Origin of the sequence: Kitasatospora aureofaciens, assembly GCF_019192735.1 — a bacterium.
In the GTDB taxonomy this organism is placed as follows: domain Bacteria; phylum Actinomycetota; class Actinomycetes; order Streptomycetales; family Streptomycetaceae; genus Kitasatospora; species Kitasatospora aureofaciens_A.
This window is the reverse complement of record NZ_JAHTKP010000027.1, coordinates 1-99196: the sequence shown is the minus strand read 5'-3', so window position 1 is coordinate 99196 and position 99196 is coordinate 1. Positions and strand designations below refer to the sequence as shown.

Here is a 99196-nt window from a genome sequence, read left to right as displayed (position 1 = left end):
TCGGCCGCCGCCCCAGACCACCCGAGATCCCGAAGACAGCGTGGATCAACGACCCCGCCAAGCGCAGGGAACCCGCACCACAAACCTCATAACGTCACGACCGTCTCACTGGACTTGAAATCTTCCGAGCGGACCGTCAGCCCCGGAGAACACCGCAATGATCTCCTGGTAGGCCGCCTTGTCCGGCAGTTCCGATCCGGCCGCCGACAGCGTGGGCGGGGCCGGCTCCGGCAGCGTCTTGCGGGTGATCCGCACCTCCTCGGCAGCCCTGCCGAGCTCGTCCAGCATCGCGGTGAGCTGCGTGATCTGCTCGCGGGTCTGCTCTGCCTGTGCGGCGATCTCCCGCTCGCGCTCTTCCAGTCGCACCAGCACCGCGCCGAGGGTGAGTTCCCCGCTGGTCATGCGCCGCGCCAGGATGGGGTCGCGCTGCCCGTCAGCCGACGGGTCATCACGTCGCTTATCGCCCAGTACACCCGGGACTCGGCCGAAGAGGGCCGGTGCTCGTAGTCGCGTACCAGCCGCCGGTGCAGCATCAAGATCCCGTTCGTCTGCTCCACCCGCCACCGGATCGGCTGCGGGACGAAACCGGTCTCGGCCGGGTTGCGTTCGACGATCTCGACCTCGATGCCGACCTGCTTGCCGTGGTCAACGACGGTCTTCTTGAACCCCTGGTCCACCATCGCCTTCGTCACCGTGCCGGCAGTACTGGCGGCGACCTTGTCGAGCAGGGCGGTGCCGAAGGCGTTGTCGTGGACGGAGGCGGCCAGCACCACCACGGCGATCACCAGGCCCAGCACGTCCACGGCGAGTCCCCGCTTGCGTCCCGGCACCTTCTTCGCCGCGTCGCGTCCCGTCGTCCCGGCGGGCACCCCGGCCGCGGCGTGCAGGCTCTGGGTGTCGATCACCACCAGGCTGGGGTCGGCTAATCGGCCCCTCCTCTCGCGGACCTGCCAGCGCAGCAGGTCGTGAATGACCTGATCGGTGCCGTCATCACGCCACGTGTAGAAGTAGTACTTCACCGCGCCAGCAGGCGGCAGGTCGTGCGGGAGGTAGTCCCACTGGCAGCCGGTCCGGGACTGGTAGAGCAGCGCGTTGACGATCTCCCGCATCTCGTAACGGCCCTCGTGTCCGCTGACGGAGGGGTGCTGGGCCTTCCACGAGGTGATCACCGGCTCGACCAGCGCCCAACGCTCGTCGGACAAGTCGCTCTTGTAGGGCTTGCGGTCACTCACGCACCCACCTCAGCACGGCGCCGACCTGGCGACCTGCCGTAGACGACAAGGCCACACGTTCAGGCGACGACAGAACGGACATCACCTCTCATTCCGCCCTCTCAGGCCCGCAGGCCGCAGGGGTGCCAACCACCGTTCTGCGCGGCCCTGCTTGTCGGAGTCTCCAGAGCGGCGAGCATGCGCCAGCAGCCGGGCACGCAGCGGCTCGGGCAGGCCGGCGACATCCCGCTTCTGGCGCGGGCGGGTCTTCCAGCCCACCAAATGCCGCACGGCCCCGGCGTCGTGTCGCTCCTCGGCCCGCGGGTCAGCCAGCCCGGCGAGCAGGTCGGCGATCGGCACCCTGCCGAGCAGTTCGCCAGGCACACCCTCGTGGACGGGGTAACCGGAGCAGCGCCCGCTGCCGGAGCCGTACCAGTCGAGCAGGGCCAGCACCCGCTCCACCGGGTCGGGGAACGTCGCCTGCAGTCGGTTCGTGAGTTCCGCAAGCAGTTCGGGGGAGGGCCTGCCACCGGTGCGGGAGAGGTCGAGGATCCGGTCGGCGGTCCCCTCCAATCCGGCGGGCATAGCGGCCAGCCAGCTGCGCTCCTCTTCGGATCGTTCCTCCGCTCGCTGTCGGTCGGCTTCGAACTGCTGCATGGGGCCGGGCATGCCGTGCCCGTCCAGCCACGCCAGGAGCAGGCCGCCGTCGGCGAGGACGGCGTCGCTCTCCCACTGCCCCCACCTCAGCGTCGCCCCGTGGTGCAGGACGACGACTGCGAGCCGCTCACCGTCCCAGTCGAACAACTCGAAGCGGACGTCCCCGCCGCACATGCAGTGGAACCCGGGCAGCGATTCCACCGCCATAGCTCTCCTGAGCTGGGCCGACTCCGCCGGATCAGAGAGGTCCACCCGGATCTCTCCGTCCGCCTCGAACCCGCTCACCGAGCTCACCTGGGCCATGTGCGCCTGCTGAAGCACGCTGTCCAGCGCTGTCGTCTCGTCCATCAACCGGTCCCTCCCCGCCCGGGCCACAGGTGCGCAGCCCGCCAGATTCCACCGCAGCTCCGGATGCCTCGCAACCCGGTTCCCCCGGACCCGCACTTCAGCTCGCACGCCGACGGGCGGATCCTTCCGGGGTGAAGATGAAGCCGTCCGTGAACAGGGTGCCGCCGTCCCGGAAGGCCCAGAGGACAGGTTCGGCATGGACGGAAGCCGACGATTGGCTTGGACCCGGGGCGAAGCTGTTCCAGAGGTGGAAGCAGAGCAGGATGTCGTCACGTTGGTCGGTCGCGTAGGCCAGCGTCTTGGGGTAGTTGGGGTTGTTCCCCCCGAAGAGGACCGAGGGTGGGCCGAACGCCGTGACGACGTCGCTGAGGAGACGGTCCTTGCGGCACCAGGTCTCGCTGACGCGACGGATCTCGTCGTGCTCAGCCGAGGTGAGGGTCCGGTCGAGTCGCAGCCATCCCTGACGGTGTGCAATCTCGGCGTAGACCGAGGCCACGGCGCCCTCGTGTGCATCACCCCAGAGATCTTGGAAGGCCCCGCGCACGCCGGTGGAGGAGGATCCTCGGCGGGTTTGCAGGTCCTTCAGTTCCTGCTGCCATGCCTGCTCGGCGGCGTCCGCGAACGCTACCGCGTCGAGGTAGAGCCTGATCGCCACCTCGCCGCCATGCATTCCCAGGCGACGCAGGGCGCCGTTCAAGTGCGTTACCAGGTAATCGAGCACTTCTTCGGCTGTGCGCTCATCGTTGCGGCCGGTCGGGGCGGTCATCGTCTGCCTTCCTGTTGGTCCTCGGCGCGTGCCGCAAGGTACTCGGCCCAGTCGCGTCGGGCGTAGGCGACCCAGCGGATCGCGGTGTGGCGGTGCATGCCGGTCAGGTCGGCGAGGATGGGGCTGGGGAGGTCGGCGGCGAGCGCGGCGAGGGCGAAATTGCGGGCCGCGCGGACCGAGATCCCGTGGCGGTTGAGCTTCTGCGTCATGGCGTGGGTCGAGATGGGCTTCCCTGGGACCAGGCCCGGGAACAGCAGCCGGGGGCCCGGGGTGGCCTGGGCGAACAGAGCTCGTGAGCCGGGCAGGGGCTCTTCCGCCAGCTGGTGCAGCAGCCCTGACGTCGGCGCACCGGGACCGAGAACCGGAAGAACTACTCCGGCAAGCATAAATGCCACGGCCTGCTCGTGATCGCGCTCACCGACGACAAGGGCCGCTTGGTGTGGGTCTCCGCGGTCCGGCCCGGACGCACCTCGGAGATCACCGCCTGCCGCCACGACCGACTCGCCGCCCATCTGCGCACGGCCGGCCTCGGCGCGATCGCCGACCTGGGCTTCGTCGGCCTCGACGACAGCGGCCCGGACGCCGACCCGGCGGTGATCACCGGCTACAAGGCCGCCCGCAACCGGCCCCTGACCCGAGGGCAGAGGCTGTCTAACAAGGCGCTGGCCGCGGTCCGGGCGCCGGTCGAGCACGGCTTCGCTCACCTGAAGAACTGGCGCGTGCTCGGCAAGGTCCGCACCGACCCGAAGTGGGCGACCGCGCTGGTGCGGGCCCTGCTGGTCCTGACGAACCGCGAAGTCGCCCGCTGAACCGACGATCTCCGCCGAAGTCATACCCCCACGACCAGCCCGAGCATGCCGACATCGACGCACACCAGACCCGCGACCTGCAACTTCACGATGCACACCGCTCAGTGGTTCACCGCTCGGGCAGGTCGTCCGTCAGCCGTGACCGTCGATCAGGCGGCCGCGTCGAGCTGGCGCCCCAGCCCGAGCTGCGCACCACGCCGGTCCCCGGGGCTCGGTATTGAGCGGTGCGGGCACGGGAGTTCCCGGATTCCCGCGCGCGAGCTGGTCGCCGTTCGTACGATCGGCTCGGCCTGCTCCTGCTGGAGCCGATGCGGGCCGATGGGACCAGGGAGGGGATCGTTGGGGCCTGTGGGCTGGATTCTGGTGGTCGTGCTGGTGGTTGCCGGTGCGGTGGTCTGGTTGATGCTGCGCTACCCCGGGGGATGGCGGTATGCCTTCAGCGCGGAGTACGCCGAGCAGCGGCGCGACCTGGATGCCGCCCGCGGCAAGCTTCGCGTACTGCAGCGCGAGGCGGGCCGTGAGCGCGACATGGCCCGCTCCGACGTCGAAGCGGCCGAGCGTGCGCACCATGACCGGGTCAACCAGGCTCAGGCGCACCTGGCCTGGCTCCGGGCCCCCGGCCGGGGCGTACTGCGGTCCTCGCTCGGGGACAGCCTGCGGCTGTACGACCACGCACTGGAAGTGACGGTGGACGGCCGCACCGTTGAGTACCCGCTGCACGAGGTCTCGGTCCGCGACGAGTACTCGCGCAAGGCCGGCCACGTCTACGTGGCGCTCCCGACGGGCCGCCAGCAGATGGTGACCGTGTCCCTGGAGGAGACGCCCGAGGCCGAGGCCGAGGTGCGGAAGTTCGTCGTAGAGGTGTTCAACGCCGCCGCCGACGCCAAGGTGTCCAAGGCCGAGCGCCAGGCGCTCGTGCCGCAGGCCGAGGCTGAGCTGCGCAACGCGATCGCCGACACGGACGACCAGGAGCAGGCCCGGCGTCGACTCGCCGAAGTGGTGGCCCGTCAGAAGTCGGATGCGCGCATTCCAGGGGCACGCCGTGAGCTGGACGCGGCACGTGACCGGTGGCAGCAGCTCACCGGCCGCCGACCGGAGTAGCACGGGCCGCCAAGGCCGGACACATTGTTCGACGGAGTCGTGTTCGACGCGGATGTGCATCTCGATGGCGCGCGGGTGCGGAATGCAGGGGGTGCGCATGCGTGGCCTCCAGGGTGGCAGGTCAGACCCGATCCCGAGGGCAGTGCCGGGACTCTCGGCTGAACCACGTCATGACTGGCGTCGAAGAGACTCAACCGCTGAACGATCCGGAGGCCGGCGAGTGGACGTCATCGCAGTTTCGCCTCGCCGGCGGGTGGTGCTAATTCTCACCGGCATTCCAGGCACCCACGGCAGGCGAATGCTCTCCGAACTCGCCCACCGCCCGGCCGGCAAAGAGGAGAACACCGAGGTCCAGGCCGCGGCCACCCGCGGCGGCTACGTCTATGCTCATCGACCGTGCTCGTTCGATCACGGCGGGCATGGGGCATTACAGGGGGAGACCGGCAGATGGCCGACAAACCGGGCGGGTACACGGTCCAACTGGACGCGCTGGACGGCGTGGTGGGGGCACTCCACAACGTGGCCACCGACCTCGCGTCGGCCAACCTCGCCTACACCGCGCAGGTGTGCTACGTGTCCACCGCCTTCGGCGAGTTCGGGATGGACCAGGCGTGGGCTACGTTCGACGGCAACTGGTCGCAGGAACTGCACGTCACTCAGCGCGCCGTGGACGAGCTGGTGCAGAAGGTGTCGACCACCAGCGGTAACTACCGTGCCGCCGAGGCCAAGCTCGCCGCGTCGATGACCCCGGGGCGGGCCGGATGAGCAAGGTCAGGGATCTCCAGAAGGCCCAGCAGGCCATGACGTCCATCGACTCGATCTACGTCGGCTTCGCGCTGTTCGACGCGATCGGGAAGGCTCTGGCCGTGGGCGGGCCGGTGGGCAGTCCGGGCACGATACGGGAGCGGGCCAAGGCGTACGCGGACACCGCCAAGGCTTACGGGAAGGCGTCCGCCGATCTCGGGACGGTCGCCGCCAACCAGCTGCCGAGCGTCTGGACCGGTTCGGTCGCCGAGCACGCCGCCCAGGCCGTGCAAGCGCTGGCGAACGAACTGACCGTTTCCCAGAAGGCCCTGCAGCAGGCCGCCGGCCTGCTGGGCGCGTGGGCGGATGACCTGGAGTGGGCCCAGAACACGGACGCGCAGGGCGTGGTTTCCCTGCAGAACGCGCAGAAGTCGATCGCCGGCGACCTCTTCGACACCGGGCGGGCTGTCGCCGCCTTCGAGCCCGCCCAGACCGGCGTGGCGGCGCGTCTCGCGGCCGCGCAGAGGGCGGAGAGCAGTGGTACCCATACCGCGAGCATGGTTGACCAGCTCGCCGCCCAGGCCCGTGCCGAGCGCGCGGGGCAAGGTCCGCTGGATCCGCTCGCCGCGCTGGTCCTGGCGAACGAGAAGGGCCCGGGGGCCGACGCCGACGGCGGCTACATCCTCACCGACAACCAACTCGCGCGCGCCACGCAGTTCCTGGACGTGATGAACGGCGCCGATCAGGGTGCCTTCCGGAACCTCCTGTCCGGCGCCAAGTCGCCCGAGGAGGCCGCCTACCTCTGGAAGGCGCTGGCCGCCGGCCACTCAGTGGCCGAGGTCGAGCAGTTCGGCGCGCTGATCCACCCCCACGGCGACGACCCGACCTGGCTGTCCCAGCACCTGGTCCCGGCCCTCAGCACGGACAGCGCCCGTCAGGAGTCCACCACGGAGAACGTGAGCCTCGTCTACCAGGGCAAGGAAATCCCCAGTACGGCAAGAAACATCGGCGTCAGCAGCGCGGGCTACGGTCAGGGCAACGTCGGCGACTGCGTCGCCGCCTCCACGGTGGTCGCCCACCTCAAGCTGGACCCGGTGACGATGCTTCGGCTCACCACCGGCAACATGCCCGACACCCCGGGAGCCGACTCGCCGACCAACTTCAGCCAGCGGCTTCAGGATCTCTACATCCAGCAGTACCAGCAGGGCCAGCAGGCCAACGGCGACAAGAAGACCTACCCGCAGGTGGACCAAGGGGTCGGCCCGAAGGGCAACACCTTTCTCGCCGACCAGGACCTCGGAAAGGCCACCGGCGACACGTACGAGTACGTCACCCTCAACACCGAGGACGACCGGCGTGCGGCCGTCGCCCGGATCGAGAAGGCCCTGGACGAGGGCAAGCCGGTGCCGTTCTGCGCCCATGGCGAGGGGGGTAAGGACAACCACCAGATGGTGATCATGGCCCGTGACGGCGATCGGCTGCAGGTCTACAACCCCTGGGGCCGCTCGGAGTGGGTGACAGAGGACCAGTTCATCCACAGTCACGTGAACGATGGACACCTCACCGACAACGTGGATGTCAACATGCCCTATGGCGCGGAGCTGCCGAAATGACGACCATCCGTCCGGATGCCGAGCTGATGACCGGCTACGACGTCGAGGCCGCGATCACCCGCGGGCTGCTGATCGACGGCAGCCCGCGCCGCGTGCTCTTCACCGAGGCCGCGATCGCCGCCTCCTACCAGGCCGAGGCCCTGCTCATCGGCCCCTACCCGCTGGGCTTCCTGGCCCGGTACGTACGCGCCGGAGGCTTCACCGCCGCGCTCGACCTGCCGGAGCCGGTGACCGGTCGGGAGGCGGGCGAGCTGGTCCACGGCTGGCTGCGCGCGGCCGCGGCCGCCGGGGCGGACGTCCAGCGCGAGGTCCTGTTCGCCCGCTGGCTGGCCTCGGTCGCGTTGCTCATCACACTGCGTCGCCGAGTCCGGGAGGGCGGGATCTGATGCGCCGTATCATCGCCGGCGTGGCGGCGCTCCTGACCGCCACGCCTCTGCTCACCGCCTGCACCAGCGGTTCGTCCACCGACCCGGCCACCACCCGGCCGAAGACGGAGATCACCCTCCCCACCGACGCGGAGGCCTGGAACGCCACCTCCTCGTACCCGCCGAGCACGGTGACCCTGGCCGTCGGGCAGCGGCTCGGCGCCAGAGGGACTGTGAGCGCCCGGCAATGGGCCTGGGACCTCACTTCGGCGGGCGACGGCGCCGTGCTGCGGCGCGGTCCGGATGTCGATATCGACCCCTGCCCGGAGGACATGGCCGGCTGTGCCTCGGGGGTCGACCAGACCTTCATCGCCATCGCCCCCGGCACCACCACGCTGACCTGGGAGTTCCGCAACCGAGGCACCTGCGATCCCGGAGCAGGAGCGCATCCGGCCTTCGGGTGCGGCAACGTCTCCAAGAGCATCCAGGTCACCGTCCGCTGATCCGCGCTGGTCAAGGGCTGCGCCATGGTCCGCAAGGCACGGTGGCACCACATCTTTGGTCGACCTCGGGTGGGGGCTGATGGCACGCCAGACTCTGGCTGCGGGTCGCCACCACCGGGGCGGTCACCTTCGGCCAGCCCCGCGGTTCGGCATTCGCCCGGCCAGGCCGCTCGTGGGTCGTCGCGACCCAAGTCGTCGAACAATCACTCGACTGGGACTTCGGCCTCGTCATCCTCCGACCGCCCCGATGAGCCTTCTTCTCCAGCGCGCCGGGCGCTGCCACCGCCACGATCACGTGAGGCCGGCCTGAGCACGGGTCCCACGTATGGTCGCCTGTCCCCCGCCGGGCGGCATGCCGCCTCCCCACTGGGGCGATGTCTACGACACCTCTCTGCTCTGCCGCACCTGCACCGCGCTCGGCAGCCTCCGCGGTCCGATTGCCATCCCGGGGAGCGGTGCCCGGGTTGATCGCGGACGTGTACGACGCGGCGTGGGACCCGGGCCAGATGCGTGCCGACGACGCAGCGCGCCTGGCCACGAACAGGACATCCTTCTCGCCCGCATCGACCACGAAGGACACATCCACCACGGCCCCTTCGACACGCCCTGACCGCACTCCCCCGGCTACTCGACTTCGTCGTCCTCTGCCGCCGGCTCACCTGCGGTGCGCCGAACGTGGATGGGCAGCGGGAAACCGAGAGCACCGCCGCTCGCGAATTACGCATCGCCCGACAGCTAGCACTCCCCACCAGGTGGCCCGCCCCGCAAGCTGCCGACGTCCTGTGCGAGATGTGACAGGGGTGTCGGATGGGGCTGTAGCGCCCCGTGGCAAGATGACGACTTCACGTAAGCGAAACACCGTACTCGACCGATGAACCCCCGGGGGGTCCTCTTGTCCATCGTCCGAACCGTCGTCAGAACTCCGCTCGCGGCCGGCGCAGCCGTGGTGGCCGCCGTCCTCCTGACCGGGTGTTCCTCGGGTTCGGGGCCTGTCTATGGTGCGCCGGGAGGTGTCGCCGCATCAGCCGCCGCCACGGCGGGCAGTTCCGCCTCGCCGAGTGCCGGCCTGGCGGTCACGCCGACGCTCGGGGCGTCCGGCGCACCCGCGTTCGACACCCCGGTGTTCGGCTCTCCCAGCCGCACGCCGAGCGGCCCTCCGATCCCCACCGGCGCGTTCCTGCGCGGCCTCCTGCCGGCCGCCGCCACCGTGCCCGCCGGCTGGACGATCGACGGCGACGGCGGCGAGTCCGACACCGGCACCTCCGTCCTGGAGGAGCCGAGCGATCCGCTGCTGCCGAAAGCAACGTGCACCGAGATGCGTCTTGCCGGAACCATCCTCTCGCAGGACCTCCAGGCCTCGGGCGCGGGGAACGAGGTCTACGACGGCAAGAACAAGGTGGACATCCGCCTGGCGGCCTACCATGCGGGCGACGCGGCCAAGGTACTCAACGAGATCCGGGCGTACGGCGAGCGCTGCAAGTCCTTCACGGGACGGTCGTGGGGCGGCGATCCGGTGCCGGAGACGGTGACCGTGCAGCCGGTGCCGGGACTCGGCGACGAGGCCATCGACATGAAGATGGTGCCGCAGGGTCCCTACGACACCGACGAGATCATCGTGATCCGGCTCGGCGACCGGCTGCTGAGCCTCTGGGGCAACAACATCGTGGAGCGGCTGCCGAACTTCATGCAGCTTGCGGTGCCGCTCTCCAAGTCCGCCAGGTAGCACACCCCGCACAGGAGCCGGACGGGCGGAGTGGCTGGACGCGCCGCCCGCCGGGCGCGCGTGCGAGCCGTGGTCAGCCGGTCGCTGTGGTGGTGGCGAGTCGGTGGATCTGGGCGGTGACCAGGTCGGTGCGCAGGGCGGGTGCGTGTGCGGTGTCGTCAGCGGTGAGGAACAGGATGCGGTTGTCGCCGGCGGCGGCGTAGAGGTAGACCCTGGTGAAGCCTCCCTGCGAGGTCACCGCGCCGGTGGGCGCGACGATGCGGAAGCCGACGGCTGGCGTCTCCAGTGCGTCGGAGGGCACCGGTTCGACCCGCAGGTCCGCCCCGCTGCCGCTGCCGTTGTCCAGGCGGAAGCTGGTACAGCCGCCCCCGTACACGGCGTCCTTCAGCGCGTCGAAGCGCTCCCGTGACCGGCCGTCGGGCAGGCCGGCCACGTCCACCAGCGTGCGGTTGCCGAGGACGTTGTTCCCGGTGACGTACCAGCGCCGCACGGAGGCGGCGGGTTGCTCGGACAGGGCCATGAGGACCGGCGCGCACGCCGGATACCGCCGCGCTGCGTCGGCCATCGCGTCCGTCCCTGTGGAGGGCGCACCGTCGGCGGGCTCGGTGGTGCCGCCTGGCGGCAGGTCGGCGTCGGGCAGATGGGGAGAGCGCTCTGACGCACCTCGAAGTGGAATGTAAGACTACGGTAATCCCTCTACAGCCAGATCGATAGGGCGTGGAAACAGAGGCCAACGGTCCTCGTTATCGCTGGGCTCCGGCTGTGCGGTGAGGCCGACCGCGTCGACGCAGCCGACGTTCCGGCCCGTGTTGACACCTGCACCGCAGGCACCTCGATCAAGGCCCACCTTGCGAGGATCGTCCGACGGCATGGCTTCGCTCCGCTCTTCGACGCCCAGTGGATCGCTCACCGCAGCAGCACCTGGCGTGCCGGTCGGCCTGGACGGCATATCAGAACTGCGGGCCGAGCTAAGCGGATTGGGACCCACCTGCGACGACGCGTGCAGGGCCTCCTTCCTGGATGTCGACCCGTCCGCGTTGGTTCTCGCGACGCTCGATTCCCCAGCAGGCGTTCTGCTGAGCCTCAGTGCGGGAGTGGTCGGCGTGTTCAACGTCTTCTCGGGCCTCGCCCCCGAGCCTGGCCGCCGCCTGGCGTGACTGCCTGGCGCTGGCCGCCGCGTACTGCCCGGGCTGACGGTCGTCGGCTACGGCCAGGCTTCGGACCTCGCCGCCGTCGAACGCGGGCTTCACGCGGCTGGGCCCGCTGTGGGTCTGGCGCGCCGCCAGATTAGGACCCAGGCGGCGGTGAGCAGCGAGCTGGCGCCTGCCAGGGCCATCGCGCCGCCCGTGCCGCTCGCCGCTGCGATCGCGCCGAAGCAGACGGGGCCGACGCCCTGCAATGTCATGTGGCCTGAGCCGAGCAGGCCGAAGGCCTGGCCTTGGCCGTGCTCGGGGAGGGCCGCCAGGAACTCCCGTTGCAGGCCCAGGCCATAGGCGAAGCCGCAGCCGGTGCAGAGCAGCAGTGCTGCCGCGAGCAGGCGGCCCGGCTCCGTGGCGAAGCCGATCAGTGGCGCGCCCATCAGCGCGATCAGCGGCACCACCAAGCGCTCCCGCGTCGACGGCCGGAGCAGGCGGCCGACCAGCAGGTCGCCCAGGAGCATGCCGATCGGCAGGCAGGCCAGCAGTATGGCGTAGGAGCCGGCGGGGAAGCCGCGTGCGCCCGCGTAAGCGACGATCAGTCCCTCTGCGCCCGCGACGAAGGCGCTCGGCAGCCACTGGGCAAGCAGCAGCCGGCGTACCGCGCGGTCGCGCAGCAGGGTGCCGCCGCCGCGCAGACTGTTCCGCACGGCGCCGCCACCCGTGTTGACGCTCGCGTCGCCCCGTTCCTCCCGCTCCGCAGGGACATGTGGCATCCGCATCCGGACGGCTGCCGCGCACAGTAGGTTCAGCGCCGCGCCGATCGCTAGGGCCTGCCGCGGGCCCAGGGGCTCGACGACCGCGCCGCCGAGCGCCAGGCCGAACAGCTGCGCGCCGCTGGAGGCCATGTTGTTGAGGGAGCGTCCGAGCACGTACGCGTCACCACTCAGCCAGCGGGCCACCAGCCGGGCCGAGGCGCCGCTGAACACCGGTGTGGCGAGTGCGACGAGGGCGACCAACGCCAGGCCAGCCGCCGTCGGCAGCCGGACCAGGGCGAGCAGCGCCGCCGCCGCACCCTCCACCAGGTAGCCGCCGACGATCATCGCCCGGGGCGGCAGGCGGTCGGCCAGCAGGCCACCCAGGTCTACGAGGAGGGCCGCGAGGAGGCCGCCAAGCTGCTCGGCACGCAGGACACCGGCGAGATCGTCTTCGTCCGGGGCACCACCGAGGCCGTCAACCTGGTGGCGCAGTCCTGGGGCCGCGCCAACCTGGGCCTGGGTGACGAGATCCTGGTGTCGGCCGCCGAGCACCACTCCAACCTGGTGCCCTGGCAGCTGATCGCCAAGGAGCACCGCGCGCGGATCAGGCCGATCCCGCTGCTCCCCGACGGGCAGCTGGACCAGGACGCCTACCGGGACCTGCTCGGCTCACGGACAAAGCTCGTCGCGCTCACCCACACCTCGAACGTGCTCGGGACGGTCCCGCCGGTGGCCGAGATGACCGCGCTGGCGCACCGGAACGCGCGAACCGGCGCGTCCTCCCCCACGCGGATCGAGGACGCACGCGCTCTCGACGACGCACGCCCGATCGAGGAGGCACGCCCACAGACTGTCCGGCCCCACCCGGTCCGCAGCAATTCCAGGCGCAGGGCGATCTGGCCCGGCTGGTTCGCCGCCGCCGTACTGGTCACCGCCGTCGGGTGGACGGTGAACTACCGCTACGGCAGCGCCTACCTGTCGGCGGACTTCCAGGGCAACGTGAAGAGGACCCAGGCCCGCTCCCAGTAGGCCGGTCCGGCCACGTCCGGAGAAGGTCGGGTCGTTCCCTACCCCCAGCCCTCCTCCACCAGGGCGCAGCCGTCCGGGGTGATGCGGTGGGTCTGGCCGGAGCCGCCGACCACCCGGCAGTGGCTCTTGATGGTGAGCCAGGGGGTGGTGGCCGCGTCCTCCAGGCGGACGGAGAAGCCGCCGTACATGCCGGGCACGGCGAACCAGAGGGCGGCGTCCGGTACTTCGGTCAGCACCGAGACCTGCATCGGCAGGAGCGCGGTCGTGACGGCGGCCTCCTCGGTGCGCACCCGGACCAGGGCGTGCAGGAAGTGCTCCATGGCCCGCAGCGCGCGCTCGGGCGCCGGGTGGACGGGCGCCGGCTCCAGCAGCGGTACGAGCGCCTCGCGGCCGTGCCGGACGGCCACGTCCACGGGCCGCTCCCCGTCCGCCGACCGCAGGGTGCGCCAGGCCCCGGCGGCGACCAGCTGCTCGACGACCTCGGCCGGAGCACCGTGCCAGGCCGCCTGGTGCAACGGCGCCCACCCGCTGCGCCCGCCGATCCGACGGCCGTTGGCCAGCCCCGGCGCCTCGGCCACGGCGGCGAGCACCCCCGCCCAGTCACCCCGGTGCGCGGCGTCGGCCAGCCGGTCCCGCTCCGCGAGGAACGTCTCCTTGTACGCCTCCCGGTCCGTTACACCGTCCCACTGCGCCACGCGTCCTCCCTCGATCTGCGGTCGGGTCATGGTAGCGATGGGGCTCGGCGTGGGAGGTCGCCGCCGCAGACCTACAGGTCGTACGGGTACAGCCGGACCGACGGGACGTGCAGCGCAACCACCTCCCCGGGCGACACCTCCCACCGGCGGGCCGGTGCCTCGACAAGGAGGATGTCGGAGCCGAGCCTGAGCTCGACGACCGTGTCGTCCCCCTCGCCGACGCCCCCGACGGTTGCCGTGATCGAGACCCCGGCCTGTCCGCTGATGTCTCCCACGATCGAACCGGCGGCCGGAGCACCCAGCACCGTCCAGTCCGCGATCTCCTCCGGAATCTCCAGCTCGACGTCGAACTCACCGGGAGCAGCGGGTGCCCGTCCGGCCCAGTGGCCCGAGGCCTGGCCGACGGCGCAGCGGAAGGCGACCCTCGCCGTCGTGGCGTCCAGGACCCGGGTGATCTCGACCCTCACTGGGGAGCACGAAGCCGGGGAGCGGGAAGGCGGAAGGCCTCCAGCTCCGTCCCGTACCAGCGGTCCGGGCGCCCCAGCGGGGTCATGCCCAGGCGGCGGAAGACGGCCACGGACGGCTCTGTGTCGGCGACTTGACGAACCACTCGTGCGCCGAGCGGTAGCCGCCCGGGGCCTTCCTGGCGCCCTTCTCGCCGACCGGCAGGGACAGCCGATGCCGGACAGTCCGGACACCGGATTCCAGGCCCTGAATGTGGGCGAACTGCGCCCGGCGGGAAAGGCCCCACTGCGCATGCGTCGCCCCGGTCACCGACCCGGCCCAGCGGGACGACGATTCGGCCGTCAGCTCCCGCTTGCGCGCCGCCCACGTATCGGTGGAATGCTCCAGGCCATCGCGGCACCGGGACGCGAGGTCGCGGGAGGCCAGCGAACCCATATGCTCGCCGACCAGCCGCAGGACCTTCTCATCCTCCGCCGTGAGGCCCTTCAGCCGGTCCCGTATGCACACACCGCTGACAGGATCGGCCACGAACGGCCGGGCGATCTGCCGCAGCGTCTTCTTCTCGGACACGGCAAACCACCTCCCCGACGACCGATCCGAATCAAGACACGAGCACCCTATACACACCATCAGAACGCCACAAAATCAGGCAAATAGCTGCATTTTCGGCACATCCGACAACGCCACTAAACAGACCTTATGAACACTCAGCGACACTCAACCGCCGGCAGTTCGCCACCCTCCGGAGGGCGTCGGCCGGCCGATCAGCTCGGCACGCGCTCCGCTGCGGCCCCGTCCGGCGAGGCCGCAGCGGCGACGCCCGCGGGACCGTCCGGCTTCCGGCGGCTCGTCAGCAGGAGGGCCAGCGCGACGAGGGCCAGGGCGGCGACGGCGACGCCGTAGACGACGGCGGTCCGCAGCAGGCCGGCGTGCGGGGCCGCGAAGCCGGCGGCCACCGCGGGCAGGCTGAAGGCGAGGTAGCTGACCACGTAGAAGGTCGAGAACAGTTCCGCGCGCTCGCCGGGAGCGGTCAACGGCACGACGGAGCTGAGCGACCCGAGGAAGGTTCCGCCGAACCCGAGCCCGGCCACCGCCGTCGCGGTGAAGAACAGCGCAACGCTGTGCGCGCCGAGGGCGGCCAGCGTGCCGAGCGCCCCGACGGCGAGCGCCGCGCAGCCGAGGGCGAGGATGAACCGGGGGGTGCGAGCGCGCAGCGCGATCGAGCTCACCGCCCCGACGGCGGTCATGGTGGAGATGACCAACCCGCCGACCAGGTGGTTGCTCACGTGCAGCAGCGCGGCCACCAGCGAGGGGGCGAGCGAGAGGTACAGGCCGCCCAGGGCCCAGACCGCGATCAGCGCCGGCAGCACCGCGACGAACGCCTTCCGCACCTCTCGCGGCACGCGGGCCCGGGGCAGCAGCGAGGCGAGCGCGCCGGGACGCCGCGCGACGGTCTCGGGTATCCGCACCAGGGCCGCCGCGGCCGCCACCATCGCGGCCAGCAGCAGCACGAAGACCAGCGTGCGCGGCGACGGCCCGTACTGCACCAGCAGGCCGGAGCCGAACGCGCCCACCGCCAGCCCCAGCGTGGACGCGGCACCGTTGATCAGTGCGCCGAATCCGGGGCTGCTCGCGGGCTGGAGGTCCACCAGGGCGGCGGCGAGCGCGCCGGTGGCCGCGCCGGTCGCCAGGCCCTGGACGGCTCGTGCGGTCAGCAGCCAGCCGACGCCCCGGGCCTCGGCGAACAGCGCCATCGACGCGGCTTCCAGCAGCAGCGCGCCGATCAGCACCGGTTTCCGGCCGAGGAAGTCGGAAAGGCTGCCCACCGTCATCAGGGCGAGCAGGAGGAACAACGCGTACACCGCGAAGACGGTGGTCAGCATGCCGGACGAGAAGTTCCAGCGGGCCTGGTAGACGACGTAGAGCGGGGACGGCGCGGCGGCCGCGAACATCAGCAGTAAGAGCGTGCCTGCGACCAGCCAGAAGGCTGGCGCACGGGACAGTCGGGCGGCGGTGGGCATCGGGACCTCGGATGTCTGAGGGAGAGTAAGTCGGCGTAGATGATGGGGCGTTAAGACGATGACCTTCGTATTTACAACCCCAGAGAGGCTAAGCCCGATCGCACCGGAACGCCAAGATCATTGCGTTAGGCTTGGTGCGTAGCCGCACCAACCACCGCCCGCGGGTCAACGGACCTCGGCCCCACCCAAGTGAAGCCGCCCGCCGCACACTTGACGCGGCGGGCCGAGGAGAGGAAAGGGCACCACATGACAGCGAACATCCGGATCGAGTCCCTGGGCGATCACGAGTACCTCGTCCGGTTCCCCGCGGGCGAGGACGAGGTCGAGTCGCGCTTCCTGGCGACCGAGGTCCTCCTCGACGAGCTGAACGTCCCGGGCGCCGACGAGGCACGGATCGTCCGGGAGACCGCGCTCTTCCTCGCCGAGCGGCAACCGGTGATCGACATCCCGCCGATGATCGACCTCGACGACGTCACGGCGCACTACGGCGACGAGTACCTGACGGAACTGCGCCTCCGCCTCGGGTAGTAGTTCGGCCCCGAGCACCCCGAGCAGGCCGCAGCCGCGTCAGGGCACCGGCGGTCCCGGGTCCGCCCGCAGGATGCGGGCGGACCCGTCCACCGTCGGCGACGTCCCGTTTGGAGACCGGCATTCGGCGGCCGTGAAGAATCGCAAACTCACTGTGTTCACGTAACAGTTGATTCCCATGTCTTCCTAAAGGATCGCCGGAGCCGCTAGACCCTAGAGGTACAAATCGCCGAGAGACGAGCGGGACGATGACCAACCCACCACCCGGCTACGGGAACCCGTCAGAGCAGAACCCCTACGGCCAGCAGCCCCCGCCGGCGCAGCAGCCGGGCTACGGCGTCCCCCAGGGCCCGTACGACCCGCAGTCCGGCCCCGGCACCCCACCGCCCGGCCCGGGCACGCCGCCTCCCGGCTACGGCTACCCGCCCCCGCCGCCCGGCGGTTACCCGCAGGGCGACGCCCAGCTCCCGCCGTGGCTCGGCGCGGCCAACCCGTACGGCCCGCCCACGCCCGGCACCCGCACGCTGGCCAACCCCGGCGACCGCTTCCTGGCGCGCCTGATCGACGCCGCCATCCTGCTGATCCCGCTGATCGTGGTCCAGTTCGTCATCGCGTCCGCGATCGGCGCGATCCTGGGCAGCGTCGTGTCCGCCGTGGTCGTCTTCGGCTACGAGGCGGTCATGATGCTCACCCAGGACCAGCAGTCGGTCGGCAAGAAGGTCATGAAGCTGCGGGTGGTCTCGGCCGAGCACGGCGGCCGTCCCACCGACAACGAGCTCTGGACCCGCTGCGCGGTCTACGGCCTGCCCCAGGCGGCCTACTGCATAGGCTCGTTGTTCTCGCTGGTGAACGTGCTGTCGCTGCTCTGGGACAAGCCGCTGCAGCAGTGCTTCCACGACAAGGCCGCCAAGACCGTGGTGGTCAAGGAGGCCTGAACGGCGGCGGGTTGACGCCCGCGACCCCTCCCCCGAAGCCCGGTTGCCCCGCCCGCCGGCGGCGGCAACCGGGCTTCGGCGCGTCAGCGGGAGCCGTCCGTGTCTGAGCGGGAGCCGAAGAAGGCCTCCTCACGCCCGGGACGAAGGTCCGTGCGCCCCCTCCGGAGAGCGGCGGGAGGCTTGTCGGTTCCGGTTGCCCACTGTTCACGCGCCGGCCAGGAAACTTGTCAAGACAAGTCTGCCGACCGACCGGGATCGTATGGACGCCCCGGCGGCACCGGATGTGCTGCCGGCACTTCGGACCTTCACAGCCTCGGACCCTTCACGGAGAGATCACGCACATGATTCCTGTGTTCGGCTCACGCCCGCGCCGCCGATCAGCCGCCAGGCCCGCCGCCGCCCGACCGGCCGCCCGGCTGACAGCGGCGGGCCTGGCCCTGGCGCTCGCCGTCCCGGTTCTCGCCGGGACGCCCGCGAGCGCCGCGACCAGCGCCACCAGCGCCAACCTGCTGCTCAACGGCAATGCCGAGACCGGCCAGTGCAGCCCGGGCGGCTGGGAGGAGACCACCCTGCCGGGCTGGCAGATCACCGCCGGCGACCCGGTCATCGACTGCTACGGCATGCCCTCCGGCCCCACCTCCCCCGGCTCGCCGACCCGCGGCGGCTCGTACTTCCAGGGCGGCTCGCGCGGCAGCTCGCAGATGACGCAGACGGTGGACGTGTCCTCGGCCGCCGCCACCCTGTCGGGCTGGCTCGGCGGCGTCGGGTCCTACAACGACAACGCCAAGGTCACCGCGACCTACCTGAACGCCTCGGGCGCGTCGCTCGGCACCTCGGCGATCGGCCCGGTGCCGGCCGCGGACCGCAGCAACACCACCGGCATGGTCCAGCGCAGCAGCACCGCCGCCGTCCCGGCCGGCACCCGCTCGATCAAGGTCACCGTCGACTTCTCGATGACGGGCACCCAGAACGACGGCATGGCCGACGACCTGTCGCTGACCCTCAACACGGCCGTCACCCCGGGCACCCTGAGCGTCCCCGCCTCGTCCGTGCCGGGCTACGACCACGTGTTCCTGGTCATGATGGAGAACACGAACTACTCGGCCTCGTCGAACACCGCCACCGGCAGCCCCGGGCTGGTCGGCAACACCACCGACGCGCCGTACCTCAACAACACCCTGATCCCCATGGGTTCCCTGCTCACCAACTACTACGCGGGCACCCACAACTCCGACCCGAACTACGAGCAGATCGCCTTCGGCAACAGTTACGGGCGCAGCGCCAAGTCCCCGGGCGGCAACAACAGCAACTGCATCACCAGCACCGCCTGCACGGCCACCAACGACGGCCTCGGGGACAGGATCGACCAGGCCGGCAAGACCTGGATGGAGAGCGTCTACGGCCAGACCAGCGCCTGCCAGACCACGTCCAGCGGCAACTACGAGAACGACGACGTGCCGTTCTACTACGCGCCGCGGATGAAGAACGACAACGCCTACTGCCAGGCGCACTGGCCGTCCTGGCCGACGTACACCACCGCGCTGCAGTCCGCCTCCACCACCCCGAACTTCACCTGGTTCGCCGCCGGCGCCTGCAACGACTTCGAGTTCTGCTCCATCTCGACCGGCGACACCTGGCTGAAGAACAACCTGCCGCTCATCTTCAACTCGCCGGCCTGGAAGAACGACCGCTCGCTGCTGATCGTCACCGTCGACGAGGACGGCAAGTCTCTGCCCGGCGGCTTCGGCCCCGGCCAGACCAACCAGGTCATGACGGTCGTCGTCGGCTCGCAGAACACCGTACGGGCGGGCTTCCGGGCCTCGAACCGCTACGACCACTACAGCACCGCCCGCGTGGTCCGCGACGCGCTCGGCCTGCCGGCGATGACGAACAACGACGCCTGGGCCACCCCGTACAACGAGGTGTTCTCCGCCCCTGCCCCGACCGGCCCCGGCCTCACCAACGGCGGGTTCGAGACCGGGGACCTCTCCGGCTGGACCGCCACCGGATCCGCGACGGCCGTCACCGCGGCCGCCCACACCGGCAGTTACGGCGCGATGCTCGGTTCGACCGACCCGAGCGGCACGTCCGCCGTCAGCCGGACCTTCACCGCCCCGAGCGGCAGTTCCACGCTGTCCCTCGCGTACAACGTGACCTGCCCGGACACCGTCACCTACGACTGGGCGAGCGCCACCCTGCAGGACAACACCACCGGGACCAGCGCCACCGTGCTGCCCAACACCTGTACCAGCGGCCTCGGCTGGCAGAGCGCGTCCGGCTCCGTCACCCCCGGCCACAGCTACACCCTCACGCTCACCAACCAGGACGACGGCAACCCGGGCGACCCGACCTTCACGTACTTCGACGACGTCACGCTCTCCTGACCCAGCCGACCCAGCCGCCGCACTTGTCTATTCAAGTCTGGCCTGACGAACAGTCGACGTGCCGGCTTCACCCCCGTGGTAGCGATCTTCCATCGCCACCACGGGGGGATTCTGGTTGTTCACCAGCGTTTTGGCGTCGTACGGACCGGGGCCGCCCGGTGGCAGCGGCCGAGGCCGATCGCCACCGGGCGGCCCCGGCGCGGCAGTTACAGAGGTACGTCGGCTCAGCCGGTGGCAGCGAGGGTGCCGTCGAAGGTGGCGGCCGCGAGACCGAAGGAGAGCGTCATGCCGATGCCCGAGGTGACCGAGATGGCCCGCACCCCCGGCGCCAGGTCGCGGACCAGCAGCGGGCCCCGGCTGCTGCTGGCGTAGACGCCCTGCCAGCGTTCGAGCACCTGCAGCCGCCGGACCCCGAGGATCTCGGCGACCGCAGCGGTCAGCAGCTCGAAGGTGTGCTCGTCGATGAAGGGCGGGGTGGTGGCGTCGTAGTGGTGCGAGTCGCCGACGAGCACCGTGCCGTCCGGCAGCCGGGTGAACATCACGTTGGCCCCGATCTCCAGCAGTTCGGGGCTGTGGCCCATGACCTCCTCCCGCAGCCGGGCGGCCGACGGGCGGGCGGTGAAGGCCTCGTAGCGCAGCATCGAGGTGGCCGTCAGCACCGCGGCGTCGGTGCGGAACCCGGCCGGGGCTGCGGCCCGCGCCATGGTGAGCCGGCAGCGCTGGACCTCGTGGTCCTCGGCGACGTCGGGGAACAGGTAGTCCAGGTCGTGGCCGACGCAGACCAGGATCCGCTCGCCGTGGACCGGGCCGCGGGTGGTGTGCACCGTGCCGGTCTCGATCCCGGTGACAGCGGTGCCCCACAGGATCCGGCCCTGCGGTTGCTCCGCCACCCAGCGGGCCAGGCCGGGCGCCGCCTCGCGGGGGTTCACCCGCAGGTCGGCAGGCAGGAACGCCCCACCCACCAGGTCGCGGTCGTCGCCGGCCGCGCGGCCCAGCGCTGCTGCCGCCTGCGCGGCGGTGCGCAGCTCGACGGCGTCGCCGCCGCGGTCGGCGCGCAGCTCCTCCAGGACGGCCGCCTCGGTGGCCGACCGGGCCACCACCAGGGTGCCGGCCTCCTCGGCCCACAGCCCGGCGGCCTCGGCGGCCCTCAGCCAGCCGGGCCGGGAGCGTTGGGCGAGGGAGAGCAGTTCGCCCTCCTGGGCGCTGATGCAGCAGTGGCCGAAGTTGCGGACCGAGGCGCCGACCGGCTGCCGGTCGCGCTCGACGACGGTGACGGACAGCCCGTTGGCGAGCGCCTCGAAGGCGTGGGCCAGGCCGATGATGCCGGCGCCGACGATCACCACGTCGCTGCGACCGGGCGTTCGCGGACGGGAGGCGGCCGGGGCTGCGAACGTGGCGGGGGCGGTGGAAGGTGTGGTGCTGCTCATGGCTCCAGATTCCTGGCTCTTCGACGGCAACGTCAAGACATGTATGTACAAGTTACCGAGTGTTCACCCACCCGACGACCGCCGGGAGCGGCGGGTTCTCCGGCGCCGGAACCCCACCTGTCCAGGGACTTTACCCAGCGGCCCGACCTTGAGAACCTCCGCCCCGGAGTGCCATAGTCATCTTGTGAAGACAAGTGAGGACACTCCGCTCCACCAGCGGCTCGGCGCCGAGTTCCTGCGCCGCATCGAGTCCGGCGAGTGGCCCGAGGGCCGGCCGGTGCCCAGCGAGTCGCAGCTCTGCGCCGAGTTCGGGACCTCGCGCGGCCCGGTCCGCCAGGCCCTGGCCCTGCTGCGCAGCGAGGGCAACCTGGTCGGCGGCCGCGGCAAGCCGCCCGTCGCCCGCCGCGCGACGCCCTCCCAGCCGTTCGCCACCTTCCTGTCCTTCACCCAGTGGGCCCGCACCATCGGCCGCGAGCCCGGGCAGACGACCATCGAGGTCGCCCGCCGCCGGGCCTCCCCCGAGGCCGCCGCCCGGCTCGGCCTCGCCGAGGGCGCACCGGTCGTCGAACTCGTCCGGCTGCGGCTGCTGGACGGCGTCCCGGCCATGCTGGAGCGCTCCACCTTCGTGTACGAGGTCGGCCGCTACCTGTTCGACTTCGACCCGGACACCGGCTCCATCTACGAGGAACTGCTGCGCCGCGAGGTCGACCTGCACCACGCCCGGCACACCATCGACGCCGTCGCCGCCCAGCAGCACGACGCCGAACTCCTGCAGATCGCCGTCGGCGACCCGCTACTGCGCGTACGACGGCTCACCACGTCGAGCCAGGGCGAACCGCTGGAGGACGCCGACGACCGCTACCTCCCCGCCATGGCCACCTTCACCATCGAGAACACCATCGAAGGCCGCACCGTCATCGGCCGCTACCGCAGCGAAGAGGACTGACACCGTGATCGAGCTCGCCGCACTGGACATGGCCGGCACCACCATCAACGAGAGCGGCGCCGTCTACCGGGCGCTGCGCACCGCCGTCGAACGCACCGGGGTGCCCGTCACCGAGGCCGACCTGCAGACCTGGATGGGCACCGACAAGCGCGAGGCCATCGCCGCCCTGGTCCGCCTGGGCGGCGGCACCCCCACCCCGGACCTGGTCGAGGAGAGCTACGAGGCCTTCGCCCAGTTCCTGCGCGACGCCTACCGGGCCACGCCGCCGCAGGCCATCCCCGGCGTGGAGGCCGCCCTGGCCGAACTGCGCGGACGCGGCATCAAGGTCGCCCTCACCACCGGATTCAGCGCCGACGTCGCGTACCCGCTGCTGGACTCCCTCGGCTGGTCGGCCGGCGAGGGCGGCAACCTCGACGCGGTCGTCACCTCGGACGAGGTCCCGCGCGGCCGCCCCGCCCCGTACATGATCCACCGGGCGATGGAGAAGACCGGCGTCATCGACACCCGCCGCGTCCTGACCGCCGGCGACACCGTCGTCGACGTCGAGGCCGGCACCAACGCCGGCGCCGGCGTGGTCGTCGGCGTCCTGACCGGCGAACTCACCCGCACCGCCTTCGAGGCCCACCCCCACACCTACGTCCTCGCCAGCGCCGCCGCCCTCCCCACCCTCCCCGAAACCCAGCCGACTGCCTGACCCCCGGCCCCTGCGAGCCTGCCGCTCCCGGCCCCCTGAGCCAGGACCGGCGGGGCTCACGAGGCTGCCGCTGGGCGATTGCGCCCATCGCACGAGCGGCGTCGGGACAGCACAGGTCAGGGATGTCTGGCGAGCCGGTACGAGCCGAGGCGATGCTCAATCGGGCTGCGGGGTCCAGCGGTGCAGGCCCTTGCGGTCGTAGTAGCGCGTCATCGCGAAGCCGAAGGCCAGGGCGAGGACGATGCCGACCGCGATCATGATCCAGGCGCGGGTCAGGCCCGCGTCCGAGCGGGCGTCGAAGAAGACGATCGCGCGGATGCCGTCGCTGAGCTGGCGCATCGGCTCGAACGTGCCGAGGAAGCGGTAGAAGCCGGGCACCGCCTGCAGCGGGACGGTCGCGCCGGAGGACGGCAGGGCCAGCGCGATGAAGACGAACATGGACACCAGCTGCCCGATCCCCCCGAGCGCCGCGTTGATCGCCTGGACCCCGAGGCCCACGGCGAGACTGGCGCAGTACGAGAAGACCCAGAGCAGCGCCTGATGCGGGGCGTCCATGCCGAGGATCAAGATCGCGCAGATCATCACCAGGGTGGTGGTCAGCAGCGTGATACCGGCCGTCATGATCATCTTGAGCAGCAGCGTCTGCGTGCGGTTGATCGGTACGGTCGGCCGGCGGGTGTGCCAGGGGCCGAACTCGGTGTCGCCGTAGCCGAGCGCGCCGTCGACGCCGTTGTGGATGATGTTGCCGCCGACGAAGCCGGTCAGGACCGCCAGCAGTGTGTAGTAGAAGGCGCTCAGGCCGAGCCCGCTGTGGCTGCCGATCGGATGGCCGACCTGGGTCGTGACGGCGAGCGGGTCCTGCAGGAGCAGCCGCCCGGCGGCCGTGCCGGACGGCGCCACGGCGGTCAGCTGCTGTCCGATCGCCAGGGAGGCCTGGTGGGCGGCGTTCTGGCTGATCTGCGCGGCGATGGAGGAGCCGAGGCTCCCGAGGCCGGGGTTGGTCAGCACCGTCACGGTCGGCCGCTGGGCCGCCTTCCCGGTCGCCAGCGCCGCCACCGACGACGTGAACCCCTCCGGGACGATCAGGGCGCCGTAGACCTTGCCCGAGGACAGCTGGTCCTGCGCCTCGTCGCCGGTGACCTGCCGCCAGTCGACCGTGCTCCCGGGCGTCCCGGCCACGATCGCCCGGCTCACCTGCACCCCCACGTTCTGCGGCTGCCCCGGCAGCGGTGGGCTGTGGTCGCCGTTCACGAGCGCGATCGGGAGGCGGTGCAGGTGCCCGGTCGGATTGAGGATGCCGCCCATGTAGAGCAGCGAGAGCACCACGGCCACCAGGCCGCACATGATGCTCGGCACGAGCCACAGCTTCGCGTGACGGGCGAGCACAACGGCCCGGGCGCCGGTGGACGCCATGCCACCCCCTCGGCTTCGGGCGCAGCCTGGTGCTGCTGCCGGTGCGGTGGGAACACGTTCCGTGACGGCCGGACGGCCAAACCCCCGTCACCCGATCCGCCCTGCCTCGGCCCCGCCGACGCCCGCGCGCCTACCGAACCGTCAGCGGACCGGTCCGAAGGACGACCGGGGCCGCTCCGCATGGCGGCGGTGCCAGAACGGGTGGTCCGGCCAGCGCTGTTCGAGGGCGTAGTAGGCGGCCCGGTTGCGCCGGTAGGCGGCCGTCACGTCGGCGATGTTCGCGGCGTAGCCGGCCAGCGCCTGGGGGGCGCCGTCGAGGTGGGCGTGGACGGCGAGGCCGGCGGCCCGGCCGCTGTACAGCGCGGTGAGGATGCCCTGGGAGGACAGCGGGTCGAAGGCGGCCACGGCGTCACCGGCGGCGGTCCAGCCGTCGCCGTGGACGCGGTCGAGGTGGGCGGTGTGGGCCGGCGCCCGGCTGGGGGCGGCGTCCCGGGGGAACGGGTGAGCGGCGGCACGTGAGGCGGTAGGCCCGGTGGCGGCCAGGCGCCGGCGGAATGCTGCGCCGTCGGCACCGGGCAGATCGGCGTCGGTGAAGAACGCGACGAGCAGCCGTCGCCCTGGCAGCAGGGCGCTGTACCACCAGCCGTCGGGCGTCGCCTCGACCAGGGTGGTGCCGTCCGCCGTGTCGGCCGGCCCGAGGGCGAGGTGGAGCGCCACCAGCCGGTCGCCGACCAGGCGGCGGGCGCCGTGGGTGGTGGCGACGGCGGCGCGGCGGCCGGTGGCGTCCACCACCCACCGGCAGCGCACCACGCCGGGCGGGTGAGGACGGTCGAGCGGAAGGGTACAGGTGCCGTCCCCGTGGCGGGTGGCTGGACGGGCAGTGCCCTCCCGTACGTCGACGCCGGCAGCCGCCGCGGCCGCGCGCAGCCGTCGGTCGAACAGGGCGCGGTCCAGGTGCCACCCGGGCCCGTACGGATCGTTGATGCTGTCGACCGACCCCGGCACGTCCGACCCCCACGCCGACCGGTTGCCGTAGCACGGCAGGTGCCCGTCCCCGGGGACGGTCCCGGCCACCCCGAGGTCGTGCAGCAGCATGCGCGCGGCGGCCGGCAGGGCCTCGCCGACCGCCGGCGGACCGCCCGGGCCGTGGACCAGCAGGACGCTGCGGCCGCCGCCGGCCAGGGCGAGGGCGGCGGCCGTCCCAGCAGGCCCGCCGCCCACCACCACGACGTCGACGTCCGACGCCACGACGTCCGAAGCCACAAGCTCCGACGTCACGAGGTCCGACGTCACGAGGTCCGACGTCACGAGCCGCCCTCGGGGGCCGGGCCGGCGTCCTCGCCGAACGGGTCGAGCTTGTCGAAGTACCCGATGGTGACCTCGTCGGCGGACAGCCCGGTGAGCGCGAGAATCTCGGCGGCGACCTGGACGGTGAGGGCGTCCACGGCGGCCGTCGCGGCGGGTACGTGGACGGCGCTCAGGTTCCGGTTGTCGGAGACCCCGGCGAGCGGGAATCCGGGCGTCGACTCGACCTGCATCCGCTCCGGGAAGCGCCCGTCGCCGACGGTGTACGGGCGGACCTCGACGATGCCGAAGTCCTGCCACTCGGCGACGGCCTGCTTCAGCTGCGCCTTGTAGTCGCCCTTGAGCCCGCGCAGCCAGGAGGCGCGCCGGGCGAACGCGGCCTCGCGATCGGCCTGCGCCGCGTGCCCGCCGGAGGCCTGCTCGTTGACGATGCGGTAGTCGCTCTCCTTCAGCACGTGGTTGGGGACCCGGGCGGGCCAGAAGGTCGGCAGGTAGGGGTCGTACCGGGGGCCGAGGTTGGCGTTGGACTCGTAGCCGGAGCGGCAGCTGGCGGTGTCGGTCTGCCAGGGGACGGCCATCCAGCGGGTGAGGTCCCCGGGGCCCTGGGCGTGCAGCGGGCCGTCGGGGCCGAGCGCGCGGGCCTGGCCGAGCGTGGCGCCGTAGTCGGGTTCGGGGGTGCCGGCCGGGCGGTGGCGGATGCGCAGCGGCTCGGTGTACATCGTGGCGTGCCGGATCGGCCAGGTGACCTCGCAGCCGGGGTGGAAGGCGTCGGCGAGGCAGAAGTCGAGGGCTGCGCGGTCCAGCAGGGCGGGCTGGTCGGCCGGCGGGGCGTCCTCCAGGCGCCGGGGGAAGCCCTTCCACGGTGTGGTGTCGAACTGGCCCTTCATCCAGGAGAGCAGCACCGAGTCCTGGGTCGGGGACAGGGCCAGGTACTGCAGGTCGGACTTGGGCCTGCTGGCCATGCCGTCGCCGTAGATCCACGGCCAGGGCATCGGGGAGCGGCCGTCGCGCTTGTAGTCGCGCAGCGCGGTATAGACCTGCCGACGCAGTTCCTCGTAGGTGGGCGAGGGGCTGGCGAGGCGGGCGAGGTGGTCGGGGGCGAGGAAGTGCTGGGGGCCGCCGAAGCCGAAGTGGGCGGCGAACCCCTTGTTCACCCACTGGAGTTCGCAGAACCGGTGCAGGATCGGCTTGACGTCCCGGTCGAAGTTGACGGTCTTGGGCGGTGCCAGCGTGCCCTGGGTGACGAAGAGGTCGTAGAGCAGGTCGTAGAGGGTGCGCAGGGTCTTGACGTCGGGCGCGTAGTTGGGCGGGGCGACCACGACCCAGGCCGGGTCGACCCGCACGGACTTGCCGCCGACGGTCACGGTGGCGGTGACCGGGCCGTCGGACGTGTCGTCGCACCAGCCGTCGTTGTTGCCGTACGAGATGAGCTCGCCGCCCTTGGGATTGCGGGACTTGCCGAGGCCGCCGAGGACGACGAGGCGGCCGTCCGCGTCGGTGTGCATCCGGCCGAGCGGGACGGGCTCGCCGAGGAAGGAGCCGCCGGTGAACTCCACGACCTGCTTGCCGCCCGCGGTCAGGGTCTTGCGGCCCGGGTCGACGACCAGGCTCGCGCGGTCGGTGACCTTCGCGTTGCGCCGGGGTTCGGGGTGATCCTTCATGTCGGGGATGTCCAGCGGGAGGCTGAACTCGTACCAGGCGGCCTTCTTGTTGGCCACGTGCACCGACCACTCGATGTGCACCTGCGGGTCGGCGGTCGTCAGCTCGCGCACGACCCGGCCGTCCGCGCCGTAGCCGTAGATCCGGAAGCGGACGGCCTGGCGCTTGATCGCGCCGCGCTCGTCCTTGTGGAAACCGGGCTCCTCTGCGGGCGGGTCCGGGACCTCCGGGCCGTAGAACCAGCCGTCCTCATGGGTGCTGTTGCCCACCCGGGCGATCCCGATCGCGGGGTGGATCCTGGCGTAGGCGATGTCGTCGTTCAACGGGTGCACCTCTCTGCGGCTCCGCCGGGGTCTTCCTGGCGCGTACGTTTCCCCCGCAAGGATCTTCGGTGAACGAACCGTCAGGGCCCAGGGCGTACGGTGGCGAACCCGGGGCGCATCGATGCGGGCGCGGGCGCTCGGCCACCCCAGTGAATCGTCATATCGATTAGCCCGCCCGCGTGCTGTGCACTCCTTCATCGCCGAGGCTGTCCGCGCTACGGATGAGCTTCCGTGTGCAATGACGGTGCCGTGCGGCCGCCGCTTCCCCTTCGCGCCCGCATCGCCCTTCCGCCGAGTCCCACTGGAGCCCATCCATGCGTTCTCTCACGCTCGCCTCACTGTCGATGGCGGCCGCGCTGCCGCTGACGTTCCTGGCTGCCGCCGGTGACGCCGCGGCCGCCGCACCGGCCCGGGCGGCGTCCCACCGGACCCTCCCCAGCGACTGTCCGGACCTCCTCCCGCCGGACGACCCGGCCCTCTACTACTGCGGCCGCCAGGAACTCGGCCCGGCCACCCTTCCGACAACCGGACCGGTCTCGACGCTGCTGAAGGACTACCACCGCCTCGGCGGACTGGAGCCGGCCCAGTTCCTGGACTGGTACCGCAGCGGCACCTCCTGGAAGTACCCGGACAACCGGGGCTTCGCCGAGACCAACGGCGTCATCGACATGGGCAAGGCCACGATGCAGCCCGGTTGGCACCTGGACCGCTTCGGCGCCGCCACGGGCAAATACCTGGCGGACGGCGGGACGCCCTACGCCCGGCGCGCCCTGCCGCCGGACTCGCTCAACGGCGACGGGAACAACTACCACTGCTACCTCGTGAACCTGCCCTTCGACGTCCAGGAGGGCCACATCGCCGCCGCCTTCGCCCAGCCCGGATTCGGCCAACAGCAGTGGCTCGACCCGCAGTTGAAACCGTCGGAGCTCGAACCGTCCGAGACGTACAACGTCGCGAACCTGATCAAGCGCGGCTTCCTGACGGAGGACGAACCCGAGCAGTGCACCCGGTAGCCACAGCTCCTCGGCACCGGCACACCGGACGCCCGGGCGGATCGCAACCGATCCGCCCGGGCGTTCCCGCATTCACCCGTCACTTGTGGGCGGCGGTGTCCAGCAGGATTCCGGAGCCGGTCGTCGAGGGCAGCCGGCGGTTCGCGGTGCTGGGGCACGTACGGGCCTGGCACCGGCAGGCGCCGCTGGACCTGGGGCGCCCGCAGCAGCAGGCGGTCCTCGTCGCGTTGCTCCTGAACCCGGGGCGCCCGGTCGGCCGCGGCGAGCTGATCGACGCGGTGTGGGGCGAGGAGGCGCCGGCCTCGGCCACCACCAACCTCCGGGTCCGGATGCACCGCCGCCGCGACGACGCCCGGGCGGTGACGGCCCTCAGCGAGCTCCTCACCACTCTGGGGCCCAGCGGACAGATCATCAGCGCCGAGGCCTGACCGGCTTACGTGCTACGCCCCTTTCTTCCGGGGCGTCGACGAGGGCGCGGGTTCCGGCCGGTCCAGGTCCGTCGCGGCCCGGACGGCCTCCATGGCCGCGACCTCGTTCGGCACCCGGGGACGCGCGCCCAGGCCGAAGAACCCGCCCTCGTCGTTGGCGTCGGCGACGACCGTGGCGATCTCCATCAGGAACGCGCGGAAGTCGGCGAGTTCCTCCGGCGCGGACTTGGCGACGATGGCGGTGGCGGCGCGGATCGTCTCCAGCGCGGGCGCAGCGTAGTCGGCGTACCGGGTGGCGGGCTGGAGCCCGGTCTCGAAGGTCGACGCCGCCGCCAACTCCCGGATGAACCGCCGCGGGTGGGAGATCCCGGCCTCGCGCAGCAGCTTGACCATCGCGATGATCTCCTCGGCATCGGCGACGCCCTCGGCGAGCGACACCAGGACGCCCGACGCCATCAGGGCCCGTCCGAGGGTCGCCCAGTCCTCGGGCGTGAAGTCCAACTCCCCGACCCCGTCGGCGCCCTGACCGGTGCGCAGGACCTGGAAGCCGACGTCGGCCAGCACGGTCGGAATGCGCCGGACCTCCTCCACCGTCCGCGCCCGGGCCTGGCCGGACAGCTCGTCCCAGGACAGGTTGTCGTCGTGCCGCCCGTCCCGCTGACCGGGCAGTGCCGCCGCACCGAGGACCCTGAGCACGCTCAGCCCGTGCTCGTGCTCCAGCCGGGCCAGCACCTCCGCCTCCTCCTCGCTGAACGCGACCGTCAGCACCGGGTCGGACGTCGGCACCATCAGGCAGCCGATCACGGCCAGCCGGTCACCGAGCTGCCGCGCCTGCCGCCGGGCGGCCTCCTGCCGCTCCACCGGCAGCTCGTCCCAGGGCAGCAGGCCCGGCCGGCTGCCCAGCAGCTCGCCGTCCTCGACCGCGGCGTCCAGCCTGCTCCGGTGGATGGCCTGCGCCAGGTGCTTGGTGACCTGCGCGTTGGCGTAGTCGGCCAGGCTGTCGATGACGCGGTCCTGCGCCTCCAGGCGCGCCTTCATCCGCCCGCACTCGTGGAGCACGGCCTCGGCGTCGAGCAGCGTCTGCTCCGCGCGGCGGTCGCCGGCCCGCCCGAGGACGTCCTGCCCGACCATGATCACGATCATGAAGATCAGCTGGGCCAGGGTGGACAGGAAGCTCATGAACGCGAACGGGTACGGGTCGAAGCGCTGCACGCCCAGCTGCGCCATGCCGATCCACACCACCTGGGTGCCGGCCGCGATGTAGAACGCCCACATGCTGCCCAGCCGCTGTGTCAGCCAGGCCGCGATCCGGCCGTTGATCCCGGTGACCTGGTCGATCGCCTGCGGCGGCTGCTGCACCCGGTGCCGCCGGATCCACGGGTGCGGGCTCGACTCCAGCAGACTGACCCCGCGCCCGAGCGCACGGTCGTGCCGGTCCAGGTGCGCCTGGAGATCCGCGACCCGCGCGAAGATCGCCTCGGCGTTCTCGTACGTCTGCACCGCCCGCCGGTCGGCGGCCATGCCCAGCACGCGCTGGCCGACCAGGATCACGAGGCAGAGCACCAACTGGACGACGTTGTCCAGGAAGAGCAGGAACCCGAAGGGATACGGATCGACCGAGTGCAACGGCCCCCAGGTCGCCAGCGCCATCCACCCGCCGACGATCACCAGCGTGACGTAGAGGGCGGGCATCGAGCCCACCACCCGCGTCAGAGCGGCGGCGAAGGCCCCGTTGAGCCCGACATGCCCGTCCGCCATCGCCACCGGCTTCTGCCGCGTCAGATCCGCCCCCACACCGGCTGCGCTCACACCTGCTCCTCACGTCGGATCCCACGGCCCCTACCACGGTCGCGCTCATGATGGCAGCCACCCGTTCGGTCAGCGGGCCACTGAACCGGGATCTTGACGCTATGTCAACGCCGCGAGGATGGCACCCCGGTTACCGCCGGGCCCTCCAGGCCGCGAAGAACCCTCCCCCAGCGGCTGCCACGGCGGAGAACCCTCCCGGGCCGGCGATCACGTAGCCACCGGCAACCACCGTGAGCAGGGAGAGCAGGCCGACCAACTCCGGCAGTCGGTCGGCTCGTTGGTCGGCGTTGTCGGTCCTCCGCCCGGCAGCCTTTCGTCGCCCCACCGCTACCTCCACCTTTGACCTCGGCCTTCTTGACGAAACCGGACGGAACCTGATGGAAGGGGACGACATGGCGGGCATCGAAGTGCCGAGCGATCAGACGACCAAGTCTGCCGGGTGGCCCAGGGTCTTCGCGGCGGTCTGCGGAGAGTGCGGTGCCGGCCGGTTGTCAGCAGGTGAACTGCGACGACTGCACCCGATGCACGGCAGACCGGCAGATCGTACCGACGGGTACCGACAGCGGTTCGCTCGGGGGCGGCCGTTTCCCGAGGTCAGCAGCCGGCTCGGCGGGGTTATGGCGTGGCGGTGTTCCTGTGGAGCAGGCCGGCACAAGTCCGCCGCTTGTACGACGCCGTCGGCTGACAAGCGGCCCACAGGGCCACCGTGCCACCCCCCATTTCCTCACCTGATCGCCACTCCACCCGCTGCGCTTCACCGGGGGTTCACCTCTCCGGGGAAACCGCGTTCACCTCCGGCCCGTACGTTCTTGCCGCCCGGGAGCCGCCCGCTCTCGCCGACTCACGAACATCCGCCGTCCCGAACGGCAAGCGCGACCCACATCATTGACGATCACGTTCGAGGAATCCCGCATGCACGCAGTCCCCGCCCGCAACCGGTGGCTTCGGTACGGCGCCGGCATCATCGGCGCGGCCTCCCTGGCCGCCTTCGGCGGTGCGCCGGCCGCCCTCGCGGCCGACAACCCGCAGACCGCCACCCCGATCAAGCACCTGGTGGTGATATTCCAGGAGAACGTCTCCTTCGACCACTACTTCGGCACCTACCCGAACGCGGCCAACACCGCCGACGACAAGGTGAAGTTCACCGCCAAGCCCGGCACGCCGAAGGTCGACGGCCTCACCGACGAGCTGCTCCAGCACAACCCGAACAAGGCCAACCCGAAGCGCCTCGGCCCGGCGCAGGCCGTCACCTGCGACCAGGACCACACCTACAAGGACGAGCAACTCGCCTTCGACGGCGGCAAGATGGACCAGTTCGTCGAGCACACCGACGTCGAGAGCTGCAAGCCCCCGATGTTCACCCAGCCCGGCCTGGTGATGGACTACTACGACGGCAACACCGTCACCGCCATGTGGAACTACGCCCAGCGCTTCGCGATGAGCGACAACTCCTACGGCACCACGTACGGCCCGTCCACCCCCGGCGCACTCAACCTCGTCTCCGGCCAGACGCACGGCGGCTACCCCGTCGACCCGAAGACCGGCCAGAAGACCACCGACGCGTACGTGGTCGCCTCCCCGGACGCCAACGGCGTCGGCACCGTCATCAACGACCCCGACCCGGCGTTCGACGACTGCTCCAACCCCAAGCACAACCAGCTGCTGATGACCGGCAAGAACATCGGCGACCTGCTCAACGACAAGGGCGTCAGCTGGGGTTGGTTCCAGGGCGGCTTCAAGCCGACCTCCACCAAGGACGGCAAGGCCGCCTGCGACGCCACCCACAACAACATCGTGGGCGCCCCGGCCACCGACTACAACCCGCACCACGAGCCCTTCCAGTACTACAAGTCCACGTCGAACCCGAGCCACCTCGCCCCGAAGAACGTGGACGAGATCGGCCACACCGGCCCGGCCAACCACCAGTACGACCTGACCGACTTCGACGCCGCCGTGCAGCACGGCAACCTGCCCGCCGTCACCTTCCTCAAGGCGGCCAACTACCAGGACGGCCACGCCGGTTACTCCGACCCGCTGGACGAGCAGCACTTCGTCGTCGACACCCTGAACAAGCTGCAGCAGTCCAAGGACTGGGCCTCCACCGCCGTCGTCATCGCCTACGACGACTCCGACGGCTGGTACGACCACAAGTTCACCGAGCCCGTGAACGGCTCGCGCGACGCGGCCAACGACGGCCTGGGCGGCGCCGGCCAGTGCGGCAAGGACGCCGGCTGGGGCGGCTACGCCGACCGCTGCGGCTACGGCCCGCGCCTGCCGCTGCTGGTCCTCTCGCCGTACGCCAAGTCCAACTTCGTGGACCACGCGGTGACCGACCAGTCCTCGATCCTGCGGTTCGTCGAGGACAACTGGAAGACCGGCCGGATCGGCGACGCCTCCTTCGACGAGCACGCCGGCTCGCTGGAGGGCATGTTCGACTTCAAGAACCCGCAGTCGGCCACCCTCGTCCTCGACCCGGCCACCGGCCAGCCCGCCAGCGGCTCCTCGCCGACCGCGCAGCCGACCGGTCGGCCGTCCGACGGCGCCACTACCACCCCGGCCGGCACGGCCGCCGGCACCCCGGGCGCGACGCCCGCTGCCCAGAGCAGCCCGGCCGGCCCGGCCCTCGCCGCCACCGGCTCCAACGCGCTGCCGATCGCGGCCACGGCCGCCGTCCTCCTCGGAGTCGGCGCCGGCGTCCTCGTCGTCGCCCGCCGCAAGCGCGCCCGCCGCGCCTGACCCGGACGGCCCACGAACGCAGACACCGCCGGCCCCTGGTACGGGCCGGCGGTGTCTGCGTTCGTGGCCGCCGCAGGAGCCGTCAGTACGGGGTGGGGCGGTTCTCCTCGGCCCAGCGGCGTTCGGCCTCGCTGTGGGACGGGGGCGGGGCAATGCCGTCGATCATCCAGAGGTCCCGGGGCGTTTCGTCGATGTGGAACTCGCAGTACAGGCCGCGGTCCTTGGTGTGCGGGGCGAGCAGCTCGGCGAGGACCTCGCCGGTCCGCTTGCGCAGGACCGGCTCGTCGGTGTGCCGGGCGATGTGCTCGACCACGATCCGCACGGCGTTCCGCGAGGGCTCGTCGCCCACGTAGAACGAGGAGGCGTCGACCTCGTGGAACAGCGTCACGACGTAGAACTTCGGCAGCCCGAAACGGGTGTAGAACCCGGTGATGTCGGCGGCGAGTTGCTGCTTCTGCTGCGGGGTGTAGGTGCCGGGAGGGTGGTAGACGTGCCAGAGGGGCATGGTTCTCCTCGGTTCGGTGCGGTGAAGTGCGGTGCAGTGAAGTGCGGTGCAGTTTCGGATGTGGTGGCGGTTCAGCGGCGGACGGGGACGGCGAGGCCCTCCACGGGTCCGGAGAGCGCGGCCTTGATCGCGCGGGTGGCGTCGTCGACGAGCACCTCGGTGTCCCCGCGCTCGACGCCGTCCAGGACGATGCGGGCGACGTCGGCGGGCGCGATCTTCGGGACCGGGATCGCCGCCACCATCTCGGTGTCCGCGAAGCCCAGGTGGACGCCGACGACCTGGGTGCCCTGAGCGGCGAGTTCGAGGCGCAGGGAGTTCGTGAGCGACCACAGGGCGGCCTTGGACGCGCCGTAGGCGCCGGCTCCGGCGGCCCAGGACAGCAGCGAGTGCAGGTCGACTAGGGCGCCTCCGCCACGGGCGGCCAGCACCGGCGCGAACGCCTGGGCGATCCGCAGCGGGCCGAGGACGTTGGTCTCGAACGTGTCCCGGACCAGCCGAAGGTCCGCCGTGAGCAGCGGTGCCGGGTGCAGGACGCCGGCGTTGTTGAAGACGAGGTCGACGTCCTGCGCGCGCTCGGCCAGGGCGGCGACGGAAGCGTCGTCGGTGACGTCGAGGGCGAGAACCTCCACCCGCCCGTCCTCGCTCGGGACGGGCTTGCGCGCGGTGGCGTAGACCTTCTTCGCCCCTCGCCGCAGCAACTCCTCGACGAACGCCTTGCCAAGGCCGCGCCGGCCTCCGGTGACCAGCGCGACGGAGCCTTCGATCACGGTCATGTGCGTTTCCCCTCGTTCCAGGATGGCGTTTAGATTATTACCATCATCTATAAGGGGTGCGAAAGTAGTACCCGGATACGAAGAAGGGAGGGCCGACCGTGCCCCGAGCGTCACGAGCCGAGGCCCAGCAGCACCGGCAGCAGGTCATCGACCACACTTCCCGGCTGATCCGCGAGAAGGGGGCCGACCAGGTCAGCGTCCCCCAGGCGATGGCCGCCGCGGGGCTGACGCACGGCGGCTTCTACCGCCACTTCTCCTCCAAGGACGATCTGATCGCCCAGGCCCTCCTGGCCGCCTTCACCGAACGCCGCCAGGCCATGGACCGGCTCGTCGACCAGGAGCGGGAGCAGGACCGGGAGCAGGATTCGGGCCAGGGCCAGGCTGATCGGTCGGCCCGCGCGGAGTACCTGGCGCGCTACCTGTCGACCCTCCACCTGGACCGCCCCGGCGACGGCTGCCCGGCCGTCACGCTCGCCGCCGACGCCGCCCGCGCCGAGCCCGGCGCTCCGATCCGTACCGCCTTCACCGACGGGCTGCGCGATCTCGTCGACGGCTTCCAGCAGCTGACCGACGGAGCCGACGCCGAAACGGACCGAGGCACCGCCCTCGTCGAACTCTCCACCCTCGTCGGCGCCGTCCTCCTCGCCCGCGCGACCGACGACGCCGACCTCTCCCACGAGATCCTCGACTCCGCGCGCCGGTACTTCGGCGTCCCCGACAGCCCGGACCCCGCCGGCATGTAAAAGGCCGCTCCCACCGTCCGGTGGAAGCGGCCTGTGATCCGCGCTCGGCGCAGCCCCCGGGCGCTCCGGGTGCTCAGCCGGTGAGCTGGGCTTCGAAGATGGCGCGGTTGAAGTACGCCTTGACCTCCTGGATGAGGCCGGCCTCGTCCAGTTCGTAGATGTTGATGCCCGACCAGTTGACCGGGGTCCCGCCCAGGGTGACGGCGGCGCCGCGCCAGGAAACGGCGACCTGGCGGCCGACGGTGTGCGCCTCGATCGGGGTCAGCCCGAGGAAGGGCCGGAAGTTGGGCAGGACGGACGCGATGAAGGCGTGGATCGCGGGGCGTCCGATGATGGGCGGGGTGCCGACCGGGTCGTGGAAGACGCCGTTCTCGGCGAACGCGCCGGCCCAGGCGTCGACGTCGCCCTGCTGGGAGGCGCGGAAGAACTGGAGGACGGACAGGGGCATGGCGGGGAACGTCATGGCAGATCCTTCAAGGAGTTGGAGTCAACTGACGTGGAGTGGTGGAGCGTTGGGGATGCCGGCCGCGCGGCGCGGTGGGCAGTGAGCGCGAGGACCGCCGCGAGGGCGAGGAGTGCGCACACGCCCGGCCAGCCCCACCGGGCGTAGGCGCGGACACCGAGCCAGGACCCGGCGCTGCCGCCGAGGAACGAGCAGGTCATGTACGCCGTGTTCAGGCGGCTGCGGGCCTCGGGGCGCAGGGCGAAGATGCGGGCCTGGTTGGCGACCTGGCTGCACTGGATCGCCACGTCGAGCAGCAGCAGCCCGCCCGCCAGGGCCGCCAGCCCCACCGCGCCGCCCACGGCGCCGGCGGCAAGCACCGCCGCTGCGGCGAGGGTCGCGAGGATGCACCAGAGGTTGACCCTGTCGGCGCCGTACCGGTCCACGCGGCGCCCGGCCGCCGGGGCGCAGAACATGCTGGCCGCGCCGATCAGGGCCAGCACCCCGACCGCCTGGGCGTTCATGCGGTAGTGGGGGCCGGTGAGCAGCAGGGCGAGCGCGGTCCAGGCGGCGCTGAAGCCGCCGAACAGGGTGGCCTGGTACAGCGCCGAGCGGCGCAGGTCCGCCTCGGTGCGCAGCATCCGCACGGTGGCGGCGAGCAGCGACCGGTAGCGGTCGCGTACCGCCGGGGTGGTGGCGGGCAGGGCGGTTCCGAGCACCACGGCGAGCAGCGCGGTCAGGCCGGCGGCGACCAAGTAGGGGGCGCGCCAGCCGAGTTGCTCCCCGAGGACCCCGCCGAAGGTGCGGGCGAGCAGGATCCCGCCGATCAGTCCGCCCTGCAGGGTGCCGATGACGCTGCCCTGCCGGCCCGGTGAGGCCAGGCCGGCCGCGAGGGGCAGCAGCAGCTGCGGCACGACGGTGGCCGCGCCGACGACCGCGCTCGCCGCCAGCAGTGCGCTGGCGCCCGGGGCAAGTCCAGCCGCCAACAGGGCGCAGCTCGTGACGGCGAGCAGCACCGTGATCAGCGGGCGGCGCGGGAGCCGGTCGCCGAGCGGCACGAGCAGGAAGATCCCGGCGGCGTAGCCGAGTTGGGTCAGGGTCGCCACCGTCGCCGCCGCGTCCGGGGCGATGCCCAACCCGTCGGCGATGAGCGGGGTGACGGCCTGCGGGAAGTACACGTTCGCCACGCTGACGCCGCAGGCCAGCGCCATGAGGAGCGGCAGCCTGCCGGATACGGCGGGTGGATCTACTCGGGGCATCATGAACTCCAACCGAACGAACTAGATGGTTCGAATCTGTGGAGAGCGTCGCAGACCGTTGCCCGCCCGTCAAACGAACTGGTTCGTTAACATCGCCCTATGGCCTACGACTCGACCGCAACCAAGGAACGGATCCTCGCGGCGGCGACCGCCGAATTCGCCGCCCACGGCGTCGCGGGCGCGCGCGTGGACCGCATCGCCACCCAGGCCCAGGCCAACAAGCGCGCGATCTACGACTACTTCGGCGACAAGAACAAGCTCTTCGCCGCCGTCCTCGAACACCTCATGGCGGACCTCGCCCGGGCCGTCCCGCCCGGCGACGACGACCTGCCCGCCTACGCCGAACGGCTCTTCGACTACCACCGCGCGCACCCCGAGGCCCTGCGCCTCCTCATGTGGGAAGCCCTCGAACTCGGCGACCAGCCCGTCCCCGGCGAACAGGCCCGCACCCGCCACTACGAGGACAAGCTCCGCGCAGCAGCCGGCGCAGCGGACGCCGAGGCAGCGGACGTCGACGACGACGCCCGCACCCGGCTCTTCTTCACCCTCGGCCTGGTCGGCTGGACCCTCGCCATGCCGCAACTCCGCCGCATGATCCTCGGCGCCGACCTCCCCCTCGACCACCTCCGCCCCGCCATCGCCCAAGCGGTCCAGGGCCTCGCCGTACCCGTGACCCCCGCCGCGGAGGAGTAACCCACCGGGCCATCACGGTCCACCGGCACCCGGCCGGGACCCGTCGACACAGCTACGCCGACGCCGTCGACTACGCACCTTGTGGTCCGGCCCGGACACCCACCAGCGTTACACCGCCCGGGACTTGCCCGCGCTGCGCTCCCGCGCGAACCTCGCCGCCGACGTCCGCGCGCTCACCGGCCACGTCCTGCCGCTCGAACCGGACTGGCGGGTCCTGCCCGAACGCCCGCACCGCGCGCCGGGCATCATGGCCTCATGACGACCCAGATCCCCGACGACGGCCCACTGCGCGCCCTGGCCGACGGCCACCACGCCCGTACCGTCCACCCCTTGGGCACCGCCGAGGCGGCCGGACACCTCGTCAAGCACTACGCGATCGAGGCCCCCGGCCGCACCGTCACCACCCGGGACGCCGAGGCCGCCCTGCGGATCGCCGCCGACCACCTCGCCTCCGCCCACCTGCGCGGATCCCTCGGACTCGCCGTCCTCCTGACCCACGCGGGCGCCGACGGCGACTACGTCCTCGTCCACACCTGGATCGAGGGCTACATGTCCGACCTCGCGATCTTCACCGGCCCGGCCGGCGACCCCGCCCAGCTGCGCCCGGGCCGCTCGGGGCTCGCCCCGTGCGTCTGGGAGGCGGCGGTCCTCGCCCACGAACGGGACGCCTTCAGCCGCCACGTCCTGGACGGCACGGGCCCGATCGACGCACGGCTGGCGACCTGGCGCGGGGACGTCCTGGAGGGCGAGGTCCGATGATGACCGCCTGACCTACCCGTCGCCGAACTCGGCCCGCACGCCGAGCAGTCGGACCGGCCGGTCCCGCTCGAAGCGCTCCAGCGCCGTCAGGGCGGCGCGGGTGATCTCGCCCTCGTCGCTCGTCGGCGCCGGCAGGGTGACGCTGTGCGTGTGCGTGAGGAACGGCGCGAGGCGGACCTTCACCGTGACGCGGACGGCCGGGCGGCCCTCGTCCGCGACGTCCCGGGCCACCCGCCGGGCCAGTTCGGCGACGTGCCGTTCGATCTCGGCGCGGTCCACCAGGTCGTGCTGGAAGGTGGTCTCGCGGCTGTGCGAGCGCGCGACGTGCGGCGCCGCGGTGACCTCGGCGTCACCGGCGCCGTGCGCGAGCAGCCGGTACCAGGGCCCCATCACCGGGCCGAACCGCGCGGCCAGTTCCTCCGGGTCGGCGGCGGCGAGCTGGGCGACCGTCCCGATCCCGGCCGCGGCCAGCTTCCGGGCGGTCTTGGCGCCGATGCCCCAGAGCGCGTCCGTCGGGCGCTCGGCCATGACGGCCGCCCAGTTGTCGCGGGTGAGCCGGAAGGCCTGCCCGGCGGGCGGTCCGCCGGGGGCGGTCGGCTTGGCGAAGCCGGTGGCCAGCTTGGCGCGCAGCCGGTTGTCCCCGATGCCCACCGAGCACCGGAGGCCCGTCTCCTCCCATACCGCCGCGCGGATCCCGGCGGCGAGCGCCTCGGGGTCGTCGGTGCGCGCCCCGACGAAGGCCTCGTCCCAGCCGAGCGGCTCCACCACGACCGGGAACCGGCGCAGCGTGTCCATGAACCGCCCCGAGACCTCCCGGTAGACCGGCGCGTCCACGGGCAGGAACACCGCGTCCGGACACCGCCGGGCCGCCACGCGCAGCGGCATGCCGGACCGGATCCCGTACGTGCGCGCCTCGTACGAGGCGGTGGACACCACCCCGCGCTCGGTCGGATCCCCGGTGCCGCCGACCACAACCGGCCTGCCGCGCAGCTCCGGCCGCCGCGCGACCTCGACCGCCGCGATGAACTGGTCGAGGTCGACGTGGAGCACCCAGTCGGCCGACACGGGCTGCCGTCAGCCCAGGCAGCCGACGTGCGCGAGCGCCCGCTTGAGCAGCACCCCCTGCCCGCCGGGCATTTCCTGCTGCACCAGCGGCGACGCGGCCTCCTCCGGGCTGAACCAGACGAGGTCGAGGGCGTCCTGCCGCGGCCGGCAGTCGCCGGCCACCGGCACGATGTAGGCGAGGGACACCGCGTGCTGCCGGGGGTCGTGGAACTCGGTGATCCCCAGGGTCGGGAAGTACTCCGCAACGGTGAACGGCTGCAACGAGGCGGGGATCCGCGGCAGCGCCACCGGCCCGAGGTCCTTCTCCAGGTGCCGCAGCAGCGCGTCCCGGATCCGCTCGTGGTGCAGCACCCGTCCGGACACCAGCGTGCGGCTGACCGTCCCGTCCGGCCCGATCCGCAGCAGCAGCCCGACCTGGGTGACCTCCCCCGCGTCATCCACCCGCACCGGCACGGCCTCGACGTACAGGATCGGCATCTGCGCCCGCGTGGTTTCGAGCTCCTCGGGCGCGAGCCAGCCGGGCGCGGTTTCCGTGATGTCAGCCATTGCTCGATCGTACGTTCCGGGGCCCGCCGATCGCCGGTCGCCCCGCCAGCAGAATCGGTTCTGCTCTCCCTCACCCCGTGCCGTCGTGCCGGTTCGGCGCCGGCCCGGCCTGGTCCCGTCGGGTGAGCGTGGCGTTTGGCCGCCTGAGCGGCCGGGTAGGCCTTGCAGATGGCGTTCAACAGCGCACGGGCGAGGGCTAGTTGGGCGACGGCCTCGTCGTCGCCGGGGTCGGCTGGGAGGACGCTGCACTGGGAATTGTCGGCCCGGATCCGGGTGAACTGCTAGGCGGCCAGTGCGGTTTGGCCGCGCCCCAGCAGGCCGGGCACGGGCAGTGGGCTCCCCGCAGGGCACCGGGTCCCCGCCCGCACCACCCGGCGCCAACCTCGGCTGCTGACAGGCCATTTGTGGGCGCCGCACCGCCACGCCCACAAACGCAGGTGCCGCTCTCCCCCACGGGAGGAGGGCGGCATTGGCCTACTCGGGTGCGATGGCGCAGCACACGCCGCCCTCGCACCCGGCCGGGGCATCGGCCTTGACGACGTAGACCTCCCAGGGCTCCCGGCCGGGTCCGTGGACCCAGACCTTGTCCTGCAGGGCGTAGCAGCAGGTGATGTCGTTCTCCTCGACCGTCGCCAGTCCGGCGTCGGCCAGGCGCGACGTCGCCGCGGCGACCTGCTCGGCGGTCCCGACCTCGACGCCCAGGTGGTCGAGCCGGGTGTCCTCGCCCGGCGCGCCCTCGACGAGGACGAGCTTGAGCAGGGGATCGGCGATGGCGAAGTTCGCGTAGCCGGGCCGGCGCTTGGCCGGCTCGGTGCCGAAGAGCTTGGCGTAGAAGGCGATCGAGCCTTCGAGGTCGGCGACGCGCAGGGCGAGCTGAACGCGGGACATGGCAGTCTCCCCGGTCCGGATCCTTGATTCGACGGCTGTCGATACAGTCGACGTTGCCACCTGCATAGATGGATGTCAACATAGATGTATGTCGAATCTGGAACTGCCGGTGCTCGACCAGGACGACGCGGCCGCATGCTGCTCGCCGATGGTCCGCGAGCCGCTGGGCGAAGAGGCCGCCGTCGACCTGGCGAGGATGTTCAAGGCCCTGTCGGACCCGGTCCGGCTGCGGCTGCTGTCGCTGATCGCCTCGCACGAAGGCGGCGAGGCCTGCGTCTGCGACCTGACCGGCCCGTTCGACGTGTCCCAGCCGACGATCTCCCACCACCTGAAGGTGCTGCGCGAGGCCGGGCTGGTCGACTCCGAGCGCCGCGGGACCTGGGTCTACTACTGGGTGCTGCCCACCGCGCTGGCCCGCCTCTCCTCCCTCCTGCAGGCCCCGGCGGCCGCGAGATGACCGAGCTCGCCCCGCTCGGCCGTCGGGCGGCCGTGGAGTTCGTCGGGACCGGTGCACTGGTCGCGATCGTGGTCGGCTCCGGCATCCAGGCCACCAGGCTCTCGTCGGACGTCGGCGTGCAGTTGCTGGCCAACTCGCTGGCGACCGTCCTCGGCCTCGGCGTACTGATCGCCCTGCTGGGCCCCGTCTCCGGCGCGCACCTCAACCCGGCCGTCACGCTGGCCGCCTGGTGGACCCGGCGCCGCGGCGGTGACGGCCCGAGCCTGCGCGAGACCGTGGCCTACGTCCCGGCCCAGTTCGCCGGGGCGATCGGCGGCGCGGTGCTGGCCGACGCGATGTTCGCCGAGCCGCTGGTGCGCTGGTCCGGCCATGACCGCTGGTCGCCGCATCTGTGGCTGGGCGAGGCCGTCGCAACCGCCGGCCTCGTCCTGCTGGTCCTCGGCCTCGCCCGGACCGGCCGTGCGCACGTCGCGCCGGTCTCGGTCGCCGCCTTCATCGGCTCGGCGTACTGGTTCACGTCCTCGACCAGCTTCGCGAACCCGGCGGTGACCGTCGGCCGCGCCTTCACCGACACCTTCGCCGGCATCGCCCCCGCCTCCGTCCTGCCGTTCGTCGCCGCCCAGCTCGTCGGCCTCGCGGCCGGTGTCGCGCTGGTCACCGCGCTGTTCGGCCGCCGGTCGCCCGCCGACGAGGACGTCGTCGTCCCGCACGGCGACCACCACTCCGCCCCCGTTTCATGACCGAGGACCTCACCGTGAGCAGTTCCGCCGTCCCCTCCGTGCTGTTCGTCTGCGTGCACAACGCCGGCCGCTCCCAGATGGCCGCCGCATTCCTCTCCAGCCTCGGCGGCGACCGGGTCGAGGTCCGTTCGGCCGGCTCCGCCCCCGCCGCGACCGTGAACCCGGCCGTGGTCGATGCCATGCACGAGGTCGGCATCGACATCTCCGCCGAGACGCCGAAGGTCCTCACCACCGAGGCGGTCCGGGCCTCCGACGTGGTGATCACCATGGGCTGCGGGGACGCCTGCCCGTTCTTCCCCGGCAAGCGGTACCTGGACTGGAAGCTCGCGGACCCGGCAGGCCAGGGGGTCGAGGCCGTCCGCCCGATCCGCGACGAGATCGAGCGGCACGTTCGCGACCTGCTCGCCGACCTCGGCATCGAGCCCCGGGCATTGCCTCCTCGGACGCCGCTCCGGACGGCCCGACCCCACCGCCGTCAGCCCGGCACGATCAGCCCGCTCTCGTAGGCCACGATGACCAGTTGGGCCCGGTCCCGGGCATCGAGCTTGGCCAGCAGCCGCCCGACGTGGGTCTTGACCGTCGCCAGGCTGAGGACCAGGCGGTCGGCGATCTCCTGGTTGGACAGTCCGCGTCCGACGAGTTCGAGCACCTCCTGCTCCCGGCCGGTGATCGCCGTGAGCCCCGCGGTCGGGCGGCGCTGCCCCAACTCGGGCATCCGGGCGAACTCCTCGATGAGTCGCTTGGTGATCCCGGGCGCCAGCAGCGCCTCGCCTCCCGCGATCACCCGGATCGCCGCGACCAGTTCGGCCGGCGGGGTGTCCTTCAGGAGGAAGCCGCTCGCTCCGGCGCGCAGGGCGCCGTAGACGTACTCGTCGAGGTCGAACGTCGTCAGGACGAGCACCCGCACGGACGCGTGCGCCGCGACGATCCGACGGGTGGCCTCCAGCCCGTCGAGCTCCGGCATCCGGATGTCCATGAGCACGACGTCGGGCAGCTCCCGCGCGGCGAGCTCGACCGCCTGGCTCCCGTCCGCGGCCTCGCCGACCGCGGTCATGTCGGACTGCGAGTCGAGCAGAAGGCGCAGACTCCCGCGCAGCAGCGTCTGGTCGTCGGCGATCAGCACCCGGATCACGACCGCTCCTCCAGCGGGATCCGGGCGCTGACCCTGAAGCCTCCGCCGGGCAGCGACCCGGCCGGCTGATCCAGACGACGTTCGCGACGGCGCCCCAGCGGAGGAAGGTGCTGCTCGCCAAGGTCACGGTCACCACGGCACTCGCACTGGTCGCGGGCGGGGTCATCCTCGGCGCGTCCTTCCTGATCAGCCAGGCGGTCATGGCCAACGGCCACGGCGGGGTGTCGCTGAGCGATCCGGGCGTCGCGAGGGCGATGGCCTACGCGGTGCTCTACCTGGTGATCGTCACCGTCCTGGCCACCTCCCTGGGCGCGATCATGAGGGCCACCGCCGGCGCGATCGCCGTGCTCTTCACCCTGGTCTTCCTCGTACCCCAGGTCCTGGACCACCTCCCACAGGACCTGCGCCACACCCTCATGCGGTTCGGCCTGCAACGCGCCGCCGCCGGCGCCGTATCGCTCCACCCCGCGGCGGACACCTTCTCCCCGACGGTGTCGATGCTGGTCTGCGCGGCCTACGCGGCCGTCGCGCTCGCACTGGCGCTCTTCCTGATCGGCCGGCGCGACGCCTAGTAGTAGGCAGGGTCGTCGAGCGCGCTGTCGCTCGGCGTACCCGCATCGCCCGTTCTTGACCTCGAGTTCGAGAACGGGTAGCGTCCCTGCCATGGCGCGGCCGAGAGACTTCGATACCGATGTAGTGGTGGAACGCGCGATGCAGGCGTTCTGGACGCTCGGGTACGCCAACACCTCGCCGGCGGCACTGGCGGAGGCCACTGGCGTGGGCAAGGGGAGTCTGTACAACGCGTTCGGCAGCAAGCGCGAGTTGTTCGAGAGGGCGCTCGACCGATACGACCGTCTGGGGGCGGAGTTCACCGCGGAGTTGCTGGCGCGGCCCGGAACAACCCGCGAATGCCTTCGGGCGTTCCTGTACGACAGCGTGGACTCCGACCTCGCCCAACCGATTCGGCGCGGCTGCCTGGCGGTGAACACGGCCGTCGAGCTGGCCGGACACGATCCGGACATCGCTCGCGCGGTGCACCGCGCCGTGGAGCGGACCATGGCCGCCCTGGAAGCGCGGATCGCGCAGGGCGTCCGGAACGGTGACGTGCCCCGCAGCCTCGACCCGCGCGCCACTGCCGAGTACGTGATGAGCACCCTCGCCGGGCTGCGAGTGATGGCCCGCTCCTACGACGCGGCGACGCTGCATCGCATCGTCGACACCGCTCTGGCGATGCTCGGCTCACTCTGACCGACGCCGATCCCCCTACCCGAAGGGCCCCGGGGGGCCCGAGGGGGCATACCCATACCCCAGTTCTAGACCTGTAGGTCAAGAAAGGAAAGCTCATGGATCTCAACCTCGCCGACAAGACCGCCGTCGTTACCGGCGCCAGCCGAGGCATTGGCCTGGCGATCGCCCAGGCACTTGCCAAGGAGGGCGTGCAGGTCGTCGGAGCCGCCCGCACGGTCTCGCCCGAGTTGAAGGCGTGCGCCGCTGTCGCAGTGTCCGCCGACCTGTCCGAACGCGAGGGCGCCGAGTCCGTGGTGGCGGCGGTAGCGGAACTGGGCGGCATCGACATTCTGGTGAACAACGTCGGCGCCGGCGACGTCGATCACTTCAGTCTCGGGGGCTTCCTCGACGCCGACGACGAGCAGTGGCGGCGGCTGTTGAATCTCAATCTGTTCAGTGCGATGTGGACCACTCGCGCAGCGCTGCCGAGCCTGATCGAGCGGCGCGGGGCGATCGTGAACCTCTCCTCGATCAACTCGCGGGTGCCGGCCATCGGTCCGGTCGGCTACAGCGAGGCCAAGGCGGCCCTGACCAACCTGAGCAAGCGGCTGAGCGAAGAGTTCGGACCCCGAGGCGTGCGCGTCAACACCGTCTCCCCCGGGGTGGTCGGAACGCCGCAGTGGCGTGACCCGAACGGTTTCGGCGCCCGCGTCGCAGCTGCTCACGGCGTCGGGCACGAGGAGTTCCTTTCTGCGATCCCGGCACAGTTCCAGATGGCCTCTCCCCGGATCACCGAGCCGGAGGAAGTCGCCGCCCTCATCACCTTCCTCGTCTCCGACGCCGCGGCCAACATCATCGGGGCCGACATCGTGATCGACGGCGGCACCATCAAGACCTCCTGACCTGCTCCTGGGGTGGATGGGCAGAGCATCGCCGACTTCGAGAAGGACCTTCAGAACAATCTGCACAAGGTCTGGAACCGGATGTCGCCGGGCTCCTACTTCCCGCCTCCGGTGCGCGCGGTGGCCATTCCCAATCCGCACGGCGGAGGCGCGAGGATACTCGGCATTCCCGCTGTCTCCGACCGCGTGGCACAGACCGTGGTGGCCCGTCATCTAATGCGGAGGGTGGATCCCATTTTCCATCCGGACAGCTTCGGATACCGGCCCGGACGGTCCGCCCTGGACGCGGTAGGGAAATGCCGGGAGCGGTACTGGAAGCGGGACTGGGTGGTGGAGCTCAACATCGCCAAGTTCCTCATCGTGTGGCGCTGGCCGATGGGGGCTGCGGCCCGCGCACGCGGCTCAGGCCAGAGGAGTGGCGTGCAACGGGCCGCTGGTCCCGGGCACTCGCCTGGATCTGCAGCCACCACGACGACCGCCCCTGACACTCTCCGGTACTGGCTCCGCGAGTACTCGACGGGTCGCTGCCGAAGGGCGGCATAGCCCCGGGCGACTCCCACGAGCGGGGGAACGGGCGCAACGCCGCCCGTCGGCCTGTGCGACTGGCTGCCCGGCGTTCCGGTAGGACAGCCGAGGATATTCGGCTACACCAATGCGTTCATATGGTATTTCGCTGTTGTGTCTGCCATTCTACTGAAGTTCACCGGCATGGATCGTGGCCTAACGTTAAACGCCGGAATCCTCCGGTTCACTCTCTTGCTAAGCGATCGCCGAACAGGGCCTCAGGGCCTGTGGGATCTTACCGACGCCTCCAGATCAGAAGGCCCTCTCGGCTCGATTGCGTAGAGCACCAACTGCCTGTCACGTGTTTCTACGAGAGATTGGGCCTAGATGACACTGAACATCTCCAGTTCGCCATACTGGCGAACGCTATCCGGTTGGATCGCGGCGGTGGCGCTGATCGCCGGCGCCGCCGTGGCGTTGACGCCCGCACGGGCACACGCCGTCGCTTCACCCATTTCCCTGGGCACGGCGAGCAGTTTCGCGGTCCTGGGCGGTCAGTCGGTCAGCAACACTGGTCCTTCCGTGATCACCGGAGACCTCGGGGTGAGCCCCGGGACGGCAGTCAGCGGATTTCCGCCCGGTATGGTGAACGGAACCATCCACTCGGCGGATGCGGTCGCCCTGCAGGCCCAGAGTGACCTGACCGTGGCCTACAACAATGCCGCCAGCCAGGCCAAGGACGCCAGCCTCACCTCGCCGGGAGACCTCGGCGGCCTGACGCTGGTCCCGGGTGTCTACAACGCCTCCTCCTCCATCGGGCTCACCGGAACGCTCACCCTGGACGCGGGTGGGGACCCGAACGCCGTCTGGGTGTTCCAAGTCGGATCGACCCTGACGACCGCTTCCGCCAGCCGGGTGAACCTGATCAATGGCGCTGCACCCTGCAATGTCTTCTGGCAGATCGGAAGCTCCGCCACGCTCGGCACCAACTCCACCTTCGTGGGCAACATCCTGGCCCTCACGTCGATCACCGTGACCACGGGGACGACCATCGACGGTCGGGCCCTGGCCCGGAACGGGTCGGTGACGCTGGACACCAACACGATCACCCGTGAGACGTGCGCCGGCGGGACGACGGGTGGCACGACCGGCGGGACCACCGGCGGCACCACGGGCGGGACCACCGGCGGCACCACCGGCGGGACCACCGGCGGGACCACGGGCGGCACGACCGGCGGCACCACGGGCGGGACCACCGGCGGCACCACGGGCGGGACCACCGGCGGCACGACCGGCGGCACCACCGGCGGCACGACCGGCGGCACCACGGGCGGGACCACGGGCGGCACGACCGGTGGCACGACCGGCGGCACCACCGGCGGGGACAACTGCCCGCCCGAGCCGTGCCCGCCGGACCCGTGCCCGTGACGGTGGCTGCGAGGCGGTCACCCGCTCGGTGAAGGTGGCCTCCAGCGGCACACGACGAATCTCATGCAGATCGTCGCGTGCCGCTTGGGGTCGGCACCGGGCAGGCATTCCGAAGATCACAGCGGCCTGTGTGCGAGGGGAGCAACGAAGATGGAAACGACTGGGCGCGGCACCTTGCCCGGCGCCGTCGGGCCACAGGATGTGGAGGTCCCGTTCTGCGGACTGGTCCACGACCCGGTCACGGCCGGCACGGTGCCGCACGTGCCGCCTTCGGCCGGGGAATCCGGCGGGCCCCCGGGCTTTGCAGGTCTGCCGCGCCCGCTGCGGGCGTCCGTGAGCATCGCTGCGGCCCTGTGTCTGGCGGTCGCTCTCGTCCACGTGGTCATGGTGTTTCTGTACGTCGCCCCTTCGAACGAAGTGTCGCAGCGCTACCGCAAGCAGATCAATGCCTGGATCTACCCGCTGTTCGAGCAGAACTGGCGACTCTTCGCCCCGGATCCGCAATCGGTCACCCAGCAGATTTCCGCGAGGACCCTCCACGTCTCCGCCGACGGCACCCGCCAGGTCAGCGACTGGTTCGACCTGACCGCCGTCGACGATTCCGCCATCAACCACAACGCCTTCCCGAGCCACACCTCCCAGAACATGCTGCGCCGCGCCTGGGACGCCTATGCCGCATCGCACGGAAACGATGATCAATCGAACTCAGAACGAGCGCTGATGCTGCAGAAGTACCTGCGCAACATCGCTGTGGACCGTGTATCCGCCTACCGGCACAGCGCATTCGAGGACATCGAGTTGCGGGTGATCACACGGCCTATCGCCGCCGACACATCAGCCGGCCCCCGTCCGAACACACCGGCCCAGACCAGGTACCTGCCCTGGTGGAAGGTGGCATCCGATGGAAACTGAGCAGGCACCCCGCGTGGCGCCCGCACCGCACCACCCGGCCGCACAGGCCTCGGGTACGCACGCGCAGCGGCTGCTCGATCGCCTCGGAGCGCCGCGCACCGTCCTGACCAGGCCGCCGATCTCCCTCTACGCCGCGGCGGTGCTGCGCATCGGGTACGGGCTGCTCTACCTCGCCCTCCTGCTGAGGGAGTTCCCGCACCGCAACGAAATCTGGGGTCCTGGCTCGCCGTGGACGCCCGCACTGGCCTCCGAGCTGTTCCACCAGACGGACTGGTCCAGCATCCTGACCCTGTCCGACAGCCAGGCGTACTTTGAGGCCTGCTACGCGCTGGCTCTGGTCACCTCCGCACTGTTCATGCTCGGCTGGCACACCCGGGCGGTGTCCGTCCTGTTCGCGATCGTGGTCGCCTCCTTCCACGCCAGGGCCATCTTCATGACGGACGGAGGCGACAACCTCATCCTGCTGATGGCCCTGTACCTGCCCTTCACCGCGTGCGGCCGTCGCTGGTCCCTCGATGCGCGCAGAGCCCGGATCCGATCATCCGCGGGCAATGCCGAACGATCGGCAGGAAGCCGCGGAGCGCGCGACCTGGTGGGACAACTCGGTGACGCGCGAAGGATCTTGACCACGGTGCTGCACAACTGCGGCATGTTCGTCATCGCGGCTCAGGTCTGCTTCCTCTACGGATCCGCAGGGCTGTACAAGGTGCAGGGCGGCTCCTGGGGAAGCGGAACCGCCCTCCACTACGTCCTGAACCTCGATCTGTTCCGGCCGTGGCCCGCGCTGTCGCTCCTGGTGGACAGCCATCCGATGCTGGTCGCCGTCGCGAGCTATGCGACCGTGCTCCTGCAAGTAGCCTTTCCGTTCGTCCTGTTCGGCAGGTACAAGTACCTCGTGCTCATCATGCTCCTCGGCATGCACGTAGGCATCGCGGTTCTCCTGGGACTCCCGGTCTTCTCCGGAGCAATGATCATCGCGGATGCCGTGTTCCTGCCGGACCGCTTCTGGACGTTCTTGGGACACGCCTGTCGGAGCACCCTGCGGCGAACAACCGAAGGCAGGGTGGGGACGTTGTCCACGGCAGAAGCTGCGCCCGTACCTCCGCAGACCGGATCGGCCGGCTGAAGGGCCGGCCCCGCAAGACAGGGACGGCGGAGCATGCCCGACACCATGCCGCCAGTGATCATCTACGACGGCAGCTGCGGCTTCTGTCGCGCAGCCATCCGCTTCCTCATGCCGCGCCTGGCCCTGGCCGGCGTGATCCAACCCTGGCAGAGCGCCGATCTGACGACCTGCGGGCTGACTGAGGGTCAGGCCAGGGCCCGGATGTGGTTCGTCCAGGGCGACCAATGCCACGGCGGTGCCGCCGCCTTCGCGGCCTGGGCCCGGACCGGCAACGCCAGCGCCCGTGCCGCCGGACGCCTGCTGTCGCTGCCTGGAGTCATTCAGATGGCAGCCGGGGCCTACTGGCTCGTCGCCAGGAACCGCCATCGGATCCCTGGGTCCTGGGAGCACACATGCACGCTCTGAGCGCCTCTTGTGCTGGACGCGACAAAATTGCCTGGGCCTGCGACGGGCATCCCACGTGAGTGCGGCCGGGAGTGAGCAGGGCCGTACCCGGCCCCGGCGCTGTGCAACCCTGCGTCCCTGACGCCCTGCTGGCGGCGGCCGTGGCCTGGCTGAACCCGGCCACGGGAGGTGGTGGTCCGCTCGCAGGGAAAGATCCGCGCGGACGTGGTCCACAAGAGGATCGTTGCGATGGGCTTCGCGGGCGGGGAACGCACTGCCCGCCGCACGGTCGCCGAGGCAGAGGCCCAGTTCAGGGCCGGTCGGCGCTGTGTTCACAGGCTTTGGGTGCCCGAGCCGGAGACGTGAGCCCATGCCCCCGGCAAGGCTGGGGGCCTCGTGTCTAGGTAGCGGGCTCGCCCCAGGTGATGCGTTCTACAGCATGCGGCGGGAACGACACCCGAGATCCGTCCTTCTGAGTAACGTGCACCCATCCGCGCTCGTCGATACGGATAATGCCCTCGACCGACTCGCCGAGCGCAACGCCAGGGCTCACGTAGCCCGCCCCATGGGCCAGATGCACTGTTCCGGGGTTCGCTTCAAGGCCTGCCATGACCCGATTGTCCAAGCTCGATCCCGGGCCCGCCACCGGAGCCCTGTCACGCCGCCCACCCGTCCGGCCCCAGAGCCGCCCAAGGGGCCTGCTGTCCAGCTTTGTGCCCTCGTCGGCCCGATAACTGAGCCGTTGCGCCTGTCCTTCCTGAGGGTCCGGGGGCGGCCTGGCCGGGGTGGCACGGTTTCCGTTGAGGAGTCCGCCGACTACTCGGGGGCGCTTGATCGCGGCTGCGAGCATGTGCCGCTGTGCGCGGTCGGACACGTCGGGTTTGTCGGTGCCGCCGCTGTGCTACACGTGGAACGGGACGGTCGTCACGACGACCTTCGGCAGGGGGCGCAGCGCCCTCCGTAGCCGAGCCGCGAGTCGGTTGTGCAGGAGGCGGTGGCGCCAGTGCCGTACGACGATCTCCGGGAGGATGACGGTCAAGGTGAGGTCCGGGCGCTGGTGGTGCAGCGACTCGATGTAGTTGACCAGCGGTGCGACGATCGCGCGGTAGGGGGAGAGGACGATCTTCAGCGGTAGGTGGTCGCCCCACAGGTTCCAGTACTCGCGGAAGCGTTGGGCCTCGTCCGCGCTGGGGCTGATGTGGAGCGCGAGGACGGGCTGCTGGAGCGAGGCGGCGTAGGCCAGCGCTCGCATGCCGGCCAGGTTCAGTGCGGCGATCGGCACGATCGACAGGGGGTGGATCTCCTCGGGAGTCTCCTCGCTCTCCGCTTCGGCCGTGGTCTCGAACGGCGCTCCGGGCGCGGCGCCCGGTGTCTGTGCGGTGGCTCGTGTTGCGCCGTCCCCCGAACTCGGAGGTGTGATGGTACGGCTGGGGACTTCGACGGCATGGGGATGCAGGGCGATCGCCGCGCCGACTGTGTCGTAGTGGTGCCGGATTCGTGTCGTCACGAGGACGAACAGTCCCACCGTGAGCACGGCGAACCAGGCGCCCTCGGTGAACTTCGTGATGCCGGCGGTGATGAGGACGATCGCCGAGAGCAGGGCGCCGGTGGCGTTGAAGGCCAGGCTCTTGCGCCAGTGGCGGTCGCGCAGGCGCCACCAGTGAACGACCATGCCGGCCTGCGACAGTGTGAAGGCGAGGAAGACGCCGACGGCGTAGAGCGGGATCAGAGGGGCGGTCTTGCCGCCGAACGCCGCGTAGATCGCGGCCGCGGCGACCGAGAGCAGGATGATCCCGTTGCTGAAGGCCAGACGGTCGCCCAGCCTCAGGAAGATCCGCGGTGCCTGGCTGTCGCGGGCCAGCAGGAACAGGACGCGGGGGAAGTCGTTGTAGGCGGTGTTGGCCGCGAGGAGCAGGATCGCAGCGGTGGCGGCCTGGGTGAAGACGTAGAAGAAACCAGAGCCGAAGGTGCGATGGGCGAGCTGTGACAGCACCGTCTCGTTCGCGCTGGGCACGACGCCGTCGAGGTGGACCAGAGCGATCGTGCCCGCGAACAGTGCGACGAGCAGGCCGACCATCCAGGTCAGTGTCGTGCGGGCGTTGCGCCACTCGGTCGGCTGGAAGGCGGGCACCGCGTTGGAGATCGCCTCGATGCCCGTCATCGCCGTCGAGCCGGAGGCGAAGGCACGCAGGACCAGGAGCAGGCTGATGCCCTCGGTCGCGGTCGGCTGTGGTGTCGACGTCGGGTGGAAACCGCGGCCGGCCGCGTCGGACAGACCCACGGCGACGAGTGCGAGGACTGCGAGGACGAAGGCGTACGTCGGTGCGGCGAACAGCGCACCCGCCTGCCGCACACCGCGGAGGTTCCCGGCGAGCAGCACAGCGATCACGACGACGCCGATCGGCACGATGTCGGGTTCGAGCGAGGGGATCGCCGAGGTGACCGCCGCCATCCCGGAGGCGATCGAGACCGCGACCGTGAGGATGTAGTCGGTCATCAGACCGGCAGCGGCCGCCAGCCCGGGAACGCGGCCCAGGTTGGCGGTGGCCACGATGTACGAACCACCGCCGTGCGGATAGGCGCGGATCGTCTGGCGGTAGGACACCCCGACGGCGAGCATCAGGAACACGATCGTCACGGCGATCGGCACCGAGTACCGCAACCCGGCGGCACCAGCGAGGACGAGGACGGCCAGCATCGCCTCAGGTCCGTACGCGACCGAGGAGAGCGCGTCGGCGGAGAGCACCGGCAAGGCCACCAGCTTGCGCATCCGCTCATGCGCGATCGCGGTGCTCCTCAGCGGAGCCCCGAGCAACGCGTGTCGGACCCTGGAACCGACCCGGCCGAGCCGAGAAGTCCGTGTGTCCTCGCTGGTCGCCTCAACCGCCGGCGGTCGTCCGCCAACCGTGGCGACCCGCACGAAACGACCGAAGCGGACCGGCAGGATCTCCGAAGGAGCGGGATAACGACCGAGATCCGGATCCACCGGCAGCGCACGTCGCCATGCCTGCGGATCCCCGGCAACCCGACCCCACTCAAGCCCCACCCGGCGCAACACCCCGAGCTGCTCCGCGTCGAGCGCCGACAGCAGGGCGTCGGGGCTCGACGCGCCGCCTTCCTGGGCACCGCCATCGCCCCGACTCGTACTCGACACAGCACACAGTGTTACGCATGGTGTCCCCTGCCCGGGGCAAGGCACACGCCGGGCCGCCACATGCTCGGCACGGCGGGCGGCGTATCCCTCACCTCATCCGAACGCGGGTGCAGGCCGGCCTCGTGCCTTCGTGCACGCAGCCCGCCGACACGTGGTCTCAGGCCGACGGCGCCGACTCGGCGCGGCAGATCCTCACAGCCACCGGCGTCAGCTGCGAGCGTCCCGGCGAAGCGTCCTGACCGCTGCACCGCCCGTATGGTCTGGAGGGCCAGGCCGAGACCGAGTGGTCACGCGAGTAGCGGGACCAGCCGCGGCCAGAGGGACGGGCGCGGCGCGGCGCATCACCGGTGTCTGCGCCGGACGTCCATCCGTGCGGGAAGTCAGGGTCGGGGCCGGCGGTGAACGGCATGGTGCCGTCCGCTGCTGATCGTTGTCACCCGCCTGCCCGCGGGTCTCCGGTTGGCACACCCGCGGCTGTCAGGAGGTCGGTGCCGGTGCGCGTGTTCGCCGGGTCGGACGCCGCTGTCATCAGCCACTCGGCGGCGGAGGCCTCGGCCTCGGGGGGAATCACCAGGAGCTCAAGGCGCGTAGGGGTGAAGGAGCACACGACCACCTCGTCCGCGTCCTGTTCCTGTTCGAACCACCCGACGTGGATGACGTGGCCGGCGACCGGGACGCGCCGGGGGATGACCGGCCAGTGCGTCGGATTCACGGTGACGCGGGTGACCCTCCCCCACGTGGGGTCCAGTGCTGCCGCCAACGGGGGCAGTTCGCGCAGGAGGTCGTGCGAGCGCGGCCACCAGGCCCCGTCCAGCCGGCCCCGGGTGGCGCCCTCGGGTGTCAGCGTGAGTCGGACCGGCGGTTCTGGCCCCGGTGGCTGGGCAGCGGTGGGATCGGAGGTCGCGGTCATGTCGAACACCCGCCTCGGGCTCGTTGTGGACGGCCTGATGCAGCCGCCAGGGCACCGCAGTAATCCGCAGGCCGTGGACGGTGAACTCTTCCACCGTATAACCCGGCCACAGCCCTGGCCTCCGGGGTGAGCACGGGGCGGTTGGTGGGCCGCCGTCGGGAGTTGCCGGAAACGTTCGGACAGCGCATGTACGCATGGGCGCAGAGTGTGCGCGCTGTGCTGCCGGGCGCGGCTGCGGCCGGTCTCCGCTGAGGGGCCGCCTACCGTTCTGGCACGGCGAGGTGATCGGCGGTGCCGCCCCGCCACTCGACCAGGAGGAGGCTCGCGTCATCGGTTGTGGTCCCACCTCTCTCCCGCATCAGCCAGGATGGATCTTGTCGCCGTGGGGTGCGGCGCAGGGTATCCCTCGGGTGACTTTTCTGGCCAAACGTCACGCGCGGGAATCTTTGAATAATGATTTATGTGCATGGCGGCCTCGAATTCTCGCAGTGCGGAGTATTCTGGACAGTGCCGGGAGAAGTTACCGGTAGGACGATCGCGAGGAGGCGAATATGCAGATCAGTGAGGCAGGATCCCTGGCTCTGCGACTCGTGATCGCAAAAATGTCCGCCCTTTCGGCGGGAAGATCATAGGGCGATGAGAGTCGGGGGGCGCAGATTCAGATCCTGCTGCCCCGGCCGACGTGACGTTTACGCAGGCCGGCAGGCCGTCCCCGTAGCAATGCGGGGACGGCCTTTTCTGGGGCGGGGCTTGTGTCATGGTTCGGCGGAGGCCGGACCACCGCCGATGTTGGGCGGTGGTGAAGCGGGTGGCGGAGGCCGCTGTAGCGGTGTGGAGCGCCCGGTGTGGCGGATTCGGCGCCTTGAAGCTGGCAGTCACCTGCGGATCGGCGTGTTCTTGACCGCAGCTTCCCGTCGTTGCTGTCTGCCGCGATGCAGGACCGTTTGGCCCCGGAGTCGACAGCCACAGCCGCAGCCGCGCCGTGGTGAGGAGCGACATCGGGGAATCTGGAGGGAGCAGAATAAGCCTCATAATCGGAGCGCGAACTGGGGTCAAGGGGCCTCCTGACCCACTGAAACAACCCGTCAAGGGACCGCGGTGGGTGAGCCTCGGGTGCATCCGGATGACACGGCCAGGACGTCGGGGAGCAGGTAGTGCGACAGGGGGCTGTGGCGCAGTTCACCGGGAAAGGGTGGCAGGGTGTTGTCGCGGACAGCTGCGACTGTCGACGCATGACGATGACAGACGAGGACTGCCTCGCCGAGCCCCTGGCATTCAACGAGCAGTTCGAGGCCGCTGCCGCGAGCCGTCCGGCTTCACTCGCACCCCCACCATGAGGATCCGAAGGCACCACCAGCGGGCGTCTCCAGGCTGCGTGCCTGCTGCCGCGCCGCCACCGGAACTCGGCGGCGGCCGGACGTCAGGCCCCGGCGCTGCGGGGGTCGGTGGCGGGGGCCGGGGTGAGGCGGTAGGACGGGAGGCCGCGGCGGCGTATGAGGAGTTCGGCGACGACGAGGTTGGGCAGCCAGCAGAGGAAGGGCACGACGGCGTAGGCAGTGTCGAAGATGCGCGTGCCGTCCACGGGGCCCTGGGCGGTGAGCAGTTGGAGGGCGATGAGGACGCCGAGCCAGGCTCGTAGGGTGACGGCGGCGTAGGTGAGGGCGAAGCTGCGGATCATCCAGGCGCGGTGGCCGGGCAGGTCGCGGTTGCGGGCGGCGTGGTAGCCCCGCCAGGTGGTCCAGGCCCAGAGCAGGGCGAGGCTGCCGAACCCGAAGAAGCCGTCGAAGGCGATCGAGCTGACGAACGACATGACGAACGCGGCCACGGAGCCGACGGCGATGCCGAGGACGTAGACGCGGCCGGTCCAGCGGTGGACCGCGAGGGACCTTCGGCGCAGTGCGGTGGAGAACTGGAACGGGCCGACGAGCAGCGCCAGCGAGGCCGTCACGATGTGGACGTAGAAGGCGACTTGGATGGCGATCGGGCGCTCGGCGTAGGTGCGGGACAGGCCCCCTTGCGACGCGGCGATGGGCAGTCCGGCCTGGGCGTAGGTGGCCACGACGTACCCGACGATCGCGAGCGACGTCAGCAGGACGACGGCCCACGGGACTCGTCCGCGCCTCCCGGTCCGTGCGGTGGGGGTGGTCGCGACGGGAGCGGTGGTGCTGGTCATGGAAGTCCCCGATCTGCTCGATGTGAGGTGGGATCACGTCCAGTAGGTAGCCGCACGGCCGGTTCGGCAGTCACCCCCCCCAATGTGGACAGTGTGAACTTACGCGCCGATGTGGACGCCGTCAACATCCCCGGCTCACAGTCGGCAGTGGCTCAATTACCGGGCAGCACCATGGGATTCGAGGGCGAGAAGCCGACTCTGCCTCGTCGACGGATCAGACCGGGGGCGACTCGTCGACGAAAGTGTTCACGCTGTTAACATTGAGCATGGATTCAGCGCCCACCACCCCGGAGCAAAGGGCCTACCACCACGGGAACCTCCGCGAAGCGCTGGTGCAGGCCGGAGTCGAACTCGCCCGTGAAGGCGGCCCGTCGACCATCGTCCTGCGCGAGACCGCACGTCGCGTCGGCGTCTCGCCCAACGCGGCCTACCGGCACTTCTCCGCCCTGCCGGACCTGATCGACGAGGTGGCGCTGGAGGCCCGCCGCCGGCTGGCCGAGGCCATGGACGCCGAGCTGAGCCGGTGCGAACCCACGGGCGACGCAGGGGCCGACGCGGTGAGCCGGCTCGCCGCCGTCGGTCGCGGCTACATCCGCTACGCCCTGGCCGAACCGGGGCTGTTCGCCACCGCCTTCCCGGGCTGCCGGCCGCGCGCCGCCGAGCCCACCGACCCGGCCCCCACAGTGGCGGCGCGGCGCGGGCCCTTCGCCATCCTCCAGGAGGCCCTCACCGCGATCGACGCCGCGCACCTCCTGGCCGACCCCGTGGAGACGGCCACCCTCAACGCCTGGGCCGGCGTTCACGGGCTCTCCCTGCTCCTGCTCGGCCCGCGCGCCGAGCTGTCCGAGGAGGAGCGCGAAGCCGCCATCACCCACGGTGTCGCCTTCGTGGTCCGGGGTCTCACCCTCACGGCCGTCGGCCGAACTCCCGTCCGCCGCCGCTGACTTCCTCAGCCCGGAAGGCCCCCTTCCTGCTCGGTGGCGACGCGGGAAGAGGGCCCGATTGGTCGCGTCGTCGACGCCGCACCCACCGTTACTACTTGACAGGCTGCGTAATACTGTCACGCGTGTGATCCGGGACGCAGGCGGAACGGGCTGCGCTGCCCCCTGCCCGTCCCCCCATGAACGCAAGAACCTCGGAGCCCGAGATGCACCCCTTCCTCGACCACCGAGGGCCGCTCGCCTTCGCGCACCGGGGCGGTGATCTCGGGCACCCCGAGAACTCGCTCGCCGCGTTCGAGGCCGCCGTCGCCCTCGGCTACCGGTACCTGGAGACGGACGTGCACGCGACCGCCGACGGCGTGCTGGTGGCGTTCCACGACACCCGCCTCGACCGGGTCACCGACCGGGCCGGGACGATCGCCGAACTGCCCTGGCGCACGGTCGGGCAGGCCCGGATCGGTGGCACCGAGCCCATCCCGCTGCTGGAGGACCTGCTCGGCGCGTTCCCCGAGGCCCGCTTCAACGTCGACGTCAAGGTGGAGCCGGCCGTACGGCCGCTGGTCGAGGCGATCCGCCGCACCGACGCGTGGGACCGGGTCTGCGTCGGTGGCTTCTCCGACACCCGCCTCGCCGCCGTCCGCGCCGCCGCCGGTCCCCGGCTGGCCACCTCGCTCGGCCCGCGCGAGGTGGCACGGCTGCGGTTGCACTCGCTGGCCGAGACGCTGATCCCTGAGCCACTGCTCCGCGAACGCCGGGCGCCGTGGTCCGGGGTGTGCGCGCAGGTGCCGGAGCGGCACCGGGGCGTCCGGGTGGTCGACCGGGCCTTCGTGCGCACCGCCCACCGTCACGGCCTGCAGGTCCACGTCTGGACTGTGGACGACCCCACACGGATCAGGGCTCTCCTCGACCTGGGTGTGGATGGCATCATGGCCGATCGCATCGACGTCCTGCGCGACGTCCTCGGCGAGCGCGGCTGCTGGACCGACGGCAGCAGCGGCTCCAGCACGGTGATTGGAACCCCATGAACACCGCGACCCACCTGCCGGACCACCCGGCCACCGCGGCCGACGGCCGCGACCTGCGCCGGATGCAGTTCGGCTGGTACATCAACGACTGGGCCAACGCCGCCTTCTCGGCCACCGTCCTGACGGTGTTCCTCGGGCCGTACCTGACCTCCATCGCCAAGAACGCCGCCGACGCGTCCGGCGACGTGCACCCGCTCGGCCTCTCGGTCCGCGCGGGGTCGTTCTTCCCGTACACGGTGTCGTTCTCCGTCCTGGTCTCGGTCGTGGCGATGCTGCTGGCCGGCACGGTCGCGGACCGCACCGGGCGGCACAAGGAACTGATGTGCGGCTTCGCCTACGTCGGCGCGACCGCCACGATGGGGATGTTCTTCCTCGGCGGCGACCGCTACCTGCTCGGCGGCGGACTGCTGGTGATAGCCAACATCGCGTACGCGGTGTCGGTCGCGCTGTCGTACGCCTACCTTCCGGGCCTGGCCACGCCCGACGAGCGCGACGCGGTCTCGTCCAAGGGCTGGGCCTACGGCTACGCGGGCGGCGGTCTGCTGCTGATCGCCAACCTGGCGCTGTTCGAGGGCCATGACGCGCTCGGCCTCTCCTCCGGCACCGCCGTGCGGATCTGCCTGGCCTCGGCCGGCCTCTGGTGGGCACTGTTCACCGTCGTCCCGCTGCTCCGGCTGCCCTCCCGCGCCGGCGTGGCCCCCGGCCGTACCCAGGTCGCGCCCGACCGCCCCGCCGCCGGCAGCCTGCGCGAACTCGCCCGCACCCTGCGCGGCATGCGCCGCTACCCGCTCACCCTGCTCTACCTGGGCGCCTTCCTCTGCTACAACGACGGCATCCAGACCGTCGTCTCCCAGGCCTCCCTGTACGGCAGCGAGGAACTCGGCATGGACCAGACCACGTTGGTCGCCGCCGTCCTGGTGGTCCAGATCGTGGCGATCGGCGGCGCGCTGCTCCTCGGCCGCATCGCCGGCCGGTACGGCGCCAAGCGGACCGTCCTCGGCTCCCTGGTCGGCTGGGTGATCACCCTCGCCCTCGGGTACTTCATGCCCGCCCACCGGCCGGCCTGGTTCTTCGCCCTGGCCTGCATGATCGGCCTGGTACTCGGGGGCAGCCAGGCGCTCTCGCGCTCGCTGTTCTCCCACCTCATCCCGGCCGGCCGGGAGGCCGAGTACTTCAGCGTCTACAAGATCAGCGACCGCGGCACCAGTTGGATGGGTCCGCTGGTCTTCGGCCTCGCGTACCAGATCACCGGCAGCTACCGTTCGGCGATCATCTCGCTGCTGGTGTTCTTCGTCATCGGCTTCGCCGTGCTGGCGAAGGTTCCGGTCCGCCGCGCCATCGAGGCCGTCGGCAACCCGGTCCCCGAGCGCCTCTGACGACCCGGATCCGGACCCGGCGTGTTCGCCGCGCTCGACTGACCGGCAGACGGGGCCCGGCCCGGATCGCGCGATCCGGGCCGGGCGCGCGTTCGGCTCGGGGTCAGGTGGCGCGGATCAGGACGAGCGATCCGTTCAGGTGGGACTGCCGCCGCAGGTGGCCGTACCGCTCGTCCCACGTGCCGTCGGCGAGGTCCTGCGCGAGCCGCTCGGTGTACTGCCGGGCCAGGTCCGGTTCGACGAAGCTCCACGCCGAACAGGACTGGCGGGCGGCCGGGTCCAGCAGGAGTTCGGGGCGGGCGTAGTACGCCTCGTTGAAGCCGTCGACGCAGTCGGCCGGGATCGGCACCGTGGTGACGTCGGCCCGGCCGCCCAGGGCCTCGGTGATGTCCCGGATCGACGGGTAGCGCCGCGCTTCGGTGTCGAGCACCAGCGGCGCGTACTCGTGCAGCCAGAAGTCCCGTACCAGGTCCGGGTCGCAGGTGAGGACGACGACCGGGCCGCGGGCGACCCTGCGCATCTCCCGCAGCCCGGCCTTCACGTCGCTCCACTGGTGCACGCTGAACGTGGTCATCGCGGCGTCGAACGTGTCGTCGGCGAACGGCAGGTTCTCGGCGACCCCGTCGATCGCCTCGGGCAGGTGCGCGGGCCGCTGGGCACGCATCGACGCCGACGGTTCCACCGGGGTCACGTCGAACGCCGCCGACTCGTACGAGCCGGCCCCGGCGCCCACGTTGACCACGGTGCGCGCGCCGGCCAGTGCCTGCTCGATCAACGCGGCTATCCGTGGCTCGGGTTGCCGGTAGGAGGCGTACGATCCCCCGATCGTGCCGTAGTCCGCGTCGCCCGCGCTGCCGTCCGCCATCCGCTGTCTCATGAGGCTCCCTTCAGCCAATTCCCGTACTTGCCCGGCATGCTCGCCGGGCTCACCTGCCCGGCAACCGGTACGACGATAGACCTTGCCCCTGGGGGCAAAGTCAACCGCCCGGGCCTGTGGGGAGCATGCCGTGGAGATGGGAGCCGTGGTCGCCGGACGCCGCGTCAGGTCGGCGGCCGGCGACCACGGGGCGCGGGGGTCAGGCCGCGGCGCGGCGGGCGGCGAGGTCGTCGAGGATGGTGGCGGTGGTGGTGGCCCCGAAGCGTTCGGCGCCCGCGGCCACGAACTCCAGCATGCGGTCGAGGGTGCGGACGCCGCCCGCCGCCTTGACCTTCATGTGTGCGGGGGTGTTGGCGCGCATCAGCCTGACGTCCTCCAGGGTTGCTCCGCCGGGCGCGAAGCCGGTGGAGGTCTTCACGAAGTCGGCGCCCGCCAGCGCGCTGAGGCGGCAGGCGCGGATCTTCTCCTCGTCGGTGAGGTAGGCGTTCTCGAAGATCACCTTGACCGGGCCGGCGCCGGCCGCCACCTCCACGACCGCCTCGATGTCCTGCCCCACCGCGCGGTCGTCCCCGCTGCGCAGCAGGCCGATGGTGAGCACCATGTCGAGTTCGGCCGCCCCCTGGGACAGGGCGACCTCGGCCTCGTGGACCTTGACGGCCGTGGTGGACCCGCCGTGCGGGAAGCCGATGACGGTGCCGACCGCGACCCCGGTGCCGGCGAGCGCCTTGGCCGCCAGGGCGACGTCGGCGGGGCGCACGCAGACGGAGGCGACGTCGTAGCTCGCGGCCAGTGCGCAGCCCCGTAGGACCTCATCGGTGGTCAGTTCGGGCCGCAGGAGCGAGTGGTCGATCATCTTGGCCAGCTGCGGGACATCGATGCTGGTGAGGTCCATGAGCCTGTCCTTAGGGTGGGCGTTGCGCGTTTCGACCGGTAAGGGAGGTGCGGCAGTGCGGACTGCTTCGACCATAGACCCGTGCCATCTAGCTGTCTATACGGCTAGACAACCAGGCGGCCGAAGCCCCGGTGGGCCGACCCCGAGCCGACAGCCCGTTCCGCTGTGGCGCAGATCACCTTGCACACCTCTTGCCCCTGCTGCCATTCATGGGCATCTGTCCCGCTCTGTTCAGGTCTAGGCTGGTTGACTAGACAGCTAGACGGCGTACTCTCAATTTCGGAGGCCCCCTTTTGGGAACGGATTTTGCACCCAGGTACTACCAGATCGAACAGGCGCTTCGAAGCCGGATCGCCGAGCATCGACCACACGACCCGCTACCCTCGGAAACGGCGTTGTGCGAGGAGTTTGGGGTAAGCCGAATGACTGCCAGAGCAGCCGTTCAACGGCTCGTCACAGAAGGCCTCGTGTACCGCGTTTCCGGGCGCGGGACATTCGTCGCCGAGCCGCCGACCCACCGCCGTGTGGAAAGCCTCGTGCGGTTCAGCGAGGAAATGCGCCGGCAAGGCCGGACGCCTTCGTCCCGGCTGATTTCGGCCGGCACCCGGGCGGCCCTGCCGGAGGAGGTCAACCGGCTCCGGCTGCCCGGATCGGCGCGGGTCGCGCAGGCGCGGGTCGTGGAGATCTGCCGGGTGCGGCTGGCCGACCGGATCCCGACCGCGCTGGAGCGGGCGGTGTTCCCCGAGGCCCTGTCCGCCCTGCTGGACGTGGACTTCACGACCGCGTCGATGCACGAGGCGCTGGCCGGGCTCGGCCGGATCCCGACGCGCGGGCACTCGTCCATCAGGGCCGCGGCGGCCGGCGAGGTCGAGGCCGACCTGCTCGCCGTGGCACCGGGTTCCGCGCTGCTGGTCGAGGAGCGCCTGATCCTGGACCAGGACGACCGGCCGCTCGAACTCACCGAGTCCCGGTACGCGGGCGACAGATATGCCCTCGATGTCGCCTTCGAGGTCGATTCCTGAAATCACCCGAGCGACCCGCGGTTCGAGTGACGGCAACGGTGCCGGTGAAATCATGCCGGGAATTTCCGAGGGGAACTGCACTGTCGGCAGGGCGACGCGGCCCGGGCCGATTCGAGTGTCGTGGAATTTCATGCATGCGTGGAGGGAATACCGTGTACGCGTATCTGATGACCTCCCCCGGGGAGCTCAGTCGTACCATCGTGCCCGACCCGGAATGCCGGGAGAACGAAATCCTGCTGGAGACCGAGGCGGTTTCCATCTGCTCGACCGACGTCTCGTACTTCCGCGGCCACCTCTTTCCGGAGGCCTGGCCGATCATTCCCGGGCACGAGTACGTCGGCCGGGCCGTCGAGGTCGGACAACAGCTCAGGAACGACGTGCGGCCGGGCGACCGGGTCACCTACTGGGGGCAGACGGACTTCGGCGGAATGGCCGAGTACCGGGCGCTCCGGCCGCTCTTCCCGGGCCGGCACGGCGTCGAGACGGCGTGGTACACCGGGCGCAACTTCTACGACGCCGACCAGGCCGCCGCCGTCGTCCTGCCGCCGTCCGTGCCCTCCGATCTGGCCTCCGTGATCGAGCCGCTCACGTCGGTCCTCCGGTCGTTACTGCTCAACCCGCCGAAGCCGGGCGACACCTGTGTCGTCCTCGGCTGCGGCCCGAGCGCCCAGCTGGCCGTCCAGGTCCTCGACCGCCACCTCGGTGCGGGCCCGATCACCGTGCTGGACCGCAACGACGACCGGATGGCCCTCGCGCTGCGCCACGGGGCCTCCTTCGCCTTCAACACCGACACCCAGGGTGCGGAGCTGCAGGCGTACGTGCGCGAACACCACGACCAGTACGCGGACTACGTGTTCGACGCCCTGCCCCACATCACTCCGCCGGGTCAGACTTCCCCGGGCCCGGCGGGGGCGGACGGCGGGGACGGGGGCGAGAGCGCGGGCAAGGACATCCGCGAACTCGCGATGGGACTGCTGCGCCCCGGCGGGGCCTACGTCATCTACGGTGCGACGGCCGTCCCGCAGCGGCTGAACACCTGGATGATCCTGGCCAAGGGCCTGAGGCTGCTCTCCACCCCCTTCGACGTGCGCTCGTTCCCGATGGCCCGGTCGGCCCACGTCACCGGCGTCGCGCTGCGGCTCGTCGAATCGGGCCTGGTCGACCCCGAGCCGCTGATCACCTCACGGGTCTGCCTGAGCGACGAGGACGCCGTCCGCGAGGCGTTCACCGGCTACGGCCGGGGAGCCTCGATGAAGACCTCCATGCTCGCCCCTTCCGTCCTGCTGGACCACGTGCGGCGCACGGCCGGCGCCAACGGGTCCGCCGGTACCAACGGCACCAACGGCTACGCCGCCAGTGCCTTCGCCGAGCAGGCCGGGACACCCCGGTGACCGTCACCGACGCGCGGGGCCGCCCGGACCACCGGGCCCCCGCCTTCGTCCGGGACCGCCTGACCACCACGGCCTACGGCGGACTGGCCGTCTACGCGTACCTCCTGTACGCGCTGGGCCCGTTGCTGCCGCTGCTGCGCCGGGATCTGCACCTCAGCTACGCGATGATGAGCCTGCACTCCACCGCCTTCGCGGCCGGCGCGATGCTCACCAACCTGCTCTTCCGCCGAATACGACGGCGGCTCGATCACCGGCCGCTCTTCTGGTCCGCCCTCGTGGCCCTGGCCGTGGGCGCCCTGCTGCTGGCGACGGGGCTCTCCGCGACCGCCACGATCGGCGCGGCCGCGGTGGGCGGTGTCGGCGGCTCCCTGCTGCAGACCACGGCCCTGGCGGTGCTGGCCGAACACCACGGCGCACACGACTCCCTCCGCGCGCGGGCCCTCGTCGAGGCCAACGCCGCCGCGAGTGTCAGCGCGCTCACAGCGCCCCTCGTCATCAGCGGCCTCGAAGGTGCCGGAGCCTCCTGGACGTGGTGCCTTCTCGTGCCCGCCCTCGCCGCGGGGGCCATGTATCTCGCCTTCCGGAACGAACCGTTGCAGCCCCGCGTCGCGCCCGCCGCCGTTGCGGCCGACGCGGGGGAACACGCCCGGCTGCCGATCGTGTTCTGGCTCCGCGCCACCCTGTGCGGCTCCGTGGTCGGGTTCGAGTTCTGCCTCGCGTACTACGCCTCGCCCCAGCTCACCAACAGCGCTGGCCTGACGGTCGGTCAATCTGCCGCCGCACTCGCCCTGTTCTACGGGGGCGAACTGGCGGGCCGTCTCGCCGGAAGCCGCCTGACGGCCGATTCGCGTCCCGGGCGCACGGCTCCGGTCCTGGTGGCCGCCGCCCTGGCCGTCGCCGCCGGCGGCTTCCTCATGCTGTGGCTCGCCGCCTCCCCCTGGCCGGCCCTGCTGGGCCTCGCGCTCAGCGGCCTCGGCGTCGCCAACCTCTTCCCGCTGACGCTCTCGCTCGCCGTGAGCGCGGCCCCCGGCCGGACCGACCAGGCCACGGCCCGCGTCCAACTCCTGGTCAGCACCTGCATCATGCTCGCACCCCTGCTCCTCGGGGCCCTGTCCGACCGGCTCGGCGTCCGCTCCGCCTTCGGCCTCGCCGGATGCCTGCTCCCGCTCGCCGCGCTGCTCCTCGCCACCCAGCGACGGCACGCGGCCGCCGTACGACAGCACCAGGGCACCGTCGCACAACAGCCGGCCACCGACGCATCCTCAGGAGTCACCACCCATGTCGATCGCCGATAGCGCCGCCGCCCACGCACGCGACACCCTGTTCCGCAACCACCGCAGCGGCTTCTCCCGGGCGGCACAGCGCCCCTACGACTTCACCTGCCCCTCCCCCGACACGTACCCCTTCCAGTGGGCCTGGGACAGCAGCTTCCACGCCATCGCCCTCGTCCACGTCGACACCCGCCGGGCACGCGACGAGATCCGCTCCCTGCTCGGCGCCGTCACGCCCACCGGGTTCCTGCCGCACATGGTCCTCTGGCAGGACGACCTCAGGCCCACCGCGACCGCCGACTTCCGGATCGACCTCTGGCAGGGCTGGCGGTCCGTCACCATCGCCCCTCCCGTCGTCGCCCGGGCCATCGAGCACGTGTACCGGGCCACCCGGGACGACCTCTGGCTGCGCCGCGTCCTGCCACCCGCCCTGGCGTTCTTCGGCTGGCTCGCGGAACACCGCACGAGCCCCGGCACCGGCCTGATCGAGATCTACCAGCCGGACGAGTCCGGCCTGGACAGCAGCCCCAAGTACGATGCCGCGCTCGGCATCGAGTCGGCCCCCGAGGACGCCGTGCACGACGCCTGGCACGCCGCGATGCGGTCCCTGATCACGGCCTACTCCTCCCCCGCCCGCACGCCCGAGACCCCCTTGCGCGACCGCAGGCTGTTCGTCTGGAACGACGTGCTGGTCAACACCGTGTACGCCGACGGGCTGGCCTGCCTCGCCCGCCTGGCCCGCACCGCGGGGCTGGACGGGCGGACGGCGGCCCGGCTGGCCGAGGAGTCCCACGCGATCGGCGCCGCACTGATGCGGCACTGCTGGGACGAGACCACCGGCGCCTTCTACGACCTCGACCTCGTCGCGGGCAAACGTCGTGACGTCCTCACCGCGAGCTCGCTCCTCCCCATCCTCCTCGACTCGGTGCCGGCCGCTGCCGCGCACCGGGTCGTCGAGGACCATCTGCTGAACGAGAGGGAGTTCTGGCGGCCCCACCCGATCCCGAGCGTCGCCGCCTCGGAGCCGTCCTACGACCCCTCGTTCCGCACCGGAGCCATCTTCCGCGGCTCCAGCTGGGTCAACCTCAACTGGTACCTGTACCAAGGCCTGCGCAGCCGGGGCTACCGCGCCGAGGCCGACGCCCTCGCCGCCCGCACCCGTGCACTCGTCGCGGCCTCGGGCACGCGTGAGTGCTACAGCCCGGAGGACGCCACCGGGCACGGCGCGCGCTCCTTCGGATGGAGCTCCCTCGTCCTGGACCTGGCCGCCTCCACGGCGACGGAGGAGGACTGACCGTGGCCACCTGGGGATTTCTCGGAGCCGGTTCGATCGCCGCCTCCAGCCTCGCGCCGGCCGTGCACGCGGCCGACGAGCCGCGCCTGCACGCCGTGGCAGCGAGCGACGCCCGGCGCGCCCGGGCCCTCAACCCCGCGCGGGTGTACACCCGTTACGAGGAGCTGCTCCACGACCCCGAGATCGACGTCGTCTACGTCGCACTCCACAACAGTGCCCACCGGCCCTGGGTGGAACGCGCCCTGCGCGCGGGCAAGCACGTCCTGTGCGAGAAGCCGCTCGGGCTGACCGCCGCCGACGTCACCGCGATGGCCGACACCGCCCGCGCGACGGGACGGCTCCTCGTCGAGGCGGCCTGGAACCGCTGGCACCCCCGCACCCGGGACCTCGAAGCGATGATCACGCGGGGCGCGATCGGAGCCGTCCACACCGTCACCGCCCGGTTCGACGGCCTCGCACCGGCGGCGGGCAACTACCGGCTCGATGCCGCTCTCGGCGGCGGCGCCCTCTACGACGTCGGCTACTACGCCGTGTCCGCCGCGCTCGCCGCCTTCGGCTGGCGGACCCCCCAAGTCGTGCGGGCCGAGCAGGAGTTCTGGCGGCCCGGCTCCGCCGACTCGGCCACGAGGGCCCTGCTCGACTTCCCCGGCCGGGGGACGGCCGACCTCGGCTGTTCGCTCGTCGGCGGCATGTCCGAGACGTTCACCGCCGGCGGCACCGCAGGCTCGATCACCCTCTCCCCGCCGGCCTTCTGCGCCGGCGCGGCCCCCAGCGCCCTCACCGTGAGCGGCGAGGTCCGCCAACGGCGCTATCCGTCCGTGGACCCCTATCGCCTCATGGTGGAATCGGTGGACGCGGCAGTGGGGGGTGACACCTACGCCCACCTGGTACCGCTGGAGCAGTCCCGTCTCATCGCCGCCACCCTCGACTCCGTCCGCGACCACCTTGCGCGGACGTGAGACTTCAGAGGGCGAGAGACTAATTCAGAGGGCGAGAGACTTTCAGAGGGCGATGCGTGAGCCGGCATCAGCTCGCGCATCGCCCTCCGGCATTGTGACGTAGATCACGCCGGATGCAGAACCTGTGCGCCGCATCGGGCGTCTGGCTGGTGTGAGATCACGCAGGAGAGCACTGGACGAGCTGGACGAGGAACGCCTCCTCCGGCTGGTGGCCAGAGGTGACCGCGGGGCGTTCGACGAGTTGTACCGACGCACGTCGCCGTGGCTGGCGGTGCGGCTGCGCCGCCGCTGCGCCGACGAGCAGATCGTCGCCGAAGTCATGCAGGAGACCTATCTGGCGGTGTGGCGCGCGGCCGGCGCGTTCGCCGGGAGCGCGGTCGGCGGCACGGCCGTCGGGTGGCTGTGGACGATCGCGGCGCGCCGCCTCGTCGATGCGTTCCGGCGCCGTGCCCACCACGCCGAACCGCCGGTAGCCGCCGCCGAGCGGGCGGTGGTGCCCGCAGCGGAGGAACAGGTGCTCGCCGGGACGGTCGGCGGCGACGTCGGCGACGCCCTGCGGCAACTGGCGCCGGAACTCCGACAGGTCCTGCAGGCCACGGTGCTCGACGGGCTCTCCGTCCGGGAGACCGCCGTCCTGCTCAGACTGCCCGAAGGCACCGTCAAAACACGCGCCCGCCGGGCCCGGATCGCGATGCGGAAGGCGCTGGCATGAGTGCGGAACACGCGTCGATGCGGTTGATCGACGACTATGCACGTGGTGATACGGAGATGGCCGCGGACACGGTGTGGGCGCTGGAGGCCCATCTGGAGACGTGCGCGCCGTGCCGGAGCCGCCTGGCGGCCTCCGTGGCCACCGAGGCGCCCGGCATCGCCGCGCTCGTCGACACCGTCCGGGCCGGTCTGGAACCGCAGTTGGACGCGGCCGTCCGGAGGCCCTCGCGGCGACACCGCCCGAGGTGGGTGTCGGCCTGGCTGACACCGGTCATGGCCCCGTGGCTGGCCATGACCGTCGCCGTCACCCTGATGGCGCTGCTGCTGGACGCGCTCTCGTCGCCGACGCTCTTCGGCGACGCCTCTCCCATGGTGACGATCGCGCCCGTGCTGCCGCTGTGCGGTGTCGCCGCCTCGTGGTCGCGCGGCCTGGACCCGGCGCACGAACTGACGGCCTCGACCGCCCGGGCCGGCCTGCCCCTGCTCCTCAGACGCACCACGGCGGTACTCGTGGTGGTCCTGCCCGGGCTCCTGCTGGCGGGATGGCTGACCGGAACCATGACGGCCGCGCAGTGGCTGCTGCCCTCCCTGGCCTTCACCTCCACCGCCCTGGCGCTGGGCAGCGTGGTCGGTGTGACCCGTGCCGCCGTCGCCCTGGTGGCCGCGTGGGGCGTCGTCGTCGCGGCACCCGCATGGGACGCCGGCCTCGCCCTCCTCGCGCTGGAGCCGGACCAACTGCCCGTATGGGGGCTGCTCCTCGCGCTCGGCATCGGCGCCGTGATCGCCCGCAGGAACGCGTACTCAGTGCTGTGAAAGCTGTGAAACCATCGTCGACCCTCGAAAGGGACCACCGCATGCCACCCACGACGAGCGCGGCCGACACCGCGCCGAAGACCTACGCCTGGGAGATCCGGGCCAGCGGCCTGAGAGTCCGCGTCGGACGGAAGAAGATGGCCGTCGACGGGCTCGACCTCGCCCTGGGCACCGGCGCCCACGGCCTCCTGGGGCCCAACGGAGCGGGAAAGACCACCCTGATCCGGGCGCTGGCCACCGTGCTGCGCCCCGCCGGGGGCGAACTGGAGCTGCTCGGCACCTCCGTGGGCGGGCTGGGCGACCACCGGGCCCTGCGCCGCCGGATCGGCTACCTGCCTCAGGAGTTCGGCTACTACAAGCGCTTCACGGTGCGCGAGTTCGTCGAGTACATGGCCTGGTTGAAGGAGGTCCCGAAGGCGGACATCCCCGCGGCCGTCCAGCGCGCCGTGGAACGGGTGGGCCTGGCGGACCGCGCCGACCACCGGATGAAGACCCTGTCCGGCGGCATGGTGCGGCGGGCCGGCATCGCCCAGGCCATCGTCAACGACCCGGAGGTGCTGCTGCTGGACGAGCCGACGGCCGGCCTGGACCCGGCGCAGCGGCTGCGCTTTCGCGAACTGCTGCAGGAGTTGGGTCGCGACACCTGCGTGGTCGTCTCCACCCACCTGGTCGAGGACGTCGCGGCCGCCTGCTCCGACGTGGTGCTCTTCGCCGACGGCCGCCTCGTCTTCCAGGGCACACCGGAGGACCTGGCCGCGGCGGGCGGCCCCGAGTACCCGGGCGACAGCCCGCTGGAGCGCGGCTACTCGGCACTGCTCCGCAACAACGGCCAGCAGGGGGGCACCTGGTGAACGCACGTGTACTGCGGACCGAGCTGAGGCGCTCCGCCGCCCCGTGGGCCGGCATCGTCGTCCTGGGCGGCAGCCTGGCGATCTTCTTCCTGTTCGACGGGATCTGGTGGAAGGGCACCGCCGGGTGGACGGCCCAGTGGACCACCATGGCCATGTGGACCCGGTACTGGCTGGCCTTCTGGTGGCCGCTCGTGGTGGGCCTGGGGGCGGCGTACGGGTTGCGTGACTCCCGCTCGCGGATGACCGAACTGCTGACGACCACGCCGATGCCGGCCTGGCGCCGCGCGGCGCTGCCGGCCGGCACGCTGGCGCTCGTGCTGGCGGCGGGCTTCGGCCTCCTCGTCCTCGTGGGCGGAGTCCAGGTGGCCCTCGGCGCCACCACCTACACGTCCCTCGACTGGCTGCCGATCTCGCTGGTGGCGGCGCTGGCCCTCGTCGCGGGGGCCGTGTTCGGCATGGGCGTCGCGCAGGCCCTGCCCTCCGTGCTCACCCCGCCGGCGCTGGTGTTGGTCTTCTTCACGCTGGCGGGCCAACTCCTGCGGCAGAGAGGTGACGAGGCACTGCCGACGAGCATCGTGCCGAACCGGCTCTCCCTGCTGTCACCGGCGTCCGTGGAGCCGCGGCAGATGCTGCTGACCCTGTCCGGCTCCGTGCACCTCGGCCAGACGATCTGGCTGCTCGGCCTGCTCGCCACCGGCCTCGCGCTGCTGACGGCCGTGACCCGCCGGGCCCGGCTGCTCGCGGTGACTCCCATGCTGACCGGCGCGGCCCTGGCCCTGCTGGTCCTCCCGGCCGCTGCGCGCGACAGCTATGTCGTCGACAAGGCCGCCGCGGCCCTGGTCTGCGACGGTCCGGTGTGCGTGACGCAGGCGAACCGCTCACGCCTGCCCGAGCTCGCGCCGCGTGGCAAGGAGGCGCTGAGCCGGCTGCATGACGCCTTGGGCGACCAGGCGCCGAACTCGGTGCGGGAGGACACCGCGCTGCGCGCGGTCGGCGACGAGCGCGAATTCTCCGCCGACGTGGTGCTGGTCGACTTCGACGAACGGCTGTTCGCCGATGCGAAGGGTGAGGAACTGACCCGCGCGCTGGTCGCCCAGGGCCTGACACCGAACTGCCGTGCGTACAACACCCGGGAGGGCGGGGGACGGGAGGCAATGGCCGTCCAGAGCATCGCCGCGAGCTGGGCCCTCGGTGATCCCCGCCTCGTACCGCTGGAGGAGAAGGGCGACGACAGCTACGGGACATGGGCGCAGGCCGACGTCACCTGGGCGAAGCTGACGGCGCTGTCGCCGGCCGAGCAGCGCTCGCGGATCGCCGAGGTGCACGCCTCCACTGTCTCCTGCACGTCGTACAACCAGCTTCAGCTGCTGGCGGGGGTTGCGTCGCGATGAACTGGCTGATGCTGTACGCGCGTTCACGACAGGTGCCCGCCTCGGCCGCCGTGGTCACGCTCGTCGCGCTGGTGGTGTGGGCCCTCAACCAGGGCGGCGGCGAGGGCTCGACGGAGCTGGGGACCGCGGTCCTGCTTCTCACCGCGAACGTGGCGGCCGGCTCCGTAGGGCTCGGTGGGCAGGATCTCGCGCTGGACAGGACGGCCGCGATCCGGTGGGCACCCCGCCGGGCGGCGCACGTGCTGCTGATCGGCGCGGTCGCCGGTGCGGCGCTGCTGGCGGTCCAGGTGGTGGGCCGGGAGCTCGCCCCTACCGCGATCGTCGTCCGGGACAGCGCGGGCCTGGCCGGCCTGGCCGCGCTCGGGGCGGCGGTGTGCGGGGCACCGTACGCCTGGACCCTGCCGACCGGCTGGCTCGCGTTCACCTTCTTCGCCCCGCCGCTGCGCGGCACCGCGGGAGAGATCCTCAGCTGGATGACCTTTCCCCCCGGCACGACGGTGTCCACCTGGACCGCGTTGGCCCTGTTGGCGACCGGCACCGTGCTGTACGCCGTGGCAGGACCGAGACGGTGACGGGCTGCGCCCCGCCGATTCTCTTCTCCCGAGCCCGATTTCAGCGTGATCTAGCGAGGAACCCCGGGCGGTTCACGCCCGGGAGGAATCGCTTCCTGAGTCTCGGCGTCGCGGAGCGACGCCGCATCACTCGGGCCGTTTCTGGTTCTCGATGTATTCCTTGATGATCGACAGAGGCGCGCCGCCGCAGGAGGCTGCGAAGTAGGACGGTGACCAGAAGTGCGCGCCCCACAGGTACTTGCGGATGTGGGTGGGGAACTCTCCCCCAGCCTTTGGCCGGGAGGTACCCCCAGGCGCAGGCGGCGGGCCGATACGCCCTTGAGAGAGCCGACCAGTCGGGACAGAGCGATCTTCGGCGGGTAGTGCACGAGGAGGTGGACGTGGTCGCGTTCGCCGTTGAACTCGACCAGCTCTGTTTCGAAGTCGGCGCAGACGGCGCGCATGATCTCTTCGCAGCGTCGCAGGATCTCGTCGGTGAACGGTCCGCGCCGGTACTTGGGCGTGAAGACCAAGTGGGCGTGGAGCGTGTGGACGACCGTGCGCCCCCTGCGGATGTTGGGGTTTGGTTCCCATCGCGGTGACATAGAGCAATGCTATGGTTACGCTGATGAAGATCGTGGCGCAGGTGAAGCTCCTGCCGATGCCCGAGCAGGCGGCGGCACTGGAGTGCACCCTGCGGGCGGTCAACGAGGCGGCGTGCTGGGTGTCCGGCGTGGCGTTCGAACGCGGTGTCCCGCGTGAGTACGAGCTGCGCAAGCACACCTACGCCGAACTGAAAGCCCGTGGGCTCGGGGCGCAGGCCGCGCAGCACGTCATCAAGAAGACCCGCGATGCTTACACCACCCTGTCGGCGAACCTGCGGGCCGGGAACCTCGGCAAGCCGGGTTCCGAGCGCCGCGTCAAGGCGGAGTCCAAGCCCATCGTCTTTCGTCTGGATGCCGCGCAGCCGTACGACGACCGGTGTCTGTCCTGGCAGTACGACCAGCAGACCGTGAGCATCCGGACCACTGCCGGGCGGTTGAAGGGCGTGCGGTTCGCATGTTCCCCGGACGCGCTCAAGACACTGCGGGAGAACCGGCGGGGCGAGAGTGATCTGATCGAACGCGACGGCGTATTCTACCTGATCGCTACCTGCGACATCCCCGAAGCCCCCCCGAACGAGGACCCGTCCGGGTTCATCGGCGTGGACCTCGGCATCGTGAACATCGCCACTGCATCCACCGGCTACCGCGCCGCCGGACGCGGCCTCAACCGGCACCGCAAGCGGCAACTCGACCTACCGAAGAAGCTCCAGGCCAAGGGCACCAAGTCCGCCAAGCGCCTGCTCAAGAAGCGCTCCCGCAAAGAGCAGCGGCACGCCGCCAACCAGAACCACATCATCTCCAAGACCATCGTCACCACCGCTGAACGCACCGGCTACGGGATCGCCCTGGAAGACCTCACGGGCATCCGCAGCCGGGTACGGCTCCGCAAGGACCAGCGGCAACCACTGCACTCGTGGAGTTTCCACCAGCTCGCCTCCTTCGTGGAGTACAAGGCGAAGCGGGCCGGAGTGCCGCTGGTGTACGTCGATCCGGCGTACACCAGCCGGCAATGCTCCGAGTGCCACCACGTCGAACGGAAGAACCGGGCGACGCAATCCGAGTTCGCGTGCCGCGCCTGCGGCGTCATGATGCACGCGGACCACAACGCATCCCGCAACATCGCCCGCAAGGGCGAGACAGCGTGGATCGCGGGGCGTGAGTCACGCGTCCCAGCCATCCCCTAGGTGGCTCAGACGTGGGAGGCCACGCGACAGCCAGCCGCGCCCTACCCACAAGCCCAGTCCTTCAGGACCGGGTCAAGTTGACAGGGCAGGAGTGCTCTCGCTTCAGACCGAGGTGCTCTCGCCGCCCAGGGGAACCACGAGTCCGATCCCCTCGGCCGCCACGGCGACGGCGAAGTCGAAGAACGCCGACTCGTCCCGGACGCTGTCGTGGGTGCGGCTGAAGACCTGGAACACCAGGAGCCCGATCAGGCTGCTCCACAGCACGATGCCGCGCTCGATCACGTCCGCGAACGGCGCCTCGGGCAGGCCGCCGAACAGCTCCACGGCCTCCGGCCGGAGCAGCGGCGGCCCGGGCACCGCCCGCCGGGGCGGGGTGAGTTCGCCGGCCTCCAGGCCCGCGCGCACGATTCCGGCCAGCACGGCGGGCGTGCGCGACGCGGGCGGGACGGTGTCCTGCGGGGCGTGGTAGCCGGGCACGGGCGAGCCGTAGATCAGGGTGAACTCCGCGGGGTTGTCGAAGGACCATCGCCGCAGTGCCCGGGTCGCCGCGAGGAGCCTCGCGCCCGCCGAGGCACCGGCGTCCCCGGCGGCCCGGTCGGCCTGCTCCATGGCGGCGCCGGACTCGTTGTAGGCGTCGACGACCAGCGCGGTCAGCAGGTCGTCCCGGTGCGGGAAGACCGCCTGCACGTCCGCGACGGCAAGACCACTCTCACCGGCAACGGCGTCCAGGGTCAGGCCGTCGGCGCCCAGCTTGACGAGCAGTCGGCGCGCGGAGGACTTGATACCCGTCCTCGGGTCGGTGTTCTCGTCGGCGGCGCGTGCTCCGGATTCAACCATGGCCGAACCCTACCGGTCGGCCGCGACGTCCACGGGGCCAGGTCGGCCACCTGCTGCGCGACCGCTTGATGTCGGCGGCGACGGCCCGGAACTCGCCGATGACGACGCCGTTCCACGCGTCCCGACGCACCCCCACTGCACCGTCCGCCGGTTCGGCGTGGCGGGCGGCTTCGGGCGGCGGGCTCAGGTGCGTTTGAAGAACTCCACCTCGGCCAGGGCGATGGTGCGGCCGGGGCCGGTTCCGGCGGCCTCGCGGACGGTGAGCTTCGCCTGGACGACGTCGCTGATCCCGGTCGCCACGGTCTGCGGACCGGGCTGGTCGTTGAGCGTGATCTGTTGCCGGTGCAGCTCGCCGTCCGAGGCCGTGACCTCCAGGGACAGGACGAGGGGACGGGCCTGTTGCCGGTACTGCTGCGGGTCCGCGGAGTCGCCGGTGTGGATGATCAGGTCCACCAGCCGGAACGGGGTCCGGAAGGTGAAGGTGATGGAGTCCCCGATCGCGGGTGCTCCCCAGTAGGTATTGGTGAGGCCGTCGTCGGCCGCGGTCGCGGGATGGCCCTCGACCGCGGCGCTCGCCGAGGTCCGGGAGGGGGTGATCGGCGCGGTGCTTCGGAGCTTGTCCAGCACGTCCTGGTAGGCGTTCCTGCCGACCGGGTACAGCAGGATCCCCGCGACCACCAGCGCGACCAGTGCGAGCAGCGCGATGGTGCGGCGCAGCCTGTTGCCCGAACCGCCGATCCGCGCCCGGCGTCGGAACGGCCAGCGGGTGCGCCACCAGGGCAACTTCGGCGGGGGTGCGGTGACGGTCAGCGGTGCCGCGCAATGGCGGCAGAACCGGCGGTCGGGCAGGTTGGGCGTGCCGCACCGGGGGCAGGGCGGGCCGTCCTGGGTCCCGTCGGCTGCGGACGGCCGGACGACGGGGCGGGTCGGGATGGGTTTGGCAGGCTGCACGGCCACCGGATCGGCTTGCGGTCCGGGAACGGGAGCGGGGGTGGGAGCCGGCCGCACGCGGGCGCTGGTCGAGCGCGGGGGCTCGGCGGCGGGCGCAGGCTCAGGCTCAGCGGGCGCAGGCCCGGGCTCAACCTCCGCGGGCGCGGGCCCGGGCTCAACCTTCGCGGGCGCGGGCTCGGCGGCCGTCGCCGCCGTGGCGGCGACGCGGCGCGACCAGCCCAGGTAGGCACCGCAGTTGCCGCAGAAGTCGTCCCCCTCCCCGTTGGCCGTTCCGCAGTCGGGGCACACCGGCATCCGTCAGCCCTCCGCTCGCCCGGGTGGACCGGGCAGGATCTCCACCCGGCAGGTCAGGTGGACCGGGCAGCCCGCCCTGACGACGGACAGCACCTGGTCGGCGTCCAGCCCCGGACCGCGCAGGGGCCAGACCCGGATCAGCACCTCACCGCCCGGCGCGGGCGGCAGGGCGGCACCGGGGGCGGTGGACCAGGAGACGCCGCCGCCGTCCGTGATCTCGGCACCGGCGCCCAGCACCAGCCGAAGCCGCTCGGCGAGGCCGCGTCGGGTGCCGCGCCACCGGTGCAGCTCCACCGCGCGCTCGACCACCGCGCGGCGCACCTCCTCCGGCCAGGCCGGGTTGACGTCCACCGCGACCCAGGACGCCAGCCAGTCAAGGAAGTCGGCCGGTGCGAGGCGGGGCCGGAAGTACGCGGGCAGGTTGTCCAGGGTGGCGAAGACCGGCGCGAGGACGGTGTCCAGGCCGGCCGTGAACCGCTGGGCGAAGTCGTCGTCGGCGAAGAGCGCGGGTAGCAACTCGCCGATCGGGTGCGGACTGGGCAGTCCCGGGACGGCGGCCCGGCTCATGCACCCACCTCGCTCTGCTTGCTCATGACCGCCCGTCCTCGGCCGACGCGGTGACCACGACCTGGTGCTGGTGGGAGAAGACCAGGGCGTCCGGCGGGACCTCGACCCGCTCGGCGGGCGCGCCCCGGCGCCCGGTGATCGGGTCCGCCGGGAACAGCCGCAGCTCCTCGACCCCCGCGACGGCGGCCACCCGCTGGAGCACGGCGAACACCTCCCCGTACTGCACCGCCCGGCCGAACGGCCAGCCCGAGCCGTCGGCTCCGCCGCGCAGCGGGTTGAGGTAGCGGTACAGCGTGGCGAGCACCGCCTCACGGACCCGGTCGGGTTCCGTGGAGCGGGTGGTGAGCCGGGCGACCACCGTCACTCCCTGGTAGGCGGGGGGCTGCACGGTGATCCGGGTGCCGATCAACCGCCGCTCGTCGAGGGCCGTCGCGACGGCGGCCAACACCTGCTCGTCGGGGATCAGTTGCTCGAACCGCAGCCGGTCGCCGTCGTCCGCCACCGCGTCGGGGACCACCAGCACCCGCACCGCCCCCGCCTCCCCGCCGACGGCGGGCACGCAGCTGATCCGGGCGGCGGACGGCGCGGCCTGCCGGGCGATCAGCTCGAAGTCCCCGGCCGTGACGGCGCGTTCCTGCAACCGCAGCTGGTGCGGGGCGCGCAGCTTGGCGTTCTCGACGGTCTCGCCGTCGACCCCGCCCCTGGCCGCCTCGCGGTTGTCCACCCGGGCGACGTACGGGACCGAGCTGCGCAGCACCGTGATCGTGCTCCGGGCGACGTTGCCCGCGATCCCGCCGCCGGTGCGGTAGTGCGGGACGCGCAGCCGCGCGCCCTTGGGCGGCACCGTGCCGAAGGCGCGCAGGCTGCCGTCGGGTTCCCGCACCGCGGGCGGGAAGAGGAACTCGCCGGTGGTCGCGTCGAGCACCACGTGCCGGTCGGCCGGCGACGAGTCGCCGAAGTGTTCGACGACCGTCCACCGCTGCCACCCGTCGCCGGCCGAGGCCTCGACCACCGGAGGCTCGCCGTCGAGCAGGACCGGCGGCCTGGCGAGCCGGAAGCGCTGGCCCGCGACCCCCTCCGAGGAGCCGAGCGGCGCGTCGGTGACGGTCTGCGCGTGGACGACGGTCGCGGTGCCGCCGACCGTGAACACCTCGGCCCGGCGGACGGTGGGGGACTCGGAGTAGAACGGCTGGCCCGGCAGCGGCTCGGTGACCCGGCAGCGCAGCCAGCCGGCCCGCCGACCGGCGACCACCGACGCGGTGTGTCCGGCGGGCACGAACACCACCACCTCGCCGGGCCGGTTGAGGCCGCCGGTGGTGTCGCTGCCGGTCTCGCAGCCGATCCAGCGCGCGCCGTCCCACACCTCCCATGCCAGCGGCGGCTGGCGCGGGTCGACACCGACGCCCTCCACCCGGCTGTCCAGCCGGACGACCAGGATGCACCGCGGCACCACGGCCGGCAGGGCGAGGAGCATGGCGTCCCCGACCTCCGGACGCGGTTGGAAGCACGGCACGTCCGCCCCTTCGGCCAGCCGGGCCGTGCCGTCGGACTGCTCCCCGGAGGCGGAGACGGTGACCAGCCGGTCCAGCGAGCTGGGGACGACCGGGAGGTCCTCGGCCGTGGAGAAGACCACCGCGTCGTCGGTCTCGGTCCGCAGCGTGGAGACCTCGGTGCCCGCCCGCAGCAGGACCGTCGCGGGCTGCGGGGCCGAGAGCCAGAAGTCGACCTCGGCCCTGGCCGCGGCGGGCGGGAAGAGCCGGATGCCCAGCAGGTCGAGGAAGGCGGAGTAGTTCTTCTCCGGTACCCGGTTCAGCCGGTAGAGCAGCTGGTCCACCAGATAGGCGAAGGTCTCGATGAGGGTGACGCCCGGGTCGGAGACGTTGTGGTCGGTCCACTCGGGCGCGCGCTGCTGGACGTACCTCTTGGCCTCGTCGACGAGTTGCTGGAAGCGGCGGTCGTCCAGGTTCGGGGAGGGCAGCGCCATCAGCTCGCACCCCCGTCCGCCGCGGTCGGGGACTCCGGGATGGTGTAGAAGGGGAAGACGAGGTTGCGGCGGTCGTTGGTGGCGCGCACGGTGTAGTGGACGTCGATGTAGAGCGTGCCATCGTCGACGCTGTCAAAGGCGATCACCACGTCGTCGACCTCGATCCGCGGCTCCCAGCGTTCCAGTGCGATGCGCACCTCGCGCGCGATCCGTCCGGCGGTGGTGCTGTCACCCGGGGCGAAGACGTACTCGTGAATGCCGCAGCCGAACTCCGGGCGCATCGGCCGCTCGCCGGGGGCGGTGCCGAGGATCAGCCGGATGGCCTCCGCGATCTCCCGGTTCCGGTCCACCATGCCGATGCCGCCGGTGGCGTTCACCCGCAGCGGGAAGGCCCAGCCCCGGCCGATGAACCCACTCATGCGCCCACCTCGCTCCGCTCGGCAGGGGCATTCGCCCACACGCACCCCACGACGATTCGCTCGCTTCGCTCGCTCATGCGCCCACCTCGCGCCGCTCGGCAGGGGCATTCGCCCACACGCGCCCCACGACGATTCGCTCGCTTCGCTCGCTCATGCGCCCACCTCGCTCCGCTCGGCAGGGGCATTCGCCCACACGCACCTCTCGATGATTCTCCCCCAGCCTCCGGCCGGGGGGACCCCCATGCTTCGCTCGATCATGCGTCGCCTCCGATCAGCACGTTGAAGGCGCCGGTCGTGATGGTGGCGCCACAGGTCGTCTTGTCCCCCAGACGGGCCGCGGGCAGCCCGCCGATCAGGACCACTCCCCCGGTCACCGTGCCCGGTTGGGGCTCGACGAGGTTGGCGGGGCCGAGCTCCACGTGCGGGACGCAGGCGTGCAGGCTGCCGACCACCGCGGCGGGACGGCCGCCGATCAGCACGGTCGCCACCGCGACGGCGCCCGGCGGCGGGGTGGTGAGGGCGCCGCCGTGATCGGTGAGGTCGCCGGTCCGGGCTGCGGGGGGCATGTGCGGTCTCCATTCCGATGGTGCCCTTCGGGTCGTGGGCACGCGTCTGCTGCCAGCTGATTGACGCACCGTCAGTTGATCCGGACGAAAGCGCCCTTGAGCACCGCCTCGGCTCCGCCGTCCACGGTGACCGCCGTCGTGCCCCGGACGGTCACCGATCCGCCGCGCACGTTCACCTCCCCGGTGCCCGCGTCGAGGGTGATACCGGAGGAGGAGAGGCGCACCGTGCTCCCCGCCGCGCCGCCCGCACCGTGGACGGTCAGGACGATCTCTCCGCTCTGCTGGTCCAACCTGACCTCAAGCTTCCCGTCCCCGCTCGCCAGGCGGACGCCGGACCTGCCGCCCGGCACGTCCAGCAGCTCCAGGCGGTGGCCCGAACGGGAGACCACGGAGCGGCGGTTGACCGTGCCGGCGGCCGCGTCGACCAGCGGCACGTCGTGCGGCGAGGGCCGGTCCACGCCGTTGTAGAGCCCGCCCAGCACGTAGGGGCTGTCCAGGTCGCCCTGCTCGAACCCGACCAGCACCTCGTCGTTGACCTCGGGGCTGACCACACCGCCACCCCCGTGGCCGCCCCACTGCACGGTGCGCACCCAGTCGGAGACGTAACTGTCGTCCAGCCAGGGGAACTTCAGCCGCACCCAGCCGCGCTGCCCGTCGCCCGGCTCCCGGACGTCGGTGACCACGGCGACGGCCAGGCCCGGCATCCGCGGCCCGCGCGGCGGCGCGTTGCCCCCGGTGACCAAGCCGGCCAGGGAGCGGTCGGGCGCCGTGCTGACCACCACGGTGCTCCGGTAGCCGCGGAACGGTTCGAGGAGGTGGCGCACCCCGGTGGCGGTGTAGCGGCCGGAGAAGGCGGCGCCGACGTTCCCCAGGGCGACCGCGGTGCCCGCCCGCAGCCGCGGGTTGCCCTCGACGACCACCTCCAGCTCACCGAAGCCTGCGGCCACCGAGGCGGCCAGCGACCGCGCCGCGGCGGTCGTCTCCGCCTGGGTGCGGTACGGGGTGTCGGCGACGGTCAGCCGGGCCGGGCCGGGGAAGGCGGAGGTCACCTCCGAAGGGCTCATCCCCGGCTGCACGGTCAGGGAGGTCAGCGACGGCTCGGTGGCGACCAGGGCGCTCTTGGTGGTGACGTTCCAGCCGCGTGCCTCGACCGTGTCCGCGCCGGCGACGCCGGTCAGCACGCCGCGCAACTCCAGCAGGTTGCGGCCGTACTCCAGGACCATCGGGTTCTGCGGCGCGGGGGTGGCGGGGGCCGGTGCGCCGGACGCGGGCTCGGGCCGGACGAACTCCAGCCGCCCGTCGTCGTCGACCCGCACCTGCGCGCCGTTCTCCTGCGCCAGGAACTGGAGGAACTCCCAGTCCGGGACGTTCGCCTGGGAGAGCTGCTGGTGGACGACCGGGAAGAAGTCGATCCGTCCGCAGGTCAGGCCCGCGCCCGCGGCGACCTCGCGGACGATGTCGGCGGTCGTCATGTTCCGGAAGGCCCTCACCCGGCGCCCGCGCATCAGCCGGTGGGTGACCGCCGACGCCCGCACCACGGTGTACGAGCCCGTGGTGTCCACCTCCAGCTCCAACGCGGTCACCTCGCCGGTGAACAGCCGCACCTGGGTGTGTCCCTGCACAGTGACCACGGACACCCGCAGCCCGGTACCGATGGTGATCCCGGTCGCGGCGAGGAAGGTGTGGTCCGCGTCCCGGAAGGTCAGCACCGCGGTGTCGGGCAGGCCGACGCTCTCCTCGATGTCGCAGGAGACCAGCTGGGCCGCCCAGACCGGCGGCAGCGGTCCGGGCGCCTCGACGACGGGATCCGCGGCGAACGGGCGGCCGCCCCGGGCCTCGGGGGTGGTCACGGCCGCCCGCCCCGGGTGAGTTCGTCGATCCCCGGCACGATCAGCTCCGCGCCGGGGGCCAGCGCCAGCGGATCGTCGATGTCGTTGGCCTCGGCGATGGTGCGCCAGGCCGTCGCGTCCCCGTACGCGCGCCAGGCGAGCAGCGGCAGGCTGTCGCCCGCGATCACCCGGTGGGTGCTGCGGGCCTCCGGCGAGCCGGAGGTCGGGTTCTGGCCGGCCGGGTCGACGCTGGCCTCGTCGATGGAGAGCGAGCAGACCGCCCGCAGCGGATTGCCGTCCACGTCGAAGAGCGTGTAGGTGACCGAGAGGCCGGTCAGCACCCCGTTGAACGAGGTCGTCGTCAGGGTGCCCCAGTCCAGCCGGATCCACGGACTGGCCGGCGTCCTGCGCGCCAGGCTGGTCGGGGTGGGCACGCACGCCGTCATCAACTGCTCCACCGCCCGCTCCACCGAGTTGTCGTGGGTCGCGGTCGAGTCCAGGAACACGTCGAGCGAGAGCGAGCGCGGACCGCTGCCGACGAACTCGGGCAACGCGGACTGGCCCGCCATCCGGGACGGCGTGCGCCGCCACTCGGTCGTCTTGCGCAGCACCAGGGTCGCCGGGTTGAACTGGAGCGGAAGTCGCGCGATCGCGCCGCCGGGCTGGGCGCCGACCGTGGACGGGGGCTCCATGATGGTCAGTTGGGCCCGGGTGACGCTCGCGGGGACCGCCGGGGACATCCTGGTGCTCCTTACGTGGGTGGGACGGCTGGTGGAGCGGTGCCGGTGCGGGGCCGGTGCGGTGCCGGTGAGGGGGGGGCGGACCGGGGTGGCGTCAGGACGGGCGCAGGCCCGTGTGGGCGATCTCCAGGGTCTCCACCGCGGCCTGGGAGTTGGCGGGGTCGAAGGACGGGCCCTCCCACCGCACCGGAACGATCCCGAGCACCTGCCAGCCGACGATCCGGCTCAAGTCGGGCCGCAGCGCCACGATCTCACCGTCCTTCGGCTCGACCTTCCGGACGATCTCGTCCAGCCAGCGCGCGATCTTGGCGGTGTCCGCGGTGACCGCGCGGGTCAGCGTGATGTTCGACCAGGTGATACGACCCGGCAATTGCCAGGCGAAGCCGTTGTTGCCGCCCTCCGCGTACTGCTCGATCTCGACCTGGGCGCCGAGTCCCGAGCACGTGGCGAACTCGCCCAGGTCGTTGCCGCCGATGGTCAGGCTGAAGAACACGCTGCTCGCGAAGATGTTGTCGGTCATCGGTTCCGCTTCCTGCTTCCGGTCACGTCGCTGCGGTTGTCTGGCGGCCGTCCTGCGCCGGGTCTGCGCTCAGCGGCGCATGTCGTACGGCTTCCCACTGCGCTCCCTGCCCCTGCGCAGTTCGGTGCGCAGCAGCCGCCCGACCGGTTCGACAAGGCGCCGGGCCAGTTCGTCGAGGTCGGCGGGCCCGCCACCGGCGGGCTCGGCGGGTGGTGGGGCCGCCTGGGACGGCGAGGCAGCCCGGGACGGCGGGGCGGTCGGCGGGGCGGCCTGCACGGTAATCGGCGTGCGCGCCGGCACCGCGGTCAGCGGCACCCCGGACAGGCCCGCCTGCTCGGCCACCCGCTGTAGCAACCGCGCTGTGCCGGGCGACGGCGGCGCGGGCGGGGCGCTCGGGGGGCGCGCGGCCGGTACAGTCCGCGACACGACGGGCGAGGGCGCTGTGGGAGGCTGCAGGCCCGGTGCCCGGCCCGAGCCCGGCCGTCCCGCGATGGTGGGCGGCTGCGCCGGGGACGGTTGCGGGAGCCGGGACGCGGCCGGAAGCTGCTGGAGCGACGGTGCCGCCAGAGGCGCGAGCCGGACCACGGGCGGGCGGAGGGCAGCCGCCGTCGCGGACGGCGAACCGGGGGCCCCAGGGCCTGAGCGGCCTGCGGACGTCGGCGCGGCGGCAGAACGCGGGGCCGGGTGGCCCGCGCTCGTGGCGCCACGCTGCGGCCGCCGTGCCCCCGGCAGCAGCAGGGCACTCACGTTCGGCACCGCCGCACGGGGGTGGCCGGGCAGCGCGCGCGGTGGGTCCGCAGGCGCAGCTGCGATCGGGGTGGCGCCGGGCGGCACCGAACTCCTCTGCGCCAACGGGTGATCGGCCGTCGCCCGGCCGTCCCCGCGGTCCGACGAACGTCGGGAACGCGAGCGTTGCGCAGCAGCCACGACCCCGCGATCCGCATCCGTACCGGACGAGCGACCCGGCATCGCCGCGGCGCCCGGGGCGCGGAGCCGCACCGGACTCGCCTGCGCCGCCGACTGCCCGGTGGCGGTACGGCCGTCCCCCGCACCCGGCGAGCGCTGCGGAGCGCCCGCGGCCGACTCGGCCGCCGGTTGGCCGTCCGTGCGGGGCGCGAGCGCATTGGGCCAGACAGCCGGGACCACGGGCGGGGCAGGCGCCGCGCCGGTGCCGGCGGGAGCACCGGTGCTGGTCACGGACGACGCCGACGGCGCGGCGAGGGCGACCGTCATCCGGCGCTCGCCGAGCAACCCGCGCCTCGGGCCGGTGAGTTCGACGGCTCGCTGCACGCCCGAGCCGCCGACGGCCGGACGCACGGGAACCGTCACGGGAACCGCCGGGCCGCCGCCGCTTCCGAGCGGAGCACCGACCCGATCCGGCGCCCCGGCATGGCTGGGCCGAGCCGCAGGGGCGATCGGCTGCCGCGCGGTTCCCGGCCGGCGCTCCGAGCCGGTACCGATCGGCCGCACGGTGGGGCCACCAGCCGTCCCTGTCCCGGTGCTGGGGGACGGTGTGTCGGAGACCGCCGCGCTCCCGGCCGCCGGTCCGCTCCTGCCGCGCTCCGCACCTGCGTGCGCACCTCGGCCACCGTCGGCAGGGCCGTTCCGGCCTGCCGATCGTCCGTCATCGTTCCTCCGTGGCCGTGCTGTTGACTCCGTCGGGCCGTCACCGGGGTGCCGGGCGGATCGCTGCACGCGCGGCCCTTCGCCGACCGCCGACGCGGCGACGCTGGGCGCGCCCTGCTCCGCCGCGCTCCCGGCGCTTCGGCCCGCTGCGTCGCCCGCCGCCGGGCCCACGATCCGCCGGACCGGTCGGTGCCCGCCGAGCAGCGGAGCGGTGCCGCCCGGCGCTGCCGCCGTCGGCGGCAGCGCGTCGAGGGGCGCGCCCAGGCCCCCGCGCGTGCGGGCAGGGACCGGGTCGGGCGGTACCCGTCCGGTGCGTTCGTGGGCCGCCGACGACGGTGTGTGCGAGGCGCTGGCAGCCCCGGACGGCGTGCGCTGGACGGGTGCACCGCCGGCGGGCCCACGCTCAGGGCGGGACACTGCCGGGCCGCCCGGTCCGGCGACCGTGCGGGTGCGCGGGCCGGAGGTGGCGTCGTGGCCCCCGTTCCCGGACCGCCGGGCGCCATCGAGTCCGCCCGCCTCGGGGCCGGTGGACCCCGCGTCGGCGGGGACGAGGGGCATGGCCGGCGCACTCAACGCGGTATCAGGGGCCTGGGGGCCGGTGGCGGCCACACGTGAGGCGCTCGCGGGCAGCGCGGTCAAGGGCGCGCCGAGGACCGGGCGGGTAGGTGCGGCAGCGCCCGGCACGGCGGCCCGCTGGACCACCCCTTCGGCCTGCCAGTTTCGCGCGGGCGCGGCGGCGCCACCCGGGCCGGGCGCCGTCCGCACGGCGGCCTCGCCGGTCACGGCCGGGCGCATGCCGCCGGCCGGTTCTTCCGCCGTCACTACGGGCTGCGGCGCGTCCGTGCCCTGACTCGGCGGCTCGTCAACGGCATCCGGCGTCCTGCCCGGCCCCGGAACCGCCGCAACCGGGCGCGGGGGCAGTGACCGGGGGCGCCGCGCCACGGTCAACGGTTCGCCGACGGAACGCGGCCGCACCGGACGGTAGGCCCGGCCCACCGCGTCGCTCCGGCGCGGGGCCGCGGCAACCGCGTCGGGCGCCGCCGCAACAGGCGTCGGCACACCGCGCGTCGCAGCAGCGGACGTCGTAGCAACGGGCGTCGGCGCACCGGGCCTTGGCGCACCGTCCGTCGCCACACCAGACGTCGACACACCAGACGTCGACACACCAGACGTCGGCGCATCAGGCATCGGCACACCAGGCGTCGAGGCAGCGGGCTTCGCCACACCAGACATCGGCGCAGCGGGCATCGACACACCGCCGTCAGAGCCGTCCGGCACGGCCCGCCGATCGGCCGCACCCGCGCGCGCCGGTCGCCGCCCCGGGCGTACGGGAAGCCGCCGTACCCCGACGGACCGCTGGACCGGCCGGGCCTCCCCCGGCTCCCCCGGTTCCTGCGCCCCGGCCGCTCCAGTGACGACCGGCAGGACGAGCTCCTCCCCGCCCGCGACGATGGTGGACGGGGAACCCGGTGCCGCCACCGCCCGCAGGATCCCCGCCGGGGCGGACGGGAGGACCGCATGCCCGAGCGGACCGCACAGCGACGGGTCCTGCCATGCGGCGAGCCGGGACCGGAACCTCAGGCCGTCGCTGACCCCGTGCGCCGTCCCGGCCAGGGTCGGGACCAGCGGCGCCACCTCGCGCCACCCCCCGTCCCCCGCCACCGGGCGCCGCGGAGCGGCTCCGCCCGTCCCGGCCTCCTCACCACCGGCACCCCCGCCCGCCGTCCCGCCGGTCCTCCGCCGGGCAATCCAGTCCCGAAGCCCCATCCGGCTCACCCGCCTTCGCTGATACGGGTGTTGAGCCGCGCGATCTCGCGCACCCACTGCCGGCGTTCGCGGTGGGTCAGGTCCAGGATGTCCTCCCGCTGCCAGTGGAAGTGGTAGGCGATGTACGCGATCTCCTCGTACAGCCGAGCAGGCGCGTACGTCACGATTCCCCCAGGCGCCCACCGGCGAGGTCGACCTCGAAGGCGCCGTCGCAGTGCGGGCAGGTCACCGCGGCGCGCGTGTGGCCCTCGCTGTTGATCCGGTGGTAGAGGTCCTGGAGGAACGCCACGTCGGTGGCGTACATCCGCTCGACGACCCCGGTGTGCACGTCGGTGACGTCCCCCAGCCTGGTGATCACATGGCTGAGCAGCACCACGCTCAGGTAGGCCGGGTTCTCCTTGACCCGCAGGTCGATCTGCGGCATCAGCTCGTCGCGGGCGGTGGCCCGGCGCATGGCGCCGTACCGGTGCACGGTGCCCTCGTCGTCGACGTAGCCGAGCGGCAGCTCGAACTCGAACTCGGTGTGCGGCGCCTGCCCCCGGGGCGCGACCGGTCCCGGGGCCTGCTGCTGCGGCGCGGTGTTCTGCTGGGCCGGAGCCCGTTCCAGCAGCTCCTCAAGGCCGATCCGTCGCCTCACTCTACGCTGATCTCCTCGAACACGATGGTCACGGTCTCCGTCGCGGCGCTGGACTCGCCCGCGCTGAGCGTGGGGCCCTCCCAGCGACTGGCCCAGGCGTTGATCAGCTGGATGCGCCGCAGGGTGGCACCGGTGGTGTCCTTGACCTCGATGGTGAGGTTCTGCCGCGCGGTGTTGATCGCCCCGTTGTTGAGGGTCTCCTTGATCCAGTCCGTGAACGCGCCGCTCTTGTCCAGGCCGCGGGTGATCGTCACCTCGCCGGGCAACCGGGCGCCGGGCTGCTTGCGGACGATGAGTTTGCCCTCTTGGGTCACCTGCTTGTACTCGACGACGTCCTGTTCGACCGTCAGGTTGCTGATCTCCTTGACGGACTCGACGTTGTAGCCGCCGAGTTGGACGCCGAAGATGTGTGTGGAGAGCGGATCGCCTTCAGCCATGACTTGCTGTCACCTTCCGATGCGATGGGCCGACCGTGCCGGTCACTCGTTGACGAGGCTCGTGCTGTCGGAGAACTGGGACAGCCGGAACACCACGAACTCCGCCGGCTTCACCGGCGCGACCCCGATCTCGCACACCACCTGCCCGAGGTCGATGGACTCCGGCGGGTTGTTGTCGCGGTCGCACTTGACGTAGAAGGCCTCGGTCGCGGTCTGGCCGAACAGCGCCCCGCGCCGCCACTCCTCGGTGAGGAACGCGGTGATGTTCCGGCGGATGCTGGACCACAGCCGGTCGTCGTTGGGCTCGAAGACCACCCACTGGGTCCCCAGGAGGACGGACTCCTCCAGGTAGTTGAAGAGCCGGCGCACGTTCAGGTAACGCCAGGCGGGGTCGGAGGAGAGGGTGCGCGCGCCCCAGATCCGGATGCCGCGTCCGGGGAACGCCCGCACGCAGTTGACGCCGATCGGGTTCAGCAGGTCCTGCTCGCCCTTGCTGAGGCGGATCTCCAGGTCCACCGCACCGCGGATGACCTCGTTGGCCGGCGCCTTGTGCACGCCGCGCTCGGCGTCGCTGCGCGCCCACACCCCGGCGACGTGCCCGCTCGGCGGGACCAGCACGTTGCGGCCGCTCGCCGGGTCGAACACCTTGATCCACGGGTAGTAGAGGGCGGCGTAGCGGGAGTCGAAGCCCGCCTCCTCGTTGCGCCAGGTGCGCATCTGCTGGGCGTTCAGGCCGGGCGGCGGGTCGAGCACGGCGATCCGGTCGCCCATCTGCTCGCAGTGCGACATCACCGCCAGTTGGACGGTCCGCAGGCCCTCGCCGTCGAGGTCGCCGCGCTGGTGGGCGCTCATCAGGTCGGGCACCGCGACCATGGTGATCTCGTCGATCGCCTCCAGACCGGAGAAGCCGGTCCTGGCCGCGGCGTCGCCGACGTACTCGGCGGGGTCGAGCCGGGCCGCGGGGGCCGTGGCCGGCGCGGGGGCGGCGGCGAGGGCGTGGGTCTGGCGCTCGGGGCGGCTCGGCGCGGTGCCGGGCTGTTCGGTGACCGCGACCAGCTTCGACTCCCGCAGCTGGGTGACGACGTATCCCTTGGTGTTCCTGCGGGTCGAGACGTCGTAGGTCTCCACGACCTCGGCGCCCCGGCGGACCAGCAGTCGGAACCGGTCCTCGGGGACGTTCTCCCCCTCCACGTCGGCGATCTCGACGGACACCTCGCCGCCCGCGCCGGGCAGGGCCGAGAAGAGGAAGCCCGCGACCGCGACGGGCGGGGGTGCGGCGGGGGTGGGGGCGCCGCCGGACGCCTGCCGGGCCGGGTCGCCGACCCGCACGACGTAGGCGGAGCCGCCGCCGTTGGCGAAGAAGCCGTACACGGCGTGCGCCAGGTAGGTGCCCTCGGTGAACCCGCCGAAGCGCTGGACGTACTGGTCCCAGTTGGTCACCAGCGTGGGCTCGTGGAAGGGACCGGTCTCGGCGAAGCCGACGAAAGCGGCGACGGCCGTACCGACCCCCTCGATCGGCCGGGCACCGGACTGGACCTCCTCCACGTACACGCCCGGGGTGAGGTACGACGGCATACGCGCTCCTTCGGGTGGCCAGTCATTCGCCCCCGAGTCTGCTGCCCGGGCACCGTCCGGGGACATGTCCCGCGGTCCCGGACCGGGGGCAGGAACGACTGTCCCCGGCGGGCACCGCGGCGGGTGCCCGCAAGCGCCGCAGACGGCCCCGCCGTCCCTGGTGCCCCTGGCGGGGTCAGACGTGCCCGGCGTCCCGGAGGACGCCCAGCCACGGCCCGAACTCGCTCTCCAGCACCAGCCGGCCGAGCTTGCGGTACTCGCCGACCACTGCGGCGACCAGCTGCACCATGCCCAGCGGAGTGCCCGTTCCGGCGGCCAGGTAGGCCGCGGAGACCGCGCAGGCCCGGATGGAGCCGCCGGTGAGCTCGAAGTTCCGGGCGCAGAAGTCCAGGTCGAGGTCGTCACCGCGGGGCAGCCGCCGTCCCAGGCAGCGGTCCCACAGCAGGCGTCGCTGCGCCTCGTCCGGCAGCGGGAACTCCGCGATGACGTCCAGCCGCCGGGTGAACGCGTCGTCGAGGTTGGCGCGCAGATTGGACGTCAGCACCGCGATCCCCTCGAAGGACTCCATGCGCTGGAGCAGGTAGGCCGTCTCGACGTTGGCGTGGCGGTCGTGGGCGTCCTCGACCTTCGAGCGCTTGCCGAACAGCGCGTCCGCCTCGTCGAACAGCAGCACGCCGTTCACCTGCGCGGCCTCGGTGAAGATGCGTTCCAGGTTCTTCTCGGTCTCGCCGATGTACTTGTCCACCACGGTGGACAGGTCCACGACGTACAGCTCCATCCCGAGCTCCGCGGCGACCACCTCGGCCGACATCGTCTTGCCGGTGCCCGACTCCCCCGCGAACAGGGCGATCACCCCGTTCCCCCGGCCGCCGCCCGGCCGCATCCGCCACTGCCCGAGCACCTGGTCGCGGTGCCGGGCCCGCAGCACGAGCTCGCGCAGCCGGCCCGCGGTGGGTTCGGGCAGCACCAGGTCGGCCCAGCCGACCGCGGGCTCGATCCGACGGGCGAGGCGGTCCAGGCCCGCCGCGTTCTGCGCCCGCACCGCGGCCCGCAGGTCCTCGGCGCGCACCGGCCGCCGCTCGGCGGCCGCCGTCCTGGCCGCCACCGCGGCGGCCCCCTCCAGCTTCTCCCGGTCCACCCGGTAGGCGGCCACTGCCTCGGCCAACTCGCCGCTCAGCGCCGCCTGCCCGCCGTGCTCCGCCGGGCCGCCCGGCGGCCTCTGGGCCGCGGCCAGCGCGCGGGCCCACTGCTCGGCCCGGCCGCGCGCGTCCGGCGGCGGGACGGTGACCACCACCGGGCTCTCCCGTGCCCAGGCCGGGTCCCACACCTGCGGGCCGTACACGATCAACGGGACGCCGGTGAGCTCCGCGCACAGTTCGCGCAACAGACCGGCCCGCTCGGGCCGTTCGGGTTCGAGCCGGTCCAGCGGTCCGAGCACCACACCGCCCCCGCCCAACCGCGCCTCGCGGGCGAGCACCCGCACGATGCTCCCCGGCGGGCGGGCGGCCAGCGTGGCGGCGTCGACGACCAGGGGCGGCCGCCCGTCGGCCGCGAGGGCGGCCTCCGCCAGCGGGCCGGCGTGCCCGCCCCGGTCCAGCAGGTGCACCAGTCCGCCGTCCGCCGCGACCGCGCGCAGCCGGTCGACGGGCTCCGCCGCCGCTCCGGCGCCGGGGCCGGCACCGGGAGCGGCACGACGGGCCAGCCCGGCGAGCGCGTCGTCCGGCTCGTCGTCGCCGAGCAGATGGGCCGTCACCCGGTCCGGCACGCGCAGGATGCGGGAGAGCAGCGGGCGCTCCGGCTCGGAGATCTCCAGGAGGCCGCCGGCGATCAGCGGGGCCCGCGCGGAGAACCGGAAACGGCCGGTGCCGGCCCCCGGCAGTCCGCACAGTTCGAGGGCCAGCCCGATGGTCGCCCGGCGTCGGGTCAGGTCGTCGTGGAGGTAACCGTAGAGCTGTTCGAAGCGGGTGTCGAGGTCGGGGGCGAGGGCCACCAGCAGGATTTCGAGGTCCACCGGGAGCAGCCCGAAGGCGGCGCTGAGCCGCGCCAGCCGCGAGCCGGGCGGCGGCGCGGGCGCGTCACCGGGGACCGCACCGCCACGGCCCGCGGCGGCGGAGGCCGCCAGGATCCGCTCCACCGCCTCCGGGCCGAGGTACTGGCCGCGGTACGGGTCGTCCGGGTCCGGGTCGTCGGCCCGGCGCTCGCGCACCGCGGTCCGGACCCGTTGCTCGACCCGGTGCAGCCTCTCCCAGAGATGGTCGGGGCAGAGGTGGTCGGGGCCGGCCGGTGCCCCGTCCACGGCCGACCCGAGGTCCAGGCTCATCGCGCCCCGCCCCGCGGCCGACGGCCCGGCGGCAGCGCGCGGTCCCGGGGCGCGGCGAAGCCGTCCGGTCCGGGGTCCGCGCCACCGTGGTAGCGCAGTCGGCGGCCCGGGCCGTCGGCGGGTGCCGGGCCCTCCCTGGTGGTGTCCTCGGCGCGCACCACCAGCCCCTCGGTGACCGGCGGTCCCGCGGGGAGGAGCGCGCCGGGCAGGGGGGCGAGCACCCTGAGGTCGATCGAGGGCCGCAGCTCCCCACCGAGCCCGGACCAGACGTCGGACACCGACGGCAGGCCCGTGTCGCGCCCCGCGATGTCGAGCCCGACGGTCAGTCCGAGCCGGGCGAGCGTCCCGGTGAGTACCCGGGCGGGCAGCGCGTCCACGGCGGTCAGGCACTGCAACACCTCGGCCAGCAGCCGGTGTTCGTCCTGCGGCCGGTTGGTCCAGACGGTGACCAGGTAGGCCAGTTCGAACCAGCGGGGCGCGGCACGGTGGCCGACCACCACGCCGTCCGCGTCGTGCTCGGCGACGGCGCCGGCCTGCCGACGACCCGTCTCCTCGCGGATCCCGTAGAGGAAGACGTCGACCGTCGGCGCGATGCGCCGGGCCGCCAGGTCCCGGGTGGGCGCGTCGAACACCACCTCGACCCCGCGCTCCGGCAGACCGGCCTCGGCGAGCAGCAGCCGCAGCGCCTCGTCGACCTCGTGGATCACCGCCGATCCACCTCCCCCGGCGGGCCGATGCTGCCCTCCACCACGAGGAAGGGGCAGGTCACCGGGGAGAATCCGGGGCCGTCGGCGGTGATGGTCCGCGGGCCCGTCTCGTCCTTGGGGAGGATGAGCAGCTGGCCCGCGAAGGTGCCGTCGGCCCGCGGGTAGGTGGGCGCGGCCGCGGCGGTGATGCCGGGCTGCCAGGTGAAGCGCACCGGCACGCCGGGCGGGAAGTCCACGCCGCGGACGGAGGTCACGAAGCCGGGCTTGCCGATCGGCGGCACGGCGACGATGCGGGGCTGGAGGATGCGCAGCGGGGTGCCGGCCCGGTGCGGGCCCGGGTCGGCGTCGGTGCCGGTGGTGGTCAGCTCCGCAGTGACCGTGGTGTCCAGCGCCGCCACCGGTGACAGCACCACCCGGACCACCTGGCTGCCGCCCGGGGACAGGTCTGCCAGAGCACAGGTCCCGCCCCGGCAGCCCGGGGGCAACGCCTCGGTGGGCACCCCCGCGGGCAGGCCGAGCGACAGGCGCAGCCCCGTTGCGAGGGCCCGCCCGCTGTTGCGCACGGTGTAACTGACGGTCACGTGGCCACCGACGTAGCCGGGGTCGGGCTGGGCGTCGACCGCCACTCCCGGGCCGGCCGGCGACCCGGGCTGCCGGTGGGGGGTGGACGAACCGGGCGGTGGTGCGGGGGTCGGCGAGGGGGTCGGTGAGGCAGTCGGTGACGGGGCCGGCGTGGTGGACGGTGACGGCGACGGGGTCGGCGAAGGAGTCGGCGAAGGAGTCGGCGAAGGAGTCGGCGAAGGAGTCGGCGAGGGGGTCGGCGAGGGGGTCGGTGTGTCCAGCACCGACAGGATCGTCTCGGCGGAGTCGTCCTCGGGGTTCGGGTCGACCACCGTCCCGGTGACGCTCCAGCCGAACGGCTGCGGGCCGCTCCGGGTGCCGATCAGGGTGGCGGTCACCCGGACCTCCGCACCCGGTGCCAGGGTGCCGAGGTCGCAGCGCAACGCCCCGGCGTCGCACTGCCCGACCGGGCTGGTCAGCCCGCCGAGCCGGGCGCCGGTCGGCACCGAGGCCGTGAGGACGGTGCCGGGCGAGGGCGCGGGGCCCTTGTTGGTGACGGTGATCACCACGTCGGTGGCGGTGTCGACGGGGACGGCGGGGGTCCGGGCGGGCGCGCTCAGCGCCAGGTCGACGGACTGCTGGACGGCCGGTTCCTTCTGGCGTCCCGGCAGCCGCCGGTCGAGCGGGGTGAGCGTGCCGGTCGCGAAGTCGTAGACGGCCAGCCCCTCCGGTGAGTTCGGCGGCAGGGCCCGGCGGGAGCTGAGCACCAGCTGCGCGGCGTTCGCCGTCCAGGCGACGTCGCGGGGCTGGTACGGGCCGGTGGCGGAGGTGTCGGGCAGCGGCCGGGTGCAGGCGTCCTTGTCCCCGCGGAGCCCGGCGGGCAGGACCACCGTGCAGTCGCCGCCGGTGGGCGAGGTGACCAGCAGTCCGTCCTGCCGGTTGTTCCCGCCGTCGCCGGCCTTGCGGTTGAAGGCGATGCGCCGGCCGTCGGGCGAGAACCCGGGGCTGTCGTCGATGACGTTGCAGGTGCCCGGGCAGACCGCCCGGCTCAGGTCGGTCTGCCGGGCGAGGTCGTCGGCGGGCACGGTCCAGACGTGCACGTTGCCGGCGTTGCCGTTGATCACCGCGGTCCTGGAGAAGGCGATCAGCTTGCCGTCGGGGGACCAGAAGGGCTCGCCGTCCGAGGCCCCCTGCCGGCCGGCCGGCGGCTCGACGGTGCCGACGATCGCCCCCGTGGACACCTGGGCGATCACGATCCGCCCCGGACGCGGCGGCTCCTGACCGCCGCCCGGGGAGCTGCGGCTGAACACGATCAGCTTGCCGTCCGGCGAGAAGGAAGGGTCGGTGTCCCGGTCGTTCGGGCCGCGCCCGGCCAGGTTCATCGGGTGCGGGTTCGAGCCGTCGGCGTCGGCCAGCCAGATCCGTTCGATCCGCCCGGTCGGCGAGTCCTCGTAGCGGGTCACCACGATCTGCCGGCCGTCGGGCGTGTAGGCCTGCCGCTCGTACCACGGGTCGTAGCCGGGGCGGGGGTGGAAGAGCGGGTCGGCCGCCGGGTCGGGATCGGTGTTGGTGTCGGCGGCCGGGTCCTCCCTGAGCACGCTGATGCCCAGGTCGCGCGGGTCGGCCCCGTCGGGGCGGACGTCCTGCAGGTCGGCGACGTCGGCGGCGGAGGCGCTGGTCTGCTCCACCAGGGGCCCGCCGTCGGCCTGTCCGCCCAGCCAGGCCGGCGTCGCGATCAACCGGTTGGTGCTGTAGAGCAGTTGGGGGTCGGTACAGGAGCAGGTCGGCGCGCGGTACAGGTTCACGACCGGCGACTGGGGCGGGTCGGCCTGCTGGACCGGGGCCGTGGGGGTGAGCCGGTCGGGGCTCAGGAAGAGGACCCCGCTGCCGTCGGGCAGCCAGGAGGCGGAGCCGGTCTTCCAGGTGGAGCCGGTGCCGGGAAAGAACGCCTTGTCTCCGCCGGTGGGCGAGGTGAGCATCAGGGTGCGGCCCCGGTCGCCCTGGTCCCAGGTGTAGACGATCTGGTTGCGGTGCTCGTCGTCGTTCAGCGGGTTCCAGGTCGGGTCCACGGCGTTCCCGCTGGTCACGTTGGTGACCTTGATCGGCGCGCCGCCGGTGAACGGCCGCAGGTAGATCTGGGTGTGCGCCGGGTCGCCGGTGCAGGCGTACGCGACCCACCGGCCGTCGGGCGAGACCGTCGGATGCGTCTCGTCGGCCGAGCCGTCGGTCAGCCGGCGCAGCCCGGTGCCGTCCCGGTTGACCACCCACAGGACGTGCTGGGAGGTGCTGCCGGTCCCGGTGGGCTCCAGCGCCTCGAAGACGACGGCCTTGCCGTCCGGGGCCGGCGCGGGGTGGGCGGTGTCCATACCGGTGGTGAGCCTGTGCACCGCGCCGGCCGCGTCGCGCAGGTACACCTGCGGCAGCGGGCCGTCCCGCAGGCTGGTGAAGACCAGCTCGCCGCCCCGGGCCGAGGGGTCCTGGTCGAAGTGGATCGGGCCGGGGCCGAACAGCGGGGTGCTGGAAGCCGTGCCGGTCACCCGGCCGAGGCCGCGGTGGTTCGTGCCGGCGAAGACGATCCGGCCACCGGCCGGTTCGGCCGTGGCGGCCGGGCCCGCGGGGCCGCCCTGCCCTCCGGGGGCGGAGCCCAGGGTCACGACGGCCGCCGCCAGCGCGAGCAGTACCGCGACGGCGGCCCGGGCCGGCCGCCGGATGGAGCGGGGAGTGCCGGTGGCGCCGATCACGCTCGACCTCACAGGGTGGCAGGGGCGGTCTCCCCGGCAGTCTCACCGGCTCGGGCGCCCGGGAACAGAGCCCGGGTGCCCGAGCCGGGGGTAACAACCTGTGTCCCCGAAGGGCAGGACGCCGCGGTCGTGGACGGTCACGGCCCTCGGAGTCGTGCCCCTCAGAGCCGTGGCCCTCAGAGCCGCGGCCCTCAGAGCCGCGGCCCTCAGAGCCGTGGCCCTCAGATCAGACCGCGCCGCATGGCGAACCCCACCGCGTGCGCCCGGTTGCGCAGGTCCAGCCGCGTGATGATCTCGTGCAGCACGTTCTTGACGGTGCGTTCGGAGTAGGAGGTCTTGGCCGCGATCTCACTCGTGTCGAAGCCCTCGGCAACCAGCCGGAGCATCTCCGCCTCCCGGGCCGTCAGGGTCGACAGAGTCAGACCCCGCCCGTCGAGCACGGTGCGTTGGAGTTTCCCGATCCGGTCGAGCAGCTCACCGAGCAGGTCCCCGGGCATCACGCCCTCACCGTTGGCGAGGGCGGTGATGAGGTGCACCAGCCGGTCCTGGTCCGCCTCCGAGCGGCGCAGCACCGCGGCGACCCCGCACTCGACGATCGTCTGCAGCCCGCCGGCCTCGAAGTGGCCCACCACCAGGCCTATTCGACCCGATGTGGCGAGCCGCAGCCGGCGCAGGTGCTCGGCCACCGCCTCGGTCAGGGCGTCGACCACCAGCAGGGAGACCTCCGCCTTTCCCGCCTCGCCCTCGCTCAACAGCTCCACCTCGGGCCGCTGGCGCAGCTGTTGGACCACGCCGGTCTGCAGGATGAGGTCCTCCGCGTACACCGCCACGCGTACCTGGCCCTGCTTGCCGCGCACCTGGACGGGGACGCCCGGCCCGGAAGGACGGGCGCTGCCGGACCGCGGTGCCACCGGGGTCCGCCGGGTGGTGACGACCTCCTCACGGGATGTGTCGGTCGACGTCATCGAACACTCCATTCTCCAGTGGACCTGCGGTGGTGACGGTCGGCCGCCGTGGGGCGGAGCCGGCCGTGGGCCTGGGTGGGGCGGGCGCCCGGATCGCGCGCTGCGCCACGACAGCACCGGGCAGGGGCGGCCTGTCCGCACGGGGCAAGGGGTGTGCCCACGGCTTGCCCGCACGGCCCTCTCCGCGGACGGGCCGGCGGTCCTACCGTCACGCTATGACCACATCCGCCGAACTCGGCCTGCCCGCACTGACGGTGGCGCCCGGTGTCGTGGCCACCACGACCCTGACGGTACGCAACGGCCTCGACATCGTTGAGGCGTACTCGCTGGAGGTGGTCGGCGACTGTGCCGCGTGGACGACGGTCGAGCCGGCCCGGGTGTCCCTCTACCCGGGGACGTCCGCGACGGTGACGGTGCGCCTGGCCCCGCCGCGTTCGCCCGCCGCGCGGGCCGGTGAATTCCCGCTCGGCATCCGGGTGCTGCCGGCCGAGCGCCCCGAGCTGGTGACGGTTCCGGAGACCACGGTCACCGTGACGCCGTTCCACGAGCTGCAGGCCGCGCTCGCGCCCCGCCGCCGTCGCGGCTGGCTGCGCGGACGCTACCGGACGTCGGTGCGCAATCTCGGGAACACTCCCGGCACCGTGGTCCTCACTCCCGGGCAGGCCGGCGAGGAACTGCGGTTCCGGGTCACCCCGGAGCGGCTGCGCCTCGAACCCGGCGAGTCCGGCGAGATGCGGCTGCAGGCGCGTGCCCGCAAGCTGATCTGGTTCGGCAAACCGGCCTCCTGGCCGTTCGAGGTCACGGTCGGCCCGGAGGAGGGCGCGGCCGGCAAGGGCGCGGCCGGGCAGGGCCCGGGCGGCAAGGACACGGACGGCAAGGGAGCGGCCGGCAAGGCCGAGACCGCACCGGCCGGCGGTCCCTTGACTGCCATTCAGAGTCCGGTCCTGGAGGGCGAGTTCACCCAGCTGTCGATCCTCCCCAAGTGGCTGCTCGCCCTCCTGGCGGCGTTGCTCGCGTTGCTGCTGGCCTGGTTCGCCCTGGTCCGCCCGGCGGTGCGCAGCTCCGCGAAGCAGGCCGCCGAGCAGGCCGTCGCCCAGCAGAGTGCCGCGCCGGGTCCGACCGCCGCCGCACCCTCCGACGGTGCACCGACGGCCCCCTCCGGGGGGAGCACCAACGGCCAGGGCAAGCCGAGCGCCGGGCAGCCGAGCGCCGGCGCCGGCAGCCGCGGCACCGGCCCGGGCCTGGCGGTGCCGGGAACCGGACAGCAGAGCTCCGCCACGATCGACGTGCAGACCGCGAACGGCGCCTCGTCGGCGGGCAGTTACCAGGTGCCGCACGGCAAGGTCTTCGACATCACCGACATCGTGGTCGCCAACTTCCAAGGAGACCAAGGACTGTTGACCATCACGGCCGGCAAGCAGACGATCACCACCATCGCTTTGGAGACCTTCCGCAACCAGGACTACCACTGGGTGACTCCCATCCAGGTCCCCGAGGACCAGGCAGTGACGGTGAACGTGACCTGCGAGTCTCCGGGCACCCCGGCCTCGGGCAAGCAGGCGTCGACGTGCCACGAACTCCTCAACATCAGCGGAGCCCTGAGCGACATCAGGCAGGGGAACTGAATCGGCGTGCAGGTGCAGGGTGACCTTCCTTCCCCGGGAAACCGGACCGGAAAGGTGCACCCGATGCCCCAACGATGTCAACGGCCCCTTCCGTCGGGACCGACCCGTTGATCTCCGCAGCCTCCCCCTTCTCCATCTCCTCTCACGCCCCGTGACCATGTCAACACCCGATGGATACCCTGACTGGTTCGAGCACCCACCGACAACCCGGTCGAACCGCAGCGGCTCGACCGACCTGCCCTCCCGGGGAAACCCGCCAGGCCCTGGCGGGCAGCCGGTCCGTCCCCCCGCGGACGGTGGAGTCTGCCCCGGCGCGCTGCTGACGTTCCGTCGGTCCGGCAGTAGCGTTGCGCTGTTCCCGCACCAGAGGCGCGACCGGAGCAGTATTTGCACCGAATCGCCACAAGGAGGAAGGAACCCGATCGCCGTGCGCGCTCACGAACCGGACCGGCGAGCCGACCGGGGCCCCGCCCCCGCCGCCACCCACGCGGTGCGGCCGGGCCCGAGGTCCGGAACCGCCCTCGCCCTGCAACGGACCATCGGCAACGCCGCGGTGACCCGCCTGGTCGAGCAGGCGCGACGCGGGTCCGGCGGCACCGGCGGGCAGGACGAGCTGCCGCTCCAGCGCTCCCTGGTGCACCAGGTGCTACGGACCGCCGGACGGCCGCTGGACACGACCACCCGCCGCGAGATGGAGACCCGTCTCGGGGCCGACTTCTCCGACGTGCGGCTGCACACCGGCAGCACGGCGCGCGCCTCCGCGGCCGAGGTCGGCGCCCGCGCCTACACCTCGGGCAACCACGTGGTGCTCGGAGCGGGCGGCGGCGACCAGCACACCCTGGCGCACGAACTCACCCACGTCATCCAGCAGCGCCAGGGGCCGGTCGCCGGCACCGACCGCGGCGACGGTCTGCGGATCTCCGACCCGTCCGACCGCCACGAACGCGAGGCGGAGGCCAACGCCGTCCGCGCCCTGTCGGCCCCGCTCGCCCGCGAGGAAGCGGGGGCCGAGACCGGAGCGGGCCCGTCCCCCCGAGCCGGGGAGGCGGTGCAGCGGATGCCCAAGCGGAACAAGGAGACCGCGGGCATCAGCGGGAACAGCCCGCCCCCGGAGCGCCGCACCCGGGCCAAGAGCCGCGCGGCGAACCTCGACCTCAACCGGCCCGTCCTGGAGTTCGAGTCGGACTACGACGGACCGTCGAGCCAGCGGCTGCACGCCGATCAGAGCATCGGATTCCGGCAGGTGGCACGGTTGAAGAACCCGACGGGCGCCCCGCAGCGAGTCTCCACCAACTACCACTTCTGGCAGGAGGTCACCGACTCCAGCGTGCAGATCATCGAGTCGAAGAAGGGGTTCGGCGAACACGCGTCCAACCGCCAGTGGGTCCAGGACGGCCCCTACCGGCCGCCCTACACCGACGCGGTCATCAACGACGCCCAGAACCAGATCGAGTTCAACGACAACCCCGGCTTCTCCACCACGGCGAAGATGACTTCCGGGTACTGGCTGAAGTCCTACAGCGTCTCGTTCCGCTGGAAGGTCGCCAGGAACACGGCCCCCTGGAACCGGGGCATGCCGTGCTGGACCAGCCCCGAGGTCACCCACACCCTGGAATCGGCCTTCGACCCCGCCAACCCCGAACAGGAGGCCCCCATCACCGCACGCCCGGCCGGAAACTTCACCTGGAACGTCGACCTGTCCACGGTGGCCGCCGAGGCGGAGGCCTGACGTTCCGGTACGGCCGGAATCCGCGTCCACCGTCTTGCCCTCGCAACGACCCTGGCCGCCCAGCACCGTTCAGGTGTCGCCGGTCCGAGCCATCTCGTCCACGAACACCGCGAGCCCTACCGTTCCTAATCAGTGAGCAGGAGTGAGTCTTGGACCCATTGCCTGTCGCTGCGCGCATCCCGAACGGTTTTGGGTGCGCTGGTCGCCCGCGTTCCTTGAGTTGTCCCTGTCCGGGCGCGTAGCTCTTGGCTACGGTCCGTGACGGGGCGGCGGGTCTCCTCACGTCCTCGGGTGCCTGGTCCGGCCTGGGCGGTCCGATGCCCGCCGGCATCGCTCTGGTGCCGGCGGGGCGGTGTCGTCCGTCGCCGGATCGGGTGTC

At 72.1% G+C, this 99196-nt stretch carries 95 protein-coding genes and 5 pseudogenes; 50 read left to right on the top strand and 50 right to left on the bottom strand.

Going from position 1 to position 99196, the window contains the following annotated elements; translation table 11 throughout:
- Positions 1-105: 105 nt before the first annotated feature.
- From KV557_RS24450 to KV557_RS24430, 5 genes are all read right to left on the bottom strand, one after another.
- Complete coding sequence (locus KV557_RS24450; protein ID WP_256177884.1) at positions 106-402, bottom strand: hypothetical protein; 297 nt, start codon at positions 400-402, stop codon at positions 106-108.
- On the bottom strand, positions 399-1232 hold the full coding sequence (locus KV557_RS24445) for an IS5 family transposase (protein WP_218203610.1): 834 nt from the start codon (positions 1230-1232) through the stop codon (positions 399-401). Before KV557_RS24445 ends, KV557_RS24450 begins: the two co-directional genes overlap by 4 nt.
- An 81-nt stretch (positions 1233-1313) precedes the next feature.
- On the bottom strand, positions 1314-2216 hold the full coding sequence (locus KV557_RS24440) for a hypothetical protein (RefSeq protein WP_218203609.1): 903 nt from the start codon (positions 2214-2216) through the stop codon (positions 1314-1316).
- A 97-nt stretch (positions 2217-2313) separates the two neighbouring features.
- Entirely contained in the window at positions 2314-2982 is a 669-nt protein-coding gene (locus KV557_RS24435; RefSeq protein ID WP_218203608.1) for a hypothetical protein, read from the bottom strand.
- Positions 2979-3191, bottom strand: coding sequence for a hypothetical protein (locus tag KV557_RS24430; RefSeq protein WP_218203607.1), 213 nt, complete (start codon positions 3189-3191; stop codon positions 2979-2981). The genes KV557_RS24435 and KV557_RS24430 overlap by 4 nt, the downstream gene beginning before the upstream one ends.
- A 195-nt stretch (positions 3192-3386) precedes the next feature.
- On the opposite strand from KV557_RS24430, the gene KV557_RS24425 reads away from it, so the two are divergent.
- From KV557_RS24425 to KV557_RS24395, 8 genes are all read left to right on the top strand, one after another.
- Entirely contained in the window at positions 3387-3791 is a 405-nt protein-coding gene (locus KV557_RS24425) for a transposase family protein (protein ID WP_308130051.1), read from the top strand.
- Between the two features lie 348 nt (positions 3792-4139).
- On the top strand, positions 4140-4892 hold the full coding sequence (locus KV557_RS24420; RefSeq protein WP_218203606.1) for a hypothetical protein: 753 nt from the start codon (positions 4140-4142) through the stop codon (positions 4890-4892).
- Positions 4893-5339: 447 nt separating this feature from the next.
- Complete coding sequence (locus tag KV557_RS24415) at positions 5340-5657, top strand: hypothetical protein (RefSeq protein ID WP_218203605.1); 318 nt, start codon at positions 5340-5342, stop codon at positions 5655-5657.
- Entirely contained in the window at positions 5654-7249 is a 1596-nt protein-coding gene (locus KV557_RS24410) for a hypothetical protein (protein WP_218203604.1), read from the top strand. Before KV557_RS24415 ends, KV557_RS24410 begins: the two co-directional genes overlap by 4 nt.
- Positions 7246-7635, top strand: coding sequence for a hypothetical protein (locus KV557_RS24405; protein WP_218203603.1), 390 nt, complete (start codon positions 7246-7248; stop codon positions 7633-7635). The genes KV557_RS24410 and KV557_RS24405 overlap by 4 nt, the downstream gene beginning before the upstream one ends.
- Entirely contained in the window at positions 7635-8117 is a 483-nt protein-coding gene (locus KV557_RS24400) for a hypothetical protein (RefSeq protein WP_218203602.1), read from the top strand. The genes KV557_RS24405 and KV557_RS24400 overlap by 1 nt, the downstream gene beginning before the upstream one ends.
- Before the next feature lie 98 nt (positions 8118-8215).
- Positions 8216-8368: a hypothetical protein gene (locus KV557_RS44920; protein ID WP_374106669.1), complete on the top strand. Its 153-nt coding sequence runs from the start codon at positions 8216-8218 to the stop codon at positions 8366-8368.
- 641 nt (positions 8369-9009) lie between these two features.
- A complete protein-coding gene (locus KV557_RS24395) occupies positions 9010-9840 on the top strand; it encodes a hypothetical protein (protein WP_218203601.1) in 831 nt (276 codons plus the stop codon).
- Positions 9841-9913: 73 nt separating this feature from the next.
- Here the strand turns inward: KV557_RS24395 and KV557_RS24390 are convergent, their stop codons facing one another.
- Positions 9914-10405 (bottom strand): hypothetical protein, encoded by a 492-nt coding sequence (locus KV557_RS24390; RefSeq protein ID WP_218203600.1) that lies wholly within the window; start codon positions 10403-10405, stop codon positions 9914-9916.
- A gap of 304 nt (positions 10406-10709) precedes the next feature.
- Here KV557_RS24390 and KV557_RS24385 point away from each other — a divergent pair, with 304 nt between their 5' ends.
- Positions 10710-10997 (top strand): hypothetical protein, encoded by a 288-nt coding sequence (locus tag KV557_RS24385; RefSeq protein ID WP_218203599.1) that lies wholly within the window; start codon positions 10710-10712, stop codon positions 10995-10997.
- A gap of 89 nt (positions 10998-11086) precedes the next feature.
- Here the strand turns inward: KV557_RS24385 and KV557_RS42955 are convergent, their stop codons facing one another.
- The gene (locus KV557_RS42955) at positions 11087-12226 is read right to left on the bottom strand and encodes an MFS transporter (RefSeq protein WP_256177898.1); all 1140 of its coding nucleotides are present in this window, start codon (positions 12224-12226) and stop codon (positions 11087-11089) included.
- On the opposite strand from KV557_RS42955, the pseudogene KV557_RS24380 reads away from it, so the two are divergent.
- Positions 12113-12763 (top strand): annotated as a pseudogene (locus KV557_RS24380) (aminotransferase class V-fold PLP-dependent enzyme); the annotation flags it as partial. The gene KV557_RS42955 and the pseudogene KV557_RS24380 sit on opposite strands and share 114 nt — an antisense overlap.
- Before the next feature lie 38 nt (positions 12764-12801).
- On the opposite strand, the gene KV557_RS24375 reads toward KV557_RS24380, so the two are convergent.
- From KV557_RS24375 to KV557_RS24360, 4 genes and pseudogenes are all read right to left on the bottom strand, one after another.
- Positions 12802-13488, bottom strand: a complete 687-nt coding sequence (locus KV557_RS24375) for an ankyrin repeat domain-containing protein (protein WP_218203598.1) — start codon at positions 13486-13488, stop codon at positions 12802-12804.
- Between the two features lie 41 nt (positions 13489-13529).
- Entirely contained in the window at positions 13530-13925 is a 396-nt protein-coding gene (locus KV557_RS24370) for a hypothetical protein (RefSeq protein ID WP_218203597.1), read from the bottom strand.
- Positions 13926-14052: 127 nt separating this feature from the next.
- Positions 14053-14553, bottom strand: a pseudogene (locus KV557_RS24365) (hypothetical protein); the annotation flags it as partial.
- Between the two features lie 134 nt (positions 14554-14687).
- A complete protein-coding gene (locus KV557_RS24360; protein WP_218203596.1) occupies positions 14688-15944 on the bottom strand; it encodes an MFS transporter in 1257 nt (418 codons plus the stop codon).
- 246 nt (positions 15945-16190) lie between these two features.
- Between KV557_RS24360 and KV557_RS24355 the strand changes: the two genes are divergently transcribed.
- The 3 genes from KV557_RS24355 to KV557_RS24345 all read left to right on the top strand — a co-directional run bounded on the left by KV557_RS24355 (position 16191) and on the right by KV557_RS24345 (position 19791).
- On the top strand, positions 16191-16472 hold the full coding sequence (locus KV557_RS24355; protein WP_218203595.1) for a hypothetical protein: 282 nt from the start codon (positions 16191-16193) through the stop codon (positions 16470-16472).
- A 248-nt stretch (positions 16473-16720) separates the two neighbouring features.
- The gene (locus KV557_RS24350) at positions 16721-17407 is read left to right on the top strand and encodes an RDD family protein (protein ID WP_218203594.1); all 687 of its coding nucleotides are present in this window, start codon (positions 16721-16723) and stop codon (positions 17405-17407) included.
- A 341-nt stretch (positions 17408-17748) separates the two neighbouring features.
- Positions 17749-19791, top strand: coding sequence for an alkaline phosphatase family protein (locus tag KV557_RS24345; protein ID WP_218203593.1), 2043 nt, complete (start codon positions 17749-17751; stop codon positions 19789-19791).
- A 224-nt stretch (positions 19792-20015) separates the two neighbouring features.
- On the opposite strand, the gene KV557_RS24340 is transcribed toward KV557_RS24345, so the two are convergent.
- Entirely contained in the window at positions 20016-21218 is a 1203-nt protein-coding gene (locus tag KV557_RS24340) for a TIGR03364 family FAD-dependent oxidoreductase (protein ID WP_218203592.1), read from the bottom strand.
- A 184-nt stretch (positions 21219-21402) separates the two neighbouring features.
- Between KV557_RS24340 and KV557_RS24335 the strand changes: the two genes are divergently transcribed.
- Both KV557_RS24335 and KV557_RS24330 read left to right on the top strand, forming a co-directional pair.
- Positions 21403-22164, top strand: coding sequence for a GntR family transcriptional regulator (locus KV557_RS24335; RefSeq protein WP_218203591.1), 762 nt, complete (start codon positions 21403-21405; stop codon positions 22162-22164).
- 4 nt (positions 22165-22168) lie between these two features.
- Positions 22169-22858 (top strand): phosphonatase-like hydrolase, encoded by a 690-nt coding sequence (locus KV557_RS24330; protein WP_218203590.1) that lies wholly within the window; start codon positions 22169-22171, stop codon positions 22856-22858.
- A gap of 156 nt (positions 22859-23014) precedes the next feature.
- Here the strand turns inward: KV557_RS24330 and KV557_RS24325 are convergent, their stop codons facing one another.
- The 3 genes from KV557_RS24325 to KV557_RS24315 all read right to left on the bottom strand — a co-directional run bounded on the left by KV557_RS24325 (position 23015) and on the right by KV557_RS24315 (position 27558).
- The gene (locus KV557_RS24325) at positions 23015-24271 is read right to left on the bottom strand and encodes a YhgE/Pip domain-containing protein (protein ID WP_218203589.1); all 1257 of its coding nucleotides are present in this window, start codon (positions 24269-24271) and stop codon (positions 23015-23017) included.
- Between the two features lie 141 nt (positions 24272-24412).
- The gene (locus KV557_RS24320; protein WP_308130049.1) at positions 24413-25549 is read right to left on the bottom strand and encodes a tryptophan 7-halogenase; all 1137 of its coding nucleotides are present in this window, start codon (positions 25547-25549) and stop codon (positions 24413-24415) included.
- A 26-nt stretch (positions 25550-25575) separates the two neighbouring features.
- Positions 25576-27558, bottom strand: coding sequence for a LodA/GoxA family CTQ-dependent oxidase (locus tag KV557_RS24315; RefSeq protein WP_256177882.1), 1983 nt, complete (start codon positions 27556-27558; stop codon positions 25576-25578).
- Positions 27559-27872: 314 nt separating this feature from the next.
- Between KV557_RS24315 and KV557_RS24310 the strand changes: the two genes are divergently transcribed.
- Positions 27873-28571: a TNT domain-containing protein gene (locus KV557_RS24310; RefSeq protein ID WP_218203587.1), complete on the top strand. Its 699-nt coding sequence runs from the start codon at positions 27873-27875 to the stop codon at positions 28569-28571.
- A 95-nt stretch (positions 28572-28666) separates the two neighbouring features.
- Positions 28667-28999: an AfsR/SARP family transcriptional regulator gene (locus tag KV557_RS44160; protein ID WP_308130048.1), complete on the top strand. Its 333-nt coding sequence runs from the start codon at positions 28667-28669 to the stop codon at positions 28997-28999.
- A 12-nt stretch (positions 29000-29011) separates the two neighbouring features.
- Here the strand turns inward: KV557_RS44160 and KV557_RS24300 are convergent, their stop codons facing one another.
- Positions 29012-30808 (bottom strand): DUF1003 domain-containing protein, encoded by a 1797-nt coding sequence (locus tag KV557_RS24300; protein ID WP_218203586.1) that lies wholly within the window; start codon positions 30806-30808, stop codon positions 29012-29014.
- Positions 30809-31720: 912 nt separating this feature from the next.
- On the opposite strand from KV557_RS24300, the gene KV557_RS24295 reads away from it, so the two are divergent.
- Entirely contained in the window at positions 31721-33544 is a 1824-nt protein-coding gene (locus KV557_RS24295; protein WP_218203585.1) for a phospholipase C, read from the top strand.
- 82 nt (positions 33545-33626) lie between these two features.
- On the opposite strand, the gene KV557_RS24290 is transcribed toward KV557_RS24295, so the two are convergent.
- The gene (locus tag KV557_RS24290; RefSeq protein ID WP_218203584.1) at positions 33627-34049 is read right to left on the bottom strand and encodes a tautomerase family protein; all 423 of its coding nucleotides are present in this window, start codon (positions 34047-34049) and stop codon (positions 33627-33629) included.
- Between the two features lie 71 nt (positions 34050-34120).
- Positions 34121-34822 (bottom strand): SDR family oxidoreductase, encoded by a 702-nt coding sequence (locus KV557_RS24285; RefSeq protein ID WP_218203583.1) that lies wholly within the window; start codon positions 34820-34822, stop codon positions 34121-34123.
- Positions 34823-34920: 98 nt separating this feature from the next.
- Here KV557_RS24285 and KV557_RS24280 point away from each other — a divergent pair, with 98 nt between their 5' ends.
- A complete protein-coding gene (locus KV557_RS24280) occupies positions 34921-35565 on the top strand; it encodes a TetR/AcrR family transcriptional regulator (protein ID WP_218203582.1) in 645 nt (214 codons plus the stop codon).
- 73 nt (positions 35566-35638) lie between these two features.
- On the opposite strand, the gene KV557_RS24275 is transcribed toward KV557_RS24280, so the two are convergent.
- On the bottom strand, positions 35639-36028 hold the full coding sequence (locus KV557_RS24275; protein WP_218203581.1) for a nuclear transport factor 2 family protein: 390 nt from the start codon (positions 36026-36028) through the stop codon (positions 35639-35641).
- Complete coding sequence (locus KV557_RS24270; RefSeq protein ID WP_256177881.1) at positions 36025-37218, bottom strand: MFS transporter; 1194 nt, start codon at positions 37216-37218, stop codon at positions 36025-36027. The genes KV557_RS24275 and KV557_RS24270 overlap by 4 nt, the downstream gene beginning before the upstream one ends.
- A gap of 147 nt (positions 37219-37365) precedes the next feature.
- Here KV557_RS24270 and KV557_RS24265 point away from each other — a divergent pair, with 147 nt between their 5' ends.
- From KV557_RS24265 to KV557_RS24255, 3 genes are all read left to right on the top strand, one after another.
- Entirely contained in the window at positions 37366-37959 is a 594-nt protein-coding gene (locus tag KV557_RS24265) for a TetR family transcriptional regulator (RefSeq protein WP_218203579.1), read from the top strand.
- A 79-nt stretch (positions 37960-38038) separates the two neighbouring features.
- On the top strand, positions 38039-38218 hold the full coding sequence (locus tag KV557_RS24260) for a hypothetical protein (RefSeq protein ID WP_218203578.1): 180 nt from the start codon (positions 38039-38041) through the stop codon (positions 38216-38218).
- Positions 38215-38718 carry a hypothetical protein gene (locus tag KV557_RS24255; RefSeq protein WP_218203577.1) on the top strand — a complete coding sequence of 168 codons (504 nt, stop codon included), beginning with the start codon at positions 38215-38217 and terminating at the stop codon, positions 38716-38718. Before KV557_RS24260 ends, KV557_RS24255 begins: the two co-directional genes overlap by 4 nt.
- A 12-nt stretch (positions 38719-38730) precedes the next feature.
- Here KV557_RS24255 and KV557_RS24250 read toward each other — a convergent pair whose 3' ends face one another.
- From KV557_RS24250 to KV557_RS24240, 3 genes are all read right to left on the bottom strand, one after another.
- A complete protein-coding gene (locus tag KV557_RS24250; RefSeq protein ID WP_218203576.1) occupies positions 38731-39783 on the bottom strand; it encodes a DNA polymerase IV in 1053 nt (350 codons plus the stop codon).
- A gap of 9 nt (positions 39784-39792) precedes the next feature.
- Entirely contained in the window at positions 39793-40329 is a 537-nt protein-coding gene (locus tag KV557_RS24245; protein ID WP_218203575.1) for an NUDIX hydrolase family protein, read from the bottom strand.
- Positions 40330-40803: 474 nt separating this feature from the next.
- The gene (locus tag KV557_RS24240) at positions 40804-41217 is read right to left on the bottom strand and encodes an ArsI/CadI family heavy metal resistance metalloenzyme (protein ID WP_218203574.1); all 414 of its coding nucleotides are present in this window, start codon (positions 41215-41217) and stop codon (positions 40804-40806) included.
- Positions 41218-41305: 88 nt separating this feature from the next.
- Here KV557_RS24240 and KV557_RS24235 point away from each other — a divergent pair, with 88 nt between their 5' ends.
- From KV557_RS24235 to KV557_RS24225, 3 genes are read left to right on the top strand one after another with little or no spacing between them, the layout of a single operon-like run.
- Complete coding sequence (locus KV557_RS24235) at positions 41306-41674, top strand: ArsR/SmtB family transcription factor (RefSeq protein WP_218203573.1); 369 nt, start codon at positions 41306-41308, stop codon at positions 41672-41674.
- A complete protein-coding gene (locus KV557_RS24230) occupies positions 41671-42414 on the top strand; it encodes an aquaporin (RefSeq protein WP_218203572.1) in 744 nt (247 codons plus the stop codon). The genes KV557_RS24235 and KV557_RS24230 overlap by 4 nt, the downstream gene beginning before the upstream one ends.
- A complete protein-coding gene (locus KV557_RS24225; protein ID WP_256177880.1) occupies positions 42411-42920 on the top strand; it encodes an arsenate reductase ArsC in 510 nt (169 codons plus the stop codon). Before KV557_RS24230 ends, KV557_RS24225 begins: the two co-directional genes overlap by 4 nt.
- Here the strand turns inward: KV557_RS24225 and KV557_RS24220 are convergent.
- A complete protein-coding gene (locus KV557_RS24220; protein WP_218203570.1) occupies positions 42890-43546 on the bottom strand; it encodes a response regulator in 657 nt (218 codons plus the stop codon). The genes KV557_RS24225 and KV557_RS24220 overlap by 31 nt on opposite strands.
- A 107-nt stretch (positions 43547-43653) precedes the next feature.
- Here KV557_RS24220 and KV557_RS24215 point away from each other — a divergent pair, with 107 nt between their 5' ends.
- The 3 genes from KV557_RS24215 to KV557_RS24205 all read left to right on the top strand — a co-directional run bounded on the left by KV557_RS24215 (position 43654) and on the right by KV557_RS24205 (position 45675).
- Positions 43654-44118: a hypothetical protein gene (locus KV557_RS24215; RefSeq protein WP_218203569.1), complete on the top strand. Its 465-nt coding sequence runs from the start codon at positions 43654-43656 to the stop codon at positions 44116-44118.
- A 91-nt stretch (positions 44119-44209) separates the two neighbouring features.
- Entirely contained in the window at positions 44210-44794 is a 585-nt protein-coding gene (locus tag KV557_RS24210) for a TetR/AcrR family transcriptional regulator (RefSeq protein ID WP_218203568.1), read from the top strand.
- Positions 44795-44889: 95 nt separating this feature from the next.
- The gene (locus KV557_RS24205; RefSeq protein WP_218203567.1) at positions 44890-45675 is read left to right on the top strand and encodes an SDR family NAD(P)-dependent oxidoreductase; all 786 of its coding nucleotides are present in this window, start codon (positions 44890-44892) and stop codon (positions 45673-45675) included.
- An 887-nt stretch (positions 45676-46562) separates the two neighbouring features.
- Here the strand turns inward: KV557_RS24205 and KV557_RS44540 are convergent.
- On the bottom strand, positions 46563-46706 hold the full coding sequence (locus tag KV557_RS44540; protein WP_308130054.1) for a hypothetical protein: 144 nt from the start codon (positions 46704-46706) through the stop codon (positions 46563-46565).
- On the opposite strand from KV557_RS44540, the gene KV557_RS24195 reads away from it, so the two are divergent.
- The 5 genes and pseudogenes from KV557_RS24195 to KV557_RS24175 form a co-directional block, all read left to right on the top strand.
- Positions 46651-47607: an ice-binding family protein gene (locus KV557_RS24195; protein ID WP_308130053.1), complete on the top strand. Its 957-nt coding sequence runs from the start codon at positions 46651-46653 to the stop codon at positions 47605-47607. The genes KV557_RS44540 and KV557_RS24195 overlap by 56 nt on opposite strands.
- Before the next feature lie 63 nt (positions 47608-47670).
- The gene (locus KV557_RS24190) at positions 47671-48519 is read left to right on the top strand and encodes a DUF5819 family protein (protein ID WP_308130047.1); all 849 of its coding nucleotides are present in this window, start codon (positions 47671-47673) and stop codon (positions 48517-48519) included.
- On the top strand, positions 48509-49645 hold the full coding sequence (locus KV557_RS24185; RefSeq protein WP_218203565.1) for an HTTM domain-containing protein: 1137 nt from the start codon (positions 48509-48511) through the stop codon (positions 49643-49645). The genes KV557_RS24190 and KV557_RS24185 overlap by 11 nt, the downstream gene beginning before the upstream one ends.
- A 33-nt stretch (positions 49646-49678) precedes the next feature.
- Complete coding sequence (locus tag KV557_RS24180) at positions 49679-50050, top strand: thiol-disulfide oxidoreductase DCC family protein (RefSeq protein WP_218203564.1); 372 nt, start codon at positions 49679-49681, stop codon at positions 50048-50050.
- A 165-nt stretch (positions 50051-50215) separates the two neighbouring features.
- A pseudogene (locus KV557_RS24175) lies at positions 50216-50386 on the top strand (IS21 family transposase); the annotation flags it as partial.
- Between the two features lie 43 nt (positions 50387-50429).
- Here the strand turns inward: KV557_RS24175 and KV557_RS24170 are convergent.
- The 4 genes from KV557_RS24170 to KV557_RS24155 all read right to left on the bottom strand — a co-directional run bounded on the left by KV557_RS24170 (position 50430) and on the right by KV557_RS24155 (position 56266).
- Entirely contained in the window at positions 50430-50639 is a 210-nt protein-coding gene (locus KV557_RS24170; protein WP_218203563.1) for a hypothetical protein, read from the bottom strand.
- A 291-nt stretch (positions 50640-50930) separates the two neighbouring features.
- Positions 50931-52799: an APC family permease gene (locus tag KV557_RS24165; RefSeq protein WP_256177879.1), complete on the bottom strand. Its 1869-nt coding sequence runs from the start codon at positions 52797-52799 to the stop codon at positions 50931-50933.
- A gap of 817 nt (positions 52800-53616) precedes the next feature.
- Positions 53617-54093, bottom strand: coding sequence for a DUF5994 family protein (locus KV557_RS24160; protein ID WP_218203562.1), 477 nt, complete (start codon positions 54091-54093; stop codon positions 53617-53619).
- A gap of 1420 nt (positions 54094-55513) precedes the next feature.
- Positions 55514-56266, bottom strand: coding sequence for a DUF2306 domain-containing protein (locus KV557_RS24155; RefSeq protein WP_218203561.1), 753 nt, complete (start codon positions 56264-56266; stop codon positions 55514-55516).
- A 266-nt stretch (positions 56267-56532) separates the two neighbouring features.
- Between KV557_RS24155 and KV557_RS24150 the strand changes: the two genes are divergently transcribed.
- The 3 genes from KV557_RS24150 to KV557_RS24140 all read left to right on the top strand — a co-directional run bounded on the left by KV557_RS24150 (position 56533) and on the right by KV557_RS24140 (position 59608).
- Complete coding sequence (locus tag KV557_RS24150) at positions 56533-57210, top strand: TetR/AcrR family transcriptional regulator (protein WP_218203560.1); 678 nt, start codon at positions 56533-56535, stop codon at positions 57208-57210.
- Positions 57211-57386: 176 nt separating this feature from the next.
- A complete protein-coding gene (locus KV557_RS24145; protein WP_218203559.1) occupies positions 57387-58232 on the top strand; it encodes a glycerophosphodiester phosphodiesterase in 846 nt (281 codons plus the stop codon).
- Positions 58229-59608 carry an MFS transporter gene (locus KV557_RS24140; RefSeq protein WP_218203558.1) on the top strand — a complete coding sequence of 460 codons (1380 nt, stop codon included), beginning with the start codon at positions 58229-58231 and terminating at the stop codon, positions 59606-59608. Before KV557_RS24145 ends, KV557_RS24140 begins: the two co-directional genes overlap by 4 nt.
- 103 nt (positions 59609-59711) lie before the next feature.
- Here the strand turns inward: KV557_RS24140 and KV557_RS24135 are convergent, their stop codons facing one another.
- Positions 59712-60485 (bottom strand): class I SAM-dependent methyltransferase, encoded by a 774-nt coding sequence (locus KV557_RS24135; protein ID WP_218203557.1) that lies wholly within the window; start codon positions 60483-60485, stop codon positions 59712-59714.
- A 199-nt stretch (positions 60486-60684) separates the two neighbouring features.
- Positions 60685-61377 carry a deoxyribose-phosphate aldolase gene (gene deoC / locus KV557_RS24130; RefSeq protein ID WP_218203556.1) on the bottom strand — a complete coding sequence of 231 codons (693 nt, stop codon included), beginning with the start codon at positions 61375-61377 and terminating at the stop codon, positions 60685-60687.
- Between the two features lie 293 nt (positions 61378-61670).
- On the opposite strand from deoC, the pseudogene KV557_RS44915 reads away from it, so the two are divergent.
- The 11 genes and pseudogenes from KV557_RS44915 to KV557_RS24080 all read left to right on the top strand — a co-directional run.
- Positions 61671-61865 (top strand): annotated as a pseudogene (locus tag KV557_RS44915) (GntR family transcriptional regulator); the annotation flags it as partial.
- 36 nt (positions 61866-61901) lie between these two features.
- Complete coding sequence (locus KV557_RS42940; RefSeq protein WP_308130046.1) at positions 61902-62399, top strand: GntR family transcriptional regulator; 498 nt, start codon at positions 61902-61904, stop codon at positions 62397-62399.
- Between the two features lie 134 nt (positions 62400-62533).
- Positions 62534-63790, top strand: a complete 1257-nt coding sequence (locus KV557_RS24120) for a zinc-dependent alcohol dehydrogenase (protein ID WP_218203554.1) — start codon at positions 62534-62536, stop codon at positions 63788-63790.
- On the top strand, positions 63787-65085 hold the full coding sequence (locus tag KV557_RS24115) for an MFS transporter (protein WP_218203553.1): 1299 nt from the start codon (positions 63787-63789) through the stop codon (positions 65083-65085). Before KV557_RS24120 ends, KV557_RS24115 begins: the two co-directional genes overlap by 4 nt.
- The gene (locus KV557_RS24110) at positions 65069-66355 is read left to right on the top strand and encodes an amylo-alpha-1,6-glucosidase (RefSeq protein ID WP_218203552.1); all 1287 of its coding nucleotides are present in this window, start codon (positions 65069-65071) and stop codon (positions 66353-66355) included. Before KV557_RS24115 ends, KV557_RS24110 begins: the two co-directional genes overlap by 17 nt.
- 2 nt (positions 66356-66357) lie before the next feature.
- Entirely contained in the window at positions 66358-67314 is a 957-nt protein-coding gene (locus tag KV557_RS24105; RefSeq protein ID WP_218203551.1) for a Gfo/Idh/MocA family protein, read from the top strand.
- Between the two features lie 151 nt (positions 67315-67465).
- Positions 67466-68026 (top strand): RNA polymerase sigma factor, encoded by a 561-nt coding sequence (locus tag KV557_RS24100; protein WP_218203550.1) that lies wholly within the window; start codon positions 67466-67468, stop codon positions 68024-68026.
- Positions 68023-68838, top strand: a complete 816-nt coding sequence (locus tag KV557_RS24095; RefSeq protein ID WP_218203549.1) for a zf-HC2 domain-containing protein — start codon at positions 68023-68025, stop codon at positions 68836-68838. Before KV557_RS24100 ends, KV557_RS24095 begins: the two co-directional genes overlap by 4 nt.
- A 41-nt stretch (positions 68839-68879) precedes the next feature.
- Positions 68880-69689, top strand: a complete 810-nt coding sequence (locus tag KV557_RS24090; protein WP_218203548.1) for an ABC transporter ATP-binding protein — start codon at positions 68880-68882, stop codon at positions 69687-69689.
- Complete coding sequence (locus KV557_RS24085; protein ID WP_218203547.1) at positions 69686-71080, top strand: hypothetical protein; 1395 nt, start codon at positions 69686-69688, stop codon at positions 71078-71080. The genes KV557_RS24090 and KV557_RS24085 overlap by 4 nt, the downstream gene beginning before the upstream one ends.
- A complete protein-coding gene (locus KV557_RS24080; protein WP_218203546.1) occupies positions 71077-71652 on the top strand; it encodes a hypothetical protein in 576 nt (191 codons plus the stop codon). The genes KV557_RS24085 and KV557_RS24080 overlap by 4 nt, the downstream gene beginning before the upstream one ends.
- 126 nt (positions 71653-71778) lie before the next feature.
- Here the strand turns inward: KV557_RS24080 and tnpA are convergent.
- Positions 71779-72236: pseudogene (gene tnpA, locus KV557_RS24075) on the bottom strand (IS200/IS605 family transposase).
- Between the two features lie 11 nt (positions 72237-72247).
- On the opposite strand from tnpA, the gene KV557_RS24070 reads away from it, so the two are divergent.
- Complete coding sequence (locus KV557_RS24070; protein ID WP_218203545.1) at positions 72248-73420, top strand: RNA-guided endonuclease InsQ/TnpB family protein; 1173 nt, start codon at positions 72248-72250, stop codon at positions 73418-73420.
- A 102-nt stretch (positions 73421-73522) separates the two neighbouring features.
- Here KV557_RS24070 and KV557_RS24065 read toward each other — a convergent pair whose 3' ends face one another.
- The 18 genes from KV557_RS24065 to KV557_RS23980 form a co-directional block, all read right to left on the bottom strand.
- Positions 73523-74257: a TetR-like C-terminal domain-containing protein gene (locus KV557_RS24065; protein WP_218203544.1), complete on the bottom strand. Its 735-nt coding sequence runs from the start codon at positions 74255-74257 to the stop codon at positions 73523-73525.
- A gap of 183 nt (positions 74258-74440) precedes the next feature.
- Positions 74441-75214: a zinc ribbon domain-containing protein gene (locus tag KV557_RS24060; RefSeq protein ID WP_308130045.1), complete on the bottom strand. Its 774-nt coding sequence runs from the start codon at positions 75212-75214 to the stop codon at positions 74441-74443.
- A gap of 291 nt (positions 75215-75505) precedes the next feature.
- Positions 75506-76069, bottom strand: a complete 564-nt coding sequence (locus tag KV557_RS24055) for a phage tail protein I (RefSeq protein ID WP_218203542.1) — start codon at positions 76067-76069, stop codon at positions 75506-75508.
- 22 nt (positions 76070-76091) lie between these two features.
- Positions 76092-78053 carry a putative baseplate assembly protein gene (locus tag KV557_RS24050; protein WP_218203541.1) on the bottom strand — a complete coding sequence of 654 codons (1962 nt, stop codon included), beginning with the start codon at positions 78051-78053 and terminating at the stop codon, positions 76092-76094.
- Complete coding sequence (locus KV557_RS24045) at positions 78053-78472, bottom strand: GPW/gp25 family protein (RefSeq protein WP_218203540.1); 420 nt, start codon at positions 78470-78472, stop codon at positions 78053-78055. Before KV557_RS24045 ends, KV557_RS24050 begins: the two co-directional genes overlap by 1 nt.
- Positions 78473-78726: 254 nt before the next feature.
- Positions 78727-79038 carry a PAAR domain-containing protein gene (locus KV557_RS24040; protein WP_218203539.1) on the bottom strand — a complete coding sequence of 104 codons (312 nt, stop codon included), beginning with the start codon at positions 79036-79038 and terminating at the stop codon, positions 78727-78729.
- A gap of 71 nt (positions 79039-79109) precedes the next feature.
- A complete protein-coding gene (locus tag KV557_RS24035) occupies positions 79110-80888 on the bottom strand; it encodes a VgrG-related protein (protein ID WP_218203538.1) in 1779 nt (592 codons plus the stop codon).
- Entirely contained in the window at positions 80885-81607 is a 723-nt protein-coding gene (locus KV557_RS24030) for a CIS tube protein (RefSeq protein WP_218203537.1), read from the bottom strand. The genes KV557_RS24035 and KV557_RS24030 overlap by 4 nt, the downstream gene beginning before the upstream one ends.
- A gap of 94 nt (positions 81608-81701) precedes the next feature.
- A complete protein-coding gene (locus KV557_RS24025; protein ID WP_218203536.1) occupies positions 81702-82127 on the bottom strand; it encodes a phage tail protein in 426 nt (141 codons plus the stop codon).
- A gap of 69 nt (positions 82128-82196) precedes the next feature.
- Positions 82197-82469 (bottom strand): hypothetical protein, encoded by a 273-nt coding sequence (locus KV557_RS24020; RefSeq protein WP_218203535.1) that lies wholly within the window; start codon positions 82467-82469, stop codon positions 82197-82199.
- A gap of 3056 nt (positions 82470-85525) precedes the next feature.
- The gene (locus KV557_RS24015; protein ID WP_218203534.1) at positions 85526-85684 is read right to left on the bottom strand and encodes a DUF6760 family protein; all 159 of its coding nucleotides are present in this window, start codon (positions 85682-85684) and stop codon (positions 85526-85528) included.
- Positions 85681-86157, bottom strand: a complete 477-nt coding sequence (locus tag KV557_RS24010) for a hypothetical protein (RefSeq protein WP_218203533.1) — start codon at positions 86155-86157, stop codon at positions 85681-85683. Before KV557_RS24010 ends, KV557_RS24015 begins: the two co-directional genes overlap by 4 nt.
- The gene (locus tag KV557_RS24005; RefSeq protein WP_218203532.1) at positions 86154-86594 is read right to left on the bottom strand and encodes a phage tail protein; all 441 of its coding nucleotides are present in this window, start codon (positions 86592-86594) and stop codon (positions 86154-86156) included. Before KV557_RS24005 ends, KV557_RS24010 begins: the two co-directional genes overlap by 4 nt.
- Positions 86595-86636: 42 nt before the next feature.
- Complete coding sequence (locus KV557_RS24000) at positions 86637-88169, bottom strand: phage tail sheath family protein (protein WP_218203531.1); 1533 nt, start codon at positions 88167-88169, stop codon at positions 86637-86639.
- Positions 88170-88344: 175 nt separating this feature from the next.
- Positions 88345-90489 (bottom strand): ATP-binding protein, encoded by a 2145-nt coding sequence (locus tag KV557_RS23995; RefSeq protein WP_218203530.1) that lies wholly within the window; start codon positions 90487-90489, stop codon positions 88345-88347.
- Positions 90486-91196: a DUF4255 domain-containing protein gene (locus tag KV557_RS23990; RefSeq protein WP_218203529.1), complete on the bottom strand. Its 711-nt coding sequence runs from the start codon at positions 91194-91196 to the stop codon at positions 90486-90488. The genes KV557_RS23995 and KV557_RS23990 overlap by 4 nt, the downstream gene beginning before the upstream one ends.
- Positions 91193-94498, bottom strand: a complete 3306-nt coding sequence (locus tag KV557_RS23985) for a hypothetical protein (RefSeq protein WP_308130044.1) — start codon at positions 94496-94498, stop codon at positions 91193-91195. The genes KV557_RS23990 and KV557_RS23985 overlap by 4 nt, the downstream gene beginning before the upstream one ends.
- A 221-nt stretch (positions 94499-94719) precedes the next feature.
- Positions 94720-95463, bottom strand: a complete 744-nt coding sequence (locus KV557_RS23980; RefSeq protein ID WP_218203528.1) for a helix-turn-helix transcriptional regulator — start codon at positions 95461-95463, stop codon at positions 94720-94722.
- Between the two features lie 215 nt (positions 95464-95678).
- Here KV557_RS23980 and KV557_RS23975 point away from each other — a divergent pair, with 215 nt between their 5' ends.
- Together KV557_RS23975 and KV557_RS23970 are read left to right on the top strand one after the other, a co-directional pair.
- Positions 95679-97088: a COG1470 family protein gene (locus tag KV557_RS23975; RefSeq protein WP_218203527.1), complete on the top strand. Its 1410-nt coding sequence runs from the start codon at positions 95679-95681 to the stop codon at positions 97086-97088.
- Between the two features lie 427 nt (positions 97089-97515).
- A complete protein-coding gene (locus KV557_RS23970; RefSeq protein WP_374106668.1) occupies positions 97516-98817 on the top strand; it encodes an eCIS core domain-containing protein in 1302 nt (433 codons plus the stop codon).
- Positions 98818-99196 lie beyond the last annotated feature (379 nt).

Coding starts and splice junctions, on each gene's coding strand:
- KV557_RS24450 (WP_256177884.1), bottom strand. CDS start 402: ATGACCAGCGGGGAACTCACCCTCGGCGCGGTGCTGGTGCGACTGGAA.
- KV557_RS24440 (WP_218203609.1), bottom strand. CDS start 2,216: ATGGACGAGACGACAGCGCTGGACAGCGTGCTTCAGCAGGCGCACATG.
- KV557_RS24435 (WP_218203608.1), bottom strand. CDS start 2,982: ATGACCGCCCCGACCGGCCGCAACGATGAGCGCACAGCCGAAGAAGTG.
- KV557_RS24430 (WP_218203607.1), bottom strand. CDS start 3,191: ATGACGCAGAAGCTCAACCGCCACGGGATCTCGGTCCGCGCGGCCCGC.
- KV557_RS24415 (WP_218203605.1), top strand. CDS start 5,340: ATGGCCGACAAACCGGGCGGGTACACGGTCCAACTGGACGCGCTGGAC.
- KV557_RS24410 (WP_218203604.1), top strand. CDS start 5,654: ATGAGCAAGGTCAGGGATCTCCAGAAGGCCCAGCAGGCCATGACGTCC.
- KV557_RS24405 (WP_218203603.1), top strand. CDS start 7,246: ATGACGACCATCCGTCCGGATGCCGAGCTGATGACCGGCTACGACGTC.
- KV557_RS24400 (WP_218203602.1), top strand. CDS start 7,635: ATGCGCCGTATCATCGCCGGCGTGGCGGCGCTCCTGACCGCCACGCCT.
- KV557_RS24390 (WP_218203600.1), bottom strand. CDS start 10,405: ATGGCCGACGCAGCGCGGCGGTATCCGGCGTGCGCGCCGGTCCTCATG.
- KV557_RS24385 (WP_218203599.1), top strand. CDS start 10,710: ATGGCTTCGCTCCGCTCTTCGACGCCCAGTGGATCGCTCACCGCAGCA.
- KV557_RS24375 (WP_218203598.1), bottom strand. CDS start 13,488: ATGACCCGACCGCAGATCGAGGGAGGACGCGTGGCGCAGTGGGACGGT.
- KV557_RS24360 (WP_218203596.1), bottom strand. CDS start 15,944: ATGCCCACCGCCGCCCGACTGTCCCGTGCGCCAGCCTTCTGGCTGGTC.
- KV557_RS24355 (WP_218203595.1), top strand. CDS start 16,191: ATGACAGCGAACATCCGGATCGAGTCCCTGGGCGATCACGAGTACCTC.
- KV557_RS24350 (WP_218203594.1), top strand. CDS start 16,721: ATGACCAACCCACCACCCGGCTACGGGAACCCGTCAGAGCAGAACCCC.
- KV557_RS24345 (WP_218203593.1), top strand. CDS start 17,749: ATGATTCCTGTGTTCGGCTCACGCCCGCGCCGCCGATCAGCCGCCAGG.
- KV557_RS24340 (WP_218203592.1), bottom strand. CDS start 21,218: ATGAGCAGCACCACACCTTCCACCGCCCCCGCCACGTTCGCAGCCCCG.
- KV557_RS24325 (WP_218203589.1), bottom strand. CDS start 24,271: ATGGCGTCCACCGGCGCCCGGGCCGTTGTGCTCGCCCGTCACGCGAAG.
- KV557_RS24310 (WP_218203587.1), top strand. CDS start 27,873: ATGCGTTCTCTCACGCTCGCCTCACTGTCGATGGCGGCCGCGCTGCCG.
- KV557_RS24295 (WP_218203585.1), top strand. CDS start 31,721: ATGCACGCAGTCCCCGCCCGCAACCGGTGGCTTCGGTACGGCGCCGGC.
- KV557_RS24290 (WP_218203584.1), bottom strand. CDS start 34,049: ATGCCCCTCTGGCACGTCTACCACCCTCCCGGCACCTACACCCCGCAG.
- KV557_RS24285 (WP_218203583.1), bottom strand. CDS start 34,822: ATGACCGTGATCGAAGGCTCCGTCGCGCTGGTCACCGGAGGCCGGCGC.
- KV557_RS24275 (WP_218203581.1), bottom strand. CDS start 36,028: ATGACGTTCCCCGCCATGCCCCTGTCCGTCCTCCAGTTCTTCCGCGCC.
- KV557_RS24270 (WP_256177881.1), bottom strand. CDS start 37,218: ATGGCGCTGGCCTGCGGCGTCAGCGTGGCGAACGTGTACTTCCCGCAG.
- KV557_RS24265 (WP_218203579.1), top strand. CDS start 37,366: ATGGCCTACGACTCGACCGCAACCAAGGAACGGATCCTCGCGGCGGCG.
- KV557_RS24255 (WP_218203577.1), top strand. CDS start 38,215: ATGACGACCCAGATCCCCGACGACGGCCCACTGCGCGCCCTGGCCGAC.
- KV557_RS24245 (WP_218203575.1), bottom strand. CDS start 40,329: ATGGCTGACATCACGGAAACCGCGCCCGGCTGGCTCGCGCCCGAGGAG.
- KV557_RS24240 (WP_218203574.1), bottom strand. CDS start 41,217: ATGTCCCGCGTTCAGCTCGCCCTGCGCGTCGCCGACCTCGAAGGCTCG.
- KV557_RS24235 (WP_218203573.1), top strand. CDS start 41,306: ATGTCGAATCTGGAACTGCCGGTGCTCGACCAGGACGACGCGGCCGCA.
- KV557_RS24230 (WP_218203572.1), top strand. CDS start 41,671: ATGACCGAGCTCGCCCCGCTCGGCCGTCGGGCGGCCGTGGAGTTCGTC.
- KV557_RS24225 (WP_256177880.1), top strand. CDS start 42,411: ATGACCGAGGACCTCACCGTGAGCAGTTCCGCCGTCCCCTCCGTGCTG.
- KV557_RS24210 (WP_218203568.1), top strand. CDS start 44,210: ATGGCGCGGCCGAGAGACTTCGATACCGATGTAGTGGTGGAACGCGCG.
- KV557_RS24205 (WP_218203567.1), top strand. CDS start 44,890: ATGGATCTCAACCTCGCCGACAAGACCGCCGTCGTTACCGGCGCCAGC.
- KV557_RS24190 (WP_308130047.1), top strand. CDS start 47,671: ATGCAGATCGTCGCGTGCCGCTTGGGGTCGGCACCGGGCAGGCATTCC.
- KV557_RS24185 (WP_218203565.1), top strand. CDS start 48,509: ATGGAAACTGAGCAGGCACCCCGCGTGGCGCCCGCACCGCACCACCCG.
- KV557_RS24180 (WP_218203564.1), top strand. CDS start 49,679: ATGCCCGACACCATGCCGCCAGTGATCATCTACGACGGCAGCTGCGGC.
- KV557_RS24170 (WP_218203563.1), bottom strand. CDS start 50,639: ATGGCAGGCCTTGAAGCGAACCCCGGAACAGTGCATCTGGCCCATGGG.
- KV557_RS24165 (WP_256177879.1), bottom strand. CDS start 52,799: ATGCGCAAGCTGGTGGCCTTGCCGGTGCTCTCCGCCGACGCGCTCTCC.
- KV557_RS24160 (WP_218203562.1), bottom strand. CDS start 54,093: ATGACCGCGACCTCCGATCCCACCGCTGCCCAGCCACCGGGGCCAGAA.
- KV557_RS24155 (WP_218203561.1), bottom strand. CDS start 56,266: ATGACCAGCACCACCGCTCCCGTCGCGACCACCCCCACCGCACGGACC.
- KV557_RS24150 (WP_218203560.1), top strand. CDS start 56,533: ATGGATTCAGCGCCCACCACCCCGGAGCAAAGGGCCTACCACCACGGG.
- KV557_RS24145 (WP_218203559.1), top strand. CDS start 57,387: ATGAACGCAAGAACCTCGGAGCCCGAGATGCACCCCTTCCTCGACCAC.
- KV557_RS24140 (WP_218203558.1), top strand. CDS start 58,229: ATGAACACCGCGACCCACCTGCCGGACCACCCGGCCACCGCGGCCGAC.
- KV557_RS24135 (WP_218203557.1), bottom strand. CDS start 60,485: ATGAGACAGCGGATGGCGGACGGCAGCGCGGGCGACGCGGACTACGGC.
- deoC (WP_218203556.1), bottom strand. CDS start 61,377: ATGGACCTCACCAGCATCGATGTCCCGCAGCTGGCCAAGATGATCGAC.
- KV557_RS24120 (WP_218203554.1), top strand. CDS start 62,534: ATGCGTGGAGGGAATACCGTGTACGCGTATCTGATGACCTCCCCCGGG.
- KV557_RS24110 (WP_218203552.1), top strand. CDS start 65,069: ATGTCGATCGCCGATAGCGCCGCCGCCCACGCACGCGACACCCTGTTC.
- KV557_RS24095 (WP_218203549.1), top strand. CDS start 68,023: ATGAGTGCGGAACACGCGTCGATGCGGTTGATCGACGACTATGCACGT.
- KV557_RS24090 (WP_218203548.1), top strand. CDS start 68,880: ATGCCACCCACGACGAGCGCGGCCGACACCGCGCCGAAGACCTACGCC.
- KV557_RS24080 (WP_218203546.1), top strand. CDS start 71,077: ATGAACTGGCTGATGCTGTACGCGCGTTCACGACAGGTGCCCGCCTCG.
- KV557_RS24070 (WP_218203545.1), top strand. CDS start 72,248: ATGGTTACGCTGATGAAGATCGTGGCGCAGGTGAAGCTCCTGCCGATG.
- KV557_RS24065 (WP_218203544.1), bottom strand. CDS start 74,257: ATGGTTGAATCCGGAGCACGCGCCGCCGACGAGAACACCGACCCGAGG.
- KV557_RS24055 (WP_218203542.1), bottom strand. CDS start 76,069: ATGAGCCGGGCCGCCGTCCCGGGACTGCCCAGTCCGCACCCGATCGGC.
- KV557_RS24050 (WP_218203541.1), bottom strand. CDS start 78,053: ATGGCGCTGCCCTCCCCGAACCTGGACGACCGCCGCTTCCAGCAACTC.
- KV557_RS24045 (WP_218203540.1), bottom strand. CDS start 78,472: ATGAGTGGGTTCATCGGCCGGGGCTGGGCCTTCCCGCTGCGGGTGAAC.
- KV557_RS24040 (WP_218203539.1), bottom strand. CDS start 79,038: ATGCCCCCCGCAGCCCGGACCGGCGACCTCACCGATCACGGCGGCGCC.
- KV557_RS24030 (WP_218203537.1), bottom strand. CDS start 81,607: ATGTCCCCGGCGGTCCCCGCGAGCGTCACCCGGGCCCAACTGACCATC.
- KV557_RS24025 (WP_218203536.1), bottom strand. CDS start 82,127: ATGACCGACAACATCTTCGCGAGCAGCGTGTTCTTCAGCCTGACCATC.
- KV557_RS24005 (WP_218203532.1), bottom strand. CDS start 86,594: ATGGCTGAAGGCGATCCGCTCTCCACACACATCTTCGGCGTCCAACTC.
- KV557_RS24000 (WP_218203531.1), bottom strand. CDS start 88,169: ATGCCGTCGTACCTCACCCCGGGCGTGTACGTGGAGGAGGTCCAGTCC.
- KV557_RS23995 (WP_218203530.1), bottom strand. CDS start 90,489: ATGAGCCTGGACCTCGGGTCGGCCGTGGACGGGGCACCGGCCGGCCCC.
- KV557_RS23980 (WP_218203528.1), bottom strand. CDS start 95,463: ATGACGTCGACCGACACATCCCGTGAGGAGGTCGTCACCACCCGGCGG.
- KV557_RS23975 (WP_218203527.1), top strand. CDS start 95,679: ATGACCACATCCGCCGAACTCGGCCTGCCCGCACTGACGGTGGCGCCC.